Origin of the sequence: Streptomyces sp. H51, assembly GCF_035656535.1 — a bacterium.
In the GTDB taxonomy this organism is placed as follows: Bacteria; Actinomycetota; Actinomycetes; order Streptomycetales; family Streptomycetaceae; genus Streptomyces.
In genome coordinates this window covers 221,842-335,221 of record NZ_JAYMHD010000075.1, presented here as the reverse complement: position 1 = coordinate 335,221, position 113,380 = coordinate 221,842, and the positions used below count along the sequence as shown (strand labels likewise).

The following is a 113,380-nucleotide window of genomic DNA, read 5'->3' as shown; positions in this document are numbered from 1 at the left end:
GTACGCCGACCTCGTGCTGCGGATGGTGGGGGCCGGCAAGCGGTGGCGCTCCGGCGGGGCCGGTGCCTAGAGGTAGTACCGCGAGACGGACTCCGCGACGCACACCGGCTTGTCGCCGCCCTCGCGTTCCACCGTGAAGGCCACGGCCACCTGCACACCGCCCGGCACGTCCTCGACGCCGGTGATCCGCGCGGTGGCGCGCAGCCGCGAGCCGACCGGGACCGGGGCGGGGAAGCGGACCTTGTTGGTGCCGTAGTTGACGCCCATCTTCACGTTCTCGACCGTGATCAGCTGCGGCCCGAACAGCGGCAGCAGCGACAGGGTCAGGTAGCCGTGCGCGATGGTGGTCCCGAACGGGCCCGCGGCGGCCTTCTCCGGGTCCACGTGGATCCACTGATGGTCGCCGGTGGCCTCCGCGAACAGGTCGATCCGCTTCTGGTCGACCTCCAGCCAGTCGGTGTACCCCAGCTGCTCGCCCACCGCCGCCTTCAGCTCGTCGGCGGACGTGAAGATCCTCGGCTCTGCCATGTCCCGGCCTCCCATGTGCCTACATCTCTAAGCGACTGCTTAGCATGGTCGGGTCCGGGAGCAAAGTCAACGCACGGCGGCTCATCGCGGGTGGGTAGTCTTCGAGGGGTGCCCCAGATTCCCGAGAAGATCCACGAACTCACGGTCGGCCAGCTCGCCGCCCGCAGCGGTGCCACCGTCTCCGCCCTGCACTTCTACGAGTCCAAGGGCCTGATCCGCAGCCGCCGCACCGGGGGCAACCAGCGCCGCTACGGCCGCGACACCCTGCGCCGCGTCGCCTTCGTCCGCGCCGCCCAGCGCGTCGGCATACCGCTCGCCACGATCCGCGAGGCACTCGCCGAACTGCCCGAGGAGCGCACCCCCACCCGGGAGGACTGGGCCCGCCTCTCCGAGGCCTGGCGCTCCGAGCTCGACGAGCGCATCAGCCAGCTCAACCGCCTGCGCGACCACCTCACCGACTGCATCGGCTGCGGCTGCCTGTCCCTGGACTCGTGCGTCCTGTCCAACCCGGACGACGTCTTCGGCGAACGGCAGACCGGCTCCCGGCTCCTGGTGGAGCGCCGCGGCGGCCGGGCGGGGCGCGGGAGCGGCGCGCCGGACCGGTAGCGGCCGAGCCGCCGCTGGGCGGCGCTGTCGAAGCCCGGCGGCGCAGGCCTGCGGGCGCGTCCGGTGGTGCTGGCGCGTCGGGTGGTTTCGGCGCGTCGGGTGGTGCCTGCGCGTCGGGTGGTGTCGGCGCGGCAAACAGGGGGTGCGGCATCCCCGGCGCACCCCCGCCGTGCTCAGGCCGACACGAGCAGCCTTCCGCGCCGTGCGTCCGCCAGGGCCTCGGGGGTGAGCACGGGCCGTGGCACGAGAATCCCGCAGTGTGCGCACACCGGACCCGACGAGGGTTCGTGGTCCAGGTCGTACCGCCAGACCAGACGCTCCCCGCGGCACACCGGGCACTCCGCTCCCGGCTCGCGCTCCAGGGCCGCGATCAGCCGGCGCAGTACCTCCGCCAGCGGTTCACGGGGGTGGACCCGCGGGTCGTCGCACCAGGCCACGCCGAAACCGCCCCAGGTCAGCCGGTGCCAGTCGTCCACGCTGCCCGGCCTGCGCAGCCCGTCGTGCTTCTCCTTCCTGCGCCGTTCGGCGAACTCCGTCTCGTACGCCAGCCAGACCGACCGCGCCTCCTCCAGCTCCTCCAGCGCGGCCACGAGCCGCGCCGGATCGGGGGACCGGTCCTCCGGACCGAACCCCGCCCGGGAGCACAAATGGTCCCAGGTCGCCCTGTGCCCGTAAGGAGCGAACCGCTCCAGGCACTTGCGCAGTGAGTAGCGCCGCAGTGCCAGATCGCACCGCGGGTCGCGGACCTGTCTCGCCAGACTCCGGAAACCGGCCATCGCCCTGCACCTCCGTCACACCTGCACCTGTACTTCGGTCACCTCGGTGTCGTCGTTCGGACGTCGCCGAATAGACGCATCGACAAGCGATTCGGCTCCATCCGTTTTCCGATGACCTCCCTCGGCCGTCGCGCCGACTTCAAAAAGTGACGCATGTTCATCTTCACTCCCGGGGATACCGGCGGTAACGTCCCGGCTCACCCCTCGTCGGTAGGAGCTGCCATGCCACGGCGTACCCCACGCAACGTTCTCGACAGACTGAGAACTCCCCGCAGGTTCCCCGGGTTCCTGAAGAGCGCTGCCGTATGCGCCCTGATTGCCGGACTTTTGACACCGCTTTCCCAAGCGGCGGTGGCCGCGACGGACGCGACGGCGTCCAACGACTACTGCGGCGGCCAGTGTTCCGACATCCTGCCGCCCGGCGAGAACGGCAACGCGACGCTCGCCCAGATCCTGCTCAACCAGGCCTTCGGCACCCAGCCCTCGCACGCCGAGGACCAGCTCGGCCCGTACGCCAACCTGGCCACGGGCTACTCGGCGCTCACCACCGACAAGATCAACACGTTCTTCAACGACGCGTCGTTCGGGGTCGCCTCCGACCAGGTCGCCTCCACCGAGAAGCCCGCCGGCCGCAGCGACGTGACGATCGTCCGCGACAAGAAGACCGGTGTACCGCACATCACCGGCACCACCCGGTACGGCACCGAGTTCGGCGTCGGTTACGCCGCCGCCGAGGACCGGCTGTGGCTGATGGACGTCTTCCGGCACGTCGGACGCGGCCAGCTGACCTCGTTCGCCGGCGGCGCGGCCTCCAACCAGGGCCTGGAACAGGAGTTCTGGCGCAACGCCCCCTACACCGAGGCCGATCTGCAGGCCCAGATCGACAACGCCATCGCCAACAACGGCGCCCGCGGCCAGCAGGCCCTCGCCGACGCCAACGCCTACCTCGCGGGCATCAACGCCTACATCGACGCCTCCGACAGCGGCCGTTACTTCCCCGGCGAGTACGTCCTGACCGGGCACAAGGACGCGATCACCAACGCCGGCACCATCGAGCACTTCAAGATCACCGACCTGGTGGCGCTCGGCTCGGTGATCGGCTCGCTGTTCGGCTCCGGCGGCGGCGGCGAGGTGAACAACGCGATGTCCCTGCTCGCCGCCCAGACCAAGTACGGCGTGGCGGAGGGCACCAAGGTCTGGGAGTCCTTCCGCGAGCGCAACGACCCCGAGGCCGTCCTCACCGTCCACGACGGCCAGAGCTTCCCCTACGCGAACAAGCCCGACGACCCGCAGGGCGAGGCCCTGCCCGACGCGGGCTCGGTGACCGAGGAGCCGCTGGTCTACGACCGCACCGGCAGCGCGGCGACCGCCGGAGCCACCACCGCCTCCGCCACCGCGACGAAGACGACGCTCAGCTCCGCCAAGCGCGGCATGTCCAACGCCCTGGTGGTCAGCGGCAAGCACACCGCCAGCGGCCACCCCGTCGCCGTGTTCGGCCCGCAGACCGGCTACTTCGCCCCGCAGCTGCTGATGCTGCAGGAGATCCAGGGCCCGGGCATCAGCGCCCGCGGCGCCTCCTTCGCGGGCCTGAGCATGTACGTGGAACTGGGCCGCGGCCAGGACTACTCGTGGAGCGCCACGACCTCCGGCCAGGACATCATCGACACCTACGCCGTCGAGCTGTGCCAGGACGACTACCACTACCTGTACCACGGCACCTGCACGGCCATGGACAAGGTCGAGCAGAAGAACGCCTGGACGCCGACCACCGCGGACGGCACCGCGGCGGGCTCGTACACGATGCGGGTCTGGCGCACCAAGTACGGGCCGGTGCAGTACCGGGCGACCGTCGGCGGCAAGAAGGTCGCCTACACCACCCTGCGCTCCTCCTTCCTGCACGAGGCCGACTCGATCATCGGCTTCCAGATGCTGAACGACCCGGACTACGTCAACAGCCCGCAGACCTTCCAGAGCGCGGTGCAGCACATCAACTTCACCTTCAACTGGTTCTACGCCGACTCCCAGCACACCGCGTACTACAACAGCGGCGACAACCCGCAGCGCGTGAGCGGCGTCGACGCCGAGTTCCCGGTGTGGGGCCGGGCGGCGTACGAGTGGAAGGACTGGGACCCGGCGACCAACACCGCCGCCTACACCCCGGCCTCCGCCCACCCCAACTCCATCGACCAGGACTACTACATCTCCTGGAACAACAAGCAGGCGAAGGACTACACGACCGCGCCCTGGGGCGACGGCTCCGTGCACCGCGGCAACCTGCTGGAGGACCGGGTCAAGAAGCTGGTCGCCGCGGGCGGGGTGACGCGGGTGGCGCTGGTGAAGGCGATGGCGGACGCGGGCCTCGCCGACCTCAGGGCCGAGGACGTGCTGCCCGACCTGCTCAAAGTGGTCAACAGCTCGACCGTCACCGACTCCACGGCCGCCGCGGCCGTCACCAAGCTGCAGGCGTGGCTGACCGCGGGCGCCAAGCGGACGGAGACCTCGGCCGGTTCCAAGACGTACGCGAACGCGGACGCCGTCCGGATCCTCGACGCCTGGTGGCCGCTGCTGGTGAAGGCCGAGTTCGAGCCCGGACTCGGCAGCGACCTGTACGCCGCCTTCGGCGACAACCTGCCCATCGACGAGTCCCCGTCGGCCGCGCACGGCCCGACCGGCTCGCACGCCGGCAGCGCCTTCCAGTACGGCTGGTGGAGCTACGTCGACAAGGACATCCGGGCGGTCCTCGGCGAGTCCGTGCAGGGCCCGCTGGCGCGGGAGTACTGCGGCGGCGGCAGTCTGAGCTCCTGCCGGGACATCCTGATCAGCACGCTGAAGACGGCGGCCGGCATGACGGCGTCCCAGGTCTACCCCGGTGACGACCAGTGCTCGGCGGGCGACCAGTGGTGCGCCGACTCGATCGTCCACCGCACCCTCGGCGGCATCAAGCACGGCAAGATCAGCTGGCAGAACCGGCCGACGTTCCAGCAGGTGGTGGAGTACACGTCACACCGGTGAACCGGCCGGGGCGGCGGGCCCGCGACAGCGGCCCGCCGCCCCCGGCGGCAGCCCCCGGCACGCCGGGGGCTCACTCGTACAGCAGGTAGTGCCGGCGCGTCCGGCGGAACGCGGCCAGCTCCGGCTGCCAGTCGGCCACCACCTCGTCGGTGTCCGCGCCCGCGTCGATCAGCGTCCGCACCCGCGCCGAGCCGGTGAGCTTGTCGATCCAGTTGTCGGAGCGCCAGGCGAAGCCGTCGAAGACCCGCTTGGCGGTCACCAGCAGGGCGATCCCGGTGCGCACCGGGTCGAAGACCGCGCGGTCGTGCACATGGACCTGCACACCCCCGATGGTCTTCCCCTGGTACTTGGAGAAGGCCGGCGCGAAGTACGCCTCCCTGAAGCGCACACCGGGCAGGCCCAGTTCGTTCACGGCGGCGGCCCACCTGCCGTCCACGCCGTCGGCGCCCAGCAGTTCGAACGGCCGGGTCGTCCCGCGCCCCTCCGACAGGTTCGTCCCCTCCAGCAGGCACGTCCCCGAGTAGACCAGGGCGGTGTCGGGGGTCGGCATGTTGGGGCTCGGCGGCACCCACGGCAGCCCGCAGGCGTCGTAGAACCACGACCGCCGCCACCCGGTCATGGTGACGGTCTCCAGCTCCACCGGAGCCGTCAGGAACTCCCCCTCGAACAGCCGCGCCAGTTCGGCGACGGTCATCCCGTGCGCCTGCGCGATCGGCTGCCGGCCGACGAACGTCGCGAACTCCTTGTGCAGCACCGGGCCGAGGGCCGCCCGTCCGGTCACCGGGTTCGGCCGGTCCAGCACCACGAACCGTTTGCCGGCCAGCGCCGCCGCCTCCATGCAGTCGTACAACGTCCAGATGTACGTGTAGAAGCGCGCGCCGACGTCCTGGATGTCGAAGACGACGGTGTCCACGCCGGAGGCCGTGAAGACGTCGGCGAGCGGCTGACCGCTCTTCAGGTACGTGTCGTAGACGGGCAGTCCGGTCGCCGGGTCGTCGTAGCGGCCCTCGGAGCCGCCCGCCTGGGCGGTGCCGCGGAAGCCGTGCTCGGGGCCGAAGACGGCGACCAGGTTCACCCGCTCGTCGGCGTGCATGACGTCGACGACGTGCCGGACGTCGCTGGTGACGCCGGTGGGGTTGGTGACGATGCCGACCGGTCGGCCGTCGAGGAGCGCGTAGCCGTCCGCGGCCAGCCGTTCGAATCCGGTGCGCAGGGACGCGCGGTGCGGGGACGCGGCGGCGGGGGACGCCGCCGGGAGGGAGGTTGCTGCCGTTGCCGTTGCCGCTGCGAGAAGAGCTCGTCTGGAAAGGCGCATGAGAGGCACGGTAGGGGCCGGCGCCGGCCGCGGGAACCCCTTCCCTGCCACATACCGACCGGTTAGTCTGGCCGGGCCGCAGAGCCGCAGTCGAAGGAGATCGATGGTGGAAGCCGTTCAGGGTGCCGGTGTGGTCGTCACGGGGGCCGGGGGAGGCATCGGCGCGGCGCTCGCCCGCCGGTTCGCCGCCGAAGGGGCCCGGGTCGTCGTCAACGACCTGGACGCCGGCCGGGCCGAGGCGGTCGCCGGGGAGATCGGCGGCATCGCGGTGCCGGGCGACGCCTCCGCGATCGTGGCCGACGCCCGCGAGGCGCTCGGCGGCACGGTGGACGTCTACTGCGCCAACGCCGGCGTCGCCCTGGAGGACGGGGACCTCGAACAGCCCGTCGACGAGAAGTCCTGGGGACTGGCCTGGGACGTGAACGTCATGGCGCACGTGCGGGCGGCGCACGCGCTGCTGCCGGCCTGGCTGGAGCGCGGCAGCGGACGCTTCGTGTCCACCGTCTCCGCGGCCGGCCTGCTGACGATGATCGGCGCCCCCTCCTACAGCGTCACCAAGCACGGCGCCTACGCCTTCGCCGAGTGGCTGTCGCTGACGTACCGCCACCGCGGCCTGAAGGTGCACGCCATCTGTCCCCAGGGGGTCCGCACCGACATGCTGTCCGCCACCGGCAGCGCGGGCGACCTGGTGCTCAGGCCCACCGCGATCGACCCGGCGGACGTCGCGGACGCCCTGTTCGAGGGGATCGAGGAGGACCGCTTCCTGATCCTGCCGCACCCCGAGGTCGCCGCGTTCTACCGGGCCAGGGCCGCCGAGCCGGACCACTGGCTGACCAACATGAACCGCATCCAGCAGAAATGGGAGGAGCTGCGGTGACCGGCTCCCGCTACGCGGCCAAGCCCTGGCTCGCCCTGCTGAACGACGCCCAGCGCGCCCCGGTCGACCCGGCCGACTCCCTCGTGCACGCCCTCGCCCGGTGCGTCGCCGAGGCCCCCGACCGCACCTTCCTGACCTACTTCGACGGGCGGCTCGGCTACCGCGAGACCGACGAGCTGAGCGACTCCGTCGCCGGCCACCTCGCCGCCCGCGGGCTGCGGCCCGGCGACCGGGTGGCGGTCCTGCTGCAGAACTCCCCGCACTTCGTGATCGCGCTGCTCGGCGCGTGGAAGGCGGGCGCGATCGTCGTGCCGGTCAACCCCATGTACAAGTCGGGGGAGGTCGCGCACGTCCTGCGGGACGGCGAGGTGGCCGCGCTGGTCTGCTCCGACCGGGCGTGGGAGTCCTACCTGCGCGAGACGGCGGCCGACTCGCCGGTGCGGATCGTGCTCACCGCCTGCGAGCTGGACTTCCAGACCCGCGGCGACGAACGGGTGCTGGGCTTCGAACGGCTGCCGCAGGCCCCGGACGCCGAAGACCTGACCGCCGTCGCCCGGGCCGGTCACCCGGCCCCCGAGGTCCGTGCCGCCGCCCCGTCCGACATCGCGCTGATCAGCTACACCTCGGGCACCAGCGGCACGCCCAAGGGCGCCACCAACACGCACGGCAACATCATGTACAACGCCGAGCGGCAGCGGACCGGCCTCGCCCTGCCCGAGGCGCCCGTCCACTACGCCCTGGCACCCCTGTTCCACATCACCGGCATGGTCTGCCAGCTCGGCGCCTGCCTGGTCAGCGCGGGCACGCTCGTGCTGACGTACCGCTTCGAGGCGGGCGTCGTCCTGGACGCGTTCGCCGAGCACCGGCCGCACTTCACGGTCGGCCCGTCGACCGCCTTCATGGCGCTGGCCGCCCACCCGGCCGCCACCCCGGACCACTTCTCCTCCTTCGCCGTCATCTCCTCCGGCGGCGCCCCTGTGCCGCCCGCGCTGGTGGAGAGGTTCCGGGCGGACTTCGGGCCGTACCTCCGCAACGGCTACGGGCTCACCGAGTGCACCGCGCCCTGCGCCTCCGTGCCGCCGCACCTCGAGGCACCGGTGGACCCGGCGTCCGGCACGCTGGCGGTGGGCCTGCCCGGCCCCCGGACGGTGGTCCGGATCGTCGACGACGAGGGGCGGGAGGTGCCCTTCGGCGAGCAGGGCGAGATCGTGGTGAGCGGGCCGCAGGTCGTGCCCGGCTACTGGCGGCGCCCGGAGGCCACCGCCGAGACCTTCCCCGCGGGCGAACTGCGCACCGGCGACATCGGCTTCATGGACCCGCGGGGCTGGCTGTACGTCGTCGACAGGAAGAAGGACATGATCAACGCGTCCGGCTTCAAGGTGTGGCCGCGCGAGGTCGAGGACGTCCTGCACACGCACCCGGCGGTGCGCGAGGCGGCCGTCGTCGGGGTGCCCGACGGCTACCGCGGCGAGACCGTCAAGGCGTACGTCAGCCTGCGTCCGGGCGCCGGGACGGACCCGGATGAACTCGCGGTGTACTGCAAGGAGAGACTGGCCGCCTACAAATACCCGCGGCAGGTGGAGATCCTGCCCGACCTGCCGAAGACGGCGAGTGGGAAGATCCTCCGGCGGGAACTGCGTTCTCGCAGGCAGAGCAGCCGGTAGACCCACGGAAAGGCAGGTGGCGGCAGTGCCCAGGACGACGGACGGTGACGGAGCACCCGTTCCGCAGCGGCTTCTGGCCGCCGCCACCCGGCTATTCGCCGACCGTGGATACGACCGCACCTCCGTGCAGGAGATCGTCGAGGCGGCCGGTGTCACCAAGGGTGCGCTGTACCACTATTTCGGTTCCAAGGACGACCTCCTGCACGAGGTGTACGCGCGCGTGCTGCGCCTCCAGCAGGAGCGCCTCGACGCCTTCGCGGACTCCGACGAACCGGTCGAGAAGCGGCTGCGGGCCGCGGCGGCGGACGTCGTCGTCACGACGATCGAGAACCTCGACGACGCGTCGATCTTCTTCCGCTCCATGCACCACCTGAGCCCTGAGAAGAACAAGCAGGTGCGTGCCGAGCGCCGGCGCTACCACGAACGCTTCCGCGCGCTCGTCGAGGAGGGCCAGGAGGCGGGCGTCTTCTCCCGGGCGACCCCGGCCGATCTCGTGGTGGACTACCACTTCGGCTCCGTCCACCACCTGTCGACCTGGTACCGCCCCGACGGTCCGCTCACCCCGCAGGAGGTCGCCGACCACCTGGCCGACCTGCTGCTGCGGGCCCTGCGCCCCTGAAGCGCCGGGCGCCGAGGCCCCGTTCACGCAGCCGCCGGAGCCGGTGCGCCCCTGCCGCGCCCGCGCCCACGCGCGAGCCGGGGCCGGTCAGGCGGCGGTCCACTGGTCGAGGAGACGCCGGGTGGAGACGGTGTTCGGGTGCGAGGCGCCGAGCGCCCGTTCCATGTCGCGCACGACCGCGGCCAGCTCCTCCAGCGCGGCGCTCCGGCCGACGCCCGGCGTGTCGTGCCGCATGACGGCCAGCGAACCGCGAGCGATCAGGGTCATCTGGTGGTCCGCCCCCAGCTCCTGGGTGCCGACGCTGACGGCCTGCCGGTACACCTCCTGGGCGGCGTCGGTGTCGCCGTCCTCCTTCAGCCACTCGGCAAGGACGATGCGGGCCGCCAGGGCCTCCGGGTCGCCGGGACCGAGGGCCGCGTTCATCTCCTCGCTCAGGCCCTCCATGGCCGCGACGCGGTCGGGCACGTGGCCGTGCTCGCTCCGCAGCTGCAGCGCGATGAAGCGTGCCTGCAGCGTCAGCGTGTGGTCGTCCCCCAGGGCCGCGGCGAGGTCCGGCACCAGGGCCTCCAGCCGTTCCACCGCGAGACCGGTGCTGCCCTGCTGGGCGCATTGCACGGCCGACGCCAGACGGGCCCGGAGGAGCGACTCGTCGTCCGGCCCCAGCCGCCACTGCGCCAGCGCCAGCCCGAACGGCACCTCTCGGTGCGCGATCCCGACCAGCAAGGTGAGCATCATGGCGCACCCCAGCACGTACCACAGGACGTTGTTCATCGGCAGCACCATCGAGCCGACAACGGCCACGAGCAGGCCGGCCACCGGCCAGCGCCAGGCCTTCGGTAAGCGTCTCATGGCCGAAGTATCGCGTTCATGCCAGGGGTGAGGAAGATTGCGGTTGCCTTCGGTTGCCTTCGGCGGTCTTCGGCGGTCTTCGGCGGGGAAGGCGTAAGGGGCGGCCGCCCAGCGGCGGCCGCCCCCGAATCACTGACGCTCAGAGGTACTTCCGCAATTCAGAGGTACTTCCTCAGCTCCCGCCGGGCCAGCGAACGCTGGTGCACCTCGTCCGGGCCGTCGGCGATCATCAGGGTCCGCGCGGCGGCGTACAGCTCCGCCACCGGGAAGTCCTGGCTGACGCCGCCCGCGCCGTGGAGCTGGATCGCCCGGTCGAGGATGTCCACGACCGCGCGCGGGGTGGCGATCTTGATCGCCTGGATCTCGGTGTGCGCGCCCCGGTTGCCGACGGTGTCCATCAGCCAGGCCGTCTTCAGCACCAGCAGCCGCAGCTGCTCGACGGTGACCCGGGCGTCCGCGATCCAGTTGTGCACCACGCCCTGCTGGGCCAGCGCCTTGCCGAAGGCCTGACGCGCCACCGCGCGGCGGCACATCAGCTCGATCGCCCGCTCGGCCATGCCGATCAGCCGCATGCAGTGGTGGATGCGGCCGGGGCCGAGCCGGGCCTGCGCGATGGCGAAACCGCCGCCCTCCTCGCCGATCAGGTTGGACACCGGCACGCGCGCGTGGTCGAAGACCACCTCGGCGTGACCGCCGTGGTAGTGGTCCTCGTAGCCGAAGACCTTCATCGCGCGCGTGACGGTGACGCCCGGGGTGTCCCGCGGTACCAGCACCATCGACTGCTGGCGGCGGATGTCGGGGCCGTCCGGGTCCGTCTTGCCCATCACGATGAAGATCTTGCAGTGCGGGTCCATCGCGCCGGAGATGTACCACTTGCGCCCGGTGATGACGTAATCTTCGCCGTCCCGCTCGATCCGTGTGGTGATGTTCGTCGCGTCCGACGAGGCCACCTCCGGCTCGGTCATCGCGAACGCCGAGCGGATCTCGCCCGCCAGCAGCGGCTCCAGCCACTGCTTCTTCTGCCGTTCGTCACCGAACTGCGCGAGCACCTCCATGTTTCCGGTGTCCGGCGCCGCGCAGTTCGTCACGGTCGGCGCGAGCTGCGGCGAGCGGCCGGTGATCTCGGCGAGCGGGGCGTACTGCAGGTTGGTCAGGCCGGCGCCGTACTCGGCGTCGGGCAGGAAGAGGTTCCACAGCCCCTGCCGGCGTGCCTCGGCCTTCAACTCCTCGACCACGGCCGGGGTGTCCCACGGGGAGGCCAGCGCGGCGCGCTGCTCCTGCGCCACCGCCTCGGCCGGATGGACGTACTCGTCCATGAAGGCGAGCAGTTTGGCGCGCAGCTCCTCGGTGCGTGCGTCGAACGCGAAGTCCATGGCCAGTCAGCCTTCCTGGAGTCCTGCTTGGAGAGTCGTCAGACCGTGCTCGATGAAGACCGGGACCAGATCGCCGATGCGGTCGAAGCCGCGGCCGACCGTCTGGCCCAGGGTGTAGCGGTAGTGGATGCCCTCGAGGATCACGGCGAGCTTGAACCAGGCGAACGCCGTGTACCAGGAGACCGCCGAGACGTCCCGCCCCGAGCGGGCGGCGTAGCGCTCGATCAGCTCGGCAGGGGACGGGTGGCCGGGGGCCTGGGCCGTGGTGGAGACGGGGGAGTCGGGCATGCCCAGGGGCGTGCTGTACATCACCAGCAGGCCCAGGTCGGTGAGCGGGTCGCCGAGCGTCGACATCTCCCAGTCGAGGATCGCCTTGATGACGTCGTCGTCGCCGATCAGGACGTTGTCCAGCCGGTAGTCGCCGTGCACGACGGTCGGCGCGGGGGACACGGGCAGCTGCCGGCCGAGTGCCGCGTGCAGCTCGTCGATGCCGGGCAGCGCGCGGTTGCGGGAGGCGTCCAGCTGCTTCCCCCACCGCCGCAACTGCCGGTCCAGGAAGCCCTCCGGGCGCCCGAAGTCCGCCAGGCCGACCTCGGCCGGGTCCACGCCGTGCAACTCGACCAGTGTGTCCACCAGCGACAGCACCGCCTGCCGCGTGCGCTCCTCGCCCAGCGGGGCGAGCTGGTCGGCGGTGCGGTACGGGGTGCCCTCGACGAACTCCATGACGTAGAACGGCGCCCCGAGCACCTCCTCGTCCTCGCACAGCAGTACCGGGGTCGGCACCGGTACGGCCGTCGGGTGCAGTGCGCTGATCACCCGGTGCTCGCGCTTCATGTCGTGGGCGGTGGCGAGGACGTGCCCGAGCGGCGGCCGGCGGACGACCCACTTCGATACGCCGTCCTCGACCGCGTACGTCAGGTTCGACCGCCCGCCTTCGATCAGCCGGCCGGTCAGGGGGGCCTGCACCAGGCCGGGCCGCTCACGGTCGAGCAGGCCGCGCAGCCGGTCGAGATCGAGACCTGGCGGATGGTCGGGGCTCATCGGTGCTCCTTGGGCGCGCGTGAACATGACTGACGCGACCATCATGCCGACTGGTCGGTATGCCGTCCAGTGCGGGCGCCCAACGTGATCGGAACCACGGCGGGCCGGTCCCGGAGAGCCCTACAGGACGAGCGCCGCGCCGCACAGCGCCAGGGCCACGGTGCACAGGACCGCGGTGGCGGCGTGGCGCGGGCCGAGCGTGGACGGCCCGGGCGTCGCGGCGAGGGCGCGGATGCGCAGGTGGGCCAGCAGCAGGAACACCGCCCACAGCAGGCAGCACAGCGCGCCCACGGCGATGCCGGATGCGGAGGGGCCTTCGTGCAGGGCCGTCTTCACGGCGAGGACGGCGACGGCGGCGCTGGACAGGGTCGTACGACGCCAGGCCAGCCGGGTGCGCTCGGGCTGTAGCCCGGGATCCCGCTCCCGGCCCGCGGGCGCGCTCACCCCTCCCACCCGACGAGCACGACGACGACCATCGCGACGGCGACGACGGCGACCACCACGCCCAGCACCGCCGGGAACCGCGACACCGGCAGGTCCTCGCCCCGCCGCATGGCCCGCTCGCAGCGCACCCAGTGGTTGACCGCGCGCAGGGCGCACAGCACGCCCGCCCCCAGCAGTGCGAGCGCCAGCCCGACGCGCCAGCCCCGGCCCAGATCGGGCAGGAACTGGTCCACCGCGAAGCCTCCGCCGATCAGCGCGAGCCCGGTGCGCAGCCAGGCCAGGAAGGTGCGTTCGTTCGCCAGCGAGAACCGGTAGTCGGGGGTCGTGCCCTCGTCCCGGATCCGCTCCGGGGCGAACCACAGGCTGACGTTCCGTACCCATGCGTCGATCACGCCGCGACCCTATCGGGCTCCCCGCGGGCAAGCGGGCCGCCCGGAGGCGCGGGTGTCGCGGAAGCGCCGGGTGCCGGGGAGGCGGCGGATGGTGGGAGGCGGCGGGTGCCGGGGAGGCGGCGGATGGTGGGAGGCGGCGGGTGCCGGGGAGGCGGCTAATGGTGGGAGGCGGCGGGTCAGCCCATCGACCGGAAGGCCTTCAACCGCTCGTAGGCCGCCAGGCCGTCCGGCGTCCACTCCCACTCCGTCAGCCGCCGCTCCACCTCGTCCTCCGTCAGGAACGCGTGCCAGGCCACCTCCTCGGCCTGCGGGCTGACCGGCATCTCGCAGCGCACCTCGTACACCGCCGACCACCAGCTGCGGCCCGCGCCGTCGTCGTAGAGGAACTTGAACAGGAACCGCGGGCTCGGCAGGCCGCTCACGCCCAGTTCCTCCTCCGCCTCGCGCAGCGCCGCCTCGTCGTAGGACTCGCCGGCCGCGACCACGCCGCCGACGAACATGTCGTGGAGGGAGGGGTGGACCAGCTTGGTCGGGGTGCGGCGGTGGACGAAGACACGGCCCTTGGCGTCGCGGGCCAGGATGAAGGCGCAGCGGTGGCGCAGGCTCCTGGCGTACGCCTCGCCGCGCGGGGACCGGGCGACGACGCGGTCGTTCTCGTCGACGATGTCGATGATCTCGTCAGCAGCGCTCATGGGAGCATCCAAGCAGCACGCCGCTCGCGGGGGCACCCGGGCAGCACACCGCTACCGGGGGCACCGGAGCGGCACGCCGGGGCCGGTCGGTCACTGCGGTTGCAGGTCGCGGACCCGTTCCGGCTTCGCCGTGCCGGCGGGCATCGCCGGGTGCAGCCCGAGCAGCACGATGCCCGTGACGATCGCCGCGAGCCCGGCCGCCTCCCAGGCCAGCGCCCCGGTGTCGGTGCGCAGCCGGTCGCCGAGGAAGCCCACCCCGCACAGGATGCCGGCCAGCGGCTGGGCCGCGGTCAGGGCCGGCAGGGACATCCGCAGCGGCGCGGTCTCGAAGGCGCTCTGCACCAGCACCAGGCCGGTGACGCCGAGCGCCAGCACGCCGTACGGCTGCCAGCCGGTCACCAGGTCGGTGAGGCCGCCGGCCGAGAAGCGCTGGCCGCTGATCCGGGTGAGGGCGTCCTGGACGCCGTAGAGCAGGCCCGCCGCCAGGGACAGCAGGACCGGCGCCGAGCTCAGGCGCGAGCGCTTGGCACAGGCGGTCAGCAGCAGCGCGAGCCCGACCACGGCACCGATGATCAGCCAGTGGCGCAGCGGGTCGGCGACCGCGGTACCGCCGCGCGGTTCGCCCGCCACGATGAACGCGGTGACCCCGCCCGCCAGCAGGGTGAGGCCGGCCCAGCCCTGGCGGCCCAGTGGCTGCCCGGTCTGCCTGCGGGAGAGTGCGAGAGCGAACAGGAGGTTCGTGGCGAGGAGGGGCTCCACGAAGGAGACCTCGCCCTGGCCGAGCGCGACGGCGCCCAGGGCCATGCCCGCCACCATGAGCGCCGTACCGCCCAGCCAGCGCGGAACCCTCATCAGGTCCAGGAGCAGCCGAGGCGAGAGGAAGTCGCTCAGCGGCGCCCGCTGGGCCGCGTTCTGCTGGAGCACGAATCCGAGGCCCAGGCAGCAGGCAGCGCTCACGGCGAGAAGGAGAACCAGAACCGACACGCTGCGTACCTCGATCAGTTCGGCCGGGCTACGGGGCGGTTGGCGGCCGACTGTGGCGTCCCGGGCACGGGAGTGCCCCGGGAGCCGGCGAAGACATCGACCCGGCCACGGCGCGCCGCCCGGTCGGGGCGCGGGGCGTGACCGTGCCGCCATGGTCCGACGCCCCGACCGGCCGCGCCATGGCGTACGCCACACGGCGGGGCGGGGCGTACGCCACACGGCGGGGCGTACGCCACACGGCGGGGCGGGGCGCACCGGCGCACGGCCTCGGCCGCCCGGCAAGTGCTCCCACCGGCACGGACGTTGACGCGAGTAACGGAAGTCCGGGCCTTGACGTGAGTCTTTGCCGAGGGTTTGCTGTGCGTGATCAGTCGACGGCAAACCGGAACCCCGACGCGAGCCGCGTCGCGTGAGGAAGTCCCGCGGTGTCCCCACCCCCGCCATCTCTCGGCAGGGGCCGCAAAGGCGCGGCCCAGGCCCTTGACGCCGCCCTCGACGACGACGAACTCGTCGCCGCGAAAGCCTCGTTGGCGCAGGGGCGCTGGCAGGCCGCCCGCACCCTGCTGGCGCACACGGGCGACGACTGGGACCGCCGGGGACACCGGGTGACCGTCCTCGCCCTGGAGCCCTACAGCTCCGCCTGGGCCCGGGACTGGATGGTCACCGAACCCGGCTGCGCCGACGCCGCCGTCCTGCTCGCGCTGTCCCTGGTGCAGCGGGCGCTGCGGGGCAAGGAGAGACCGGACCGGGCCCGCGAGGCCTGCCGGGCCGCCGCCGCGCGCCTGCCCGCCGACCCCACCCCGTGGCTGGGGATGCTGATGCTGGAACGCGCCTCGGGCGCCGACGACGAGGTCGGACGCCTGTTCGGCGAGATCCGCGGCCGGTACGCCGACCACCACCACGCCCACCACCTCATGATCGCCCGCCTCGCCGAGCGCCACGCCGACGCCGGTCCCGACCCGCTGCACGAGGTGTACGACTTCGCCGACTGGGCCGCCGCGCAGGCCCCGGCCGACTCGCCGCTCGCCGTCCTGCCGGTCGTCGCGCACGCCGAGCGCTACCGCGCGCTGGCCCTCGCCGGGCACGAACCCGCCGACCCGGCCGCCTCGGACCACTGGAGCGGGCACCGGGCCGGGCAGGTGCTGAAGGCCGCCTTCGACTGGTGGCTGGAGTGGGAGCACGAGGGGCACCCGCGCCGTCTGATCGACCTGAACTACCTCGCCCACGCCAAGGTCTGCGAGGGCAGCGGCGCGGAGGCCGCCGCCCTGTTCCACCGCATCGGCGAACACGCCACCCCGGCGCCCTGGTCCTACCCCGGCCGCGACCCCTACCCCGCCTTCCGTGCCGCCCGCGCCGCCGTGCTCGGCGGGGGATGACCCCCGGGCCCCGGCCGGCGCCGACGGCCGGCGAAGAGATGACGGAACTCTGACGGGCACCCGCGTTCCCTGGCCCGGCCGGGGCCGCGGGTGCTCGAATGGAGGGGTGAACCCCGAACCGCCCGAGGAACGCGGCGCACCGGTCGGCCGCCGCGTCTTCCTCGGCACCCTCGGCCTGGGCGCCCTCGGCGTCCTCGCCGCGCCCACCCTGCAACGCGGCCTGGAGGCGTTCCTCGGCGGCGCCGCCGACAAGGACCCCACCGGCCTGACCGGGCTGCTGCCCAACGGCGGCGGCTTCCGCTACTACTCGGTCGCCTCCTCCGTACCGCGCAAGAGCGCCTCCGGCTACCGCCTCACCGTCGGCGGCCTCGTCGAACGCCCCGCCTCCTACACGCTCGCCGAACTGCGCGCCCTGCCGCAGACCCGGCTGGTCAGGGACGTCCAGTGCGTCACCGGCTGGCGGGTGCCCGACACGCCCTTCGAGGGGGTGCGGCTGTCCCGGCTGCTCGACGCCGCCGGAGTGCGGGCGGGGGCCGGGGCGGTGCGCTTCACCTGCTTCGACGGCACCTACACCGAGAGTCTCACCCTCGACCAGGCCCGCCGCGCGGACGTCCTGGTCGCCCTGCGCATGCGGGACGAGGACATCGGCCACGCCCACGGCGGCCCGGTCCGCCTCTACGTGGCGCCCATGTACTTCTACAAGTCCGCCAAGTGGCTGTCCGGCATCACCGTCACCGAGGACGTGCGGCCCGGCTACTGGGAGGAACGCGGCTACGACGTCGACGCCTGGGTCGGCCGGTCGAACGGGCGGGACGATGACCCCACGAGCTGAGGCGAGGACGCCGCCGGTCGCCGGGGTCCGCCGGTTCGGCCCGGTCCAGCGGTGGGTGCACCGCACCACGGCCGCCCTGATGGGCGTGTGCGTGGTCACCGCCGCCTTCCTGTACGTCCCGGAACTCGCCGAGCTGGCCGGCCGCCGCGAGCTGGTCGTCCGCGTCCACGAGTGGGCCGGCCTCGCCCTGCCCCTGCCCGTCCTGGCGGGCCTGTTCTCCCGCGGCTTCCGGGCCGACCTGGGCCGGCTCAACCGCTTCGGCCCCCACGACCGGCTCTGGCTGCGCGCGGTCCTGCGCCGCGACAAGCGCCGCTCCGCCCGCCCGGCGGCCAAGTTCAACGCCGGGCAGAAGGTCTACGCCGCCTGGATCGCCGGGGCGACGCTGGTGATGCTGGGCACCGGCCTGATGATGTGGTTCACGCATCTCACGCCGATCAGGTGGCGCACCGGCGCGACCTTCGTCCACGACTGGCTGGCCCTCACCGTCGGCGTCGTCCTCGCCGGCCACATCGGCATGGCGCTCGGCGACCCGGAGGCCCGGCGCGGGCTGCGGACCGGGACGGTCAGCCGCGAGTGGGCCGACCGGGAGCACCCCCTGTGGCGGTACTGACGAAGGGCGAGGGCGAGGGCGAGAGGACGGGCCGGGGCCGTGCCGGGACGTCACCGCCCAGGCAGGTCCCCGGCCCGTCTCAGATGACCAGCGACAGCAGCATGACCAGCCCGCCGGCGACCACCGAGATGATCGTCTCCATGACGGACCAGCTCTTGACGGTCTGCCCGATGCTCAGCCCGAAGTACTCCTTCACCAGCCAGAACCCGGCGTCGTTGACGTGGCTGAAGAAGAGGGAGCCGGCGCCGACGGCGAGGACCAGCAGGGCGGCGTGCGCGGTCGACATGTCGGCCGCGAGCGGGGCCACCAGGCCGGCCGCCGAGATCGTCGCCACGGTCGCCGACCCGGTCGCGAGCCGGATCCCGACCGCGATCAGCCAGCCCAGCAGCAGGGCCGGTATGGACCAGTCCTCGGAGATGTCCAGGATCATCCGGCCCACCCCGCAGTCGATCAGCGTCTGCTTGAAACCGCCGCCCGCGCCGACGATCAGCAGGATGCCGGCGATGGGCGCCAGGCTGCTCTCCACCGTCCGCTGTATCCGCTCCCTGCCGAAGCCGGCGGCCCGGCCCAGCGTGAACATGCCGACGATGACGGCGGCGAGCAGTGCGATCAGCGGAGAGCCCACGACGTCGAAGACGCGCTGGGTGGTGTTCGCGGGGTCGTCGATCACCAGGTCGACCAGTGCCTTGGACAGCATCAGCACGACCGGCAGCAGCACGGTGGCCAGCGTCGGCCCGAAGCCCGGCCGCCGCTCCAGTTCCGCCGAGGCACGCGGCGGCAGCATCCGCTCCGGGACCGGCGCGTCCACCCAGCGGGCGGCGACCTTCGAGAACAGCGGACCGGCGACGATCACCGTGGGGACGGCGACCAGCACGCCGAGCGCGAGGGTGACGCCGAGGTCGGCATGGAGGGCGTCGATCGCGACCAGCGGTCCGGGGTGCGGCGGCACCAGCCCGTGCATCACGGACAGGCCCGCGAGCGCAGGGATGCCGATACGCATCAGCGAGTAGTTGCCGCGCCGGGCGACCATCAGCACGACCGGGATCAGCAGCACGATGCCGACCTCGAAGAACAGCGGCAGACCGATCACCGAGGCGATCAGCACCATGGCCCACGGCATCGCGCGCCCGCCCGCCCTGGCGAGGATCGTGTCGACGATCTCGTCGGCGCCCCCGGAGTCGGCGAGCAGCTTGCCGAGGATCGCGCCGAGGGCGATCAGCACGCCCACGCCGGCGACCGTGGAGCCGAGCCCGGTGGTGAAGCTGGTGATCGCCTTGTCGAGCGGCGCCCCGGCGATCGCGCCGAGCGCCAGCGATCCGATGGTCAGCGCCAGGAAGGCGTGCAGTTTGAACCGCGTGATGAGCAGGACGATGACGGCGATGCCCGCCAGAACGGCGATGCCCAGCTGAGCGTGACCGGCCGAGGTGATCGGCTCGGGCACGTCCGCTGCCAGCATCTCGACGCTGAGTCTGGTCACGGTTTCCCTTGCAGGTACGGGGGACGGGGGACGGGGGAGTGGTGTCGGGCGAGACCCGGCCCGGTACCACCGGGCCGGGCCGGGCACTGCCGGATCGGGCCGGGCGAGGCGCTGCTAACGGGCCGGGCGGGACAGCGCGGCCAGCGCGCCGACGGCCCGTTCGGTGATCTCCGCGGGACTGCCCACGACGTCCACCTCGACGCCCGCCTCGTCCGGCCCGAGCGGCTGGAGCGTGGCGAACTGGGAGTCGAGCAGCGCCGTGGGCATGAAGTGCCCCTGCCGGTGCGACATCCGGTCCTCGACGAGCGCCCGGTCGCCGGTGAGGTGGACGAAGACGACGCCGGGAGCGGCGGCCCTGAGCCGGTCGCGGTACGACCGCTTCAGCGCCGAGCAGCTGACCACCCCGCCCAGCCCCTCCCGGTCGTGCGCCCAGGCGCCGATGGCGTCCAGCCACGGCCACCGGTCCGCGTCACCGAGCGGGATCGCGGCCGACATCTTGGCGATGTTGGCCGACGGGTGGAAGTCGTCGCCCTCGGCGTACGGCACGCCGAGCCGGGCCGCGAGCAGGGGACCGATGGTGGTCTTCCCGGTGCCCGCTACGCCCATCACGACGACGACCTGGGGGGTGCTCATGGCTGCCTCACTGTCTGCTGTCCTCGTCGACACCTGATTGCCGACGCCACTGAAGCCGATTAGGTACGACGAATTCAAGGGGCTGTGACAAATAAGTCTGACTTTTTCTGGCCGTGACGCGCCCCGTACGCTGAGTGCATGAGCACAACGGGCCGGGGGCTGCACGGCCGCGTACTGGACACCCTCGGCCCCGCGATCACCGCGGGCGAGTACCCGCCGGGCAGCGTCCTGCGCACGGACGAGCTGGCGCAGCGTTTCGAGGTGTCACGCTCGGTGATGCGCGAGGCCGTGCGCGTCCTCGAGTCGATGCACCTGGTGCGGTCGCGTCGCCGGGTGGGCGTCACGGTGCGGCCGACCGCCGAGTGGAACGTCTACGACCCGCAGGTCATCCGCTGGCGGCTGGCCGGCGCCGACCGCCCGCGGCAGCTGCGCTCGCTCACGGTGCTGCGCTCGGCGGTCGAACCGGTCGCCGCGGGACTGGCCGCCCGGCACGCCTCCCCCGAGCAGTGCGCCGAACTCACCGAGTGCGCGCTCGGCATGGTGGCCAACTCACGCGGCCACCGGCTCCAGGGCTACCTCGTCCACGACATCGCCTTCCACCGGGTGATCCTCACCGCGTCCGGCAACGAGATGTTCGCCCGTCTCGGTGACGTCGTCGCCGAGGTGCTGGCCGGCCGCACTGAGCACGAGGTCATGTTCGAGGACCCCGACCCGGCCGCCGTCACCCTCCACGTCCAGGTCGCCGAAGCGGTGCGCGAGGGCGACGCGGAGCGCGCGGAGCGACTCACCCGGGAGATCACCGTGGGCGCCCTGCGGGAACTGGACGTCCTGGCGCCGTAACGCCCTCCGGCCGCCTCAGCCGAGGAAGTCCCCGTCGACGTAGACCCACGCCCCGTCGACCCGTTCGAACCGGCTGCGCTCGTGCAGCGAACCGCCCCGGTAGGACGCGCGGAAGGTCACCGTCCCGGTGGCGTGGAACGCCGAGCCGTCGGCGGTGCCGAGGATCTCCAGCCCCGTCCAGCGCATGCCGGGGTCGAAGTCGACCCGCGCGGGGCGCATGCGCGGGTGCCAGGTGCGCAGCAGGTAGGCCTCGTCGCGGCGCACGAAGGCGGCGTAGCGCGAGCGCATCAGCGCCTCGGCCGTCGGCGCCGCGGCCTCGCCCCGGTGGAAGCGGTCGCAGCACTCCTGGTACGTCTCCGCGCGACCGCACGGACAGCCGGGCCTGGGGGCCGGCGCGGAGCCCTGCTGCGGGCGGGGCCGGGAGGTACGTCGGGACATGCGCCCCATTGTGCTGCACCCGGCGAGCCGGGGGCCGCGCCGGACCGCCTTCCGCACCGGACCGGCGCCACCGGGGCCGTGGTCACGGCCGTTCTTCCACCGCGTCTGCCGTCCCCGCCGTCCCCGTGCCCGGCTCGGCGCCCCCCATGTCGAGGCGGAACGGCGGATAGCTGTCCGTCATCAGGCAGACGTACGCGGCGACCCGCAGCGCCCACCGGTCCAGGCCCATGACCAGGTCGAACAGGGACCTGGGGTACTCCTCGGTGAACGCCAGCGTCACGGCGGCGATCAGCACCAGCACGGCGACCAGCCCGCCGCCCCACCAGGCGAGATTGACGCCGCTGAGGAAGAAGCAGAGGACGAGGTAGTGCGGTATCGCCAGCAGCCACCACTTGACCAGCACCAGGCCGCGGGAAAGGCGCTCGGGGTAGGCGACGTCCAGCCGCGCCGGATAGTCCGGCTCCTCACCCAGGCTGAAGGGCGGGTACCGGTCGGTGCCCAGGGCCCCGTACCCGTAGTAGGCCACCCGCCAGCTCCAGCGCAGCACCCCCAGGCTGAAGTCGAACAGGGCCCGCGGATAGCGCTCGGTGAACAGGACGGCGAAGAACGCGACCACGCTCACCACGAGGAACGCGATCCACAGGAAGGACAGCACCACGTAGTGCGGGATCAGCAGGATCCACTTCACCAGCCACAGCCACCGGGACAGCGGCTCGTCCGGCTCCGCATCCACGCGGACCGGGGTGCCCGGGGACGCCGCGAGGGTCGTCATGACGATCAGCTCCTTCCGGCGGTGCTCGCCCCGGAGGACGGGTGCCGCTCGGGCGGACGCGTGTCGTCGTCGCGGTACGTCAGACCGTTCACGACGCCGACCACCCCGTCCACCCGCCACGTCAGCCGGATCACGAGCGGGACGTCGGTGCGGTTCTCCACCTGCCCGTCGAGCGTGACCATGCCGTCCCGGACCGAGACGTTCACCGCGTACGCCGGCAGGCACATCGTGCCGGTCAGCACCTCGTCGATCACGTCCTGGCGGATCTCCTCGTCCGAGCGCAGGAAGACCCGCAGCAGATCCCGCCGGGTGGCGATGCCGATCAGCCGGTCCTCCTCGTCCACCACCGGGAGCCGGTCGACGCCGTGGCGTTCCATGATGCGCGCGGCGACCTCGACGGCCTGCTCCGGGTGCACGGTGACCGCGGGGCTCGACATCATCTCCCCGGCCGTGGTGGCCCGGGCGACGGCGGCCGCGCGCCGGGCACGGCGCGGCGCGGGCAGTATCCGCAGCCGCCGCGCCTTGCCGTCGGCGGGCCCGGCCGCCTGGCGGCGGATCAGGTCGGTCTCGGAGACCACCCCGAGGACCTTGTCGTCGTGGTCCACCACGGGCAGCCCGCTGATCCGGTGCTCGGCCAGCAGCCGGGCGATGTCCTTGAACGACGTCTCCCGGTGAGCCTCGACCACCTCGCGGGTCATCACCTCGCCGACGATGCGGGCCATCACGACCACTCCCTTCTCGCCCACCGTCCACGAACAGGCGTGACGGAGTTCTGCTGTGCCGACCGGGCGGCGCGTGACCGTCCCGTCCTCGCGGACCGTTCCGGACGGCCGGTGGCCCCGATGCTCTTTCAGGCTCCCGCGCGGCGCTCCGCCGGTGCAGGGGCCGAGCGTCCTGCCCGCAGGACCGAACCGCCCCACCGAGTCCGGCCGTCCCGCCACCTCCCGGCCTCGGGCCGGCCGCCCGGTCACGGCCGTCCGGCCACGCACGGGAGCCGGAGGACCCGGCTCCCGCTCCCGCCCCGCGGACGCGCGAAGGCCGCCCCGCCGAAGCGGGGCGGCCATGGCCGGACGTCCTCACGGACTCGCGCCGGACGTCCTCACGGACTCGCTCCGGACGTCCTCACGGACTCGCTCCGGACGTCCTCACGGACCCGCGCCGAGCGGCCTTGTACGGGCTGCGCAGAGCGCCTTCACGGAACCCGCGCCGAGCGGCCTCGTACGGGCCGCGCAGAGCGCCTTCACGGACCCGCGCCGAGCGGCCTCGTACGGGCCGCGCAGAGCGCCTTCACGGACCCGCGCCGAGCGGCCTCGTACGGGCCGCGCCGAGCACCTTCACGAAACCCGCGCCGAGCGGCCTCGTACGGGCCGAGCCGAGCACCTTCACGAAACCCGCGCCGAGCGGCCTCGTACGGGCCGAGCCGAGCACCTTCACGAAACCCGCGCCGAGCGGACTCGTACCGGGCCGCCGGGTCACTCGTGCGGAACCACCGCGACGGGCGCCTTGGCGTGGTGCAGCACGGCGTGCGCGACCGGCCCGATCCGCGCGCCGAGCGGGGTACGCCGGATGCGCCGGCCCACCACGACCAGCGACGCGTCGGCCGCGGCGTCCACCAGATGACCGCCGGCGTTGCCTATCACGGCGTCCTCGACGACCTCCACACCGGGGAACTTCTCCCGCCACGGCGCCAGGGCGGCCTTGACGGCGCCCGCCTCCTGACGGGCCAGCTCCTCGTTCAGCGCCTGGTCGGTGGCGGCCCCGTAGGCGAAGTAGGGCGGCAGGCTCCAGCCGTGCACCACGCGCAGCCGCGCCGCGCGGCGGGACGCCGACTCGAACGCGAACGCGATGACCGTCGCGTCGGGGTGCTCGTGGTCCAGCCCGAGCACGACGTCCCGGTAGGGCGTCTCGGCCGACGGGCGGCCCTCCGCGTCCGGCCGGCGCTCGTCCTCCGGGCGCGTGCCCGAACGCACCAGGACGATCGGCCGGTCGGTCTGGGCGACGACGCCGAGAGCGACGGAGCCGACCAGGAAGCCGGTGACGCCGCCCAGCCCACGGGAGCCGATGACCAGCGGGTCGGCCTCCTCCGAGGCCCCCAGCAGCGCCGTCCCGGGCGCCTGCGACACCTGCTCGTAGGTGATCGTCAGGCCGGGGTGACCACGGTGCAGCTGCTCCGTCGCCTCGCGCAGGATCCGCAGCGCCCAGTGCTGGTGCGTCGAGTCCTCCGATGCCGGCTCGGCGTACCGCTGCCAGTCCCAGGCGTGCACCAGGTGCAGCGGGAGACCCCGCATCTCGGCCTCACGAGCGGCCCATTCGGCGGCCGCGAGGCTCGCGGGCGATCCGTCGAGTCCGACGGTCACGGTACGGGTCATGGCAGGACCTCCTGGTCGTACAACAAGTGTGCGGTGCTTCGATCACAGGATGGCAGGCGTGATCAACACGGCGGCAGGGCCGAGCGGCCCGTGATCCCGGTGGCTTTCGGCCCCCTCACCCGGAGCCGCGGACGCCCTTCAGCTCACGCCCGGTGACGATCTCCGCCTCGATCCGCACGAAGACGCCCTCCGGCAACGGCATCCAGGAGCGCGGGCCGGTCCTGGTCAGGCGCTCGTGCTCGGCGGGGTCGGTCACCACGCAGGCGCGGCCGGTGACGACCACGCTCCAGCCGGACCGGGCCTCGGCGTCGAAGTCGTCCGCCTCGAAAGCGACCACGACCCCGTCCACCGCGCGCACCAGATCCGACGCCGCCGACGTGCGCAGCAGCACGGAGAAGTCGTCGTCCAGGGAGAAGTTGACGGGCAGAACGGCGGGCAGCGCCTGACGCGTGTACACGACACGGCCGACCGGCACCTTGGTCAGCAGGCGCAGACACTCGTGCCGGTCGAGCACACGGAAGCCGTCCCCATCCACCATCCGGCCATGGTCTCGCCCGGACAGCACCGGGGTTTAGGGCCGGTCGGCCCTGTTTGCCGGGCCGAGCCGCACCGCCGGGGTGCCCTATCCGATCCGGGCGGCGGGCCGGGACGGCGGCGGCGATCCGGCCGCGCTGAGCGGAATGCGCCAGCACAGCCGGGTGCCGCCCTCCGGCCGGTCGGCCACCTCGAAGGCGCCGCCCAGCTTCTCCGCCCGGCGCCGCATGTTGGTCAGACCGCTGCTGCGGGTGGGCCGGCCGATGCCGCGGCCGTTGTCGACCACCTCCAGCAGCAGCTCGTCCGCCGCGTGCACGGTGACCTGGACGGCGGTGGCCCGGGCGTGCCGCGCGATGTTGGACAGCGCCTCGCGCACCACGGCGAGCAGGTGCGCGGCCGTCTCGTCCGGCAGCGCGGCGTCGACCGGGCCCTCGAACGCGACCGCGGGCGCGAACCCGAGCCGGTGCTGCGCCGAGGACGTCTCGTCGATGACCTGGGCGCGCAGGCTGGCCGCCTTCTGCGTCGGCTGGTTGAGGTCGAAGATGGTGTTGCGCAGCTCCCGGATGGTGGAGTCGAGCTCGTCGATGACCCGGTTGACCCGGCCGGCGGTGTCGGCGTCGGCGCCACGGGCGGCGATGCTCTGCAGCGCCAGACCGGCCCCGAACACTCGCTGGATGACCATGTCGTGCAGGTCGCGGGCGATGCGCTCGCGCTCGGCCATCACCTCGCGGTCCGCCCGCGCCGCGGCCAGCTCGGCCTGGGCGGCGAGCTGCTGGGTGATGTCGCGCACCACGGTGCAGAAACCGACCAGGTCGCCCTCGGGGTCGCGCATCGCGGACACCGTGACGGCCACGTCGACCTCGGTGCCGTCGGCACGGCGCCAGCTGCTCTGGTGCGGCTCGGCGTGCTGCCGCGAACGGATCTGCTCCACCGCGGAACGGTAGGCGGCGAGTGCCGCGTCCGGCATCAGGTCGTCGACCGACCGGCCCACGACGTCCCGCTCGCTGCGGCCGAACAGCCGCTCGGCGCCCGGGTTCCAGGTCTCGACGCGGTCGGCACGGTCCACCGAGAGCATGGCGTCGTCGGAGGAGGCCACGATGGCCGCGAGCCGGGCCTCGGCCGCCCGGGCGGCCTCCAGCTCGGTGTGCAGGGCGATCAGACCCCGGTTGGTGTCCTCAAGCTCCTGACGCAGCTCGTCGAGCAGCCGGTCACGCGTGTCCGGCTGCGGTCGCCCGCCGGCCGCCTCGTCGGCGACCGCGGAGTGTGCGCCTCCTTCGGCCCGGAGGTCGCGCGGATTCTCCATGTCAGGACCGCCCTTCGCCTCCGTCACCCGCGACCCGATCATCATGCCACGCGGTCGGTGCCGCGGACCACGAGCACCGTGGCGTCGTCCGTGGGCCGGCCGAAGTCCCGCTGCACGACCGCCGCGACGATCGCCGGATGCCGCCGCGTCAGCAGCGGGTGCTCCTCCAGGTTCCAGCCGGACCGGATCCCGTCCGAGACCAGGACGAGGGCCGATCCCGGCTCCCAGGGACAGCGCTGGATCCGGGTGCCGGGCACGGGCAGGTGGGTGCCCAGGGTGCCGGGCCGGTCCAGCAGATGCACGGACCGGGCACCGGTGTACACCCGCCCGGTGATGTTCCCGACGGCCGCGTACGACAGCTCGCCCCGGCCGGCGTCGATCAGGCAGGTGCCCAGCACACCGCCCCGGGTGCCGCGCATCGCCTCGTGCGCCTGCCGGACGAACCGTTCCAGATCGGTGACCGGGTGCCGTTCGAACGCGGTGACCGCGGCGCGCGACGCGGCGGCCGCGCCGGAACCGTGCCCCAGACCGTCGACCACCAGCGCGGCCAGCGCCGGGCCGGGCGCGACCGTCCAGGCGTCCCCCGACTCCCCGTCCCCGCCGTAGGGCACGTTGACGCCGCCGAAACGCCACCGGGCGTCCGGATCGGGCGCCGCGGAGCCCAGCCGCGCGTACACGACCGTGCCGCGCCGCGTGGAGTACCAGTCGAACTCGACCGCGTTCCGGCGTACGACCCGCAGCCCGGCGTTCAGCCCGCCGCCCCGGAACGGACCCGTCCGGGCGGGGACGGCGTCGTCCGCGGCCGGCGCGAGGACGCTGCCGGTCATCCCCGGTCCGCTGTCGACGGACAGCAGCTCGATCCCGTCCCCGGCCCTGCGCACCAGCACGTAACCGCCGGGATGGGCGTGCCGGACCAGGTTCGTGCCCAGCTCGGTCGCGACCAGCTCGGCCGTGCCCGGACGCAGCCCGGTCTGCGCGGCCGACAGCCGGGCGACCGACCGGCGCAGCGCACCGACGTCCTCCTCGGCGGCGATCATGTACCGCTGGTGTTCGCTCTCGCTCAGCGCCGTCGCACCCCAGTCGCCCCTACCGCTGCCATTTCACGATCACCACCGTGGTGCCCGTCCCCGGGACGGAGGTGAGGGTCATGTCGTCCACCAGCCGCCGGGCTCCCGGCAGCCCCAGCCCGAGGCTGCCCTTGGTGCTGAAACCGTCGGTCAGCGCCGCGTCGATGTCCGCGATGCCCGGACCCTCGTCGCTGAACGTGGCCCGCACCCCGCGGCGGCCCTGGCGGAACACCTGCTCCACGCTGATGCGGCCGCGGCCGCCGGTGGCGTAGTTGAGGATGTTGCGGGCCAGCTCACTGCCCGCCGTGATCAGCTTCGTGGCGTCCACCAGGTTCAGACCCGCCGCGTCGGCCTCGGCGCGCAGCACCTTGCGGACACGGATCAGGTCGGCCTCGTGGGCGATGGCGAAGGCGTCGGCCTCGCGGCCGGTCGTGGCATCCGTCGTCACGGGCGGTCCGCACCCGAGTCGCCACGGCGCAGCCGTCGCAGCAGCGCCAGCCCCTGCTCGGCGTTGAGCGCGGTGTCCAGGTGCCCCATGGGGACGCCCAGCTCCACCAGCGTGATGGCCACCGCGGGCTGGATCCCCACCACGGCCGCCTGCGCGCCCAGCAGCCGCACCATCGCCACGATCCGGGCGAGCACCCGGGCGATGAAGGAGTCCACCACGCTCAGCCGGCTGACGTCGATCAGCATGCCGCTCGCCGAGGTCCGCGCGACCTCCCGGGTGAGCTGCTCCTCGATCTGGATCACCGTGGTGTCGTCGAGGTCGCCCTGCAACGCCACCAGCAGCGTGTCGCCGATCTGCATGACCGGCACCACGTCCTCGGTCATCACACCTCACCCCCGGTCAGCGCACGCGCGGCCAGCTCCGCCGAGCCGGCCCGCTCGGCCAGCACCGCCAGCGCCAGCTGCAGGGCGTCCTGAAGGGTGTTGCGGGAGCGCAGGCGCCCCATGTCGATGCCCAGGTGCACCATGGACTGGGCGGTCTCGGGGCGCACCCCGCTCATGATGCTCACCGTGCCCATCAGCGCGGCCGCCTGCACCGTCTTCAGCAGGTGCTGGGCGACCTGCGTGTCGATGGTGGGCACCCCGCTGATGTCCAGGATGGCCACCTCGGCCTGGGTCTGGGCGATCTTCTCCAGCAGGCCCTCGGTCAGCCGCGTCGCCCGCAGCGTGTCCAGGGTGCCGATGATCGGCAGCGCCAGGACCTTGTCCCAGACCTGGATGACCGGCGTCGACAGCTCCAGGATCTCGTCCCGCTGCCGCTGCAGCCGCTGCTCGGTCTCCCGGCGCTCGGTGACGTCCCGGATCGCGGCGGCCACCAGCTGGCCCTCGGCGGTCTCCAGCGGGCTCAGACTGATCTCCACGGGGAACTCGGAGCCGTCCCGGCGCATTCCGTACAGCTCCAGGCCCGCGCCCATCGGCCGCAGCCGCGGGTCGTGCAGGAAGCCCGTGCGGTGGCCGACGTGCCGGTCGCGGAACCGCGACGGCACCAGGACCTCGATCTCCCGGCCGACCAGTTCGTCGCGCTGGAAACCGAACAGCGCCTCGGTCTGCCGGTTGACCAGCACGATCCGGGCGTCGGGGCCGACGATCACCATGGCGTCGGGCGCCGACTCCAGCAGGCCGTGGAACAGCGACTCGGCCCGCGCGCTCTCGGTGACGTCCTGGAGCGTCTTGACGAAGCCGGTCACCCTGCCGTCCGCCTCCCGCACCGGCGTCAGCGTGACCCGGGCGAGGAACCGCTCGCCGCCCTTGCGCACCCGCCAGCCCTGGAACGCCCGGCGGCCGTCCTGCCGGGCCGCGTCCAGCTCCTGCTCGACCAGTCCCGCGTCGCGGTCCTCCGCGGTGTGCAGCGCCGCCACCGACCGGCCCACGATCTCGTCGGAGCCGTAACCGGTCATGGCCTGCGCGGTCCGGCTCCAGCGGACGACTTCGCCCTCGGGACCCAGCTTGATGACGGCCTGGTCGGTGACCGCGTCCAGCATCGCCTCGAGATCGCGCAGGCCGCCCTGCGGATCCCGGCCGCCTTCCGATGACCTCGTCATTCCGACCTGCCTCCCGCGTCCTCGGTCCCCACCGGGCACCCGCCGCGGGCGCCCCGTTCCCGGCGCGGCCGATGCTACTTGCTCCCTCACCGAAGATCAGCACCACGGACCGTGGGAGTGATCACGTCGACTCCCGGAAAACGCACTGTGCGGGCCGAGAGTCCTCTCGGCCCGCACAGTGGATCCAGTGTCCGAGGGGGGACTTGAACCCCCACGCCCGATAAAGGGCACTAGCACCTCAAGCTAGCGCGTCTGCCATTCCGCCACCCGGACAAGGTGTGCGTCGCGCGGGTTTCCCCCGCGGCGACGAAGGAAACATTACCAGGCTTTCGAGGGCCCCTGATCACCCCCGTCCCCGCGTGAACGGCGTGTGACGGGCCGGGCCCGGTCTTGGGGCCGGGAGGCCGGCGGGGGGAGGATGAGAGGACCACCAGCAGTGACAGCGGGAGGAAGCAGCGTGAGCGAGACGGACACGACCGGCGGCGTCACCGGTCAGGACGAGGTCGTGGACCTCTGCCGCGAGCTGATCCAGATCGACACCAGCAACTACGGCGACCACTCGGGGCCGGGCGAGCGCGCGGCGGCGGAGTACGTCGCGGAGAAGCTCGCCGAGGTCGGTCTCGAACCGCGGATCTTCGAGTCGCATCCGGGACGCGCCTCCACGGTCGCCCGGATCGAGGGGGAGGACCCCTCCCGGCCCGCGCTGCTCATCCACGGCCACCTCGACGTCGTACCGGCCAACGCGGCCGACTGGAGGTACGACCCCTTCTCCGGCGAGGTCGAGGACGGGTGCGTGTGGGGACGCGGCGCCGTCGACATGAAGGACATGGACGCGATGACCCTGGCGGTCGTCCGCGACCGGCTGCGCAGCGGGCGCAGGCCCCCGCGGGACATCGTGCTCGCCTTCCTGGCGGACGAGGAGGCGGGCGGCACGTACGGCGCCCGGTACCTCGTCGACCACCACCCGGACCTGTTCGAGGGCGTGACCGAGGCGATCAGCGAGGTGGGCGGCTTCTCCTTCACCGTCAGCGAGCAGCGGCGGCTGTACCTGATCCAGACGGCCGAGAAGGGCATGCACTGGATGAAGCTGACCGTGGCGGGCACCGCCGGGCACGGGTCGATGATCCACCGGGACAACGCCATCACCGAGCTGTCGGAGGCGGTCGCCCGGCTGGGACGGCACCGGTTCCCGGTGCGCGTGACCAAGACGACCCGGGCCTTCCTCGACGAACTCGGCGACGCCCTCGGCACCGAACTCGACCCGGAGGACATGGAGTCGACCCTCGCCCGGCTCGGCGGCATCGCCAAGCTCATCGGCGCGAGCCTCAGCAACACCGCCAACCCCACGCAGCTGGGCGCCGGTTACAAGGTCAACGTCATCCCGGGCGAGGCCACCGCGCACGTCGACGGGCGGTTCCTGCCGGGGTACGAGGAGGAGTTCCTCGCCGACCTCGACCGGATCCTCGGGCCGAAGGTGCGACGCGAGGACGTGCACGCCGACAAGGCCGTGGAGACCTCCTTCGACGGGGCGCTCGTGGAGGCCATGCAGTCCTCGCTGCTGGCCGAGGACCCGGCCGCGAAGGCCATCCCCTTCATGCTCTCCGCCGGCACCGACGCCAAGTCCTTCGACGACCTGGGCATCCGCGGCTTCGGCTTCGTGCCGCTGAAGCTGCCGCCGGAGCTGGACTTCGCGGGCATGTTCCACGGGGTCGACGAGCGGGTGCCGGTGGAGGGACTGAAGTTCGGTGTGCGTGTCCTGGACCGGTTCATCGACGCGTCGTGATCTCCTTTAATCGGCCGCGCGTGCGGGCGTGACTGAGAAGAGTGAATGCGACCATAAGCTGGTAGCTCCATTCACGCCTCCTCGTTACAGGTGATGCGATCCGCTGCTTGGGATCGCATTGCCAACCAGGAGGAATAATGATCAAGAAGGTCGTCGCTGCTGCGGCTGCCACCGGTGGTCTGGTTCTCGCGGGTGCGGGCCTGGCTGTCGCCGACTCGGGCGCTCAGGGTGCCGCCGTGCACTCCCCGGGTGTCGCTTCCGGCAACGTCATCCAGGCGCCCGTCCACACCCAGGTGAACCTCTGCGGCAACACGGTCTCCGTGATCGGGCTGCTGAACCCCGCCTTCGGCAACGTCTGCGTCAACAAGTGATCTCGGCCCGCTGAGGGCCGTCTTTCACGCCCGTCGGCTCCGGAGCGTGTGCCATGCGCTCCGGAGCCGACCGGCAGTTGGTGCTGGTTCCAGGTCAGATTTCGAAGGCAGGGGAGGATTCAGGGATGCGACAGGCCACCCGTAAGGGCTTGATGACCGTGGCGGCCGCGACCGGCGTGATCGCCGCCGCGAGCGGATACGCGCACGCCGACGCGGGCGCGAGCGGCGCCACGTCCGACTCGCCCGGCGTGCTGTCGGGCAACACGGTGCAGGCGCCGGTGCACGTGCCGATCAACGCGTGCGGCAACACCATCAACGTCGTCGGGCTGCTCAACCCGGCGATCGGCAACACATGCGTCAACCAGGGCGGCGGCAGCGGCTCGTCGGGCGGGTACGGCGACTCCGGAGAGCACGGCGGCTCCGGGGGCGCACAGGCCGGCGGGCGCACCGGCGGCTCGCCCGGCGTCGGCTCCGGCAACCACGTCCAGGTCCCGGTCGACGTGCCGGTGAACGCCTGCGGCAACACCGTCGACATCGTCGGCCTCGGCAACGCCGCCGCCGGCAACCACTGCGGCAACGGCGGCGGCCACCACCACGGCACGCCTCCGGGCGGCGGCCACCAGACGCCCCCGCCCGGGCAGCCGGAGCACCCCGGCGGTCCCGAGCACCCGGGCCACCCCGGCGGTCCCGAGCAGCCGGGCCACCCCGGCGGCCACACGCCGCCCACCAGGGGTGGCCAGACGCCCGGCGGCTCCTCGCACGTCAACCACCCGGGCACCCGGTCGCTCACCCCGCCCGGAGGCGGCGCACAGCTCGCCCACACGGGTAGCGGCCTCCCGCTCGGTGTCACCCTCCCGGTCGGCGCGGGCGCGCTGCTGGCCGGCACCGTGCTCTACCGCAAGGCCCGCGCCTGGGCGTAAACCCTTCGCACGCACGAAACGGAGCGGGCCCCGCCTCGGCGGGGCCCGCTCCGTTTCGTCGTCGCCCGAACTCACCACGTGGCGCGCACCTGGCGGATGATCCGCCGACGCAACCGCACCCTGCGGCTGCCGTCGCGCATCAGGCTCAGACGGTCCAACTCCCAGTGACCGTACTCGGCATGGTCCGTCAGCAGACGTGTGGCGTCCTTGCGGGACACCCCGCGCGGCACGTACACGTCGACAAATTCGTATTCCGGCATCGCATCTATTGTGCGGGCTGGGGGCTCGTACGGATAGCGTCTGCACTATGTCTGATGCTGCGCAGCCCACCGCTGCAGAGGTACGCGCCGCGGCCGAGGCGGTCAAGACCGCGCTCGACCGCCACCTGGCCGCGGTCGAACGCCGGTCGGGGGAGGACGACCCGGCCGTCTACGAGGCGTTCAACCAGCTGGCGGCGGCCGCCGAGGCGTACGACGAGCTGCTCTACGACCGGTACGACGAGGTCACGCCCTTCGAGATCCCCGGCGCGGAGGACACGCTGCCGCCGTACACGGGTCCCGAGGAACCGAGCGCGCTGAGTGTGCTGATCCGCCGCGACTACGCCGTGGCGGAGCCGCAGCGGCTGCTGGCCCAGGCGCAGCGGATCGAGGCCGCCGACGACGAGGCGGACGGGGCGGAGGTCTCCGCGACGGTGCACGGTGCGCTGGGCATCCTGTTCGGCGAGTTCGAACCGGACGAGATCGCCTCACGGCACAAGGAGTTCGGCCTCGAGGAGGGCGACTCCACGCTGTGGGTGACGGCCGCGGACGATCACGCCGAGCCCGGCGAATGGCTGGAGGCCCCCTTCGACCAGGTCGACCCGCAGCGAGTGGTCTGCCGCTTCGACGTCAGCGCCGTGTTCGACGACGACGTCGAAGGCCTCGAAGACCTTGAGGACATCGACGACATCGAGGACGTCGAGGACGTCGAAGGCGTCGAGGACGTCGACGAGGAGGCGGACCTAGAGGCGGACGAGGATCTCGACGACGAACTCGACCCGGACCTGGACGAGGCGGACGAGGCGGACGACGAGGACGCGGACGACGACCTGGAGCGGCTGGACGCGGACCGCTGACGGTCCGGCCGGGCCGTCAGCGGGGCCCCGGGGCATCGCACCCGGGGCCCCGTCGTCACGCGGTCGCCCGTCAGCCGGTCGTCGGCAGCTGCGCCCGCAGCAGCACCGGCAGCCGGGTCGTGCGCGGCTTCGCCGGGACCTCGGCCACCGCACGGGGCAGTGCCTGCTCCACTCCGTGCACCACGGACAGGTGCCGTTCCGCCCGGCCGAACGCCGTGTAGACCCACGGGCGGCTGAGCGAGTGCGCCGCGTCCCCCGGCAGTACCACGACCACGGCCGGCCAGCGGCTGCCCACGGCCTGGTGCGCCGTCAGCGCCCACCCGTGCCGTACGGACTGCTCCACCCGCTCCTTCGGCACGACCACGGAAGCGCCCCCGCACGACAGGTGCAGCCCGTCGGCGTCGGCCTTCACGACCTGGCCCGGCAGCGTCCGCCCCGGGGCGGGGGAGTAGGCGACCCGGTCGCCGGGGTCGAACCCGCCGAAGCGGCCGGGGCCGGGGTTGAGCCGCTCCTTCAGAGCCGCGTTCAGCGCGCGCGTGCCGGCCGCGCCGCCGTGGCCCGGGGTGATCACCTGGGTCCGCTCGGCCGGGACGCCGATCGCGCGGGGCACCGAGTCGGCGACGAGCTGCACGGTCCGGTGCACGGCCTCGCCCGCGTCCCGCACCGGGACGATCACCACCTCCTTGCCGGGGGCGTCGACCTGGTTCAGCTCGCCGACGCCGATGCCGGAGACCAGCTCGCCCAGCGGGCCGGAGTCCGGTACCCGGGAGGCCACCTGCGGGCAGGCCCGCGCCGCCAGCAGGTCCGCGAAGACCCGCCCGGGCCCGGCCGACCACAGCACCGCGGGGTCCCCGGCCAGCACCAGCCGTGCCCCGTCGGGCAGGGACTCCACGAGCAGGGCGGCCGTCTCGACGTCCAGCTGGGGCGCGTCGAGCACGACGAGCAGGTCCAGGTCCAGCGCCCCCTCCGCGTCCCGGCCGGGTCCCTCGGCCCCGGACAGCAGCCCGGCGACGGTGGCGACGCGGGGCGCGGCGTCCGGGGCGGTGTCCGCGGGGGAGCCGTCGGGCCGGGACGCGCCGGTCGACGACGCGCCCGTCGATGACGCGCCGGTCCACGACGTGGCGAAACGGTCGCGGCCGAGCGGGGTGTGCGTGGCGGCCCAGGCCCGCAGTCCGAGCCCGTCCGCCGCGCGCAGCAGGGTCGCGAGGTCCGTCAGGGACGCCTCCCCGCCGGTGTGCAGCACCAGACCGTGGGCGCCGGCCGCCCGCACCAGCTCGGCGGCGGAGCCGCGGACCGCCGCCGCGGCCTCCTCCCAGCGCTCGCCCGGACCGCCCTCCTTCGGCACCGAGTCGATCAGCCGGGCCAGGCCGTCGGCGAGGCTCTCCTCCGCGAGCGCGTACCGTTCCAGGCCGACCAGGACGCGCACCGGGCGCTCCTCGTCCTCCTCCGGTTCGGGCGCGGCCGGGTCGAGGGCGTCCTGGAAGACCAGTGCCTCGCCCTCGGCGACGGCGTCGTGCACGGCCGCCTCGGCGTCGGGTACGCCCCGCTGGGCGAGGGCCGCGACGAGCGCCGGCATCTCCAGGGCCGTGTGCCCGGCCAGGGCCGCCTGTTCCAGCAGCCAGCCGGTGACCGCGCGGCCCCGCCGCTCGTCGTCCGGGCCGCAATCCGCGCCCAGCAGCGCCCGGGCGAAGCCGTCGGCCTGTTCGGGCCGGACCCCGGCGACCCGCAGCAGCTGCCAGGGGTCGGCCCGCAGACGCTGGTCCGCGCCCTCGCCGAGGGCCGCGGCGACCTGTGGAGCCAGCGTGTCCGGCGCGCCGCCGTCGGTCAGCACCCGCCGCACCGCGGCGACCGTCTCCGGTGCGGGGGCCGAGGGCGCCGGGGCCGCCTCCGTCGGCTGCGGCCGGCGTGCCGGCTCGGGGGCGGGGCGGCGTCTGGCGGGCGCCGGCTCGGCGAAGACGGGGGCCACGGGCTGCCGGCCGCTCTCCACGGCCCGGACGGCCGCGAGCAGGTCGGCGGCCTTCCCGCTGAGTTTGGCGCCGGCCGTGATCGGCTCGCTCCTGGCCGCCTTGCGCCGTTCGATCCGCTCCCGCTCGATCCGCTGTGCCGCCAACTCGGCCTCGGCCTCGGACAGCCGGCCGGCGGTCTCTCCCTCGCCCCCGGCCTCGGCGGCGTCCCCGCCCACGGTGTCGCCGGTCTCCGCGGCGCCTTCGGTCTCTTCGGCGTCCCCGGCTTTCGAGGTTTCCCGGCCCTCCGCCGCGTCCGGGTCCTTTGCCGCGGTGCGGCTCTCAGCGCCTTCAGTCTCCGCCGCGTCCCGGCCCTCGGCCTCTCGGGCTTCCGCGGTGCCCCCGGCTTCCGCGGCACCCCCCGCCTCCGCCGCGTCCCGGCCCGCAGCCTCCCCGGTCCCCCCGGCACCGGCCTCCCCGGTGTCCACGGACTCCCGGGCGTCGTCCTCGGCCGCGGCGTCCGGGGTCCCCGGCTCGGTGTCGTCCGTGGTCTCGGGGTCCGTGCTCACAGCGTGCTCCAGTCGTGATCGGGATAGCGGTGCACGGGCGCCGACACGTCGTCGAGCGCCCGGCAGATCTCGTCAGGAAGGTTAAGGGCCTCCACTGACAACGCCGCCGTGAGCTGCCGCGCGTTGCGCGCGCCGATGACGGGCGCGGTCACCCCCGGCCGGTCGCGGATCCACGCGAGGGCGACCTGCAGGGGCGTCACCGCGAGCCCGTCGGCCGCGGTCTGCACGGCGTCGACGATCCGGCTCGCCGTGTCGTCCAGGTACGGCTCGACGAACGGCGCCAGATGCTCCGAGGCGCCCCGCGAGTCCGGGGGCGTGCTGGTGCGGTACTTGCCGGTGAGCACCCCGCGGCCCAGCGGCGAGGACGGCAGCAGGCCGATGCCCAGGTCCAGCGCGGCCGGCAGCACCTCCCGCTCGACGCCGCGCTGCAGCAGCGAGTACTCCAGCTGGGTGCTCGCCAGCCGCGTCCGCGTGCCCGGTGCCGCGAGCTGCCAGGTCGCGGCCTTGGCCAGCTGCCAGCCGCAGAAGTTGGAGACACCGACGTAGCGGGCGCGGCCGCTGCTGACCGCCAGGTCGAGCGCCTGCAGCGTCTCCTCCAGCGGGGTGCTGGGATCGAAGGCGTGGACGTGCCACACGTCGACGTACTCCGTCCCCAGCCGCGCGAGCGAGGCGTCCAGCGCGGCGAGCAGGTGCCCGCGCGAGCCGTCGAAGCGGCGGTCGGGGTCCGGGACGCTGCCCGCCTTGGTCGAGATGACCAGGTCCCGCCGCGGCACGAGGCCTTCCATGAGGCGTCCGAGGAGGTACTCGGCCTCTCCGTCGCCGTACACGTCCGCGGTGTCGACGAGGTTCCCGCCCGCTTCCCAGAACGTTTTCAAGAGGTCCGCGGCGTCGTGCTCGTCGGTGTCCCTGCCCCAGGTGAGGGTGCCGAGTCCGATGCGGGACACGCGAAGGCCGGTGCGGCCGAGATGCCTCTGCTCCATGAACGCCGAGATTACTGGCCGGAACCTGTCGTGTGGGGGCCTGTGGACAACCAGTTTTCCCAGCCGTCACCCGCGCCGCCGCCGGGTCCGTAACGGCTGGTCGCGCGGCGTGTGCGCGACATGACTGCCCACCGCGGCGCCGCCCGCGCTAGGGTCTGCCGCACAGGGACGTTACTGATCGGTAAGGGGATCGGCCATGAAGCTCGGGATCAACCTTGGCTACTGGGGCGCCGGAATGGACGCGGACAACCTGGCGGTCGCCCAGGAGGCCGACCGGCTCGGTTACGCGGTGTGCTGGGCCGCCGAGGCCTACGGGTCGGACGCCGCCACCGTGCTCACCTGGGTCGCCGCCCAGACCGAGCGGATCGACGTCGGCTCGGCCATCTTCCAGATCCCGGCCCGCCAGCCGGCCATGACCGCGATGACCGCGGCCACCCTCGACTCGCTCTCCGGGGGCCGCTTCCGCCTCGGTCTCGGCGTGTCCGGGCCGCAGGTCTCCGAGGGCTGGTACGGCGTGAAGTTCGACAAGCCGCTGGCCCGCACGCGTGAGTACGTGGAGATCGTGCGCAGGGCGATGTCGCGCGAGCGGCTGACGTACGACGGCGAGCACTGGACGCTGCCGCTGCCGGGCGGCCCGGGCAAGCCGATCAAGCTGACCGTGCACCCGCAGCGCGAGCACATCCCGCTGTACATCGCCGCGATCGGCCCGAAGAACCTCGAGCAGACCGGCGAGATCGCGGACGGCGTGCTGCTGATCTTCCCCGCCGCGGAGCACCTGGAGGAGACCGCGATCCGGCACCTGCGGGCCGGCCGGGAGAAGGCGGGCAAGACGCTGGAGGGCTTCGACGTCTGCCCCACCCTCCCGCTCGCCGTCGGCGACGACAAGGACGTCACCGCGCTCGCCGACACGTTCCGCCCGTACACGGCGCTGTACGTCGGCGGCATGGGCAGCCGCAAGCAGAACTTCTACAACCAGCTCGCCTGCCGCATGGGGTACGAGAAGGAGGCCGCCGAGATCCAGGACAAGTACCTCTCCGGCGACAAGCAGGGCGCCGCGGCCGCGATCCCGCACGACCTGATCGACAAGACGACGCTGCTCGGGTCCGTGGACCGCATCGCGGACCGGATGCGGCAGTACGCGGAGGCGGGGGTCACCACGCTGACGCTCGCCCCGGCCGGCTTCACCCTCGACGAGCGGCTCGCCTCGCTCCGCGCCGGCACCGAGGCCCTGGAGCGCGCCGGACTGGCGTGACCCGGACCGAGTGAGCCGCGCGCCGGCCGGACCGCGTGAGCCGCGCGTGACCCGGACCGCCTGGGGGCGGGTGACCGCAGGCAGCCGAGGGGCGCGTGGCACAGGGCGCGCGCCCCTCGGGCCGGTCTTCCGCGGCCGTGGTGGGGGCTCGGGGGTCTTCCCCGCCACGGCCGTCACGGGGAACAACGCGCCACGGTCCGCGCGGTTACGGCGCCGGGACACGCCGAACGTCAGTCTTTCGGAGCAGTCGTCCACCACAGCTGTTGCGGCCCGCCACCCGCCGCATTTGACTCGGTCTTCGCGGGGGTCCTGCAGAGAGGTGGTCAGATGCTTTCCGCCAAGAGCCTGTTCCAGGAGATCCTCGACAGCGACGAGTCCTTCGCCCTGTTCTGCTCCATCGCCGCCAGCGGCGAGTCCCAGGGCGGCTGGGAGAACGCGCGCATCGCCACGCTCGTCCCGCGGAGCGAACGCGCCCTCGCCCCCAAGATCACCCGGCACGGCGCCGACGAGGACAAGCACGGCCGCATCTTCACCGCGCTGATGACGAAGCGCGGTCTGACCCCCGTCCCCGTGCCGCCCGAGACCGACTACACGATGCTCCTGGAGAAGCACGGCATCGGCCTCGCCCACGCCAAGCTCACCCGGGACGAGCCGCTCACCGTGCGGGACATCGTCATCTACCTCGCCCACAGCCGGGTCACCGAGCAGCGCGCCTCGGAGCAGATGGACCTGCTGCGCAAGCACTTCGCCGACCACCCCGACATCGGCCGCGCGGTGCGGATGATCTCGGACGACGAGGACAACCACCTCGCCTACTGCCACGAGGAACTGCTCCGTCTCGCCTACGCCGGCCACGGCCGCGACATCCAGCGGACGCTGCGCGCGTACGCGCTCGCCGAGATCCGTGTCCACCGGGACGTCAGCCTCGCGGTGATGGACCACATGGGACGCATCCTCGGCTGGCCGAAGGCGAAGTCCGCGGTGCTGGCGGCCGGCATCCACGCCGTGTACGCGTACGAACGGCTGGTGGGCTGGCGCCGGATGGTGACCCTGAGGGCGCCCGAGCGGCGCGACGCGCTCGGCGGCCCCGCGACGACCGCCCCCGAGTTCGCCTGACCGACCGCCCGGTGCCGGCGCGGCCCGACGGCCGGGTCGGCCCCCTACAGCCACCCCCGGTGCTTGAAGAGGCGGTAGAGCGCCACCTCCAGGGCCGCCATCACCAGGATCACGGCCGGATACGACCACACCCAGCGCAGCTCCGGCATGTGGTCGAAGTTCATGCCGTAGATCCCCGCGATCATCGTCGGGACCGCCGCCATGGCCGCCCACGCGGAGATCTTGCGCATGTCGTCGTTCTGCCGCACGCTCATCTGCGCCAGGTGCGCCGAAAGGATGTCCGACACCAGCCGGTCCAGGCCCTCCACCGACTCGTTCACGCGCGTGAGGTGGTCGCTCACGTCCCGGAAGAACGGGCGCGCCCGCTCGTCGACGTAGGGCACCGCCGCGCCGAACGGGCCGGAGCCCGCCAGCCTGTTCAGCGGCAGCGCCAGCGGGCCGGTCGCCCGCCGGAACTCCAGGATCTGCCGCTTGAAGTCGTAGATGCGCGAAGCGGTGCGGCGCGATCCGCCGCCGTCCGGGGAGAAGACCTCCGCCTCCAGCTCCTCCAGATCGGTCTGCAGCTCCGTCGCCACGTCCAGGTAGTGGTCGACGACGGCGTCCGCGATCGCGTACAGCACCGCCGTGGGGCCCCTGCCCAGCATCTCCGGCTCGTGCTCCAGCCGGCGCCGTACCGCCCCCAGCGGGGAACCCTCGCCGTGACGGACGGTCACCACGAAGTGGTCACCGAGGAAGACCATGACCTCCCCGGTGGAGACCCGGTCGCTCTCCGCCTCGTACACGACCGGCTTGAGCACCGCGAACAGGGAGTCGTCGTACATCTCCAGCTTGGGCCGCTGATGGGCCTTCAGGGCGTCCTCGACCGCCAGCGGGTGCAGCGCGAACTCCTCGGTGACCAGGGAGAACTCCTTCTCCGACGGCTCGTGCAGCCCGATCCAGACGAACCCGCCCGCGGCACGCGCCTCCTCCAGGGCGTCGGAGAAGTCCTCGGGGCCGTCCTTCCGGTGCCCGTCGCGGTAGATGGCGCAGTCGACGATCACAGAGTGTCTTCTCCCGTCTCCCCGGGCCCGCCCGGGGCGGGCCTGCGCCTACCCTGGGCCGCATGCCCACGCTGATCCTGGTCCGGCACGGACGTTCCACCGCCAACACCGAGGGACTGCTCGCCGGGTGGACGCCCGGTGTCGCCCTCGACGAACGCGGCGCCGCGCAGGCCGCCGCGCTGCCCGGACGGCTCGCCGAGCTGCCCCTGTCCGAAGTGGTGAGCAGCCCGCTGCAACGCTGCCGGGAAACCCTCCGGCCGCTGCTTCAGGCCCGTCCCGGGCTCACCGTCCACACCGACGAGCGGATCGGCGAGTGCCACTACGGCGACTGGTCCGGCCGCAAACTCGCCGAGCTCAAGGACGAGCCGCTGATGGAGGTCGTGCAGGCGCACCCGAGCGCCGCCGCGTTCCCCGGCGGCGAGTCCATGCGCGCGATGCAGACGCGCGCCGCCGAAGCGGTGCGCGAATGGAACGCGCGCGTGGAACGCGACCACGGACCCGACGCCGTCTACCTCATGTGCTCGCACGGCGACATCATCAAGTCGCTCGTCGCGGACGCACTCGGACTTCATCTCGACCTCTTCCAGAGGATTTCGGTCGAACCGTGTTCCATCACCGCGATCCGTTACACCCGTCTGAGGCCTTTCCTCGTCCGCCTCGGCGACACCGGCGACTTCACGTCCCTGGCGCCGCGCGAGGAGCCGCCGGCCGATGACGCCCCGGTCGGGGGCGGTGCTGGCGCACCGTGATCGTCGGGCGCAGTAGGGTGAAGCGGTCGTGACAGCGCCGCACCCGCCCGCACCCGTGCGGCTGGTGCGGCGACCGGTCCCCAAGCCGATCCAGATCCAGGAGACAGGACGTGTCCCGTCAGGTGTTCCTCTACGACCCGCCGGACCGTTTCGTGGCCGGTACGGTCGGACTGCCCGGGCGCCGTACGTTCTTCCTCCAGGCCACCGCCGGCCCCCGGACGACCAGCGTGGCCCTGGAGAAGACCCAGGTGGCCGCCCTCGCGGAGCGGATGGACGAACTGCTCGACGAGGTCGTGCGCCGCAGCGGAGGCAGCGCCGCGGTCCCGGCCGTCGCGCCCGCCGAGGTGGCCGACACCGCCCCCCTCGAAACGCCGGTCGAGGAGGAGTTCCGGGTCGGCACCATGGCCCTCGCCTGGGACGGCGAGGAACAGCGCATGATCGTCGAGGCGCAGGCCCTCGTGGAACTCGACGCGGAGTCCGAGGAGGACCTCGCCGAGGCCGAGGAGCGGCTGCTGCAGGACGAGGAGAACGGGCCCCCGATGCTGCGGGTCCGGCTGACCGGCGCGCAGGCCAGAGCCTTCGCCAAGCGCGCCCTCGACGTCGTCAACGCCGGGCGGCCGCCGTGCCCGCTGTGCAGCCTCCCGCTCGACCCGGAAGGACACGTATGTCCGCGCCAGAACGGATACCGCCGCGGAGCGTGACCGCGGCCGAGCTGCTCAGCCGCGGTGAGCTGACGGTGCGCGGGCAGATCCGGGACGCCTCCAACGCCGTGCTGTACTGCTCCGTCACCCACGAGGGCCAGGAGGCCTTCTGCGTGTACAAGCCGGTCCGCGGGGAGCGCCCGCTGTGGGACTTCCCCGACGGCACCCTGGCCCAGCGCGAGGTGGCCGCCTACGAGGTGTCCGAGGCCACCGGATGGGGCCTGGTGCCGACCACCGTGCTGCGCGACGGCCCCTTCGGCGAGGGCATGTGCCAGCTGTGGGTCGAGGGCGAGCCCGGAGACGGGCTGCTGGCCCTGGTGGACGGCGAGGAGCCGGAGGACGGCTGGAAGGCCATCGGCTTCGCGGAGGCCGAGGACGGCGGGACCGCCCTGCTCGTGCACGCCGACGACGAGCGCCTGCGCCGGCTGGCCGTCCTCGACGCGGTCATCAACAACGCCGACCGCAAGGGCGGCCACCTGCTGCCCGCCGCCGGGGGCCGCCTCTACGGCATCGACCACGGGGTGACCTTCAACACCGAGAACAAGCTGCGCACGCTGCTGTGGGGCTGGGCGGGCGAGCCGCTGACCCCGGAGGCGCTCGACGTCCTGACGAACCTGCGCAAGGCCCTGGACGGCGCCGGGACGCTGACGCGGAAGCTGGCCGGGCTGATCACCCCCGCCGAGCTGGACGCCACCCGCGCGCGGGTGGCCGCCCTCCTGGAGTCCGGCCGGCACCCGGAGCCGAGCGGGGAGTGGCCGGCCATTCCGTGGCCGCCCGTCTGACAGCACACCGGCCGACAACGCGCAAGAGCGCCTTGTCGGCCATCCGGTCCGGTCCGGTTCGTATGCGGAACATCCGTCCGGTTAGGCTCATGTCATGCATGCCTGGCCCGCTTCCGAGGTCCCCGCCCTGCCTGGTCAGGGCCGCGACCTGAGGATCCACGACACCGCGACCGGCGGCCTCGTCACCCTCGACCCCGGTCCCGTCGCCCGTATCTACGTCTGCGGCATCACTCCGTACGACGCGACCCACATGGGTCACGCGGCGACCTACAACGCGTTCGACCTCGTCCAGCGCGTGTGGCTCGACACCAAGCGGCAGGTGCACTACGTCCAGAACGTCACCGACGTCGACGACCCGCTGCTGGAGCGGGCGCAGCGCGACGGACTCGACTGGGTCGCCCTCGCCGAACGGGAGACGGCCCTCTTCCGCGAGGACATGGCCGCCCTGCGGATGCTCCCGCCGCGGCACTACATAGGCGCCGTCGAGGCCATACCGGGCATCGTGCCCCTCGTGGAGCGGCTGCGCGAGCTCGGCGCGGCCTACGACCTCGAGGGCGACATCTACTTCTCCGTCGAGTCCGATCCCCACTTCGGCGAGGTCTCCCGGCTCGACGCGGCCGCGATGCGGCTGCTGTCCGCCGAGCGCGGCGGCGACCCCGACCGGCCGGGCAAGAAGAACCCGCTCGACCCGATCCTGTGGATGGCCGCCCGCGACGGCGAGCCGAGCTGGGACGGCGACTCCCTCGGCCCCGGCCGGCCCGGCTGGCACATCGAGTGCGTCGCCATCGCCCTCGACCATCTGGGCATGGGCTTCGACGTCCAGGGCGGCGGCTCCGACCTCGCCTTCCCGCACCACGAGATGGGCGCCTCCCACGCCCAGGTGCTGACCGGCGAGTTCCCGATGGCCAAGGCGTACGTCCACGCGGGCATGGTCGCCCTCGACGGCGAGAAGATGTCCAAGTCCAAGGGCAACCTGGTCTTCGTCTCGCGGCTGCGCCGGGACGGGGTCGACCCCGCCGCCGTCCGGCTCGCGCTGCTCGCCCACCACTACCGGTCCGACTGGGAGTGGACCGACCGGGTGCTCCAGGACGCCGTGGCCCGGCTCGGGCGCTGGCGGGCCGCCGTGTCCCGGCCCGACGGCCCGCCCGCCGACGCCCTCGTCGAGGAGGTCCGCGAGGCCCTCGCCGACGACCTCGACGCCCCCTCCGCGCTCGCCGCGGTGGACCGCTGGGTGGCCCGGCAGGAGCAGGAGGGCGGTACGGACACCGGCGCTCCCGGCATCGTGTCGCGCGCCGTGGACGCCCTGATGGGCGTGGCTCTGTAACGACTCCGGGCATGCGCCGACGAGCCCGGCGGCCGGTTCCTCAAGGGGCCGTGCCGCCGGGCCCGCCGGGCGTCCGCCGACGGTCCCCGTCGGCCGCGATTCCGGCAAATCGCTGCGCGGCCGGGGGCCATGTGATGGGGTGAGGGCGTCTGTTGACCGTTCGGCCGGCCTCGTCGGCCCCTGGCAGAAGGACGCACCGTGGCACCCACCGAACGTTCCTTCGCACGTCGAAGACTCCTCACCGGCGCGGCCGCCCTCACCGGAGCGGCACTCCTCGGCCCCACCGCGCACGCGGCGGAGAAGGGCCGGAGCGCCTGGCCGGACCGCTTCTCCCTCCCGCGGGGCTTCCAGCCCGAGGGCATCACCATCGGCTCCCGCCCGTACGCCTGGTTCGGCTCGCTCGCGAACGGCGACGTCTACCGCGCGAGCCTCGCCACCGGCCGCGGCGCGGTGATCGCCAAGGGCCTCGGCGCGGACCACCCCACCGTCGGCCTCAAGATCGGCCCGCACGGCAGGCTCTTCCTCAGCGGCGGCGTCAGCGGCGAACTGCGTACCGTCGACGCCCGCTCGGGCGAGATCGAGAAGGTGTACGACGTCGGCGGCCTGTTCGTGAACGACGTGATCCTCACGCCGGACGCCGCCTGGTTCACCGACTCCTACCGGGCCGTGCTGTACAAGCTGCTCCTCGACCGGCACGGCGCGCCGGGAGCCGTCGAGACCGTGCCGCTCACCGGCGACTGGGTCCAGGGCGCCGACTTCACCGCCAACGGCATCGAACGCACCCCGGACGGCAGCGCGCTGCTCGTGGTCAACACCGTCGCGGACGGCGGCGGCCTGATGCGCGTCGACCCCCGCACCGGCGCGGCCCGCGCCGTCGACCTCGGCGCGGCGAGACTCCCGAACGGCGACGGCCTGCTGCTCCTGGGCAGGACCCTCTACGCCGTCCAGCAGCAGCAGAACGCGATCGACATCTTCCGGCTGGACGCGGCCGGCACCCGGGGCACGGCCGTCACCCGCATCACCGACCCGCGCTTCCGTATCCCCACCACGGTCGCGGCGTGGGGCGACCGCCTGTACCTGCCCAACGCGCGTTTCGACGTGGAGCCGACACCGGACACCGAGTACGACGCGGTGGCGGTGCGGCCGGTGTAGGACACCCGGCCGGGCACCACGAGGGCGGTGCGCGCCGCGCGCACCGCCCTCGTCGTCCGGTCCCTGTGGGACCTGTCGGTCCTTGCCGGTCCTGTCGTCCGGTTCTCCCGGTCAGTCCTCCGAGGAGTCCCCGTCGTCCCGGTCCGTGTCCGCGTCCGCGTTCGTCCCCGCGTCGCTGTCGGCGTCCGGCCCGGCCTCCGGCTTCGGCGGCTTCGGCGACTTCGTGCGGCCGCCGGGCCGCTCGCGCCGGTAGGAGGTGCCGTCGCCGCCGTCCGCTCCGGCTCCGTCCCTGCGCCGCAGGTAGCGCTCGAACTCGCGGGCGATCGCCTCGCCCGACGCCTCCGGCAGCTCGGCGGTGTCCCGGGCCTCCTCCAGCGTCTGGACGTACTCGGCGACCTCACTGTCCTCGGCGGCCAGCTGGTCCACGCCGACCTGCCAGGCGCGCGAGTCCTCGGGCAGCTCGCCCAGCGGGATGCGCACGTCGATCAGGTCCTCGAGACGGTTGAGCAGGGCCAGCGTCGCCTTCGGGTTCGGCGGCTGCGAGACGTAGTGCGGCACCGCGGCCCACAGGCTCACCGCCGGCACACCGGCGTGCGTGCACGCCTCCTGCAGGACACCGACGATGCCGGTCGGGCCCTCGTACTTGGTCTCCTCCAGGTCCATGCGGCGGGCGAGATCCGGATCGGACGTGGTCCCGCTGATCGGGACCGGACGCGTGTGCGGGGTGTCGCCGAGCAGGGCGCCGAGGATGACCACGAGCTCCACGCCCAGCTCGTGCGCGAAGCCCAGCAGTTCGTTGCAGAACGAGCGCCAGCGCATCGACGGCTCGATGCCCCGGACGAGCACGAGATCGCGCGGCTTCTCACCGCCGACGCGGACGACCGACAGTCTCGTCGTCGGCCACGTGATCTTGCGCACTCCGGCGTCCATCCACACCGTGGGGCGGTTCACCTGGAAGTCGTAGTAGTCCTCGGCGTCCAGCGCCGCGAACACCTCGCCCTTCCACTCCCTGTCCAGGTGCGCGACCGCGGTGGAAGCGGCGTCGCCGGCATCGTTCCAGCCCTCGAACGCGGCCACCATGACCGGGTCGATCAGCTCGGGAACCCCCTCGAGCTCGATCACCCAGTGCCTCCTTCCGACGTGCCCTCGCCTGACCACACAACCTTACGGCGTCCGGCGGGAGCGTCCGCAGCCCCCTTGCACGGGGGAGTGAACGGATCACTGCCCCGATCACCACCCCGGAACACCCGCCGCCACCAGCCCCTCACAGGGTCGACCGCAGCCACTGCTCCACGCTCGCGATGTGCACGGTCGCCCAGGAGCGGGCCGTCTCCGCGTCGCGGTCGCGCAGGGCCGCCAGGATCGCCCGGTGCTCGTGCAGGGTGCGGCTGACCGCGTCCCCCTGGGTCAGCCCGCGCCAGATCCGGGCCCGGGTGGTCGGCCCGGACAGGCCGTCGAGCAGGGAGCAGAGCACCGAGTTGCCGGAGCTGTGCACGATGCTCCGGTGGAACTCGAGGTCGCTCGCGACCAGGTCCTCCACCGACGGGTTGTCACCGAGCTCGTCCAACTGGGAGGCGAGCGCGTCCAGTTGCTGATCGCTGATGCGGGAGGCGGCCATCGCCGTGGCGGCGGGTTCCAGGATGCGGCGCACGGCCAGGAACTCCAGGACCGTGTCGTCCCGGTGGAAGTCGACGACGAAGCTCAGCGCCTCCAGCAGCAGTTGCGGGTCGAGGCTGGTGACGTACGTGCCGTCGCCCTGCCGCACGTCCAGGATCCGGATGAGCGACAGCGCCCGCACGGCCTCCCGGAGCGAGTTGCGGGACAGCCCGAGTTCGGCGGCGAGTTCGCTCTCCTTGGGCAGCCGGTCCCCGGGGCGCAGCGCGCCGGAGACGATCATGTCCTTGATCTTCTCGATCGCCTCGTCGGTGACTGCCATGCCCGGCCTCCCTGTGGTTCCGCTCGTCCGCGAGACATCGGATGTCTCGGGGTCAAGTATGCGGTCCCGCAGATCCGGCCGGACGCCGGACGATCAAGCCGGCGAAGGGGGGCGTCGAGGTGGCGCTGATGGTTGGCGCTGACGGGGGGCGCCGACGGTGGTCGGCCATGGGGTGGCCCCGCCCGCGGGGCCAGCCCATGGCCGACCACCGTCGGCCCGCCGCCTACTTCTCGCCGAGCAGCGCCCGCACCTTCGCGCGCACGTCGTCCGTGGCCAGGCCGCGGATGGTCAGCGTGGTGCGGCGCCGCAGCACGTCGTCCGCCGTCTCGGCCCACTCGTGGTCCCGGGCGTAGACGACCTGTGCCCAGATCTCCGGGGCGTCCGGGTGGACGCGCTCGCCCAGCTCCGGCCGCTCGTTGGCGAGGCGGGCGATGTCGAAGGCCAGCGAGCCGTAGTGGGTGGCCAGGTGCCGGGCGGTGTCGGCGGCCATGCGCGGACCCGGCGCCGGACGGTCAACCAGCAGCCGGTGCGCGACCGCGCGCGGGTTCGCCACCCCCGGCAGCGGCAGCCTCCTCGGCAGGGACGCGACCGGCTCGAAGCCGTCGCCCAGCGGGTGACCGGGCAGTTCCTGGAGCTTCTTCATCACCGTGCGGCCGATGTGGCGGAAGGTCGTCCACTTGCCGCCCGCGACGGACAGCATGCCGCCCCGGCCCTCGGTGACGACCGTCTCCCGCTTGGCCTTCGCCGTGTCGCCGGGCCCGCCCGGCAGCACGCGCAGACCCGCGAAGGCGTACGTGATCAGGTCACGGTCGAGCTGCTGGTCCCGGACGGAGAACGCGGCCTCGTCCAGGATCTGGGCTATGTCCTGGTCGGTCACCGCGACGTCCGCCGGATCGCCCTGGAACTCCTCGTCGGTGGTGCCGAGCAGCAGCATGTCCTCCCACGGGAGGGCGAAGGTGATGCGGTACTTGTCGATCGGGGTGGCCAGCGCGGCCTTCCACGGGGAGGTGCGCTTGAGGACCAGGTGCGCGCCCTTCGACAGCCGGATCGACGGGGCGGCCTTCGGGTCCTCCATGCGGCGCAGGTGGTCCACCCACGGGCCGGTGGCGTTGAGCACGAGGCGGGCGTCCACCCCGAACTCGTCCCCGGACAGGCGGTCGCGCAGTTCCGCGCCGGTCACCCGGCCCCTGGTGAAGCGCAGGCCGGTCACCTCGGCGTGGTTGAGCACCACCGCGCCCGACTCGACGGCCGCGCGGACCGTCATCAGCGCCATGCGCGCGTCGTTCATCTGGTCGTCGCCGTACACGGCCACGGCCTTGAGGTTCTCGGTGCGCAGCTCGGGCACGTCCTGCGCGGCCCGCGCGGGGCTGAGCAGGTGGCCGACGCCGTCCCCGAACGCCGACAGCATCGAGTACGCGAACACGCCGGCCCCGAGCTTCGCGGCGCCGTGCGGCCCGCCCCTGTACACGGGGAGGTAGAAGGTGAGCGGGTTCGCCAGGTGGGGGGCTACCTGGCGGGAGACCGCACGGCGCTCGAAGTGGTTCTCCGCCACCAGCTTCACCGCGCCGGTCTGCAGGTAGCGCAGACCGCCGTGGAGCAGCTTGGAGGAGGCGGACGACGTGGCACCGGCGAAGTCGCCGGCGTCGACCAGGGCCACCCTGAGGCCGGACTGCGCGGCGTGCCAGGCGGTGGAGATGCCCAGGATGCCGCCGCCGATCACGAGAAGGTCGTACGACGCCCTGGCGAGCTGCTCCCGGGTCTCGGCTCGGCTCGGGTTTGCGCCGGACGCCGGACGCGTCCCCAGGGCAGGCACGGACTGCAGGGTGGACTGAGTGGTCATGTCGGGTTCTTACTCCTCGTCCTCGAGCCAGCCCATGGTCCGTTCGACGGCCTTGAGCCAGCTCTTGTACTCACGGTCGCGGGTCTCCGCGTCCATGCGGGGGGTCCACTCGGCGGCCCGGCGCCAGTTGGCGCGCAGGTCGTCGGTGCTGGTCCAGAAGCCGACGGCGAGGCCGGCGGCGTAGGCGGCGCCGAGGCAGGTGGTCTCGGCGACCATCGGACGCACCACGGGCGCGTCCAGGACGTCCGCGAGCGTCTGCATCAGCAGGTTGTTGGAGGTCATGCCGCCGTCGACCTTGAGGGCGGTCAGTTCGACGCCGGAGTCCTTGGTCATCGCGTCGCTGATCTCGCGGGTCTGCCAGGCGGTGGCCTCCAGCACGGCGCGCGCCAGGTGCGCCTTGGTGACGTACCGGGTCAGTCCGGCGATCACACCGCGGGCGTCGGGGCGCCAGTACGGGGCGAACAGGCCGGAGAAGGCCGGCACGAAGTAGGCGCCGCCGTTGTCCTCGACCGACAGCGCGAGCGTCTCGATCTCGGCCGCGGTGGAGATCAGGCCCATCTGGTCGCGCATCCACTGCACCAGCGAACCGGTGACGGCGATGGAGCCCTCCAGGGCGTAGACCGGGGTCTGGTCGCCGATCCGGTAGCCGACCGTGGTCAGCAGGCCGGAGTAGGAGTTGATGATCTTCTCACCGGTGTTCATCAGCATGAAGGTGCCGGTGCCGTACGTGGACTTCGCCTCGCCCTCGGAGAAGCAGGTCTGGCCGAACAGGGCCGCCTGCTGGTCGCCGAGCGCGGAGGCGACCGGGATGCCGCCGAGCAACTCGCCCAGCTTGCCGCCGGTGATCTCGCCGTACACCTCGGCCGAGGAGCGGATCTCCGGGAGCATCGCCATCGGGACGCCGATGGACTCGCAGATCTTCGGGTCCCACTCCAGGGTGTGGAGGTTCATCAGCATGGTGCGGGAGGCGTTGGTGACGTCGGTGACGTGCCGGCCGCCGTCGACGCCGCCGGTCAGGTTCCAGATGACCCAGCTGTCCATGGTGCCGAAGAGGATGTCGCCCGCCTCCGCGCGCTCGCGCAGGCCGTCGACGTGGTCGAGCAGCCAGCGGGCCTTCGGGCCGGCGAAGTAGGAGGCCAGCGGCAGGCCGGTCTCGCGGCGGAAGCGGTCCTGGCCGACGTTGCGGCCGAGCTCCTTGCACAGGGCGTCGGTGCGGGTGTCCTGCCAGACGAGGGCGTTGTGGACGGGCTCACCGGTGTTCTTGTCCCACAGCAGCGTGGTCTCGCGCTGGTTGGTGATGCCGATGGCCTTGATGTCGTCGCGGGTGATGCCGGCCTTCTCGATGGCTCCGGCGACGACCTCCTGGACGTTGGTCCAGATCTCGGTGGCGTCGTGCTCCACCCAGCCCGGCTTCGGGAAGATCTGCTCGTGCTCCTTCTGGTCGACGGAGACGATGCGGCCGTCGCGGTCGAAGACGATGCAGCGGGAGGAGGTCGTGCCCTGGTCGATGGCGGCGATGAAGGGGCCTTGGCCGTGGGACGAGATGCCGGCGGTGTGGGCGTCGGTCACTGTGTGCTCCTGGAGGGTCCGTGGTCGAAGGGCCGCGCGTACGGCACGCGCTGGAGGTCCGGTGTGTCTAGGCGAACGCGGCGTTGTAGATGCCCGCGGCTGTCGCGCCGCCGATCAGCGGGCCGACCACCGGGACCCAGGCGTAGCTCCAGTCGGAACCGCCCTTGCCGGGCAGGGGCAGCAGGGCGTGCATGATGCGCGGGCCGAGGTCGCGGGCGGGGTTGATGGCGTATCCGGTCGGGCCGCCGAGGGACAGGCCGATCGACACCACGACGAGCGAGGTGATCAGCGCGCCCAGGGTGCCGAGGCCCTTTCCGCTGTCGTTGAGTCCCTGCGTCAGGACGGCGAGGACCAGCACGATCGTGCCGATGATCTCCGTCGCGAGGTTCTGCACCGCGTTGCGGATCTCCGGACCGGTGGAGAAGATGCCGAGCACCGGGCCGGCGCCCTTCTCCTGCGCCTCCACGGCCTTGGCCGCGGTGGCCTGCGCCCCCGGACCGCCGACGATCTCCCGGTCGGTGAGGTGGGCGTGGAACTGCCCGTAGTAGGCGACCCACACCAGCGTCGCGCCGATCATGGCGCCCAGGAGCTGCCCGGCCCAGTAGACCGGCACGTCGCTCCAGTCGCCGTCCTTGACGGCGAGGGCGAGCGTGACGGCCGGGTTCAGGTGGGCGCCGGACAGCGGCGCCGAGGTGTAGACCGCGGTGAGTACGGCGAAGCCCCAGCCTAAGGCGATGGCGAGCCAGCCGGCGTTGCGGGCTTTGGAGGCCTTCAGCGTGACGGCGGCGCAGACGCCGCCGCCGAGCAGGATGAGTACGGCGGTACCGATGGTCTCGCCGATGAAGATGTCGGAGCTGGACACCCGCGACTCCTTTGTCCTTCGTCCAGGGGAGCCGGAACCCCGGGGTCCCTCCGGGGGTTCGGCGCCCTCGGGGGTGAGAGCGATGCCGGCCCTTGGCGTTGCCACACTCTAGCGTGAATTGCCGGTAGGTGTTCGACAATGCCGACCGCTGGACGGGAGTCTCGCTGGGGGGTCACGTGTGCGTCAATAGTTCGTTTACCGAAAATGTGATCGTTACTCATCGCCATGAGCTGTCGATCTTCCTGGTCAGTGCCCTCGGCGGGGTGTGCGGGTACGTGGGTCGGAGGGGAAGTTTGCCGCTTTTGTCGGCACATGGCGATGGCCGGAACGCCACCCGGCATTCCGGCCGCCGTTCGCGTCCCGCGCCGGTCAGAACCGCCCGGCGCCCAGATCCCGCGACACCGCACGCGCGCAGTCCCGCACCGCCGCGATCAGCTCCGGCCGCAGCTCGCCGTCCCGGCACAGCCGCTCCACCGCGCCGGTGATGCCGACCGCGCCCACCGGCATCCGCCGCCGGTCGTGGATGGGCGCGGCGATGGCCGCCACGCCCTCCCAGGTCTCCTCGACGTCCGCCGCCCAGCCACGCGCGCGGGTGATGTCGAGGATGTGCTCGAAGCCCTCCAGGTCGCACACGGTGCGCTCGGTGAAGGCCTTGCGGTCGGCCTCCAGCGCCTCGCTGTGCGCGACCGGGTCGTACGCCGACAGCACTTTGCCCAGGGCCGTGGAGTGCAGCGGCTGCATCGCCCCGATCTCCAGCACCTGCCGGCTGTCGTCGGGCCGGAAGACGTGGTGCACGACCAGCACGCCGTGCTGGTGCAGCACGCCCAGGTAGACGCTCTCGCCGCTGGAACGGGCCAGGTCGTCCGCCCACACCAGGGCCCGCGCCCGCAGCTCGTGCACGTCGAGATAGGTGGTGCCCAGGCGCAGCAGCTCCGCCCCCAGCTGGTAGCGCCCCGACGCCTCGTCCTGCTCGACGAAGCCCTCCTGCTGCAGGGTGCGCAGAATGCCGTGGGCGGTGCCCTTGGCGAGGCCCAGCGAGGAGGCGATGTCCGACAGGCCGAGGCGCCGCTCACCGCCCGCGAGGAGCCGCAGCATCGCGGCCGCCCGTTCGAGCGACTGGATGTTCCGTGCCATCGCCGTGCTGCCTCCGTCCCCTTCGACCGTCGCCGTGCGAGGTCGCCGCCACTGTTCGGCAATGTCGAACACTACCGGTCGATGCCGACCTCCCGCTAATGGTCGGTCAACACCTGTTGCGTCACCCGTATCCCGCCGGTGCCCCGCCCGTCATCCTCGCCCGCCTCGCGGACGCCCCGACCACCGGGGCGGCCGTCCGGCCCATGGACGCCCCGGTCACCCGGGCGGTCCTCCTCGCGGACGCCCCGACCGCCCCGGCGGTCCTCATAGTGTCGCCCCGACCGCCCCGGCGGTCCTCATCGTGTCGCCTCGGTCACCCGGGCGGTCGTCCGGCCCGTGGACGCCCCGACCGTCGGTCGGCCGACCCGGTTACTCTGACGTGGTGCGCCCGCCGCGGAGAGTTCCGCGGGCGGACGCAAAGCCGACAGCCGTCGCACCTCAAGGGAGCCCCTTCATGGCCTCGTCGCCGACCCCTTCCGCCGACAGCCGGACCCGTGTGTCCGAACTCCGTGAGGCCCTGGCCACCCGTGTGGTGGTCGCCGACGGAGCGATGGGCACCATGCTCCAGGCCCAGGAGCCGACCCTGGAGGACTTCGAGAACCTCGAGGGATGCAACGAGGTCCTCAACGTCACCCGGCCCGACATCGTCCGGTCGGTCCATGAGGCGTACTTCGCCGTGGGCGTCGACTGCGTCGAGACCAACACCTTCGGCGCCAACCACGCCGCCATGGCCGAGTACGAGATCGAAGGCCGCGTCTTCGAGCTGTCCGAGGCCGGCGCCCGCATCGCCCGCGAGGTGGCCGACGAGTTCACCGCCGGTGACGGCCGCCGCCGCTGGGTCCTGGGCTCGATCGGCCCCGGCACCAAGCTGCCGACCCTGGGCCACGTCCCCTACACCACCCTCCGCGACGGCTTCCAGGCCAACGCCGAGGGCCTGCTCGCCGGCGGCGCCGACGCCCTGATCGTCGAGACCACCCAGGACCTGCTGCAGACCAAGGCCTCCGTCCTGGGCGCCCGCCGCGCCATGCGGGCCGCCGGCGTCGAGGTGCCCCTGCTGTGCTCGATGGCCTTCGAGACGACCGGCACCATGCTCCTGGGCTCCGAGATCGGCGCCGCGCTCACCGCGCTGGAGCCGCTCGGCATCGACATGATCGGCCTGAACTGCTCCACCGGCCCCGCCGAGATGAGCGAGCACCTGCGCTACCTCGCCCGGCACTCCCGCATCCCGCTGCTGTGCATGCCGAACGCCGGCCTGCCCGTCCTCACCAAGGACGGCGCCCACTTCCCGCTGGACGCGGAGGGCCTCGCCGACGCGCAGCAGACCTTCGTCCGGGACTACGGCCTCTCCCTCGTCGGCGGCTGCTGCGGCACCACCCCCGAACACCTGCGCCAGGTCGTCGAGCGGGTCCGCGACCTCACCCCGGCCGAGCGCGCCCCGCAGCCCGAGCCGGGCGCCGCCTCCCTCTACCAGACGGTCCCCTTCCGCCAGGACACCTCCTACCTGGCGATCGGCGAGCGCACCAACGCCAACGGCTCCAAGAAGTTCCGCGAGGCCATGCTGGAGGGCCGCTGGGACGACTGCGTGGAGATGGCACGCGAGCAGATCCGCGAGGGCGCGCACATGCTCGACCTGTGCGTGGACTACGTCGGCCGCGACGGCGTCGCCGACATGGAGGAACTCGCCGGCCGCCTGGCCACCGCCTCCACCCTGCCGATCGTCCTGGACTCCACCGAGGTCGACGTCGTCCGGGCCGGCCTGGAGAAGCTCGGCGGCCGCGCGGTCATCAACTCCGTCAACTACGAGGACGGCGACGGCCCCGAGTCCCGCTTCGCCCAGGTCACCCGGCTCGCCAGGGAGCACGGCGCCGCGCTGATCGCGCTGACCATCGACGAGGAGGGCCAGGCCCGCACCGCGGAGAAGAAGGTCGAGATCGCCGAACGGCTCATCGCCGACCTGACCGGCACCTGGGGCATCCACGAGTCGGACATCCTCATCGACTGTCTGACCTTCACCATCTGTACCGGCCAGGAGGAGTCCCGGGGGGACGGCATCGCCACCATCGAGGCGATCCGCGAGCTCAAGCGCCGCCACCCGGACGTGCAGACCACCCTCGGCCTGTCGAACATCTCCTTCGGCCTCAACCCGGCCGCCCGCATCCTGCTCAACTCCGTCTTCCTGGACGAGTGCGTCAAGGCGGGCCTGGACTCGGCGATCGTGCACGCCTCCAAGATCCTGCCGATCGCCCGCTTCAGCGAGGAGGAGGTCACCACCGCCCTCGACCTCATCCACGACCGCCGCGGCGAGGGCTACGACCCGCTGCAGAAGCTGATGGCCCTGTTCGAGGGCGCCACCGCCAAGTCCCTGAAGGCCGGCAAGGCCGAGGAACTCGCCGCGCTGCCGCTGGAGGAGCGCCTCAAGCGCCGCATCATCGACGGCGAGCGCAACGGCCTGGAGGCCGACCTCGACGCCGCGCTCCAGGAGCGGCCCGCCCTCGACATCGTCAACGAGACGCTGCTGGACGGCATGAAGACCGTCGGCGAACTGTTCGGCTCCGGCCAGATGCAACTGCCGTTCGTCCTGCAGTCCGCCGAGGTCATGAAGGCGGCCGTCGCCCACCTCGAACCGCACATGGAGAAGACCGACGAGGCCGGCAAGGGCACCATCGTGCTGGCCACCGTGCGCGGCGACGTGCACGACATCGGCAAGAACCTGGTGGACATCATCCTGTCCAACAACGGCTACAACGTCGTCAACCTGGGCATCAAGCAGCCGGTCTCCGCGATCCTGGAGGCGGCCGAGGAGCACAGGGCCGACGTCATCGGCATGTCCGGACTCCTCGTCAAATCCACCGTGATCATGAAGGAGAACCTGGAGGAGCTCAACCAGCGCGGCCTGGCAGCCACTTACCCGGTCATCCTCGGCGGCGCCGCCCTCACCCGGGCGTACGTCGAGCAGGACCTGCACGAGCTGTACGAGGGCGAAGTCCGCTACGCCCGCGACGCGTTCGAGGGACTGCGCCTGATGGACGCCCTCATCGGCGTCAAGCGGGGCGTACCCGGCGCGAAACTGCCCGAGCTGAAGCAGCGCCGGGTACGCGCCGCCGCCGTCGAGGTGGCGGAACGGCCGGAGGAGGGCCACGTCCGCTCGGACGTCGCCACCGACAACCCCGTCCCCACCCCGCCGTTTTGGGGCACCCGCGTCATCAAGGGCATCCAGCTCAAGGAATACGCGAGCTGGCTGGACGAGGGCGCGCTGTTCAAGGGGCAGTGGGGTCTGAAGCAGGCCCGCTCCGGCGAGGGACCGACGTACGGGGAACTCGTCGAGAGCGAGGGCCGGCCGCGGCTGCGCGGCCTGCTGGACCGGCTCCAGACGGAGAACCTGCTGGAAGCCGCCGTCGTCTACGGCTACTTCCCCTGCGTCTCCAAGGACGACGACCTGATCGTCCTGGACGAACGGGGCAACGAACGAACCCGCTTCACCTTCCCCCGCCAGCGCCGCGGCCGCCGGCTCTGCCTGGCCGACTTCTTCCGCCCGGAGGAATCGGGCGAGACCGACGTCGTCGGCTTCCAGGTCGTCACCGTCGGCTCCCGCATCGGCGCGGAGACGGCCCGCATGTTCGAGGCGAACGCGTACCGCGACTACCTCGAACTGCACGGCCTGTCCGTGCAGTTGGCCGAAGCGCTCGCCGAGTACTGGCACGCGCGCGTGCGCGGCGAACTCGGCTTCGCGGGCGAGGACCCGAGCGACATCGAGGACATGTTCGCCCTCAAGTACCGGGGCGCCCGCTTCTCCCTCGGCTACGGCGCCTGCCCGAACCTGGAGGACCGCGCCAAGATCGCCGACCTGCTCCAGCCGGAGCGCATCGGCGTCCACCTGTCCGAGGAGTTCCAGCTGCACCCCGAACAGTCCACGGACGCGATCGTGATCCACCACCCGGAGGCGAAGTACTTCAACGCCCGCTGACCGGCCCCTCCGGGGCCGCACCGGCACACGCCGGGACCACCCCCGGCCGTATCGCCGGTGTGCCCCGGCACACCCGTTTCAAACGAGGCGCTTCGCCCGCGACAGTCGTACACTGGTCGGTCCACCGCAGGCCGGTTGCTCACCTTTGCGAAAAAGGAGCAGCCGGCCTGATCGTCCCTCAAGGAGGTGCGCCCGGATGACCAGTACGGTCCCCGCGCCCGGATCCCTTCCCCAAGCTCTCGGCTCCGCACGAGCAACGGAGATCCCGACGGCCCAGAACTCGGGCTCAGCCCTGCAGGCCGTGCTCCTGGACATGGACGGAACCCTGGTGGACACCGAGGGGTTCTGGTGGGACGTCGAGGTGGAGGTCTTCGCCCGCCTCGGTCATGCCCTGGACGACTCCTGGCGCCACGTCGTCGTCGGCGGCCCCATGACACGCAGCGCGGGCTTCCTGATCGAAGCCACCGGCGCCGACATCGACCTCGCCGAACTCACGGTCCTGCTCAACCAGGGGTTCGAGGAGCGCATCGCCGACGCCCTGCCGCTGATGCCGGGCGCCGCCAGGCTGCTCGCCGAACTCTCCGAGTACGCGGTCCCGACCGCCCTGGTCTCCGCGTCCCACCGGCGCATCATCGACCGCGTCCTCGGCTCGCTCGGGTCCCACCACTTCGGGCTGTCCGTCGCCGGCGACGAGGTGCGGCGCACCAAGCCCCACCCCGATCCGTACCTGGTCGCGGCAGCCGGACTGGGCGTGGACCCGACCAGATGCGCGGTCGTGGAGGACACCGCGACCGGCGTCGCCGCCGCCGAGGCCGCGGGCTGCCACGTGGTGGCCGTGCCGTCGGTCGCCCCCATCGCGCCCGCCGAGCGGCGCACGGTCGTCTCCTCCCTGGAAGCGGTCGACCTGGCCTTCCTGCGCGGCCTGATGCCCACGAGCTGACCGGGACACCCAAGAGCGTTCCCCCCGAGGCCTCCCGAGTCCCCCCGGGTCCTGGGGCATTGGCGGACGGCTGAATTCCGCTCCCTCGTACAATGTTTGACCATGTGACGTTCCCCACTCACCAGGCGGTCGACAGGACGGCCGAGGTGTGCTGTTCACCCCCATTCGGGGGTGTCCGGCGTGCCCTTGTGTCCTGATTGGTGGAACGCTGCACGAATCCTTCCGCTGTCGGGTTTTCGGTGTGTCCACACCCGGTTTCGCTGCGTGATGGCAGATCGCCCCCGGTGACCGCGAGCCCCCGTGCGGGCGCGCATTAACCTCGTCGCGAGAACATCAACCCCTACCCCTGTGCATCCGCATCGACACCCCCGCATGCCGGATACACGGACCTCACAGCTCTGGAGAAACTCGAGCATGAACCGCAAGACTTTGGTGCTGCCGGCCGTGGTCGGCCTGCTCGCGCCGGTTCTCGCCGCCTGTGGCGGGTCCGACGGCGGCAGCGACGGCGGGGATGCGATCGTCGTCGGCACCACGGACCGGTTCACCGCCACGAAGGACGCCCCGGCGCCGCTCGACCCCGCGTACGCCTACGACGTCGGCAGCTGGAACATCCTGCGCCAGACCGTGCAGACCCTGATGATCCAGCCGAAGGGCGAGGGCGACCCGGTGCCCGAGGCAGCACAGAGCTGCGCGTTCACCGACTCGGGCAACGAGCGCTACGCCTGCAAGCTGCGCGACGGCCTGAAGTTCTCCAACGGCGACAAGATCACCGCGGCCGACGTGAAGTACTCCATCGACCGCGCCCGCGCCATCAAGGCCGACTCCGGCGTCTTCGCCCTGCTGTCCACCATCGACACCGTCGAGACACAGGGTGACAACGAGGTCATCTTCCACCTCAAGACCGCCGACGCCACCTTCCCCTTCAAGCTGTCGACCCCGGTCGCGGGCATCATCAACCCCGACGACTACCAGAAGGACAAGCTGCGCGACGGCTTCGCCGTGGACGGCTCCGGCCCGTACACCCTGCACACCGAGGTCAAGAACGACGAGGTCGTCAAGGCCACCTTCACCAAGAACCCCGACTACAAGGGCGTCCTGAAGGTCAACAACTCCAAGGTCGACATGGTCTCCTTCGCGGACGCCACGGAGATGGGCAACGCCCTGGACAAGGGTGACATCGACGTCATGACCCGCACCATGTCGCCGCAGCAGATCCAGGCGCTGTCCACCAAGTCGGGCGGCAGCGTGGACCTGGTGGAGATGGCCGGCCTGGAGATCCGCTACCTCGCCTTCAACACCAGCGCCCCGACGGTGAAGTCCAAGGCCGTCCGCCAGGCGATCGCCCAGCTCATCAACCGCGGCGAGCTCGTCTCCAAGGTCTACGGCACCCAGGCCGAGCCGCTCTACTCGATGGTCCCGGCGAGCATCACCGGCCACTCCAACTCGTTCTTCAACAAGTACGGGGACCCGAGCGTCGCCAAGGCCAAGGCCCTGCTGACCGCCGCCGGCATCACCTCCCCGGTCAAGCTGACCCTGCACTACACGACCGACCACTACGGCCCCGCCACGAAGAAGGAGTTCGAGGTCCTGCGGCAGCAGCTCAACGACAGCGGGCTGTTCGACGTCGCCGTCAAGGGCGCGCCCTGGGACACCTTCGTCCCGGCCGAGCGCAAGGGCGAGTACGACGCCTTCGGCATGGGCTGGTTCCCGGACTTCCCGGACGCCGACAACTACCTCGCGCCCTTCCTCGACAAGGACAACTTCCTCAAGTTGCCGTACCGCAACAGCACCATCATCAACAGCCTGATCCCGGAGTCCCGCCGCGAGGCGGACCGGGTCGGGGCGGCCAAGAGCCTCACCGAGATCCAGGACGCCATCGCCGAGGACGTCCCGCTGCTGCCGCTGTGGCAGGGCAAGCAGTACGTCGCATCCGGCGACAAGGTCACCGGCACCGCGTACGCGCTCAACTCCGCCTCCAGCCTCCAGCTGTGGGAACTCGGCCGCGGCGTGGGCGGCTGAGACCCACCCGGTTCTCCGGCAGCCCCGCAAGGTCCCGACCCGGCAAGGGCCTGAGCGACGGCCGGCGAAAACACCGAGGGCGCCCCTTCCGCACGGAAGGCGCGCCCTCTTTCGTCGTCCGGCCCTACTGCGCGCCGGGGCGCACCAGCCCGCTCTCGTACGCGTACACCGCCGCCTGCACCCGGTCGCGCAGGCCCAGCTTGGTCAGTACATGGCCCACGTGCGTCTTGACCGTCGTCTCGCTGACGAACAGGTCGGCGGCGATCTCCGCGTTGGACAGACCGCGGGCCACCAGCTTCAGCACCTCCACCTCGCGGTCGGTGAGCGTGTGCAGCGTGTCCGGCACCGGCTCGTCGCCGGACGGCAGATGCGTGGCGTACTTGTCGAGCAGCCGCCGCGTGATGCTCGGCGCGAGCATCGCCTCGCCCGCGGCCACCACCCGGATCGCCTGCACCAGCTCATTGGCGGGCGCGTCCTTCAGCAGGAACCCGCTGGCGCCCGCCCGCAGCGCCTCCACCACGTACTCGTCGAGGTCGAAGGTGGTCAGCACCAGCACCTTCGCCGGGCCGTCCCGCCCGGGCCCGGTGATCTGCCGGGTCGCCTCCACGCCGTCCATACGCGGCATGCGGATGTCCATCAGGACCACGTCGGGCTGCAGGGCCCGTACCTGGTCGAGAGCCTGGAGGCCGTCTCCGGCCTCGCCGACGACCGCGATGTCCTGCTCGGCCTCCAGGATCATCCGGAACCCGGTACGCAGCAGCGGCTGGTCGTCGACCAATAGGACGCGGATGGCCACGTAAGTCTCCTTCGCTAGTCCGGCCCCATTCTGCCCTGCGCCCGCTCAGCGACCGGACCCGGACGCCCGGACCGGCAGCGGATACGGCGGGGGAGTGCCGCCGAACTCCGGGCAGTGCGCCCGGTGGTCGCACCAGCCGCAGAGCTTCGTCGGCCGCGGCCGCCAGTCGCCCGTCTCCGTCGCCAGCCGGATCGCCTCCCACAGCGCCAGCAGCTTCCGCTCCACACGCTCCAGGTCGGCGAGGACCGGGTCGTACGTCAGCACGTCCCCACTGCCCAGGTACACGAGCTGGAGCCGGCGCGGGATCACCTTCTTCAGCCGCCACACCACCAGGGCGTAGAACTTCATCTGGAACAGGGCGCTCTCCGCGTACTCGGGCCGGGGCGCCTTGCCCGTCTTGTAGTCGACGATCCGCACCTCGCCCGTCGCCGCCACGTCCACCCGGTCGATGATCCCGCGCAGCCTCAGCCCGGAGGCCAGCTCCGCCTCGACGAACAGCTCCCGCTCGGCGGGCTCCAGCCGGGTCGGGTCCTCCAGCGTGAACCAGCGCTCGACGAGCCGCTCCGCCTCCGTCAGCCACCGGGCGAGCCGCTCGCCGTCGGCGTCGTCCCGGAACAGCTCCGCGACCTCCGGCCGGGTCTCCCGCAGCCGGTCCCACTGCCCGGGGACGAGGGACCTGGCGCGGGGCGCGGTCCGCTCGGCGGCCGGTGCGTCGAAGAGGCGCTCCAGCACCGCGTGCACCAGGGTCCCCCTGGTGGCCGCCTCGCTGGGCTTCTCCGGCAGCCGGTCGATGACCCGGAACCGGTACAGCAGAGGGCACTGCATGAAGTCGCCGGCCCGGGACGGGGACAGTGCGGTGGGCACGCCGGCCGCCGGCCGGGCACCCGCCGTGCCCACCGCACTCACCGCTTCGGCCGTCACCACCGCCACCGGCTCCGCCGGAACCGGCGCCCCGGCCTGTGCGGCGCCGCCGTCGGGGGCCTGCGCCGCGTCCTCCGTGCTCGTCTCCATGCCCCAGACCTTACGGCCCGCCACTGACAGTGATCCGGTCGAGGCCGTGACAGGTGCGACGGAGGGGGAAACACAGGGGGTGCCGGGGCGGAACGCGCCCCGACGGACGCATACCATCGACCAGAGACCCTTCCGCCCGGCAGGCGCGGGAGACGCTGCGAACGAGGGGACACCGTGGACGAGAGCGGCGGGAGCGGGCAGCCGCGCACCGGCACCGACGAGTCGGCCGACCACCTCGCGGGAACCGCGACCCCGGCCGACACCGACGGCGGCACCACGGCGGCCGACGACACGCAGACGCCGACGACGCGCCCCGCCCCCACCCCGACACCGGCCGGCGAACCCGCGGAAGCGGCACCGCCGTCCGGCGGCAACGGTGTCACCGCGCGGACCGAGGACGGGTCGCCCGCATCCGCGCCCCGGTCTACGGACACCCCGCAGCCGGACCCCGGCACCGGCGGACCCGCCCCCTCGGCCGGCCCGCCCGCCCACCCGGCAACCCTGGCCGAGCACCGCCCGGCCCCCGCCGAGGACGCCGCCGAGCAGGACCGCCCCTCCGGACACCGGCCGGACACCCCGCCCACCACCGGCGACCCGGCCCGAGGTGACCACCCGGCCCCCGCCGATCGCCCGGCCGCCGACCGCCCGGCCCCCGCCGATCGCCCTGCCCGCCCCGACCACCCGGCCGCCCCCCGCCCCACCAGGGCCGGGAGCCGCACGCCCGCGCACTCCGCGGGGGGAGGCGCCAAGAACCCGCCGCCGCAGCGGCCCGAGCCGCGGGGCGGACTGCTGATGGGACGCCCCTTCGGCGTGCCGGTCTACGTCGCGCCCAGCTGGTTCCTCGTCGCCGCCCTGATCACCTGGGTGTTCGGCGGGCAGCTCGAGCGCGTGCTGCCCGAGCTCGGCGCCGCCCGCTACCTGGTCTCCCTCTTCTTCGCGGTCGCCTTCTACGCCTCCGTCCTCGTCCACGAACTGGCCCACACGGTCGCCGCGCTGCGCTACAAACTCCCGGTCCGCCGCATCCAGCTGCAGTTCTTCGGCGGCGTCTCCGAGATCGAGAAGGAGGCCGAGACCCCCGGACGGGAGTTCGTGCTCGCCTTCGTCGGCCCGCTGCTCTCCCTCGTCCTGGCCGGCGTCTTCTACCTGGCCATGCAGCCCGTCGAGCCCGGCACCGTCCCCGGCGTCCTGCTCGCCGGCCTGATGGTCTCCAACCTGATCGTGGCCGTCTTCAACCTCCTGCCCGGCCTCCCCCTCGACGGCGGCCGCATGCTCCGCGCCGTCGTCTGGAAGATCACCGGAAAGCCCATGAGCGGCACCGTCGCCGCCGCCTGGGTCGGCCGCGCGCTCGCCGTCTCCGTCCTGATCGGCCTCCCGCTGCTCACCCAGTCCGGAGCGCTCGGCAGCAACGCCGAGGACAACGTCGGCATGGACACCGTCACCGACGCCCTGCTCGCCGCCATCCTCGCCGCGATCATCTGGACCGGAGCCGGCAACAGCCTGCGGATGGCCCGGCTGCGCGAGCACCTGCCGGAACTGCGCGCGCGCAACCTCACCCGGCGCGCGGTCCCCGTCGAGACCGACACCCCCCTCTCCGAGGCACTGCGCCGCGCCAACGCCGCCGGCGCCCGCGCCCTGGTCGTCGTCGACCCCGACGGCACCCCCCTCTCCCTGGTCCGCGAGGCCGCCATCGTCGGCGTGCCGGAACACCGCCGCCCCTGGGTCGCCGTCAGCGGCCTCGCCCAGGAACTGACCGACGGCATGCGCGTCTCGGCCGAACTCGCCGGAGAAGACCTCCTGGACGCCCTGCGCGCCACCCCGGCCACCGAGTACCTGGTGGTGGAGGAGACCGGCGAGATCTACGGCGTCCTGTCCGCCGCCGACGTGGAGCGCGCCTTCGTCAAGGCCATGGCCAGGCCCTCGTAGCGGCCCCCCGGCCCCCCGGCCCCCCGGCCCCCCAGCTTTCCGGCCCGCCGACCCGCCCGCCCGGCGGCCCCCGGCCGCCCCTCCCGGCGGCCCACCGGTCCACCCCCGCCGTGGTCGGCGGGGCCCGCAAAGGCCGGTAGGCTGTTCACATGTCCGAACCGACCGGTGCCGCCCGCAGGCGCGGGCCCTTCAAGGTCGGGGACCAGGTACAGCTGACCGACCCCAAGGGCCGCCACTACACGTTCACGCTCGAGGCCGGGAAGAACTTCCACACCCACAAGGGTTCCTTCCCGCACGACGAACTGATCGGCGCTCCCGAGGGCAGCGTTGTCCGCACCACCGGGAACGTCGCCTACCTCGCGCTGCGCCCCCTGCTCCCCGACTACGTCCTGTCCATGCCCCGCGGGGCAGCCGTCGTCTACCCGAAGGACGCGGGGCAGATCCTCGCCTTCGCCGACATCTTCCCCGGCGCGCGCGTGGTCGAGGCCGGCGTCGGCTCCGGCTCGCTCAGCAGCTTCCTGCTGCGCGCCATCGGCGACCAGGGCATGCTGCACAGCTACGAGCGCCGCGAGGACTTCGCGGACATCGCCCGGCAGAACGTGGAACGCTACTTCGGCGGACCGCACCCCGCCTGGCAGCTCACGGTCGGTGACCTCCAGGACAACCTGAGCGACACCGACGTCGACCGCGTCATCCTCGACATGCTCGCCCCCTGGGAATGCCTGGAGGCCGTCTCCAAGGCGCTCGTGCCCGGCGGCATCCTGTGCTGTTACGTCGCGACCACCACCCAGCTCGCCCGGACCGTCGAGTCCATCCGCGAGATCGGCTGCTTCAACGAGCCGACCGCCTGGGAGACGATGATCCGCAACTGGCACATCGAGGGCCTGGCCGTCCGCCCCGACCACCGGATGATCGGCCACACCGGCTTCCTCCTCACCGCCCGCCGCCTCGCCGACGGCGTCGAGCCGCCCATGCGCCGCCGCCGCCCCGCCAAGGGCGCCTACGGCGAGGACTACGCCGGCCCCAACGCCGACGGAGGCGCCGGCCGCTGAGGCCACCCGGCCGCGGTCAACATACGAGCGCCGCCGCGGAGTTCCCCGGCACACTCCGGAACTCCGCGACGGCGCTCGCGGGTTGACAGAACAGTACAAAGCGAGCGAACCCGCGCGGGGACCGCCCCGGCCGTGCCCCCCCGCCGTTCCTTCACACTGTGACGTGTGGCACGATGCAGGCCACCCCCACCGGCACAGCCCTCACAGGAGACACTCCTAGTGCAGCACTCCGCCGTCCCGGAACTGGCCCACACCCAAACCCGCCCGATCCACTGGCTCGCCACCGCCACGGCCGTGGCCGGCGTGATGGCCGTGTCCTCACTCCTGCAGCCCGGTTCGGCGACGGCGGCACAGCCGGCCGGTCACGACACCGAGGCCGTCCACGCGGCCACCCCGCCCGGCACCGCGGGCGTCGACTTCCCGATCACCTGCGGCCCGGTGAAGGCCGTGGTGCAGAAGAAGGCCACCGGGGACCTCGACGGCGACGGCAGGCCGGAGACCGTGGCCGTGGTGCACTGCGACGCCCCCATGGGCACCCCGCCCGACGGCGTGTACGTCCTCACCCGCGCCGCCCACGGCGACAAGGCGCGCGTGGTGGCCACCCTCGTCGACCCCCAGGACGGCGACACCGTCGGCGACCTCGCGGTGCGCGACGGAGCCGTCCTCGCCACCCTCCGCGGCTACTCGTCCGACGACGTGCCCCGCTGCTGCCCCGACCGGACCGACAAGGCGAAGTGGGCCTGGAAGGACGGCGCCTTCGTCCGCTCGACACCCGCCGGCACCCGGAGCGTGTGACCCGCGCCACCGGCGGCTGTGAGAAATCAGACAACCGTCACGCGAGGTGACACCCCTCTCACTCGGCGTCCGGGCCGTACACCTCCACCTTGTCCGAAACGCGCCGTACATGGATGCACTCGCCCGGACACTCCTTCGCGGAGTCCACCACGTCCGTCAGCAGCGGCAGCGGCACGGGCGCCGTGGCCCCGCTGTCCTGAAGCAGCTCGCCGTCGCCGCCCTTGACGTAGGCCAGACCGTCGATGTCCAGCTCGAACACCTCCGGCGCGTACTGGGCGCAGATGCCGTCACCGGTACACAGGTCCTGGTCGACCCAGACCTCCAGCGCCGCGCCGTCGGCACCGGCCACCTGCTGCACGGCCTCCTGCTGCACGCTCATGTCTCCTGCCGTTCAGCTGACGAGCCGACGGGAATCAGGCCAGCTCTGAAGGGTGTTGAACACTTCGACCCTACCTTCGCCCGCTTTCCAATCATGTTCGGTGGGTATTCCCCTGGCGTGAGGGAGAGCGCAAGGGTGAAGATCGGACACACCCCGACCGTCTTTGTGATCTAGGGGTTTCAATCGACACCCACCCAGGTAGGGTCTGGAAGCGTCCAGCTCCCCTTGGAGGAGGTGAGGACCGTGGCAGCCCACGACGACGACATGAACCGCGGCATCCGCCCGGGACGAGGGTCCGAGGACCCCGACGGGCAGATTGCCTACCTTGAGCAGGAGATCGCCGTCCTGCGACGCAAGCTCGCCGACTCTCCGCGACACACGAGGATTCTCGAAGAGCGGATCGTCGAGCTGCAGACCAACCTGGCCGGCGTGTCCGCGCAGAACGAGCGGCTCGCCAACACGCTCCGTGAGGCCCGCGACCAGATCGTGGCCCTCAAGGAGGAAGTCGACCGGCTCGCGCAGCCACCGGCCGGCTTCGGTGTCTTCCTGCAGGCCAACGAGGACGGCACCGCCGACATCTTCACCGGCGGCCGCAAGCTCCGGGTGAACGTCAGCCCCGGCGTCGAGCTCGACGAGCTCCGGCGCGGCCAGGAAGTGATGCTCAACGAAGCGCTCAACGTGGTCGACGCCATGGAGTTCGAGCGTGTCGGGGACATCGTCACCCTCAAGGAGATCCTCGAGGACGGCGAGCGCGCCCTGGTGCTCGGGCACACCGACGAGGAACGGGTGGTACGGCTCGCCGAGCCGCTGCTGGACGTCACCATCCGCGCCGGCGACGCCCTGCTGCTCGAACCCCGTTCCGGATACGTCTACGAGGTCGTCCCCAAGAGCGAGGTCGAGGAACTCGTCCTCGAGGAAGTCCCGGACATCGGCTACGAGCAGATCGGCGGCCTGGGCAACCAGATCGAGGCCATCCGCGACGCGGTCGAGCTCCCGTACCTCTACCCCGACCTGTTCAAGGAGCACGAACTGCGGCCGCCCAAGGGCGTCCTGCTGTACGGGCCCCCCGGATGCGGCAAGACGCTCATCGCCAAGGCCGTCGCCAACTCGCTGGCCAAGAAGGTCGCCGAGGTCACCGGCCAGGCCGCCGGCAAGAGCTTCTTCCTCAACATCAAGGGCCCCGAGCTGCTGAACAAGTACGTCGGCGAGACCGAGCGGCAGATCCGCCTCGTCTTCCAGCGTGCCCGGGAGAAGGCCAGCGAGGGCACACCCGTCATCGTCTTCTTCGACGAGATGGAATCCCTCTTCCGCACCCGCGGCTCCGGCGTCAGCTCGGACGTGGAGAACACCATCGTCCCGCAGCTGCTCGCCGAGATCGACGGCGTCGAGGGCCTGCAGAACGTGGTCGTCATCGGCGCCTCCAACCGCGAGGACATGATCGACCCGGCCATCCTGCGCCCCGGCCGGCTCGACGTGAAGATCAAGATCGAGCGTCCGGACGCCGAGGCGGCGAGGGACATCTTCGGGAAGTACCTCACCGAGCGCCTTCCGCTCCACGCGGACGACCTCGGCGAACACGGCAGCGACAAGGCGGCCACGGTCGAGAGCATGATCCAGACCGCCGTCGAACACATGTACGCCGAGTCCGAGGAGAACCGCTTCCTGGAGGTCACCTACGCCAACGGCGACAAGGAAGTCCTCTACTTCAAGGACTTCAACTCCGGCGCCATGATCGAGAACATCGTCGGCCGCGCCAAGAAGATGGCGATCAAGGACTTCCTCGACCACAACCAGAAGGGCCTGCGCGTCTCCCACCTCCTCCAGGCATGCGTGGACGAGTTCAAGGAGAACGAGGACCTGCCCAACACCACCAACCCGGACGACTGGGCCCGGATCTCCGGCAAGAAGGGCGAGCGGATCGTCTACATCCGCACCCTCATCACCGGAAAGCAGGGCGCGGACACCGGACGCTCCATCGACACGGTGGCGAATACCGGTCAGTACCTCTAAAAGTCAGGGCGGCTGCGGGTGCCCTCAGCGGGTACCCGCAGCCGAGTGCTTTCCGGGCCACTGCCGGAGCAAGACCAATGACGCAAATGATCTCCCCACCAGCGCAGAGCCGTTCTAGGCTCTTCGGTACCGGTACCGCCGAGTCGCGCAGTGCGGGGACGGGCACCGCACACGCACCGGAGCGCCAGCGGTATCTGAGCGCCGCCCCCGACCGAGGGCGCCGCCGGGCAAGGAGGGCCGCATGACCGTACGGCGAGTAATGGGCATCGAGACCGAGTACGGAATCTCCGTCCCCGGCCACCCCAACGCCAATGCCATGCTCACCTCGTCCCAGATCGTCAACGCCTACGCGGCGGCGATGCACCGGGCCCGGCGGGCCCGATGGGACTTCGAGGAGGAGAATCCGCTGCGGGACGCGCGAGGCTTCGACCTCGCCCGCGAGGCCGCCGACGCCAGTCAGCTCACCGACGAGGACATCGGCCTCGCCAACGTGATCCTCACCAACGGCGCGCGACTGTACGTCGACCACGCACACCCCGAGTACAGCGCACCCGAGGTCACCAACCCGCGCGACGCGGTCCTCTGGGACAAGGCCGGCGAACGGATCATGGCGGAGGCCGCCGAACGCGCGGCCCAGCTCCCCGGCGCCCAGCCCATCCACCTCTACAAGAACAACACCGACAACAAGGGCGCCTCCTACGGCACGCACGAGAACTACCTGATGAAGCGGGAGACCGCCTTCTCGGACATCGTGCGCCACCTCACGCCGTTCTTCGTCTCCCGCCAGGTGGTGACCGGCGCCGGCCGCGTCGGCATCGGCCAGGACGGACACGAGCACGGCTTCCAGCTCAGCCAGCGCGCCGACTACTTCGAGGTCGAGGTCGGCCTCGAGACGACGCTCAAGCGGCCGATCATCAACACCCGCGACGAACCGCACGCGGACGCCGAGAAGTACCGCCGCCTGCACGTCATCATCGGCGACGCGAACCTCTCGGAGATCTCGACCTACCTGAAGGTGGGCACGACCGCCCTGGTCCTGTCCATGATCGAGGACGGCTTCATCGCCGTCGACCTGGCCGTCGACCAGCCCGTCCGCACCCTCCACCAGGTCTCCCACGACCCCTCGCTCAAGCGACTCGTCACGCTGCGCAGCGGCCGGACGCTCACCGCGGTCCAGCTGCAGATGGAGTACTACGAACTGGCCCGCAAGTACGTCGAGGAACGCTACGGCGCCGACGCGGACGAGCAGACCAAGGACGTCCTGGCCCGCTGGGAGGACACCCTCAACCGCCTGGAACACGACCCGATGAGCCTGGCCGGCGAACTGGACTGGGTCGCCAAGCGGGAGCTCATGGAGGGCTACCGGCGCCGCGACAGCCTCGACTGGGACGCCGCCCGGCTCCACCTGGTCGACCTCCAGTACGCCGACGTACGGGCCGAGAAGGGCCTCTACAACCGGCTGGCCGCCCGCGGCCGCATGAAGCGCATCCTGACCGAGGACGAGGTCGACAGGGCCCGCACCAAGCCGCCGGAGGACACCCGCGCCTACTTCCGCGGACGCTGCCTGGAGCAGTACGCGGAAGACGTCGCGGCGGCCTCCTGGGACTCGGTGATCTTCGATCTCCCGGGCCGGGACTCGCTCCAGCGCGTCCCAACCCTCGAACCGCTTCGCGGAACGCGAAATCACGTCAAGGCGCTCCTGGACCGTTGCCGCACGGCGGAAGACCTGGTCAGGGTGCTGTCCGGCGGCTGAGCGGGTACCCGGGGCCGACCCTGTCCGGCAGGCGAGGCAGGGTGGAAAACCCGGCGCAAGGGAATCATGAAGGTGGTCCCCGGACGTTGAGGGAACAGCGGGGCCGATGTCGGACCCTGCTTGTAGGGTCTGATCAAGAACGTCGAACCGAGCGGGGTGAGGGTTATGGCGACCAAGGACACCGGCGGCGGACAGCAGAAGGCGACGCGTTCCACCGAGGAGGTCGAGGAGCAGGCGCAGGACGCGCAGGCGACCGACGACCTCAAGGAGCGCCACGAGAAGCTGAGCGACGACGTGGACTCCGTCCTGGACGAAATCGATGATGTACTCGAAGAGAACGCCGAGGATTTCGTGAGGTCCTTCGTGCAAAAGGGCGGAGAGTGAAGGTGAATCGGCCGTCCTTCCTTTGAAATGAAAGCGGCGAGGGAGAGGGTGACCGAGGAGCCGAACGCGAAGCGATGCAGGAAATGTGAGCGGGAGCTGCCTCCTGCGGCGTTTGCGCGAGACCGGAATCGGCGGGATGGACTCCAAGTGCACTGCCGGGAGTGCGTGGCGGAATACAGTGCCGCGTACTACCGGCGCCGCCGGGAGGCCATGGGCAGGGCCGTGCGGGAGAAGGTGGACGTCCCGGCCGGGCACATGCTCTGCCGGACGTGTGGTGAGGTCAAGCCCCACAGCGATTGGCATCGCAACGCGACCGCTTCCGACGGGCTGGCCACTCGCTGCAAGGCATGCCGGTCCCGGCGCGGGCGGCAGGACCATCTCAAGCGTCAGTACGGCATCACCGAAGCCGAGCGCGACGAGTTGATCGCCTCGCAAGGAGGCGTCTGCTGTATATGTCTGGCGGCTGTGCCCGAGCATGTGGATCACTGCCACAAGACGGGTAGGGTCCGTGGCGTACTGTGCTTCAGCTGCAATGCCGCACTGGGGCAGTTCAAGGATCGGCCCGATGCCATAAGGCGGGCTGCTGCTTACGTGGAAGGAATCGCGTGGAAGCCAACACTCGTAGCACCGGGCGTCTACCAGCTGCCTTCCTGACGCCGGGATCCTCGTCGTTCATGGACTTCCTCTCCGAGCACCAGCCGGATCTGCTGCCCGGCAGGCGGCAGCTGCCGCCCGTCCAGGGGGTGATCGAGGCGCCGCACGGCACGACCATCGTCGCCGTGACCTTCCCGGGGGGTGTGGTGCTCGCCGGTGACCGCCGGGCCACCATGGGCAACGTGATCGCCCAGCGCGACATCGAGAAGGTCTTCCCGGCCGACGAGTACTCGGCGGTCGGCATCGCCGGCACCGCCGGTCTGGCCGTGGAGATGGTGAAGCTGTTCCAGCTGGAGCTGGAGCACTTCGAGAAGGTCGAGGGGGCCCAGCTCTCCCTGGAGGGCAAGGCCAACCGCCTGTCGACCATGATCCGTTCCAACCTCGGCATGGCCATGCAGGGTCTGGCCGTGGTGCCCCTCTTCGCCGGTTACGACGTGGACCGGGAGAAGGGCCGCATCTTCTCCTACGACGTCACGGGCGGCCGCTCCGAGGAGCACGGCTACGCGGCCACGGGTTCCGGCTCGATCTTCGCGCGCGGAGCGATGAAGAAGCTCTTCCGCGAGGACCTGACCGAGGAGCAGGCCACCACGCTGGTGGTGCAGGCTCTCTACGACGCGGCTGACGACGACTCGGCGACCGGTGGTCCCGATGTCGCCCGCCGGATCTACCCGATCGTCACCGTGATCACCGAGGACGGTTTCCGCCGTCTCACCGAGGACGAGTCCTCCGTCATCGCCCGCTCGATCCTGGAGCGGCGGCTGGAGCAGCCCGACGGCCCGCGGGCCGCGCTGCTGTAGCCGGCGGCCGGGCTCCTTATCAAGGTGATCCTGTGACTTCGACAGAAAGGGACGGATAACCGGTGTCGACGCCGTTCTATGTCTCACCCCAGCAGGCGATGGCCGACCGGGCGGAGTACGCCCGCAAGGGCATCGCCCGTGGCCGCAGCCTGGTCGTGCTGCAGTACGCCGACGGCATCGTCTTCGTCGGCGAGAACCCGTCCCGCGCGCTGCACAAGTTCAGCGAGATCTACGACCGGATCGGCTTCGCGGCCGCCGGCAAGTACAACGAGTACGAGAACCTGCGCATCGGTGGTGTGCGCTACGCCGACCTGCGCGGTTACACCTACGACCGTGACGACGTGACCGCGCGCGGTCTCGCCAACGTCTATGCCCAGACGCTGGGCACGATCTTCTCCTCGGCGGGCGAGAAGCCGTACGAGGTGGAGTTGGTGGTGGCCGAGGTCGGCGAGACGCCGGACGGCGACCAGATCTACCGGCTGCCGCACGACGGTTCGATCGTGGACGAGCACGGCTCGGTCGCGGTCGGCGGCAATGCCGAGCAGATCAGCAGTTACCTCGACCAGCGGCACCAGGACGGCATGAGCCTCGCCGAGGCTCTGAAGCTCGCCGTGCAGGCGCTGTCGCGTGACACGAACGGCACGCAGCGGGAGATTCCCGCCGAGCGGCTGGAGGTCGCGGTGCTGGACCGGACGCGTCCGCAGGCGCGCAAGTTCAAGCGCATCGTGGGCCGTCAGCTCTCCCGGCTGCTGGAGAGCGGTGGCGCGTCCGCCGAGGCGGGGAGCTCGGAGGGCTCGGAGGGCTCCGAGGCCGCGGGTTCCGAGGAGGAGTAGGCCCGCCCCGTCCCGTTCCTCGTGTGCCCCGGCCGGTTCTGCGGCCGGGGCACAGGGCGTTCAGGAGGTGCTCGGCGGCGCCGTGGAGCCCCGGACGACGAGTTCGACGGGGATGTCTCCCGGTTCCGGTGTGCGGCCCTCCAGTACCGCCAGCAGCGCCCGCATGCCGTGTTCGCCGAAGAGTTCGGCGTCCAGGCGGACGGTGGTCAGTTCGGGGTCGAGGGCGGTGGCCAGGGCGAGGTCGTCCAGGCCGGTGACGGAGACGTCGTCGGGGACGCGCAGGCCGAGCCGTCGCAGGGCCTTGTAGGCGCCGGCCGCCATTTTGTCGTCGTCGCAGACGAGCGCCGTGGGCCGGGGGCCGGGCCGGGACAGGGCGGTCTCGGCGGCGGTCAGGGCGGCGTCGATGGAGATGGGCGCGCGGGCGGTGTGCAGGGTGGTGCCGGGGGCGGCGCGGACGCGGGCGGCGAGTTCGCGCGCGCGGACCTCGAAGGTCCAGGAGGGTACGTCGGCGGCCAGGTGCAGGAAGCGGCGGTGGCCGAGGCCGAGGAGGTGTTCGGCGATCTGCCGGACGCCGTCGGCGATGTCCAGGTTGACGGTGGCCGCGCCGAGGCTGCCGGCGGGGTCGCTGTCGAGCATCACGAGGGGCAGTTGGTCGCCGCGGATGGCGGTGAGGGCGTCGGCGGTCATGGAGGAGGCGATGACGCCGTCCACGGCGGCCTGGGCGGAGGCGAAGGGGTCGGGGATGGGGGCGGCCCGCAGGGGCCTTCCTTCGGGGGACGGGTAGAGGACGACGCCGAAGCCGTGGCCGGCGGCGACGCGGGCGGCGCCGGTGTAGACGCCGGCGAAGAACTCGGTGGTCAGGACGGGCACGACGAGGAGGACCGTGCGGGTGCGGCCGAGGCGCAGGTTGCGGGCGGCGAGGTTGGGGCGGTAGCCGAGGTCGCGTGCGGCCTGTCGTACCCGCTCGGCGGTGGGTGCGGAGACGCGGCCGCGCCATTTGTCGCCGAGGACGAGGGAGACGGCCGCCTGCGAGACCCCGGCTCGTTGTGCGACGTCACGGCTGGTCGGGCGGGTGCTGCTGGGTGCCACCGTGGGTCCGCTCCTCTTCGATCCGGTCTGTCCGGTTGTCCGGCTCGTCCGCGGCGGGCCGGCCGGCTCGCTCCGGCCGGCTGCCGTCTGGACGGGTGAACAGCGGACATGGTACGTATGGGCACTCGACGTTATACGTAACACTTGGAGGCTGGGCATGGCCGCGGGATACCTGGAGATCCTCAGGGCGAAGCATGCGGCCCGCCTGCTGACGGGCACGCTGGTGGGCCGTCTGCCCAACGCGACCGCCGCGATCGCCCTGGTGCTGTTCGTGCGCGCCGAGGGCGGTACGTACAGCCTCGCGGGCGTCCTGGCGGCGGTGTACGGCGTCGCCAACGCCGTCGGACAGCCGGTGCTGGGCCGGCTGGTGGACCTGTACGGGCAGCCGCGGGTGCAGTTGCCCGCGGCCGTCGTGTCGGCCCTGGCGATGGGCGCGTTCGCCTTCTCGGGCACCGATCCGCTGCCGTTCGCCTGCGCGGCCGTCGCGGCGGCGGGCCTGTTCACTCCGCCGCTGGAGGGCGGTCTGCGGGCCCTGTGGCCGTCGGTGCTGCGGCGTGAGGAGCAGGTGCACACGGCGTACGCGATGGACGCCGTCGCCCAGGAGGTCATGTTCACCGTCGGCCCGCTGCTGGTGACCCTGTGCGTGTCGCTCTGGTCGGAGCGGGCCGCCCTGCTGGTGCTGAACGCGGTGGGTGTCCTCGGTGCCCTGTCCGTGGTCTGCTCGCCGCCCTCGCGTGCGTGGCGCTCGGCGCCGCGGGAGGCCCACTGGCTGGGTGCCCTGCGTTCACCCGGTCTGCTGGCGCTGCTGGGCGCGTTCCTGTTCGTCGGTGTCGCGCTGGGTTCCATCACGGTGGCCTGTGTGCCGTACGCGGACGGTCACGGCGGTGACGCCGTGTACGGCTGGCTGATGGCGGCCCTGGGGCTCGGCGCGCTGCTGGGCGGCACGGCGTACGGCGCGTGGCGGTGGACGGGGGAGCCGGCGCGCCGGCTGCAGGGGATCGTGGCCCTGCTGGCGGTGTGCTATCTGCCGTTGACGCTGATGCCGGGCGCGGTCGCCATGGTGCTGCTCACCGTCCTGGCGGGGGTGTTCCTGGCGCCCGCGATCGCCTGCGCGTTCGTCCTGGTCGACCGGCACGCGCCGGGCGGGACGCTCACCGAGGCGTTCTCCTGGCTGGTGACGACGATCACCGTGGGGGCGTCGGTCGGTACGGGGGTCGCGGGGCCGGTCGTGGAGGCGGGCGGGGCCCTGTGGGGTTTCGCCGTTCCGGGTGCCGCCGGGGGAGTGTCGCTGTTCGTTCTGCTGGTCACGAGGCGGCTGCTGACGGGGCCGGTGGGGCGGGCTGTTGTTGCGGCTTCAGCTGAAAATGATCCAAACCGTGCTGTCGAACCCCGTTTCAGCTCAGGGGATCGGGCGTAATGTTCAGTCATGGACCGCCGCATTTTCGGGCTGGAGAACGAGTACGGCGTCACGTGCACGTTCAGGGGACAGCGCCGCCTGTCGCCTGACGAGGTGGCGCGGTACCTCTTCCGCCGTGTCGTGTCATGGGGCCGCAGCAGCAATGTCTTTCTGCGAAACGGCGCCCGGCTTTATCTCGACGTGGGCTCACATCCGGAATACGCGACACCCGAATGTGACAATGTGATCGAACTGGTCACCCACGACAAGGCCGGCGAACGCATTCTCGAGGGACTCCTGGTGGACGCCGAACGACGCCTGCACGAGGAGGGAATCGCGGGCGACGTCTACCTCTTCAAGAACAACACCGACTCGGCGGGCAACTCCTACGGCTGCCACGAGAACTATCTCGTCGCCCGGCACGGGGAGTTCTCCCGGCTCGCGGACATCCTCATCCCGTTCCTGGTCACCCGCCAGCTCCTGTGCGGTGCCGGCAAGGTGCTGCAGACGCCGCGCGGTGCGGTGTACTGCGTCAGCCAGCGGGCCGAGCACATCTGGGAGGGCGTCTCCTCGGCCACGACGCGTTCGAGGCCGATCATCAACACGCGGGACGAGCCGCACGCGGACGCCGAGCGCTACCGCCGCCTGCACGTCATCGTGGGCGACTCGAACATGTCCGAGACGACCATGCTGCTGAAGGTCGGGGCCACCGACCTGGTGCTGCGCATGATCGAGGCGGGCACGGTGATGCGTGACCTGACCCTGGAGAACCCCATCCGGGCGATCCGCGAGGTCAGCCACGACATCACGGGCCGGCGCAAGGTGCGCCTGGCCAGCGGCCGTGAGGCCTCCGCGCTGGAGGTGCAGCGCGAGTACTACGAGAAGGCCGTGGACTTCTGCGAGCGGCGCGGCATCCGTACCGGCACCGTGGAGCGGGTGCTGGAGCTGTGGGGCCGCACGCTGGACGCCATCGAGTCCGAGGACCTGGACCGCATCGGCACCGAGATCGACTGGGTGATCAAGTACAAGCTCATCGAGCGGTACCGGGCCAAGCACAACATGACCATGTCGCATCCGCGGGTCGCGCAGATAGACCTCGCCTACCACGACATCCACCGCCGTCGTGGCCTGTACTACCTGCTCGAGAAGAAGGGTCAGGCAGCCCGTGTCTGCAATGACCTGAAGATCTTCGAGGGCAAGTCCGTTCCGCCGCAGACCACTCGGGCCCGGCTGCGCGGCGACTTCATCCGCAGGGCCCAGGAACAGCGCCGGGACTTCACCGTCGACTGGGTTCACCTCAAGCTCAACGACCAGGCGCAGCGCACGGTGCTGTGCAAGGATCCGTTCCGTTCCGTGGACGACCGGGTGGAGAAACTGATCGCCGGAATGTGAGCAATGCGTCGCGGACGCGGGCCGCGACGCCACACGGGCGCCGTACGTTTTCCGTGCGGCGCCCTTGTCACGCCGTAGAGTTGCGCGCACGCCATCAACAAGATCGACCGATACGAGGCCTTCATCGTGCGCCGACGCTCCCTACTGATCGCCGTACCCGCAGGACTGGTCACGCTCGCCGGGTGCGGCGACGACTCGTCAGACTCGAGCAAGGCCGACGCGTCGCCCTCCGCCTCGGCCGCTTCCGCCGCGCCGCCGCCGAAGATCGTCGAAGGCCCGCTGCCGGCGATCACGGCGGGCACGAAGTTCGGCACCAAGCCGACCGTCGCCAAGGGCAGCGGCGACCCGTCGAAGAACCTCGCGGTCCGCACGGTCATCGCCGGCGGCGGACAGACGGTGGCGGAGAACGACTTCATCCAGGCGGACTACCTCGGTCAGATCTGGAGCACGGCGAAGGTCTTCGACAACTCCTACGACCGGGGCACCCCGTTGCTGTTGCAGCTGGCCCAGGGCAGCATCATCGACGGCTGGCGCTACGGCCTGGCCGGCAAGAAGGTCGGCAGCCGGGTCCTCATGGCCGTGCCCCCGACCTGGGGCTACGGCACGCAGGGCAACGCGCAGGCGGGCATCAAGGGCACCGACACCCTGGTCTTCGTCGTCGACCTGCTGGCCGCCTTCAACGCCAAGAGCTCCGCCAAGGGCAAGCCGGTCGCGCAGAACGACGCGGCCCTGCCCAAGGTCGGCACCAACACCGACGGCAAGGCCCCCGCCATCGACATCCCCAAGACCGCCGCGCCGGGGAAGCTGGTGTCCGCCTACGTCCTGGAGGGCGACGGCGAGGCGGTGAAGGAGAGCGAGGCCATCCTGTGCCAGTTCCGGGGGATGGTCTGGGAGACCGGCAAGGAGTTCGAGTCGACGTACGCGCAGGGGCGGCTCAGCCAGTTCTCCATCCAGCAGATGCAGCAGGTCGTCAAGGGCCTCGCGCAGGGTGTGACGGGCAAGAAGGTGGGCAGTCGGGTCCTCGTCGTGGTGCCTCCTTCCCTGGGGTACGGGGACAAGCCGCCGAGCGGCGGAGCCATCAAGAAGGGCTCCACGCTGGTCTTCTCCGTCGACATCCTGGCGAAGATGTGACCCTCCGGGGATGTAAGACTGTGCGTGTTGCCTTTCCGCAGACCATGCAGGAGCTAAGACGTGAGCATCGAGAAGCCCGAGATCGACTTCCCGGGCGGCGAGCCCCCGGCGGACCTCGAGATCAAGGACATCTGGGAGGGCGACGGCGCGGTCGCGCAGGCGGGCCAGACCGTCACCGTCCACTACGTGGGCGTGGCGTTCAGCACCGGTGAGGAGTTCGACGCCAGCTGGAACCGCGGTACCCCGTTCCGCTTCCCGCTGGGCGGCGGCCGCGTCATCAAGGGCTGGGACCTGGGCGTGCAGGGCATGAAGGTCGGCGGCCGACGCCAGCTGACCATCCCGGCCCACCTCGCCTACGGCAACCAGAGCCCGACCCCGGCGATCAAGCCCGGTGAGACGCTGATCTTCGTGGTGGACCTGATCGCCGTCTGACCGGCGCCGGACCGGACACGACAGGCCGAGGGTCCCTGCCCGCGCGGGCAGGGACCCTCGGCTTTTGCCACGCCACTTCGGGGCGGTACGGTCGTCGTCAAGCACCATAGGGAGGCGAAGGGCGTCGATGGCCATTGCCAAGGCCGAGCGGCTGATGAACCTGGCGTTGTGTCTGCTCGGGACGCGGCGGCCGCTCAGCAAGCGCGAGCTGCGTGAGTCCATCGAGGCCTATCTGGAAGCCGGTTCGGAGGACGCCTTCAGCCGGATGTTCGAGCGGGACAAGGACGACCTGCGCGAACTCGGACTGGTCATCGAGACGGTGGAGAACCTCGACGGCGAGACCGGTTACGTCGCGCGCCGTGACAGCAACCGCCTGCCCCCCATCACCCTCGACGCCGAGGAGGCCGCGGCCCTGGGGCTCGCCGCGAAGGTGTGGCAGCAGGCCCGGCTCGCCGGCGCGGCCAGCGGCGCGCTGCAGAAGCTGCGCGCGGCGGGACTGCCCGAGGAGGTGGACCCGTACGAGGCGCACGGGGCCCTGGAGCCGCGCATCCCGGTGCACGAGGCCGCGTTCGAGCCGCTGATGCTGGCCTGCCGTGACCGTCGCCCGGTCGTCTTCGACTACCGCAAGGCCACCGCCGCCCGCCCCGAGCCGCGGCAGGTGGAGCCGTGGGCGCTGGAGTGCTGGCGCGGTCACTGGTACCTGGCGGGCTGGGACCGCGACCGGGGCGCCGAGCGGGTCTTCCGGCTGTCCCGGATCACCGGGAAGGTGCGCAGCCGCGGCGGCCGGTTCACCGCGCCGGTGCCCGATGTCGTCACGGTCCGGGAGACCGTCGCGAGCTGGGCGGGGGAGACCGCGGACCGCAGCGCGCGGATCCGGCTGCGCTCGGGCGCGGGGTACCCCCTTCGGGCGAAAGCCACGTCTGTCCGGGAACTCGGTGACGGGTGGGACGAGTTGGAGATTCCGTACGGGCACGGGCTGGATGCCTGGCTGGTGGAGTTCGGTCCGGACGTGGTGGTGGTGGAGCCCGCCGAGCTGCGGGCGGACGTGGTGGACCGGCTGCGTGCCGTGGCCAAGGGCTGAGGGGGAGCGGACGAGGACAGTGGCAGGCAAACCGGTCAGGCCCGTCAACGCCATCGACCAGACCAGGCGGATGCTGTCCCTGGTGACGTATCTCAAGGAGCGTCCCGGGGCCCGGATCGAGGACGTCGCGCGCGCCTTCGGCATCACCGAGGACGAGCTGGTCTCGGACCTGGACGTGCTGCCCATGTGCGGCACCAGCTTCCGCGGCGGCGATCTGCTCGACATCGACACCGACGGCGAGCGCATCTGGTGGCACAACCCGGCCGCCCTGGCGGCGGAGGCTGCCGAGCCGCTGCGGCTGGCCGCCGACGAGGCGACCGCGCTGCTGGTCGCCGCGCGGGCCGTGGCGACGCTGCCCGGCCTGCGGGAGAGCGACCGGCAGGCGCTGCTGCGGGCGACGGCGAAGGTGGAGGCCGCGGCCGGTGAGGCGGCGGGCGCCAGCTCCCGGCTGTCGGTGACGTTCGAGTCGGAGGGCGGCGTCTTCGCGGACGTCGACCGGGCGATCTCCGAGCGCCGGCGGCTGTGGATCCGCTACTACTCGCCGGCCCGTGACGAGGTCACCGAGCGCGAGATCGACCCGATCCGCCTGGTCAGCGTGGGGCACACGTACGTGGAGGCCTGGTGCCGGCGCTCCGAGGCGCGCCGCACCTTCCGGCTGGACCGGGTCGCCGAGATCACGATCCTGGACGAGCCGTCCGCGCCGCCGGAGGTGGAGCTGCGGGACCTGTCGGAGGGGCTGATGCAGCCGGCCGCCGAGGATCCGGAGGTCGTCGTCGAGGTGGGCCCGGGCGGCCGGTGGGTCGCCGAGTACTACCCCCACGACAGTGCGGATGAGCTTCCGGACGGCGGGCTGCGTATCACCCTGCGGACCCCTGATCCCGCGTCGCTGCGGCGTCTGGCGCTGCGGCTCGGACGGGACGGCCGGATCGTGTCGCCGGGTGACCTCGCCGACAGCGCCCGGCAGGCGGCGCGCGAGGCGCTGGCGGCGTACGACGGGGTGGAGGACCGGGTTCCGGCCGGCCGGGCGGTTCCCTGGCCGGGCGGCGCCGGGGACATGGCGGGCCGCGCGGTTCACGACGGTCAGTACGACAGGCAGGAGCAGGGGCTGTGAGCGAGTCGTCGACGTCCGAGGTGCGCAGCGTGTCGGTGGCGTCCGCCTTCGCCGGGATGCGCAGCGTGTCCCCGGTGGTGTTCAGGGCCTGCTGCCCCGACTGCCGGGGCAGCTTCGAACTGACCGCGGGAGCCCTCCGCCTGGCCATCGGCGCCACCAGCCGCACCACCTTCTACTCCTTCACCTGCCCGGACTGCGGTGCCGCGGTCCGCAAGCCGGCCGGGGAGCGGATCGTCGAGCTGCTGACCGGCGGCGGGGTGAAGACCCTGCGCCTCCACTCCGCCCTGTAGACCCTGTAGACGCTGGGGATCGACGTCATGTTCTGGCCGATGTTCGCGGTAGCCGTGGGTTTCGCGGGGCTCGCCGTTCTGGGTGTGCTCGCCGTGCGGGTGTTCGTGGAGGCACAGCGGCTGGGGCGGCAGGTGGCGGACTCCGCGCACCGCATCAACCGGGCCGCGGAGGATCTGGAGCGGGCGTCGCTGAGTGCGGCGCGGGCCGTGGACTCGCTGTGAGTCCTGAAGTGAGAAGTCCGTAAGTCCGGAGCGGTGAGGCGTTTTGGGTGGTTTCTGCCTGTCGCCGCGGCCGGGGCGGCGGGTACGCTGCTGATCGCGGCCCGGAGAACGAGGCCCGGACCGCGGACGGGAGTACGCACGGGGATTGCCTCACGTTCACCCCCGAGCGTTACGATCGCTGACAGCACGGCTGGTCGGACACGTGTCCGATCGGTCGGACAGCACCCCACCCCAGCCGCCTCGGTGAGAAGGTAAAGACTTATGTTCGGAAGGCTCGGCGCCCCCGAGATCATTCTCATCCTCGTCGTCATCATCCTGCTGTTCGGCGCGAAGAAGCTTCCCGACATGGCGCGCTCGCTCGGCAAGTCCGCCCGCATCCTCAAGAGCGAGGCGAAGGCGATGAAGGAAGAGGGCAGCAGCACGGCCACCCCGGCCGGTCCGCCGAACACCGGCGAGCAGTCCCCCGCGCAGCGCACCATCCAGGCCGCCCCCGGCGATGTGACCAGCGCCCGGCCGGTCACCGAGCCGACGGACTCCACCAAGGCCTGATGATGCAGGGCCGGAGACCCCCGGCCCGCCGCACGAGATGAGGACGTGGGTTGCTCAAGTCTGCCCGCAAGAAGGAGAAGGACCCCGAGGGACGGATGCCCCTCGCGGATCACCTGCGTGAGCTCCGCAACCGGCTCGCGAAGGCCATGCTGGCCATCGTCGTCGTCACCGCCGTGGCCGCCTTCTTCTACAACGACATAGTCAACGTCATCACCAAGCCGGTGCTGGACTCGGTCGGCTGCGGCAAGACCTTCGAGCAGCTGGCCAGCTCCTCGGAGAAGTCCCAGCAGTGCGCGCAGATCACCATCAACGGTCTGCTCACGCCGTTCACGCTGGCGCTGAAAGTGTCCCTGATGGCCGGCGTGGTGCTGGCCTCCCCGGTGTGGCTGTACCAGTTGTGGGCCTTCGTCGCCCCCGGCCTGCACCGGCACGAGCGCAAGTACGCCTACGCGTTCGTCGGCACGGGCGTGCCGCTCTTCCTCGGCGGCGCCTACTTCGCCTACAAGGTGCTGCCGACCACGGCGAAGGTCCTGATCGGCTTCACGCCCAACGGCGTCAACAACCTGCTGCCGCTCGACGACCTGCTCGACCTCGTCACGCGCATGGTGCTCGTGTTCGGCCTCTCCTTCGAGCTGCCACTGCTGCTGATCATGCTCAATCTCACCGGGGCGCTGACGGGCAAGCGCATGCTCGGCTGGTGGCGCGGCATGATCATGGGCATCACCGTGTTCGCCGCGATCGCGACCCCGAGCACGGACCCGCTGACCATGCTGGCCCTGGCCGGGCCGATCTGGGTGCTGTACTTCGGCGCGGTCGTCTTCTCGCTGCTGAACGACGGACGCAGGCGCCGGCGCGAGGCCGAGGGCCCCGCCGACGACGAGGCGTCGGAGCTGGACCTCACCCCCGAGGACATCGGCGAGATCGAGTCCGTCTCGGCCGGCCGCACCCTGCCCGAGCAGGCGAGCACCGAGCGCGTGAACGGTTATGACGACGTGACCTGACGAAAACCCCGGGCACCTCGTAGGGTCAGTCCGTGACCAGCGAGATCACCCTCTTCGTCAACCCCACCGCGGGCCGCGGCCGGGGCGCCCGCGCGGCGCAGCCGGCCGCTTCCGCGTTGCGGGCGGCCGGCTTCTCGGTGCGTACCGTCGTCGGTGAGAGCGCCGCGGACGCCCTCACGCGCGCGCGTGCCGCCGTCGCGGACGGCACCGGCGCGCTCGTCGCCGTCGGCGGCGACGGCATGGCGAACCTGGCCCTCCAGGCCGTCGCCGGCACCCGCACCCCGCTCGGCCTCGTCGCCGTCGGAACCGGTAACGACCTGGCCCGCGCCCTCGGCCTGCCGGTCCGGGACCCGGCCGCCGCGGGCCGTCTGATCGCCGGCGCCCTCAAGGGGGCCGAACTGCGCGACATCGACCTCGGGCAGGTGGGCGGCCACTGGTTCGGCACCGTCCTCGCCTCCGGCTTCGACTCCCGCGTCAACGACCGCGGGAACCGCATGAACTGGCCGGCCGGACGCCTCAAGTACGACCTCGCCATGCTCGCCGAGCTGGCCGCCTTCCGCCCCTTCCCGTACCGGATCACCCTGGACGACGGCGCCGTCCGGGAGGTCGAGGCGACGCTGGTGGCGGTCGGCAACGGATCGTCGTACGGCGGCGGCATGAGGATCTGCCCCGGAGCCGACCTCACCGACGGGCTGTTCGACGTCACGGTGGTCGGGGACTGCGGCCGGGCGACCCTGCTGAAGGTGTTCCCGACGGTGTACCGGGGCACCCACGTCGACCACCCCAAGGTCACCGTGCACCGCGCGGCGAAGATCGAGCTGGCCGCGGAGGGGATCACCGGGTACGCGGACGGGGAACCGCTCGGGCCGCTGCCGCTGACCGCCCGCTGCGTGCCCGGCGCCGTGCGGGTCGCGACGCCGTGAGCTGCGCGGATCACAGGTTTACCGGCGTGCGATCCGGATATTGATCGTCCTGTTGTCAGTGTGGCCCGGTACGCTCGAAAGCACGATGACAGAGGACCTCTCCCCGGCCGAGCGGTACGCGGCTGCCCGCAGGCGCGCTGCCGAACAGGCCACCGCGCTCGCCTCCTTCCGCGAGATGTACGACTTCGGCCTCGACCCCTTCCAGATCGAGGCCTGCCAGGCACTCGAGGCGGGCAAGGGCGTGCTGGTGGCCGCGCCCACCGGCTCCGGCAAGACCATCGTGGGCGAGTTCGCCGTCCACCTCGCCCTGGGGCAGGGCAAGAAGTGCTTCTACACGACACCCATCAAGGCACTGTCGAACCAGAAGTACGCCGACCTGTGCCGCCGCTACGGCGCGGACAAGGTCGGCCTGCTCACCGGCGACAACAGCGTCAACTCCGACGCCCCGGTGGTCGTGATGACCACCGAGGTGCTCAGGAACATGCTGTACGCGGGCTCCCAGACCCTCCTCGGCCTGGGCTACGTGGTCATGGACGAGGTGCACTACCTCTCCGACCGCTTCCGCGGCGCGGTGTGGGAAGAGGTGATCATCCATCTCCCCGAGTCGGTGACCCTGGTGTCGCTGTCGGCGACCGTGTCGAACGCCGAGGAGTTCGGCGACTGGCTCGACACCGTCCGCGGCGACACCGAGGTGATCGTCTCCGAGCACCGGCCCGTGCCGCTGTTCCAGCACGTGCTCGCCGGACGCCGGATGTACGACCTGTTCGAGGAGGGCGAGGGCCACAAGAAGGCCGTCAACCCCGACCTGACGCGGCTGGCGCGCATGGAGGCGACCCGGCCGTCGTACCAGGACCGCCGGCGCGGCCGGGCGATGCGGGAGGCCGACCGGGAGCGGGAGCGCCGGCAGCGCTCGCGGGTGTGGACGCCGGGCCGGCCGGAGGTCATCGAGCGGCTCGACGCCGAGGGCCTGCTGCCCGCGATCACCTTCATCTTCAGCCGCGCCGCCTGCGAGGCCGCCGTGCAGCAGTGCCTGTACGCGGGCCTCAGGCTGAACGACGAGGAGGCGCGTGAGCAGGTGCGCGCCCTGGTCGAGGAGCGCACCGCGTCGATCCCGCCGGAGGACCTGCACGTCCTCGGCTACTACGAGTGGCTGGAGGGCCTGGAGCGCGGTATCGCGGCCCACCACGCGGGCATGCTGCCGACGTTCAAGGAGGTCGTCGAGGAGCTGTTCGTCCGCGGTCTGGTGAAGGCCGTGTTCGCGACGGAGACCCTCGCGCTCGGCATCAACATGCCCGCCCGCTCGGTGGTGCTGGAGAAGCTCGTCAAGTGGAACGGCGAGCAGCACGCCGACATCACCCCGGGCGAGTACACCCAGCTGACCGGCCGCGCGGGCCGCCGCGGCATCGATGTCGAGGGCCATGCCGTGGTGCTGTGGCAGCGCGGGATGAGCCCGGAGCACCTGGCCGGCCTCGCCGGCACGCGCACCTACCCGCTGCGCTCCAGCTTCAAGCCGTCGTACAACATGGCGGTCAACCTGGTCGAGCAGTTCGGCCGGCACCGCTCGCGCGAACTGCTGGAGACGTCGTTCGCGCAGTTCCAGGCCGACAAGTCGGTCGTCGGGATCTCCCGGCAGGTGCAGCGCAACGAGGAGGGCCTGGAGGGCTACAAGGCCTCCATGACCTGCCACCTCGGCGACTTCGAGGAGTACGCGCGGCTGCGGCGCGAGCTGAGGGACCGCGAGACCGAACTCGTCCGGCAGGGCGCGGCGCAGCGACGCGCGGAGGCCGCCGTCGCGCTGGAGAAGCTCAAGCCGGGCGACGTCATCCACGTGCCGACGGGCAAGTACGCGGGGCTCGCGCTGGTGCTGGACCCGGGGCTGCCCGCCGGCCGGTCCAACGGCCACCGCGGCTTCGACCACCACGACGGCCCGCGCCCGCTGGTGCTGACCGCCGAACGGCAGGTCAAGCGGCTGGCGTCGATCGACTTCCCGGTGCCGGTCGAGGCGCTGGAGCGGATGCGCATCCCCAAGTCCTTCAACCCGCGCTCACCGCAGTCCCGCCGCGACCTCGCCTCCGCGCTGCGCACCAAGGCCGGGCACATCCCGCCGGAGCGGGCGCGCAAGAAGCGGTCCCAGGCCGCCGACGACCGCGAGATCGCCCGGCTGCGCACGGCGATCCGGGCGCATCCGTGCCACGGCTGCAACGACCGTGAGGACCATGCGCGCTGGGCCGAGCGGTACCACCGGCTGCTGCGGGACACCTCGCAGCTGGAGCGCCGCATACAGGGGCGCACGAACACGATCGCGCGGACCTTCGACCGGATCGTGGCGCTGCTGACCGAGCTGGACTACCTGCGCGCCGACGAGGTCACCGAGCACGGCAAGCGGCTCGCCCGCCTCTACGGCGAGCTGGACCTGCTGGCGAGCGAGTGCCTGCGGGAGGGCGTCTGGGAGGGGCTCGCGCCCGCCGAACTGGCCGCGTGCGTCTCGGCGCTGGTGTACGAGTCCCGGGTGGGCGACGACGCCATGGCGCCCAAGATGCCCTCGGGCAAGGCGAAGGCCGCGCTCGGCGAGATGGTCCGGATCTGGGGCCGGCTCGACGCCCTGGAGGAGGAGTTCCGGATCACGCAGACCGAGGGCGTGGGGCAGCGTGAGCCGGATCTCGGGTTCGCCTGGGCCGCCTACATGTGGGCCTCGGACAAGGGTCTGGACGAGGTGCTGCGCGAGGCGGAGATGCCTGCGGGCGACTTCGTGCGGTGGTGCAAGCAGGTGATCGACGTGCTGGGGCAGATCTCCGCGGCGGCGCCCGCGAGGGAGGGCTCGACCGTGGCCAAGGCCGCGCGCAAGGCTGTGGACCAGCTGCTGCGGGGTGTGGTGGCGTATTCGTCGGTGGGGTAGCGGTCGCCGGGCGGATGCGGGTCGTCCCCGCCGAGTACGCCGGACCCGACGTCCGCCGCTCGCAGTCGACGGCGCGGTCACCGGCCGGCCCACTCGCCCGGGCAGGACCAGGCGGTGAGCGTCCGCGTGCTGCGGAACCGGTGTTCCGCCCCCGTGACCGGATCGGTGAACTCCAGCGTCCGCGCCAGCAGTTGCAGTGGCCGCCGGAAGTCACCGGCCTCCACCGGGCCGGTCACCTCGGGATACAGCGGGTCGCCGAGGATGGGCACGCCGAGCGCGTTCATGTGGACGCGCAGCTGGTGGGTCTGCCCGGTGGCCGGCACCAGGCGGTAGCGGGCGAGCCCGTCGGCCGGGCGGTGCTCGGCCAGCTCGACGCGGCTGACGGCGTTCGGTTCGCCCGGCACCTCGCGGGCGGCGAGCACCCCCCGCTCCTTCACGATCCGGCTGCGCACGGTCCGGGGCAGGGCCAGGCCGGGATCGTACGGGGCGACCGCCTCGTACTCCTTGCCCACCCGGCGGTCGCGGAACAGCGACTGGTACGCGCCGCGTTCGGCGGGCCGCACCGTGAACAGCACCAGCCCGGCGGTGAGCCGGTCCAGACGGTGCGCGGCGCCCAGCGTGGGCAGCCCCAGCTCCCGGCGCAGCCGCGCGAGCGCCGTCTCGGTGACGTGACTGCCGCGCGGGGTGGTGGCGAGGAAGTGCGGCTTGTCGACCACGACGATGTGCTCGTCGCGGTGCACGACCTCCAGCGGGAACGGCACCGGCACCTCGGCGGGCAGCTCCCGGTGGAACCACACGAACATCCCCGGCACGTACGCCGCGTCCGGTGCCACCGCCCGCCCGTCCGCCCCGACGACCAGCCCCGCGTCGAACATCCCGTCCACGACCCCGGCGTCCGCCGCGAGCCGTTCCGTCAGGTGCTCGCGCACCGTGGCCCACGGGCCTCCGGCGGGCAGCCGCACCCGCACGGCGTCGACGCCCTCGCGCTGGGGGAGGGGGGAGGGCGGGGGCGGTGTACGACGTCTCATCGCGGCCAAGCGTACGGCGGGAAAAACCGGTTGGAGCCGCCCGGCCCGGTTGGCACGATGCCGGTCATGCCCTTCCTGACCCGTCCCGTCCTCCCGGCCGGAACCCTCTCCGGAGCCCCGCAACCCGTCCTCGCCACCGGTGACGGTCTGCTGCTGCGCCCCTGGCGGGCCGCCGACGCGCCCGCCGTCCACGCGGTCTTCCAGGATCCCGCGATGCACCGGTGGCATGTCCGGGCCGCCGATTCCGAGGCGGAGACGCGCGGTTGGATCGAGGAATGGCTGACGGGCTGGCGCGAGGAACGGGACGCCCAGTGGGCCGTCGCCGACGCGGACACCGACCGGCTGCTCGGGCGGGTGGCGCTGCGCGAGTTGCGGCCGGCGGACGGAACCGCCGAGGTGGCGTACTGGACGGCCGCCCCGGCCCGGGGACGGGGCGTCGCCGCGCGGGCCACCACCGCGCTCGCCCGCTGGGCGCTCGACGAGGTCGGCTTCCACCGCCTGGAACTGTTGCACGCGGTCCGCAACGAGGCGTCCTGCCGGGTGGCCGCGAAGGCCGGCTTCGCCGCGGAGGGCACCAAGCGCAGTGCCGCCCTGCACGCGGACGGCTGGCACGACATGCACCTGCACGCCCGCGTGCGGGGCGACTGAGCCGGGACTGCTCCTCGGGCGCCCCGAAAACGGGGCCTGGCACCGGCAGCGCGCGGGCCGCGTGCGGCAGCACGGGCCGGCGCGCGGCCGGGAGGGCCCGCATCGGCGGCGCGGGCCGCGCGGCCCGGAGCGGCCCGCGCCGAGGGCACGGGCCGCTCCGGTGCGGATCACGCGGCGGGCGCGCCCTCCTGCTCCGCCTCGACCCGCGCGTTCCAGTCCCGCTTGGAGGCCTGCCAGCCGTCCTCATTGTGGCCGAGGCGCCAGTAGCCGGAGATCGACAGGTCCTCCCGCGGGATCTCCCGCTCGATCCGCAGCAGACGCCGCAGCTCCTTCACGAAGTGCGCCTCGCCGTGCACGAAGGCGTGCACCCGGCCCTCGGGGAACCGGAGCGCCCGCACGGCCTCCACCAGCGCCTCGCCGACCGGCCGGTGCCCGCGGTGCAGCCAGACGACCTCCACCCCGGAGTCGATCTTCTGCTCCTCCTCGGGGCCGGAGACCTCGATGAAGGCGTGCGCCGTCGCGCCGGCGGGCAGCGCCTCCAGGGAGCGGGCGATGGCGGGCAGCGCGCTCTCGTCCCCGGCGAACAGATGCCAGTCCGCGTCCGGGTCGGGGGCGTAGGCGCCGCCGGGGCCGAGGAAGCGCACCGACTCGCCCGGGCGCACGTGCGCCGCCCACGGGCCGGCCAGGCCCTCGTCGCCGTGGATCACGAAGTCCAGCGTCAGCTCGTGGTGGACCGGGTCCCAGGCCCGCACGGTGTAGGTGCGGGTGACCGGCCACTGCTCCCGCGGCAGCTCCGCCCGGATCCGCTCCACGTCGAAGGGCTCCGGATAACTCACGCCCTGTGGCGCGAACAGCAGCTTCACGTAGTGGTCGGTGCAGGTGTCGGCCGAGAAACCGTCCAGACCCTCGCCGCCGAGCACCACCCGCTGCATGTGCGGAGTCAGCCGCTGGGTGCGGACGACCTGAGCGGTGCGGGGCTTCCGCGGCCCGCGGTCCGGTCGATCTGCCATGGAGCCTCCCTGTTCCGAGCTTAGGTTTGCCTAAGTTAGCACCTTCCTCCAGTGAACACCCTTTCCGTGAGAACCCGGTGAACGGCCGCCGCCGCCCACGTCACGCCCCGAGCGTCGTCAGCAGCCGCCGCAGCGATCCGCCCAGTCCCCAGCGCGCGTCCAGCGCCTCCAGCACGGCCGGGTCCCGCGGTGCGCGCGGCAGCGTCGTGTCGACGTCGGGCAGCGGTACGTCGGCGGCGACCCGGACGACCTTCGGCGCCACCGCGAGGTACGGCCGGGCCTCGTCGAGCCGCCCGCGCTGCGACGGCGTGAGCTTCGCCTTCGGATCGTCCACCGCGGCCATGATCCCGGCCAGGTCGCCGAACTGGGCGAGCAGCTTCGCGGCCGTCTTCTCGCCGATGCCGGGCACGCCCGGCAGGCCGTCGCTCGGGTCGCCGCGCAGCAGCGCCAGGTCCGCGTACCCGCTGCCGCTCACCCCGTACTTCTCGCGCAGCAGCGCCTCGTCGGTCAGCTGCAGCGAGCCGACGCCCTTGAGCGGATACAGCACCCGCACCCCGCGCGCGTCGTCGACCAGCTGGTAGAGGTCGCGGTCGCCGGTGACGATGTCGACCGGGCCCGCGGCCCGGGCGGTGAACGTGCCGATCACGTCGTCCGCCTCGTACCCGGCGACCCCCACGCGTGCGACGCCCAGCGCGTCCAGGACCGCCTCGATGACCGGCACCTGCGGCGAGAGCGTGTCCGGCACCTCCTCCTCGTCGGGTCCCGCCTCGTGTTCCTCGGCGACGCGGTGTGCCTTGTAGGAGGGGATGAGGTCGACCCGCCACCGCGGGCGCCAGTCGGCGTCCATGCAGGCCACCAGGTGCTCGGGGTGGTGGTCCTGCACCAGGCGGTCGATGAATTCGAGCAGACCGCGCACGGCGTTCACCGGCGTGCCGTCCGGGGCCTTCACCGACTCCGGGACGCCGAAGAAGGCACGGAAGTAGAGGGAGGCGGTGTCGAGGAGCATCAGTCGTCCGGTCACGCCTCGCATCATGCCGTACGGCACCGACAGTCACCCGACCGTCACCAGGCGCCCATCGTCTGCGGGCGCCGTCGCAAGAGAGGACCCTGTAAGGAGGAGCCGTGATGAGAGGAGTCGTATCCAGGCGCCCCGGCCGCCGTCCGCGAGTACGGACGAGATCCGGCCAACCACGGAGCGCCGCGCGGTCGCCACGGTCCGGAGATCCGCGGGGAGCGCGGACGGCCGCACGTGCCGCGGCCCGCGGGCCGTCCGGCCCCGCTGGTCAGCCTCTTCGGCCCCGGGCAGTCCCGCGGCGGGGCGGTCCGCCGGCCGCGCGCGCGGAACTCATCCGCCGGGGAGCGGTGGCGCGTTGCACGCACGCCGTCCTCACCGGTGTGTGACGAGCAGGTGAAACAGTTTGCCGAACATGCGTAAGGTGCAGAGAACTCATCAGGACCATGGCCGTCACGGACCGACCAGGCGAAGGAGGGAGCTGAGATGGGCGACCACAAGGACGACCACAAGGACCAGCCCCTGCGAGTGGGCGCGGCCGTGCGGCGCCGGCGCCGGGCGCTCGAGCTCACCCTCGCCGTCGTGGCCCAGCGCAGCGGTCTGTCCGTGCCGTTCCTGAGCCAGATCGAGAACGACCGGGCGCGGCCGAGTCCGACCTCCCTGGAGAAGGTCGCCGACGCCCTGCGCACCACCGCCGTCGAGCTCCTCGCCGCCGCGGACCCCGCCTGCAGCGTCGACGTCGTGCGCGCCGAGGGCGTCGAGACCGGGCCCGAACCGCGCATGCGCTCCCTGGTGCGCGGTCACCACCAGATGCACGCGCAGGAGTTCACCGGGGACCATGACGCGGGCCGCGAGTTCCAGTACCGCAACGACCAGTTGATGTACGTCGCCGACGGCGCCGTGGAGATCGAGGCGGAGGGCCGCGCCTACCGGCTCGGCCGGGGCGACACGCTCTACCTGACCGGTGGGGTGCGCCACCGGTGGCGGGCCACGGTTGCGGACACCCGCCTGATCGTCGTCGCGGTGGCCGAGCACATCGAGGCGGTCCGGGGCCGGTCGCGTCGGTGATCCCGTCGGTGCCCCGGGTCGTCTCCCTCGTCCCGTCGCTCACGGAGGCCGTGGCGGCCTCGGCGCCGGGGGCGCTGGCCGGCGCCACGGACTGGTGCACGCACCCGCCGGACCTGGCCGTCGCCCGCGTCGGCGGCACCAAGAATCCCGACGTCGAGCGGATCGTCGCCCTCGCCCCCGACCTGGTGATCGCCAACGAGGAGGAGAACCGCGCACCCGACCTGGCCGAGCTGCGCACGGCGGGCGTCGAGGTCCTGGTCACCGAGGTGCGCGACGTCCCGCAGGCCTTCGGAGAGCTGGCCCGGGTGCTGGCGGCGTGCGGTGTCCGGGCCCGGCCGCGCTGGCTGGACGAGGCCGAGCGGACGTGGGCGGCGCTGCCGCCGCCGGAGCGCCGCACGACCGCGGTCGTCCCCGTCTGGCGACGGCCCTGGATGGTGCTGGGCCGCGACACCTTCGCCGGCGACGTCCTCTCCCGCCTCGGCGTGGACCACCTGTACGCGACCCACCCCGACCGCTACCCCCGCGTTCCCGTCGGGGAACTGCGGGCGGCCGCCCCGGACGTCGTCGTCCTGCCGGACGAGCCGTACCGCTTCACCGCCGACGACGGACCCGAGTCCTTCCCCGGGCTGCCCTGCGCCCTGGTCAGCGGACGGCACCTGACGTGGTACGGGCCGTCGCTGGCCGAGGCGCCGGCGGTGCTGGGCGGGGCCCTGCGAGCAGCTCACCGCTGACCACGCCGCGCGCCGTGCACACGGCGGCGGTGGCCCAGGCGGCGAGGAGGACGCCGTACAGGGCCACCGCGAGCCCCTGGTACACGGCCAGCCCGGTGTGCCGGCCCAGCGCCTCGGCCCCGGTGACGCAGGTGCCGACGGGGAAGGTGAACGACCACCACGTCATGGTGAACCCCATCCCGTGCCGCCGCGCCCGCACCACGTGGGCGGCGGCGAACGCGCACCACAGCAGGGCGAAGCCCATGACGGGCACCCCGTACAGGACGGCGAGGACGGTGAATCCCGCGCGGTACGGGTCCGCCACGACGCCGGGCGCCACGTCCGCGAACGCGCCGACCGCGGTGGTCGACTGGCCGAGCGGTCCGAGCACCAGGAACAGCGTGGGCGTGAGGGCGAGGGGCAGCGGCCCGCCGGTGATCAGCCGGGCGAAGAGTGCGGGCAGCACGGCCAGGGTGGCCAGCAGGCTCAGCCCGAACATCGCGAAGCAGGCCAGGAGCAGGGTCTCGCGGGGCTGGCCGGCGGGCAGGTACGGCACGAGGCGCGGCCCGAGCGCGGCGGACACCATGGGCGCGACGAGGGGCAGCAGCCACACGGGCGAGGCCTGTCCCGACCCGGTCTCGTGGCGTACGGCCATCAGACAGGGGACGGCGACGGCGGCCGTGAGCCCCACGGCCGTCCCGGCGGTGAACAGCGCCGCGTCCAGGGCGACCGCGCACCGCTCGCCGATCCAGTCCCGGCCGACGGCGACCGTGCCGCCGCCGACCGCCAGCAGGGCCATGGCCAGGCATCCGTAGAAGGGCACCGTCGCCGGGTCGAGGAGGTGGGCGCGGGCCTGGTCGCGGTGGTGGGCCCAGTGCAGGGCGCGGGCGGCGAGCAGCGCCACCAGGAGCACCAGGGACAGCGCCCAGACGGCCGTGCAGGCGGTGCGCAGGCCGGGGACGCGGCCGGGCAGCCCGGCTCCCGCCGTGGCGACCACGGCGGTGCCCATGACGGCGGCGTACCAGTTGGGGCCGAGGTGGCGGACGGCACGGACGCGCGGGGGGAGCGGGACTGCGGTGACCATGCCCTCATCGTTCCGTGGCCGGACGCCCGCCACCAGGGACCACCTCTCTATCAGGGCATAAGCTGGGGTTATGAGCGATATGGCGGAGCCGTCCGGGACCCGTTCCGTGCCGGGCGGGTCACTCGCGCACCGGGTGCCGGACCTGGGGGCGCTGCAACTGCTGCTGGCGGTGGCCCGGCTCGGCAGTCTCGGCGGGGCGGCCCGCGAGGTGGGCATCACCCAGCCGGCGGCCAGCAGCCGGATCCGGTCGATGGAGCGCCAGCTGGGCGTGGCCCTCGTCGACCGCTCGCCGCGCGGCTCCCGGCTCACGGACGCCGGGGCGCTGGTGACGGACTGGGCACGGCGGATCGTCGAGGCGGCCGAGGCCTTCGACGCGGGGGCGCAGGCACTGCGCGACCGGCGCGACTCGCGCCTGACGGTGGCGGCCAGCATGACGATCGCCGAGTACCTGCTGCCGGGCTGGCTGCTCGCGCTGCGGGCCCAGTGGCCGGACACGGCGGTGTCCCTGCTCGCGGGCAACTCGGCGACGGTCGCCGAGCGGCTGCTGTCCGGCGAGGCGGACCTGGGGTTCGTGGAGGGGGTGAGCGTGCCGCCCGGCCTGGACTCCGTGGTCATCGCCCGCGACCGGCTCATCGTGGTGACGGCGCCCGGCCACCCGTGGGCCCGACGCCGACGGCCGCTGGAGGCCCCGGAGCTCGCGGCCACCGCCCTGATCCTGCGGGAGAAGGGCTCGGGGACGCGCCAGGTGCTGGACGCCGCGCTGGGCGGACCGGCCCGGCCGCTGATCGAGCTGTCGTCCACGACGGCGGTGAAGGCGGCCGTGGTGAGCGGCGCCGGACCGGCGGTCCTCAGCGAACTCGCCGTGGGCGAGGAACTGGCGATGCGGCGACTGGTGCGCGTCCCGGTCCAGAGCGTCGCCCTGGCCCGAGACCTGCGCGCGGTATGGCCGACGGGCCACCGCCCGACGGGCCCGGCGAGAGAACTGCTGTCCCTGACCCGGGGCTGAACGGCGGCTCCGGGGGCGACGGTGGGTTCGCGGGGGCGACGGTGGGGGCGGGGCCGGCGGCCATGGGTGCGGACCGCCCTGGGGGCGCGGCCCTCTTCGTCGACAGCTCGCTGCGCCCCGCCCGGCCCGCCCGCCCTGCGCTCCTCCCGGCGGCCCAGGGCGGGGCGGTTCCCGGCCGGCTCAGGAAGCGGCTTCGACCAAGGCCCGCATGACGCGCGGGTCCTCGCCCATCTCGGGGTGCCACTGCAGGCCCAGCACCCAGCCGTCCGCGGTCGGCAGTTCCAGCGCCTCCACCGTGCCGTCCGCCGCGTACGCCGACGGGACCAGGCCCGCGCCGAGACGGTCCACGCACTGGTGGTGGTACGACGGCACGGACGTCTCCTCCGGCACGGCGGCGGCGTACAGCGTGCCGGGCACCGGCTTGACCGGGTGGGTGCCGAAGACGCCGACGACCTCCGCGTGGCCGTCGAGATGCTGGACGAGGGTGCCGCCCAGGGCGACGTTCAGCAGCTGCATGCCGCGGCAGATGCCGAGCAGCGGCAGACGCGCGGCCAACGCGGCCTCGATCAGGGCGAGTTCCCAGGCGTCCCGGGCCCGGGACGGCGGCCCCGTCCGGGGGTCGGGCTCGGCGCCGTAGCGGACCGGTTCGACGTCCGGGCCGCCCGCGATCACCAGGCCGTCGAGACGGGCGACGGCCGCCGCCGCGTGCTCCGGCGTGTCGGGCGGCAGCATCGCGGCCAGCCCGCCCGCCCGCTGCACCAGCCGCGGGTAGCCGGCCGGCAGCAGCGCGGCCTCCAGCTCCCACACGCCCCACCGCGCCCCGGTCTCCAGATACGTGCTGACGCCGATCAACGGTCTGCCCGCCATCCACCCGCCCCTTCCGGCAAAGGATCCAGTTCATACCTTTGCCGAGGGAGGGCGCTCCGGGCAAGAGTCGGCAGGCGTCCCGCCCCGCCCGCGCCCGCGCGGTGTCGCGCGGGCGCGTGGGCCCGTGCGGCGCCTCACGCGAGGAAGCCCCGCAGCAGCGCGGCCGTCCCCGCGCAGTGCTCCCGCATGATCTCCCGGGCCCCGTCGGCGTCCCCGTCGAGCACCGCCTCGACCAGTGCGACGTGCTGCCGCTGGGAATGCTCCAGGTTGCGCACCAGCAGCGGGATGCAGTCGAGCAGGTCGTTCACCGTCGCCCGTACGGCCGCGTACTGCGCGGTCAGCGTCGGCGAGCCGCACAGTTCGGCCAGCGTGAGGTGCAGCAGCGTGTCCAGGCGGCGGTAGTCGCCGAGCGGCGCGTCGTGCGTGCGGGCCAGCGCCTCGCGCAGCCGCGCCGCCCGCTCGCCGGTCAGGCCGTACGTCGCGCACAGGCCGGCCGCGCCCACCTCCAGCACCTCCCGGAAGCGCAGCACGTCCTCGATGTCGACCTCGGCGATCCGCCGCCGCAGCTCGTCCTCGCCGCCCGCGTCCGTGCGGGGCAGCACGAACGTGCCGCCGTAGCGGCCGCGCCGCGACTCCACCAGCCCCTGGTCGTGGAGCACCTTGAGGACCTCGCGCAGCGTCACCCTGCTGATCCCGAGCCGCTCCGCCAGCTCCCGCTCGGCGGGCAGCCGCTCGCCGCCCGGCACCAGGCCCAGCCGGACGACCTGCAGGATCTGCTCCAGCGCCTCCTCGAAGCCGTTCCCGGCCCGCACCGGCCGCAGCACCGGCGTCAGCCGGTCCGTGAGGTCCGCCTCCGGATCCGGTGACATGCCGCCGCACCCCCTTCCCAAGCAATGGTTCTCGGCAATACCTTATGGCTCCCGGCCCGACCGCAGAACGCGAAGAAGCAGAACGCGAAGAAGCCGAAGGAGCTCTCCCGTGCCAGACCGCACGCCCCCGCTCGGTGTCGAGGAGCTGCACGCCCTCGTCGCGGGCGGAGAGATCGACACTGTCGTCCTGGCCTTCCCCGACATGCAAGGGCGCCTCCAGGGCAAGCGGTTCGCCGCCCGGTTCTTCCTCGACGAGGTCCTCCACCACGGCACCGAGGGCTGCAACTACCTCCTCGCCGTCGACACCGAGATGAACACCGTCGACGGCTACGCCATGTCCTCCTGGGACCGCGGCTACGGCGACTTCGCCATGCACCCCGACCTGTCCACCCTGCGCCGCGTGCCGTGGAACGCCGGCACCGCCATGGTCGTCGCCGACCTCGCCTGGCACGACGGCTCCCCGGTCGTCGCCGCCCCCCGCCAGATCCTGCGCCGCCAGCTCGACCGCCTCGCCGAGCACGGCCTGACCGCGATGGTCGGCACGGAGCTGGAGTTCATCGTCTTCAAGGACACCTACGAACAGGCGTGGGACGCGGGTTACCGGGGACTGACCCCGGCCAACCAGTACAACATCGACTACTCGATCCTCGGCACCGGCCGCGTCGAGCCGCTGCTGCGCCGCATCCGCAACGAGATGGCCGGCGCCGGGCTCACCGTCGAGTCCGCCAAGGGCGAGTGCAACCCCGGCCAGCACGAGATCGCCTTCCGCTACGACGATGCCCTGGTCACCTGCGACCAGCACGCCGTCTACAAGACCGGAGCCAAGGAGATCGCCGCCCAGGAGGGCATGTCCCTCACCTTCATGGCCAAGTACAACGAGCGCGAGGGCAACTCCTGTCACATCCACCTCTCGCTCGCCGACGCGGACGGCCGCAACGTCATGCCGGGCGACGGCCCGGACGGCATGTCCGAGGTCATGCGCCACTTCCTCGCCGGGCAGCTCGCCGCGCTGCGCGACTTCTCGCTGCTCTACGCCCCGCACATCAACTCCTACAAGCGGTTCCAGCCGGGCTCCTTCGCCCCGACCGCCGTCGCCTGGGGCCACGACAACCGCACCTGCGCCCTGCGCGTCGTCGGCCACGGCCGCTCCCTGCGCTTCGAGAACCGGCTGCCCGGCGGCGACGTCAACCCGTACCTGGCGGTCGCCGGACTGGTCGCGGCCGGCCTGCACGGCGTCGAACAGCGGCTGGAGCTGCCCGAGCCCTGCCCCGGCAACGCCTACACCGGCGAGTTCGCCCACGTCCCGACCACCCTGCGCGAGGCCGCCGAGCTGTGGTCCCACAGCCCCGTCGCCGAGGCCGCCTTCGGCCCCGAGGTCGTCGCGCACTACCACAACATGGCCCGCGTCGAACTGGACGCCTTCGACGCCGCGGTCACCGACTGGGAGCTGCGCCGCTCCTTCGAACGCCTGTGAGGCCCCCCGTGTCCCACCCGTACGAACTGGACGTGCTCAACCCGGCCACGGAGGAGGTGATCGCCACCGTCCCGGGCGCCGTGGAACAGGACGTCGACGCCGCCGTGCGGCGCGCGGAACGGGCCCAGCGTGCCTGGGCGGCCGTCGCGCCCGCCGACCGGGCACGGCTGCTGCGCCGCTTCGCCGCCGTCGTCGACGAACACCGCGAGGAACTGGCCCGGCTGGAGGTGCGCGAGGCCGGCCACACCATCGGCAACGCCCGCTGGGAGGCGGGCAACGTCCGCGACCTCCTCGACTACGCGGCCGGCGGCGTGGAGCGCCTCACCGGACGGCAGATCCCGGTGCCCGGCGGCCTGGACGTGACGATCCTCGAACCGCTCGGCGTCGTCGGCGTGATCGCCCCCTGGAACTTCCCCATGCCGATCGCCGCCTGGGGGACGGCCCCCGCCCTCGCGGCCGGGAACGCCGTCGTCCTCAAACCCGCCGAGACCACCCCGCTCACCGCCCTCCGGCTCGCCGAACTCGCCCTGGAGGCAGGGCTGCCGGAACACCTCTTCCAGGTCCTGCCCGGGCGCGGCGACATCGCGGGCGAGGCCCTCGTACGCCACCCCCGCGTCGCCAAGATCGTCTTCACCGGCTCCACCCGGGTCGGCAAGCACGTCATGGCGCTCTGCGCCGACCAGGTCAAGCAGGTCACCCTCGAACTCGGCGGCAAGAGCCCCAACATCGTCTTCGCCGACGCCGACCTGCGCGCCGCCGTCGACCCCTTCTCCTTCCTCGACAACTCCGGCCAGGACTGCTGCGCACGCACCCGCATCCTGGTGCAGGAGTCCGTGTACGACGAGGTGTCGGCACTGCTCGCCGAGGCGCTGGCCGCCGTCGTGGTGGGCGACCCGGCCGACGAGAAGACCCAGATGGGTCCGCTGATCTCCGGTCGGCAGCTGGAGCGGGTGAGGCGGTTCGTGCCCGAGGACGCCCCCGCGCTGCGCGGCGGCGCGCCGGACGGGCCCGGCTTCTGGTTCCCGCCGACCGTCCTCACCCGTCCGGCGCCGGACTCCGCCGCGGCCCGCGAGGAGATCTTCGGACCGGTCGCCGTCCTGCTGCCCTTCACCGACGAGGAGGACGCGGTCCGCCTCGCCAACGACACCCCCTACGGCCTCTCCGGCTCGATCTGGACCCGGGACGTCGGCCGCGCGCTGCGCGTCTCCGGCGCGGTCCGGGCCGGCAACCTCTCCGTCAACTCCCACTCCAGCGTCCGCTACTGGACCCCCTTCGGGGGCTACAAGCAGTCCGGCGTCGGCCGCGAGCTGGGCCCGGACGCGCTGACCGCCTTCACCGAAACCAAGAACGTCTTCATCAGCACGGAGGCCTGAGCCGCTCATGACCGACAACACCGAGGGAACCATCTGCCGTCGCCTGGCCGGCCGCACCGCCGTCGTCACCGGCGCCGGCAGCGGCATCGGCCTCGCCACCGCGCGCCGGCTCGCCTCCGAGGGCGCCCACGTCGTCTGCGGCGACGTCGACGAGGTCCGCGGCAAGGCGGCCGCCGACGAGGTCGGCGGCCTGTTCGTGAAGGTCGACGTCACCGACCCGGAGCAGGTCGAGGCGCTGTTCAAGGCGGCCTACGACACCTACGGCAGCGTCGACATCGCCTTCAACAACGCCGGCATCTCCCCGCCCGACGACGACTCCATCCTGGAGACCGGCCTGGAGGCCTGGAAGCGCGTCCAGGAGGTCAACCTCACCTCCGTGTACCTGTGCTGCAAGGCCGCCATCCCGTACATGCGCCGCCAGGGCAGGGGTTCCATCATCAACACCGCGTCCTTCGTGGCGCGGATGGGCGCGGCCACCAGCCAGATCTCCTACACCGCGTCCAAGGGCGGCGTGCTCGCCATGTCCCGTGAACTGGGCGTGCAGTTCGCCCGCGAGGGCATCCGCGTCAACGCCCTGTGCCCGGGACCGGTCAACACCCCGCTGCTTCAGGAACTGTTCGCCAAGGACCCCGAGCGGGCCGCGCGCCGCCTCGTCCACATCCCGGTCGGCCGCTTCGCCGAGGCCGAGGAGATCGCCGCCGCCGTCGCCTTCCTCGCCAGCGACGACTCCTCCTTCGTCAACGCCACCGACTTCCTGGTGGACGGCGGCATCTCGGGCGCGTACGTCACGCCCCTGTAGGCACGGACCGGTCGTCCGGCCGCCCGCCGAGCGAGCGGGCCGGCCGGACGCCGGGTACAGCGGCGTGGTGAAGGGCGGCGCCGGCCCGGCGGGGCGGGCGGCGGGACGGGCGGCGGGACGACCGGCAGGACGGGCGGCGGGCCGACCGGCGAGGCGACCGGCGGGGCGGGCGGTCACGGGGGCCTACAGGAACGTGTGGCCTTCCCCGCGGTACGTCGGCACGGTCGCCGTCACCGTGTCGCCCTCGACGAGGTGCAGCGCGTCGAACCGCTCGCACAGCTCACCGGCCTTGGCGTGCCGGAACCACACCTTGTCACCGATCAGCAGGTCGTCGGCCGGGGACCCCAGCAGCGGCGTCTGCACCTCGCCGGGCCCCTCCTGGGGGTCGTAGCGCAGCCCCTCGGGCAGGTACGGCACCGGGAGCCGGTCGCGCCCCGGCGCGCCGGAGGCCGGGTATCCGCCACCGAGCACCGTCACCACACCCACGCCCGGGCGCCGCACCACCGGCTGGGCGAACAGCGCGGCCGGACGCCCGCTGAACGACGTGTAGTTGTCGAACAGGCGCGGTACGTACAGCCCCGACCCGGCCGCGATCTCGGTGACCGCGTCCTCGGCCGCCGTGTGCTGCACACTGCCCGTGCCGCCGCCGTTGACGAATTCCAGGTCCGGCACCACGGCCCGCACCGCGCGCACCACCTCCGCACGCCGTTCGGTGAGCTCCCTGCGCGCGGCCGCCTGCATCAGCCGGACGGCCCCGGAGCGCAGCGGCCGCCCGGCCACCGCGTCGCCGACACCGGCGATGTGCCCCTCGTACGCCATGATCCCCACCACCCGGAACCCGGGCCGCCGGGCCACCGCGCGGGCCAGGTCGGCCACCTGGGCGGGGGAGTGCAGCGGCGAGCGGAGCGCCCCGATGCGCACCCGGCCGCCGAGCAGCTTGAAGGCGGTGTCCAGCTCCAGGCACACACGCACCACCTCACGACCGCCGTCGCGCGCCTCGTCGATCAGCCTGAGCTGCGCCGGGTCGTCGATCATCACGGTCACGGCGGCGGCGAGCTTCGGGTCGGAGGCCAGCTCGGCGAAGCCGGCGCGGTCGGCGGACGGGTAGGCGAGCAGGACGTCGTCGAAGCCGGAGCGCGCCAGCCACAGGGACTCGGCGAGGGTGAAGGACATGATGCCCGCGAAGCCGTCCTTGGCGAGTACCCGCTCCAGCAGGGCCCGGCAGCGTACGGACTTGCTGGCGACACGGACCGGTTTGCCGCCTGCCCGGCGCAGCAGGTCGTCGGCGTTGGCGTCGAAGGCGTCCAGGTCCACGATCGCGAGAGGGGCCTCGAGGTGGGCGGTGGCCCGGTCGTAACGGGCCCGGTCGGCGGCACGCGCAGTCATGCACGAAGCCTGCCAGACAGGATTACCGCAGGGTAGGGGGACGTTTGGGGCAGATACCCCGGGGGTCGCGAAGTGGTTCCCGTTCCGACAGGGGCACGCCGTAGAGTGACGCGCACGCACGGCGGAACGCGCCGGCCGCGGGCCGTGCCGGGGTGCCGGTCCGTGCGTGCGGGTATGCGTGTTCGGGACGGACCGGCCCGCGCGTTGAGCGCAAGCACGACGGCGCGCGTACGAGAAGACGGCCAGGGTTCGCGGAAACGGGGGGTGCATGAGTACGGAAGCGCGGCACACTCCGGTCCCCCCGCGGCCGACTGCCGTCCCTCCGCGGCCCGCCTCTCCGCCCCGTCCGGCCCAGCCGCCCGCGACGGGCCGGCCCGGGCCCGAGGAGCCGGACGATCCCGTCGCGGACAGGGCGCGGACGCGGCCGGACACGACGGGGGAGGCCACGGGAGCGGCCCGCGGTGTCTGGTCGCCGTGGCGCGGCACCCAGGAGTTCGAGGCGCGCGACGGCTTCGACGGTTACGACGACTTCGACGCCTTCGGCCGGCGCTCGCTGAGTGGCGGCCCCCGTGCCGCCACCGGGACCCCGACCGGGAGGGACGACGCCGACGCGGAGGCGGACGCGGGCGCCGACGCGGGTGCCGAGGTTCCCCCGGCCCGACCCGGCGGGACCGGCGCGGAGGCGACTGCCCCCGCTTCCGCCTCCGTGAGCACCCCGCCCTCAGCTTCGGTGAGCACCCCGCCCTCCGCCTCCGTGGGCACCCCGCCCCGCGTCCCCGGCCTGCGTGCCCGGCCCGCCGGGGAGAACGCCCCGAAGAGCCCGCCCCCGCCGTCGGCCTCCGCCCGCTTCCCGGACACCGCCCCCTCGGCCGGCCGCGAGGCCCCGTCCCAGGCCGAGGACAGCGTCGTACCGCCGCGCCCGGCCCACAGCCCCGCTCCGTCGCCCCGTGCCGAAGGCACCGCTGTACCGCCGCCTCCGAGTCGCGGTCCCGCTGCGTCGCCCCACGTCGGGGACGCCGTCGTGCCGCCGCCGTCCCGCCGGCCGGTTCCGTCGCCCCGGGTCCCGGACGGTCGGGCCGGGGTGGCACGGGAGGCTTCCGCGGCGGACATGCCGGTGCAGGGGGACGACGTCCGGCCGGCTCCCGATCCGTCCCTGTCCTGGAGCGCACCCGTGCCCGGCGTCGGGGGCACCGTCGTGTCCTTCGCGGTGCCCGAGGGGTACGACGCGCAGGGGCGGCCCCGCCCCCTGGCCGGCCACCTCCGCACGCGGGCCGTCGCCGTCGCCGCCTGCGTCGTACTCGGACTCGGGCTCATCGGCGGTGCGCTGACCGGTAGTTGGCTGATCGGCGACCCGGGGGACAGCGGCGCGCGGGACACCTTCGCCGCGGCCGGCGGCCTGTGGCACGGCATCTCCGTCGACCGGCTCTTCCCGCCTGTGGTGGCGGGCCGCGGTGCCGGTCCCGGCGGCGCCGACCGCAGCTGGACGCGGATCGCCGTCGCCCCGGACAGCGGGTGCGCGCGGGCCTTCGACCCGCTGCTGAAGAAGGCGCTCGCGCCCGTGGGCTGCCGGCGTCTGCTGCGGGCCACCTACACCGACGCCACGCAGAGCCACGTCACCACCGTCGGCCTGCTGTTCACCAGGGCCGACGCCGCCGGCATGGCCTCCCTCGCCGCCCGCTTCCGGAACGAGGGCCTGGACCGCCGCACCGACCTGATGCCCCGCCCGTACGCCGCGCCGGACACCGCCGCCGCCCGCTTCGGCGTCCGGCAGCGCGCCTCGTGGACCGTGTCCGTCCTCACCGACGCGCCCGTCGTCGTCTACGCCGTCTCCGGCTGGGCGGACGGCCGCACCGTCGACAACCCGCTGCCCGCCGGGGAGGCCATGCAGTCCGGCAACGCCGCGGCCGTCGCCCAGTCGGGCCTCGGCCACGAGGCGCGGGGGATCGCCGACCGGATCGAGCGGGCCCTGCGCAAGGACGTCAGGGGCTCGGCCACGGAGGCGCCGTCATGAGGCGCCGCGGCCGTGTCGGCGCCCTGAGCGTCCTGCTCGCCGCATCCGTCGCGCTCGTACCGCCCACCGCGGCGCACGCCGACGGCATACGCGCCCAGCAGTGGGCCCTGGACGCCATGCACACCCAGGAGGCATGGCGCACCACCAAGGGCAAGGGCGTCACCGTCGCCGTCCTCGACACCGGTGTCGAGGCCGACCACCCCGACCTCGCCGGCAACGTCCTGCCCGCCAAGGACATGATCGGCTTCGGCGCCCGGAAGGGCGACCGGGCGTGGGCCCGGCACGGCACCGCGATGGCCGGGATCATCGCCGGGCACGGCCACGGTCCCGGCGACGCCGAGGGCGTGATGGGCATCGCGCCCGAGGCCAGGATCCTGCCGGTCCGTGTGATCCTCGAGGACGGCGACTCGGCCCGCGGCAAGGCTCGCAGCACCCGCGGCAACGCCCTCGCCGAAGGCATCCGCTGGGCCGCCGACCACGGCGCCGACGTCATCAACCTCTCCCTCGGCGACGACTCCGCCTCCGCCCATCCCGAACCCGCCGAGGACGAGGCCGTCCAGTACGCCCTGAAGAAGGGCGTCGCCGTCGTCGCCTCGGCCGGCAACGGCGGCGAGAAGGGCGACCACGTCTCCTACCCGGCCGCCTACCCGGGCGTCATCGCCGCGACCGCCGTCGACCGCTACGGCACCCGTGCCTCCTTCTCCACCCGCCGCTGGTACGCCACCGTCAGCGCGCCCGGCGTCGACATCGTCATCGCCGACCCCGACCACCGGTACTACGAGGGCTGGGGGACGAGCGCGGCGTCGGCGTTCGTCTCGGGCGCGGTGGCCCTCGTCAAGGCCGCGCACCCGGGACTGGCCCCCGCGCAGATCAAGCAGCTCCTGGAGGACACCGCCCGGGACGCCCCGGCCGGCCGCCACGACGACTCCCGCGGCTTCGGCTTCGTCGACCCGGCCGCGGCCATCGAGGCGGCCGGACGCCTGAAGCCGGAGGGCCTGCGGGCGGTGTCGTACGGCGAGAAGTACTTCGGCCCCGGGCCCGACGCCGCCGAGTCCGACGGCGGCACCAGCGACTGGGCGGCCCCGCTCGCGGGCGGTCTCGGCGGCGTACTGCTGGTCGTGGCGGTCGTGCTGTGGCGCGGTCGGCGCGAGGACCACGCCGACCGCTGACCCGCGCCGGCCCCTGACCCGCGCCGGCCCCTGACCCGTGCCGACCGCTGACCCGCGCCGGACGCACCCGGCCCGGTCGCGCTAACCCGAGGCGGACACGGTCGGGACGTCGTCGTCGGTGAACACCGACACCCCGGCCCGTGCCGCCGCCTCGACCAGCGAAACACCCTTCGCCTTCGTCGAGTTGCCGTCCGACAGCGCGGCCACCAGGTAGCCGCGGCCGTCCACCGCCACCCTGCCGATGCTGTTGACGACCCACAGGCCGGTGGTGCTGCGGGGCAGCCAGCCGTTCTTCAGCGCCCACCGCCCGTCGTCGGCCGCCGCCGACACGCCCCAGCGCTGGTCGGCGGCGATCTGTCCCATCAGCCCACGCAGGTACGCCCGTGAGGCGTCGCCCAGCTCCGAGCCGTTCCCGAAGACCTGCTCCAGCAGCGTCAGCTGGTCGGCTGCCGTGGTCCGGGTCAGCCCCCACAGCGCGCCGTCGCCGCCTCCGGTGTCGGTCAGTCCGAACCGCTCGTTCGCGGCATCGAGCCCGCCGGCCCCGCCGATGGCCTCCCACAGGGCGGACGCCGAGGCGTTGTCGCTGTTCTCGATCATGGCGGTGGCGTACGACCTCTCCGCCGCCGTCAGCTGCCGCCCCGCGTCCTGTGCCTGGAGCAGCAGCGTGGCGAGGATGTCGACCTTCACGATGCTGGCGGTGTCGAAGGCGCCGTCGCCGCAGCGGGCGCTCTCACCGGACTCCAGGTCCAGCACCGCAACCGACACCCGGGCCCCGTCCTCGGCGTCGACCGACTTCATCGCGGCCGAGAGCAGGGCGTCGTGATCCACCGCGGGCTGCGCCACCGTCGCCACCGACTCCTTCCCGCCGGCCGTGGCCGATCCGGAGGCCGACGGCGACGCCGACGACGATACGACGCCGGAGCCGGAGTGCGCCTGGGCGCCGACGTACACGGTCCCGGCCGCCGTACCGCCCACGGCGGTGACCGCGGCGAGCGCGGTGTACAGCAGGGGGCGCGCCCGGGACGGACGAGCACGGCGGCGACGGCGGGCTCCGGAGGACTCCATGCCCGCGATGCTGGGCGCGGTGGCTGTGCGGGCCGTCAGCCGGACGTGAGACGTGTGTCAGGAAAACCTGAGAAGCCCGTGAACCCGCGAAACCGTGAAACCGTGATAACGGTGAACGGCCGGTTCCTTGCGGGGGTCCGCGGCGAGCTGCTTACACCCTGGATTAGGGTCGGTGACCGTGGCGAACAAGAACATTCCCGACTCCCCCTTCTCCGACGACGACGGCTCCGCCGACCCCCGGCTGAGCGCGGCGCTCGCCGCGTGGGCCGGGGACCGCGCCGCCGTGGGCCCCGTCCTGGAGGCGCTCAAGGGCGCCCGGCTGCTCGTCCCCGTGGTCGCCGTGCTCGGCGAGGTGGAGGAGGACGAGAAGGGCCTGCGCCGCGAGAAGACGAGCGAGATGGCCGTGCCGACGCTGAAGGCGGGCTCCCGCACCGCCCTGCCCGCGTTCACCTCCACCGACGCGCTGACCCGCTGGGACCCGGCGGCGCGCCCCGTCGCCGTGCCGCTGCACCAGGCACTGCAGGCCGCCGCGCACGAGAAGGCGGACACCATCGTGCTGGACATGTCCGGGCCCGTGCCGTTCGAGCTGACCGGGCAGGCGCTGCTCGCGCTCGCCGAGGGGCGTACGACCGACGATCCGCTCGCCGACCACGCCGTGCGCGAGGCGGTGCGCGCCGCGGTCGCCGCCGAACCCGGCGTCGTCCGCGCCCATCTCGGCCCCGGGCAGGCCGACGGCACCCTCGCCCTGGTGCTGGACCCGGCCGCCGCGCCCGCCGGGACCGCCCGCGCCGTCGCCGAGCGCCTGGCCGCGGACGAGACGCTGCGGGCCCGCCTGGTGCGCGGCCTCGACCTGGCACTGCTGCCGGCCGGGACCACCCCGCCGGGCGAGCCCCTGTACGTACGCTGACCCGCGCGGTCGGCCCGCGGCCCGGCGGTGGATCCGGGCGCGGCCCCGTCCGGCCGTAGAGCTAGCCGTAGACCGGGCCGGTGTACTTCTCGCCCGGCCCCTGGCCCGGCTCGTCCTTGACCACGGACGCCTCGCGGAAGGCCAGCTGCAGCGACTTCAGGCCGTCGCGCAGGGGCGCCGCGTGGAAGGAGCTGATCTCGGTGGCGCCGGCGTCCAGCAGGCCGGCCAGCGCGGTCACCAGCTTGCGGGCCTCGTCCAGGTCCTTGTACTTGTCCCCCTCTTCGGTCAGGCCGAGCTTCACCGCGGCGGCGCTCATCAGGTTCACGGCGACGGTCACGATCACCTCGACGGCGGGGACCTCGGCGATGTCGCGCGTCATGGCGTCGAAGTCGGGATTCTCGGGATGCTCAGGAGGGGTCTCACTCATGGGCCACACCCTAGGCGGTCCCGCGGGCCGTCCTTGAATTAGCCCTTGTCAAGTGATCCTGCTAGTCTGGAGTGCGACCGGCCGGACACCTGTGTGCGGCCCACAAGTGGAGGCTCCGATCTCCCACCTGACCGTCCTCCGGGGCGGCGGGTCAACCCCGGTCAGGCGGTCACCATCGTTCCGTACGGACGATGGAGTCGCCCGAAAGTGCGCCCCGCGATCACCGCGGCGGTGTTCCGGTAGTGCTCGGAGCCCCGTCTGTGATCGTCCGGGGCATTTTTTCTGCTTCGGTGCGGTTAGGTCTAACGAACAAAGACGTATGCGCGGCTGTCCGCCAGACCGCCGCGTGTGGTGCTACCGAGGAGGATCCATCAGCGCCGAGCCCCGCATCAACGACCGGATTCGCGTTCCCGAGGTGCGACTTGTCGGTCCCAGTGGCGAGCAGGTCGGCATCGTGCCGCTCGCGAAGGCACTGGAGCTTGCTCAGGAGTACGACCTCGACCTGGTCGAGGTCGCGGCGAACGCCCGTCCGCCCGTGTGCAAGCTCATGGACTACGGGAAGTTCAAGTACGAGTCGGCCATGAAGGCCCGTGAGGCGCGCAAGAACCAGGCGCACACGGTCATCAAGGAGATGAAGCTCCGGCCGAAGATCGACCCGCACGACTATGACACCAAGAAGGGTCACGTCGTCCGGTTCCTCAAGCAGGGCGACAAGGTCAAGATCACGATCATGTTCCGTGGTCGCGAGCAGTCCCGGCCCGAACTGGGCTACCGGCTGCTGCAGCGTCTCGCGGAGGACGTCCAGGACCTCGGTTTCGTGGAGTCGAACCCGAAGCAGGACGGCCGGAACATGATCATGGTTCTCGGTCCGCACAAGAAGAAGACCGAGGCGATGGCCGAGGCCCGCCAGGCGCAGGAAGCCCGCAAGGCAGAAGCGAAGGCGAACCCCGGCAAGTCGCAGAACGCCGCGGACGCCGCCAACGCCGCGGACGCCGCCGACACCGTGGGCGCCGAGGCACCTGCCGAGGCTTCCGCCGAGGCGTGATCCCGGGGGACGACAGTCCCCGAGGATGTAACCGATACAAGAGCGACGCTCCACCGTGCCCGGTTTTCGCGACCGGGCACCGGAGCGCCACCGACGAGGAGAGAACGGCGCTATGCCGAAGAACAAGTCGCACAGCGGTGCCAGCAAGCGCTTCAAGGTCACCGGCTCCGGCAAGGTGCTCCGTGAGCGCGCCGGCAAGCGCCACCTGCTCGAGCACAAGTCGTCCCGCGTGACGCGTCGCCTCACCGGCAACGCCGAGATGGCCCCGGGCGACGCCGCGAAGATCAAGAAGCTTCTCGGCAAGTGACGTCGGGCGCGCATCCGCGCCCGACCTCTGACCGGGACCCCATCGATTCCGGGCCGTGTGACGACAACCACGGCCCCGCTACAAGGAGTTAACAAGTGGCACGCGTCAAGCGGGCAGTCAACGCCCACAAGAAGCGCCGGGCGATCCTCGAGCAGGCCTCCGGCTACCGCGGTCAGCGCTCGCGCCTGTACCGCAAGGCCAAGGAGCAGGTCACCCACTCGCTGGTCTACAACTACAACGACCGCAAGAAGCGCAAGGGCGACTTCCGTCAGCTGTGGATCCAGCGCATCAACGCCGCTGCCCGCGCCAACGGCATCACCTACAACCGCTTCATCCAGGGTCTGAAGGCCGCCAACGTCGAGGTCGACCGCAAGATCCTCGCCGAGCTGGCCGTCAACGACGCCGGCGCGTTCGCCGCGCTCGTCGAGGTCGCGCAGAAGGCCCTGCCCGCGGACGTGAACGCGCCCAAGGCGGCCTGACGCCGGACCGGCGCCGTTGTACCGGACGGACCCGCAGGCCCTCGGGGCCTGCGGGTCCGCTGGTCTTCCCGACTGCAGAGGTGAACCGCATGCCCCCCGTCACGCCCGAGCTGATCTCCCCGCGCTCCGCCCGCGTCCTGGCCGCCCGGCGGCTGGCCAAGCGGAACTTCCGGGGCAAGGAGCGGCTGTTCCTCGCGGAGGGGCCCCAGGCCGTACGGGAGGCCGCCGCGCACGGCGACAGCCTCGCCGAGCTGTTCGCCACCGTCGAGGCCGCGGAGCGGTACGCCGACATCGTGGGGGAGGCGCGGGACGCGGGAGCCCGGATCCACCTCGCCGACGAGCAGGTGATCGCCGACATCTCCACCACCGTCACCCCGCAGGGCCTGGTCGGCGTCTGCCGGTTCGTCGACACCCCCTTCGAGGCCGTCCTCGCCGCCCGCCCCCGGCTCGTCGCCGTGCTCGCGCACGTACGCGACCCCGGCAACGCGGGCACCGTCCTGCGCTGCGCCGACGCTGCCGGCGCCGACGCCGTCGTGCTGACCGACGCCTCCGTCGACCTCTACAACCCCAAGGCCGTACGCGCCTCCGTCGGCTCCCTCTTCCACCTCCCGGTCGCCATCGGCGTACCCGTCGAGCGCGCGGTCGACGGGCTCCGGAGCGCCGGCGTGCGCGTCCTCGCCGCCGACGGCGCCGGAGTCCACGACCTGGACGAGGAACTCGACAAGGGCGCCATGGGCGTACCCACCGCCTGGGTGTTCGGCAACGAGGCGTGGGGGCTGCCGGAGGAGACCCGCGCCCTTACGGACGCCGTGGTCCGCGTGCCGATCCACGGGAAGGCCGAGAGCCTGAACCTGGCCACCGCGGCTGCCGTATGTCTCTACGCGTCGGCCCGTGCACAGCGCGCCTCCGGAGGCTGCCGCTCCGTCACCGAGAGCTAGTAGGGTGACCAACTCGGGTGCCTGAGAGGTGGGGTACGGGGATATGAGCGTCGGCACGAGCAGGACGCGGAATGCACACGACGTGCGCCGCCCGCCCGCGCCCCGGCACGGCGACCTCGCCGAGCTCGGCGTCGACCCCGACGACCTGCCCGACGGCCTGGTCGTCGCCGACGAGCAGGGCCGCGTGGTCTGCTTCAACGCCGCCGCCGAACGCATCACCGCGTGCTCCGCCCGCGACGCCCTCGGACAGCGGCTGGAGAAGGCCCTTCCATTAGAGGACCTCGAAGGCCGCCGCTGGTGGCAGCTGACCGACCCCTACGGCGGCCTCGCCATCCGGGTACGGCAGCCCGAGCGCAACCTGCTGCTCCCCGGCGGCCGCGAGGTCCTCGTCTCCGCGCGCTACGTCCGCGCCGAACCCACCGGCCCCGTCCGCCGCGTCGTCGTCTCCCTGCGCGACACCGAGGCCCGCCGCCGGACCGAGCGCAGCCACGCCGAACTGATAGCGACCGTCGCCCACGAGCTGCGTTCGCCCCTCACCTCCGTCAAGGGCTTCACCGCCACCCTGCTCGCCAAGTGGGCCCGCTTCACCGACGACCAGAAACGGCTGATGCTGGAGACCGTCGACGCCGACGCCGACCGGGTCACCCGGCTCATAGCCGAGCTGCTGGACATCTCCCGGATCGACTCCGGACGGCTGGAGGTGCGCCGCCAGCCCGTCGACATCGGAGCCGCCGTCGGCCGCCACATCCAGGCGTACGTCGCCGCCGGACAGCCCGCCGACCGGTTCCTGCTGCGCATCGAGCAGCCGCTGCCCGCGCTGTGGGCCGACCCGGACAAGATCGACCAGGTGCTGTCCAACCTGCTGGAAAATGCCGTGCGTCACGGCGAGGGAACCGTCAGCATCGACATCACGCCCACGGCGTCCCCGCGTGAAGGGGAGGACGCCGGCACGTCGGTCACGGTGAGCGACGAGGGCGCCGGCATCCCGGAGGAGTCCATGGACCGCGTCTTCACCCGCTTCTGGCGGGGCAGCAAGCGCGGTGGCACCGGCCTCGGGCTCTACATCGTCAAGGGCATCGTCGAGGCCCACGGCGGCACCATCACGGTCGGCCGCGCCCACGGCGGGGGCGCCGAGTTCCGATTTACGTTGCCCGTGGCGGCGCCGGCGTATCTCGCCTAGCGGCCCACGGGCGCCTTCGCACACGTTCACCCCGTTAGACTCGGCCTTTGGCACCTTGGTGTCCCATGGACGGCCCTCAAGAGTCGATTGACGGGGACCTTCAGCATGGGGGCACCCCCAGCGGTAGCTGGGGGACAATCGGAAGCACGGGAAGAGATGTCGGCACCCAATAAGTCGTACGACCCTGTCGAGGTCGAGGCGTTGAAACCGGAACAGATCGAGCGCATGCGGGACGAGGCGCTCGCCGCCTTCGCCGCCGCGGACTCCCTCGACGCCCTCCAGGAGGCCAAGGTCGCGCACACCGGCGGCACCTCCCCGCTGGCCCTCGCCAACCGCGAGATCGGCGCCCTGCCCCCGCAGGCCAAGGCCGACGCCGGCAAGCGCGTGGGCCAGGCCCGCGGCGCCGTGAACAAGGCCCTCGCCGCCCGCCAGGCGGAGCTGGAGGCCGAGCGCGACGCGCGCGTGCTGGTCGAGGAGTCGGTGGACGTCACGCTGCCGTTCGACCGCGTGCCGGCCGGCGCCCGCCACCCGCTCACCACGCTCTCGGAGCGCATCGAGGACATCTTCGTGGCCATGGGCTACGCCGTCGCCGAGGGCCCGCAGGTCGAGGCCGAGTGGTTCAACTTCGACGCCCTCAACATCGGCCCCGACCACCCGGCCCGCGGCGAGGCCGACACCTTCTTCGTGGAGGGCCCGCAGGGCGGCACCGAGTCCGGCGTCGTACTGCGCACCCACACCTCGCCGGTGCAGATCCGCTCGCTGCTCGACCGCGAGCTGCCGGTCTACGTGATCTGCCCGGGCCGCGTGTACCGCACCGACGAGCTGGACGCCACCCACACCCCGGTCTTCCACCAGGTCGAGCTGCTCGCCGTCGACGAGGGCCTGACCATGGCCGACCTCAAGGGCACCCTGGACCACATGGTCCAGTCGCTGTTCGGGGAGGGCGTGAAGACGCGGCTGCGGCCGAACTTCTTCCCGTTCACCGAGCCGTCCGCCGAGATGGACATGGAGTGCTACGTCTGCCGCGGCGAGTCCGTCGGCAACCCCGACCGGCCCTGCCGCACCTGTTCCTCCGAGGGCTGGATCGAGCTCGGCGGCTGCGGCATGGTCAACCCGCGGGTGCTCGTCGCCTGCGGCGTCGACCCGGAGAAGTACAGCGGCTTCGCCTTCGGGTTCGGCATCGAGCGGATGCTGATGTTCCGCCACAACGTCGATGACATGCGAGACATGGTCGAGGGTGACGTCCGGTTCACCCGGCCGTTCGGGATGGAGATCTGATGCGGGTCCCGCTTTCTTGGCTGCGGGAGTACGTCGACCTGCCGGCGACCGAAACCGGCCGCGACGTCCAGGCCAAGCTCATTTCGGCCGGTCTGGAGGTCGAGACCGTCGAACACCTCGGCGCCGACCTCAAGGGCCCCCTCGTCGTCGGCCAGGTGCTGACCATCGAGGAGCTGGAGGGTTTCAAGAAGCCGATCCGCTTCTGCACCGTCGACGTCGGCACCGCCAACGGCACCGGCGAGCCGCAGGAGATCGTCTGCGGCGCCCGCAACTTCGCCGCCGGTGACAAGGTCGTCGTGGTCCTCCCGGGCGCGGTCCTCCCCGGCGGTTTCGCCATCGCCGCGCGCAAGACGTACGGCAAGACGTCCCACGGCATGATCTGCTCCAGCGACGAGCTGGGCATGGGCGACGACGGCAGCAAGGGCATCATCGTGCTGCCGCCGGAGACCGAGGTCGGCAAGGACGCCATCGAGCTGCTCGAACTCGTCGACGAGGTCCTGGACATCGCAGTCACCGCCAACCGCGGCGACTGCCTGTCCATCCGCGGCGTCGCCCGCGAGACCGCCATCGCCTACCGCCTGCCGCTGCGCGACCCGGCGCTGCTCGACGTGCCCGCCCCGAACGCGTTCGGCTACCCGGTGACGGTCTCCGACCCGGCCGGCTGCGACCGCTTCACCGCGCGCACCGTCACCGGCCTGAGCCCGGAGGCCCGCTCCCCGATCTGGCTGCAGCGCCGCCTGCAGAAGGTCGGCATGCGGCCGATCTCGCTCGCCGTCGACGTCACCAACTACGTGATGATGGAGCTGGGCCAGCCGCTGCACGCCTACGACCGCGGGCTGGTCCAGGGCACCATCGGCGTGCGCCGGGCCGAGGAGGGCGAGAAGCTCGTCACCCTCGACGGCGTCGAGCGCTCCCTGCACGCCGAGGACCTGGTCATCACCGACGAGCGCGGCCCGATCGGGCTGGCCGGCGTCATGGGCGGCGCCAACACCGAGATCGCCGACCACGACGACGTGGAGAACGCGACCAGCGACATCGTGATCGAGGCCGCCCACTTCGACGCCGTCTCCGTCGCGCGCACCGCCCGCCGGCACAAGCTGTCCTCCGAGGCGTCCCGCCGCTTCGAGCGCGGCGTCGACCCGCAGGCCGCGGCCGCCGCCGCGCAGCGCACCGTCGACCTGCTGGTCCTCCTCGCGGGCGGCACCGCCGAGGCCGGCGTCACCGAGGTCGTCGCGCCGTCCGGGCCGCACACCATCACCGTCCCCGCCGACCACCCGGACAAGGTCGCGGGCGTCGCCTACGGCCGCGAGACCGTCGTACGGCGGTTGCAGGAGGTCGGCTGCGACGTCTACGGGCAGGACGAGCTGACCGTCACCGTGCCGTCCTGGCGGCCCGACCTGCTCGAGGCGAACGACCTGGCCGAAGAGGTCATCCGGCTGGAGGGCTACGAGAACCTGCCCTCCACCCTGCCCAAGCCGCCGTCGGGCCGGGGCCTGACCCGCCGGCAGCGGCTGCACCGCCGCGTCGGCCGCGCGCTGGCCGCGGCGGGCTACGTCGAGGCGCCCACCTACCCCTTCATCGGCGAGCAGGTCTTCGACCAGCTGCTGCTGGAGGCGGACGACCCCAAGCGCCGCGTCGTGAAGCTGACCAACCCGCTCAACGACGAGGAGCCCGCGCTGCGCACGTCGCTGCTGCCGGGCCTGCTCGGCGCGCTGCGGCGCAACGACGGCCGGGGCTCGCACGATCTGGCGCTGTTCGAGACGGGCCTGGTCTTCCACCCGCGCGAGGAGCAGCGCGCCGCCCTGGCCCTGCCCGTCGACCGGCGTCCCACCGGCGAGGAGATCGCGGAGCTGAACGCCGCGCTGCCCGAGCAGCCGCGCCACGTCGCCGTCGTCCTCGCCGGCGCCCGCGAGCAGGTCGGCTGGTGGGGCGCGGGCCGTCCCGCCGGATGGGCCGACGCCGTCGAGGCGGCGCGCGCCGTGGCCCGCGAGACCGGCGCCGACCTGATCGTCCGCAAGGGCCAGTACGGGCCGTGGCACCCGGGCCGCTGCGCCGAGCTGGTGGCCGTCGTCGACGGCGCCGAGCGGGTCGTGGGCCACGCGGGCGAGCTGCACCCCCGCGTGCTGAAGTCCCTGGGCCTGCCCGCGCGGGTCTCGGCGATGGAGCTGAACCTGGACGTGCTGGAGCAGGTCGGCGACGACACGCCCCAGGCGCCGGGCATCTCCACCTTCCCGGTCGCCACACAGGACGTCGCCCTGGTGGTCGACGCGTTCGTCCCCGCGGCGGACGTCGAGGGCGCGCTGCGCGAGGGCGCGGGCGAACTGCTGGAGCACATCCGGCTGTTCGACGTCTACCGGAACGACGACCAGCTCGGCGAGGGCAAGAAGTCCCTCGCCTACGCGCTGCGGTTCCGTGCCGCGGACCGGACGCTGACGGTCGACGAGGCGTCGGCCGCCCGGGACGCGGCCGTCGCCCTGGCGGGCGAGCGCACGGGAGCGGTACTGCGCGGCTGACCGCCGCCGGCACGGGAGCGGACCGGCCCTTCGGGGCCGGTCCGTCTGCGTTTCACGGGCCCGTACGGGGCCGCCCTGGAGATCCGCGGCGACGGCGAGGCGCGTGCCCTCGACCCTTCGGGGCGCGGGGGACCGCGCGAACCGGCCGCGACGAGCCCGCGGCCGGCATTGCGTCTTTGAGATCACACGGTTGAAGAGCGGGCGTCGTTCGCGTCGCTCAGCCGCCGACGGAAGCGGCCGGCCTTTCGCGGCCGGTCCGTCCGCGTTCGGCGGGGCCGCCCGGGAGTGGCCCTTCA

Annotated in this window: 107 protein-coding genes, 1 tRNA gene and 1 pseudogene (1 of these 109 cut by a window edge); 62 read left to right on the top strand and 47 right to left on the bottom strand. The window is 72.5% G+C overall.

Annotation, left to right across the window (positions count from 1 at the left end):
* Positions 1-70, top strand: partial view of a TetR/AcrR family transcriptional regulator gene (locus tag VKA29_RS28200; protein ID WP_324788805.1) — the 3' portion only. The gene continues 584 nt to the left of window position 1, outside the view; only the last 70 of its 654 coding nucleotides appear in the window; its start codon lies off the left edge, out of view; it ends in the stop codon at positions 68-70.
* Here VKA29_RS28200 and VKA29_RS28195 read toward each other — a convergent pair.
* On the bottom strand, positions 67-528 hold the full coding sequence (locus VKA29_RS28195; RefSeq protein WP_324788804.1) for a MaoC family dehydratase: 462 nt from the start codon (positions 526-528) through the stop codon (positions 67-69). The two genes, VKA29_RS28200 and VKA29_RS28195, sit on opposite strands and share 4 nt — an antisense overlap.
* A 108-nt stretch (positions 529-636) precedes the next feature.
* On the opposite strand from VKA29_RS28195, the gene soxR reads away from it, so the two are divergent.
* Complete coding sequence (soxR, locus tag VKA29_RS28190) at positions 637-1,134, top strand: redox-sensitive transcriptional activator SoxR (RefSeq protein WP_324788803.1); 498 nt, start codon at positions 637-639, stop codon at positions 1,132-1,134.
* A 173-nt stretch (positions 1,135-1,307) separates the two neighbouring features.
* Here soxR and VKA29_RS28185 read toward each other — a convergent pair whose 3' ends face one another.
* Positions 1,308-1,910, bottom strand: a complete 603-nt coding sequence (locus VKA29_RS28185; protein ID WP_324788802.1) for a hypothetical protein — start codon at positions 1,908-1,910, stop codon at positions 1,308-1,310.
* Between the two features lie 222 nt (positions 1,911-2,132).
* Here VKA29_RS28185 and VKA29_RS28180 point away from each other — a divergent pair, with 222 nt between their 5' ends.
* Entirely contained in the window at positions 2,133-4,922 is a 2,790-nt protein-coding gene (locus tag VKA29_RS28180) for a penicillin acylase family protein (RefSeq protein WP_324788801.1), read from the top strand.
* A gap of 70 nt (positions 4,923-4,992) precedes the next feature.
* Here VKA29_RS28180 and VKA29_RS28175 read toward each other — a convergent pair whose 3' ends face one another.
* Complete coding sequence (locus VKA29_RS28175) at positions 4,993-6,237, bottom strand: DUF1343 domain-containing protein (RefSeq protein WP_324788800.1); 1,245 nt, start codon at positions 6,235-6,237, stop codon at positions 4,993-4,995.
* Between the two features lie 103 nt (positions 6,238-6,340).
* On the opposite strand from VKA29_RS28175, the gene VKA29_RS28170 reads away from it, so the two are divergent.
* Genes VKA29_RS28170 through VKA29_RS28160 form a run of 3 tightly spaced genes read left to right on the top strand, consistent with a single transcriptional unit; the run spans position 6,341 to position 9,397 of the window.
* The gene (locus tag VKA29_RS28170) at positions 6,341-7,114 is read left to right on the top strand and encodes an SDR family oxidoreductase (protein ID WP_324788799.1); all 774 of its coding nucleotides are present in this window, start codon (positions 6,341-6,343) and stop codon (positions 7,112-7,114) included.
* Positions 7,111-8,778, top strand: a complete 1,668-nt coding sequence (locus VKA29_RS28165; protein WP_324788798.1) for a class I adenylate-forming enzyme family protein — start codon at positions 7,111-7,113, stop codon at positions 8,776-8,778. Before VKA29_RS28170 ends, VKA29_RS28165 begins: the two co-directional genes overlap by 4 nt.
* A gap of 25 nt (positions 8,779-8,803) precedes the next feature.
* Complete coding sequence (locus VKA29_RS28160; protein WP_324788797.1) at positions 8,804-9,397, top strand: TetR/AcrR family transcriptional regulator; 594 nt, start codon at positions 8,804-8,806, stop codon at positions 9,395-9,397.
* Positions 9,398-9,484: 87 nt separating this feature from the next.
* Here VKA29_RS28160 and VKA29_RS28155 read toward each other — a convergent pair whose 3' ends face one another.
* The 7 genes from VKA29_RS28155 to VKA29_RS28125 all read right to left on the bottom strand — a co-directional run bounded on the left by VKA29_RS28155 (position 9,485) and on the right by VKA29_RS28125 (position 15,172).
* Positions 9,485-10,246, bottom strand: coding sequence for a tetratricopeptide repeat protein (locus tag VKA29_RS28155; protein ID WP_324788796.1), 762 nt, complete (start codon positions 10,244-10,246; stop codon positions 9,485-9,487).
* A 158-nt stretch (positions 10,247-10,404) separates the two neighbouring features.
* On the bottom strand, positions 10,405-11,619 hold the full coding sequence (locus VKA29_RS28150; protein WP_324788795.1) for an acyl-CoA dehydrogenase family protein: 1,215 nt from the start codon (positions 11,617-11,619) through the stop codon (positions 10,405-10,407).
* A gap of 6 nt (positions 11,620-11,625) precedes the next feature.
* A complete protein-coding gene (locus VKA29_RS28145) occupies positions 11,626-12,660 on the bottom strand; it encodes a phosphotransferase family protein (RefSeq protein WP_324788794.1) in 1,035 nt (344 codons plus the stop codon).
* A gap of 120 nt (positions 12,661-12,780) precedes the next feature.
* Positions 12,781-13,104, bottom strand: a complete 324-nt coding sequence (locus VKA29_RS28140; protein ID WP_324788793.1) for a DUF202 domain-containing protein — start codon at positions 13,102-13,104, stop codon at positions 12,781-12,783.
* Complete coding sequence (locus tag VKA29_RS28135; protein WP_324788830.1) at positions 13,101-13,493, bottom strand: YidH family protein; 393 nt, start codon at positions 13,491-13,493, stop codon at positions 13,101-13,103. The genes VKA29_RS28140 and VKA29_RS28135 overlap by 4 nt, the downstream gene beginning before the upstream one ends.
* A 179-nt stretch (positions 13,494-13,672) precedes the next feature.
* Positions 13,673-14,188: an NUDIX hydrolase gene (locus tag VKA29_RS28130; RefSeq protein ID WP_324788792.1), complete on the bottom strand. Its 516-nt coding sequence runs from the start codon at positions 14,186-14,188 to the stop codon at positions 13,673-13,675.
* A 90-nt stretch (positions 14,189-14,278) separates the two neighbouring features.
* Entirely contained in the window at positions 14,279-15,172 is an 894-nt protein-coding gene (locus tag VKA29_RS28125) for a DMT family transporter (RefSeq protein ID WP_324788791.1), read from the bottom strand.
* A 425-nt stretch (positions 15,173-15,597) separates the two neighbouring features.
* Between VKA29_RS28125 and VKA29_RS28120 the strand changes: the two genes are divergently transcribed.
* The 3 genes from VKA29_RS28120 (at position 15,598) to VKA29_RS28110 (ending at position 17,990) form a co-directional block, all read left to right on the top strand.
* Positions 15,598-16,548, top strand: coding sequence for a hypothetical protein (locus VKA29_RS28120; protein ID WP_324788790.1), 951 nt, complete (start codon positions 15,598-15,600; stop codon positions 16,546-16,548).
* Positions 16,549-16,654: 106 nt separating this feature from the next.
* Complete coding sequence (locus VKA29_RS28115; RefSeq protein WP_324788789.1) at positions 16,655-17,380, top strand: molybdopterin-dependent oxidoreductase; 726 nt, start codon at positions 16,655-16,657, stop codon at positions 17,378-17,380.
* The gene (locus VKA29_RS28110) at positions 17,364-17,990 is read left to right on the top strand and encodes a cytochrome b/b6 domain-containing protein (protein ID WP_324788788.1); all 627 of its coding nucleotides are present in this window, start codon (positions 17,364-17,366) and stop codon (positions 17,988-17,990) included. Before VKA29_RS28115 ends, VKA29_RS28110 begins: the two co-directional genes overlap by 17 nt.
* A 79-nt stretch (positions 17,991-18,069) precedes the next feature.
* Here the strand turns inward: VKA29_RS28110 and VKA29_RS28105 are convergent, their stop codons facing one another.
* Together VKA29_RS28105 and VKA29_RS28100 are read right to left on the bottom strand one after the other, a co-directional pair.
* A complete protein-coding gene (locus VKA29_RS28105; protein WP_324788787.1) occupies positions 18,070-19,467 on the bottom strand; it encodes a gluconate:H+ symporter in 1,398 nt (465 codons plus the stop codon).
* Between the two features lie 114 nt (positions 19,468-19,581).
* Positions 19,582-20,100 (bottom strand): gluconokinase, encoded by a 519-nt coding sequence (locus tag VKA29_RS28100; RefSeq protein ID WP_324788786.1) that lies wholly within the window; start codon positions 20,098-20,100, stop codon positions 19,582-19,584.
* 138 nt (positions 20,101-20,238) lie between these two features.
* Between VKA29_RS28100 and VKA29_RS28095 the strand changes: the two genes are divergently transcribed.
* Positions 20,239-20,940, top strand: coding sequence for a FadR/GntR family transcriptional regulator (locus tag VKA29_RS28095; RefSeq protein WP_324788785.1), 702 nt, complete (start codon positions 20,239-20,241; stop codon positions 20,938-20,940).
* A gap of 15 nt (positions 20,941-20,955) precedes the next feature.
* Here the strand turns inward: VKA29_RS28095 and VKA29_RS28090 are convergent, their stop codons facing one another.
* The 12 genes from VKA29_RS28090 to VKA29_RS28035 all read right to left on the bottom strand — a co-directional run bounded on the left by VKA29_RS28090 (position 20,956) and on the right by VKA29_RS28035 (position 29,744).
* Complete coding sequence (locus VKA29_RS28090; protein ID WP_324788784.1) at positions 20,956-21,387, bottom strand: YchJ family protein; 432 nt, start codon at positions 21,385-21,387, stop codon at positions 20,956-20,958.
* 73 nt (positions 21,388-21,460) lie between these two features.
* The gene (locus VKA29_RS28085; protein WP_324788783.1) at positions 21,461-22,150 is read right to left on the bottom strand and encodes a DUF4389 domain-containing protein; all 690 of its coding nucleotides are present in this window, start codon (positions 22,148-22,150) and stop codon (positions 21,461-21,463) included.
* 5 nt (positions 22,151-22,155) lie between these two features.
* Entirely contained in the window at positions 22,156-22,872 is a 717-nt protein-coding gene (locus VKA29_RS28080) for a CBS domain-containing protein (protein ID WP_324788782.1), read from the bottom strand.
* A 565-nt stretch (positions 22,873-23,437) separates the two neighbouring features.
* Complete coding sequence (locus VKA29_RS28075) at positions 23,438-23,626, bottom strand: hypothetical protein (protein WP_324788781.1); 189 nt, start codon at positions 23,624-23,626, stop codon at positions 23,438-23,440.
* The gene (locus VKA29_RS28070) at positions 23,623-24,519 is read right to left on the bottom strand and encodes a universal stress protein (protein ID WP_324788780.1); all 897 of its coding nucleotides are present in this window, start codon (positions 24,517-24,519) and stop codon (positions 23,623-23,625) included. Before VKA29_RS28070 ends, VKA29_RS28075 begins: the two co-directional genes overlap by 4 nt.
* A 115-nt stretch (positions 24,520-24,634) precedes the next feature.
* On the bottom strand, positions 24,635-25,057 hold the full coding sequence (locus VKA29_RS28065; RefSeq protein WP_324788779.1) for a pyridoxamine 5'-phosphate oxidase family protein: 423 nt from the start codon (positions 25,055-25,057) through the stop codon (positions 24,635-24,637).
* Positions 25,058-25,141: 84 nt separating this feature from the next.
* On the bottom strand, positions 25,142-26,356 hold the full coding sequence (locus VKA29_RS28060) for a PAS domain S-box protein (RefSeq protein ID WP_324788778.1): 1,215 nt from the start codon (positions 26,354-26,356) through the stop codon (positions 25,142-25,144).
* A gap of 41 nt (positions 26,357-26,397) precedes the next feature.
* Positions 26,398-27,393, bottom strand: a complete 996-nt coding sequence (locus VKA29_RS28055; RefSeq protein WP_324788777.1) for a SpoIIE family protein phosphatase — start codon at positions 27,391-27,393, stop codon at positions 26,398-26,400.
* A gap of 49 nt (positions 27,394-27,442) precedes the next feature.
* Positions 27,443-27,871 (bottom strand): anti-sigma regulatory factor, encoded by a 429-nt coding sequence (locus tag VKA29_RS28050; RefSeq protein ID WP_324788776.1) that lies wholly within the window; start codon positions 27,869-27,871, stop codon positions 27,443-27,445.
* Positions 27,868-28,254, bottom strand: a complete 387-nt coding sequence (locus tag VKA29_RS28045; RefSeq protein ID WP_324788775.1) for an STAS domain-containing protein — start codon at positions 28,252-28,254, stop codon at positions 27,868-27,870. The genes VKA29_RS28050 and VKA29_RS28045 overlap by 4 nt, the downstream gene beginning before the upstream one ends.
* Positions 28,254-29,471, bottom strand: a complete 1,218-nt coding sequence (locus VKA29_RS28040; RefSeq protein ID WP_324788774.1) for a PAS domain S-box protein — start codon at positions 29,469-29,471, stop codon at positions 28,254-28,256. The genes VKA29_RS28045 and VKA29_RS28040 overlap by 1 nt, the downstream gene beginning before the upstream one ends.
* Positions 29,472-29,659: 188 nt before the next feature.
* Positions 29,660-29,744 (bottom strand) — tRNA-Leu (locus tag VKA29_RS28035).
* A 184-nt stretch (positions 29,745-29,928) separates the two neighbouring features.
* Between VKA29_RS28035 and VKA29_RS28030 the strand changes: the two genes are divergently transcribed.
* The 3 genes from VKA29_RS28030 (at position 29,929) to VKA29_RS28020 (ending at position 32,545) form a co-directional block, all read left to right on the top strand.
* Positions 29,929-31,254 (top strand): M20/M25/M40 family metallo-hydrolase, encoded by a 1,326-nt coding sequence (locus tag VKA29_RS28030; protein WP_324788773.1) that lies wholly within the window; start codon positions 29,929-29,931, stop codon positions 31,252-31,254.
* 137 nt (positions 31,255-31,391) lie between these two features.
* A complete protein-coding gene (gene chpH, locus VKA29_RS28025; RefSeq protein ID WP_324788772.1) occupies positions 31,392-31,625 on the top strand; it encodes a chaplin ChpH in 234 nt (77 codons plus the stop codon).
* Positions 31,626-31,750: 125 nt separating this feature from the next.
* Complete coding sequence (locus tag VKA29_RS28020; protein WP_324788771.1) at positions 31,751-32,545, top strand: chaplin; 795 nt, start codon at positions 31,751-31,753, stop codon at positions 32,543-32,545.
* A 71-nt stretch (positions 32,546-32,616) separates the two neighbouring features.
* Here VKA29_RS28020 and VKA29_RS28015 read toward each other — a convergent pair whose 3' ends face one another.
* Positions 32,617-32,805, bottom strand: coding sequence for a DUF5703 family protein (locus tag VKA29_RS28015; RefSeq protein ID WP_007380901.1), 189 nt, complete (start codon positions 32,803-32,805; stop codon positions 32,617-32,619).
* 47 nt (positions 32,806-32,852) lie between these two features.
* Between VKA29_RS28015 and VKA29_RS28010 the strand changes: the two genes are divergently transcribed.
* Positions 32,853-33,659, top strand: a complete 807-nt coding sequence (locus VKA29_RS28010) for a hypothetical protein (protein ID WP_324788770.1) — start codon at positions 32,853-32,855, stop codon at positions 33,657-33,659.
* A 70-nt stretch (positions 33,660-33,729) separates the two neighbouring features.
* Here the strand turns inward: VKA29_RS28010 and VKA29_RS28005 are convergent, their stop codons facing one another.
* Positions 33,730-36,171, bottom strand: a complete 2,442-nt coding sequence (locus tag VKA29_RS28005) for a helix-hairpin-helix domain-containing protein (RefSeq protein ID WP_324788769.1) — start codon at positions 36,169-36,171, stop codon at positions 33,730-33,732.
* Positions 36,168-37,151 (bottom strand): aldo/keto reductase, encoded by a 984-nt coding sequence (locus tag VKA29_RS28000; RefSeq protein ID WP_324788768.1) that lies wholly within the window; start codon positions 37,149-37,151, stop codon positions 36,168-36,170. Before VKA29_RS28000 ends, VKA29_RS28005 begins: the two co-directional genes overlap by 4 nt.
* Before the next feature lie 196 nt (positions 37,152-37,347).
* Here VKA29_RS28000 and VKA29_RS27995 point away from each other — a divergent pair, with 196 nt between their 5' ends.
* Positions 37,348-38,403, top strand: coding sequence for an LLM class F420-dependent oxidoreductase (locus VKA29_RS27995; protein WP_324788767.1), 1,056 nt, complete (start codon positions 37,348-37,350; stop codon positions 38,401-38,403).
* 327 nt (positions 38,404-38,730) lie between these two features.
* Positions 38,731-39,519 (top strand): ferritin-like domain-containing protein, encoded by a 789-nt coding sequence (locus VKA29_RS27990; RefSeq protein WP_324788766.1) that lies wholly within the window; start codon positions 38,731-38,733, stop codon positions 39,517-39,519.
* Positions 39,520-39,563: 44 nt separating this feature from the next.
* Here the strand turns inward: VKA29_RS27990 and corA are convergent, their stop codons facing one another.
* On the bottom strand, positions 39,564-40,559 hold the full coding sequence (gene corA, locus VKA29_RS27985) for a magnesium/cobalt transporter CorA (protein WP_324788765.1): 996 nt from the start codon (positions 40,557-40,559) through the stop codon (positions 39,564-39,566).
* Between the two features lie 62 nt (positions 40,560-40,621).
* Here corA and VKA29_RS27980 point away from each other — a divergent pair, with 62 nt between their 5' ends.
* From VKA29_RS27980 to VKA29_RS27960, 5 genes are all read left to right on the top strand, one after another.
* Positions 40,622-41,308 (top strand): histidine phosphatase family protein, encoded by a 687-nt coding sequence (locus VKA29_RS27980; RefSeq protein WP_324788764.1) that lies wholly within the window; start codon positions 40,622-40,624, stop codon positions 41,306-41,308.
* A gap of 110 nt (positions 41,309-41,418) precedes the next feature.
* Complete coding sequence (locus tag VKA29_RS27975) at positions 41,419-42,009, top strand: DUF3090 domain-containing protein (protein WP_324788763.1); 591 nt, start codon at positions 41,419-41,421, stop codon at positions 42,007-42,009.
* A complete protein-coding gene (locus VKA29_RS27970) occupies positions 41,973-42,791 on the top strand; it encodes an SCO1664 family protein (protein WP_324788762.1) in 819 nt (272 codons plus the stop codon). Before VKA29_RS27975 ends, VKA29_RS27970 begins: the two co-directional genes overlap by 37 nt.
* A gap of 94 nt (positions 42,792-42,885) precedes the next feature.
* A complete protein-coding gene (gene mshC, locus VKA29_RS27965; RefSeq protein WP_324788761.1) occupies positions 42,886-44,115 on the top strand; it encodes a cysteine--1-D-myo-inosityl 2-amino-2-deoxy-alpha-D-glucopyranoside ligase in 1,230 nt (409 codons plus the stop codon).
* Positions 44,116-44,313: 198 nt separating this feature from the next.
* A complete protein-coding gene (locus tag VKA29_RS27960; RefSeq protein ID WP_324788760.1) occupies positions 44,314-45,267 on the top strand; it encodes a superoxide dismutase in 954 nt (317 codons plus the stop codon).
* 111 nt (positions 45,268-45,378) lie between these two features.
* On the opposite strand, the gene VKA29_RS27955 is transcribed toward VKA29_RS27960, so the two are convergent.
* From VKA29_RS27955 to VKA29_RS27930, 6 genes are all read right to left on the bottom strand, one after another.
* Positions 45,379-46,389, bottom strand: a complete 1,011-nt coding sequence (locus tag VKA29_RS27955) for a PAC2 family protein (protein ID WP_324788759.1) — start codon at positions 46,387-46,389, stop codon at positions 45,379-45,381.
* 142 nt (positions 46,390-46,531) lie between these two features.
* Positions 46,532-47,203 (bottom strand): FadR/GntR family transcriptional regulator, encoded by a 672-nt coding sequence (locus VKA29_RS27950; protein WP_324788758.1) that lies wholly within the window; start codon positions 47,201-47,203, stop codon positions 46,532-46,534.
* A gap of 223 nt (positions 47,204-47,426) precedes the next feature.
* On the bottom strand, positions 47,427-49,043 hold the full coding sequence (locus tag VKA29_RS27945; RefSeq protein ID WP_324788757.1) for a glycerol-3-phosphate dehydrogenase/oxidase: 1,617 nt from the start codon (positions 49,041-49,043) through the stop codon (positions 47,427-47,429).
* Positions 49,044-49,052: 9 nt separating this feature from the next.
* Positions 49,053-50,612: a glycerol kinase GlpK gene (gene glpK / locus VKA29_RS27940; RefSeq protein ID WP_324788756.1), complete on the bottom strand. Its 1,560-nt coding sequence runs from the start codon at positions 50,610-50,612 to the stop codon at positions 49,053-49,055.
* A 67-nt stretch (positions 50,613-50,679) separates the two neighbouring features.
* On the bottom strand, positions 50,680-51,474 hold the full coding sequence (locus VKA29_RS27935) for an MIP/aquaporin family protein (RefSeq protein ID WP_324788755.1): 795 nt from the start codon (positions 51,472-51,474) through the stop codon (positions 50,680-50,682).
* 369 nt (positions 51,475-51,843) lie between these two features.
* Positions 51,844-52,608, bottom strand: a complete 765-nt coding sequence (locus tag VKA29_RS27930; protein ID WP_324788754.1) for an IclR family transcriptional regulator — start codon at positions 52,606-52,608, stop codon at positions 51,844-51,846.
* A gap of 454 nt (positions 52,609-53,062) precedes the next feature.
* On the opposite strand from VKA29_RS27930, the gene metH reads away from it, so the two are divergent.
* The 3 genes from metH (at position 53,063) to VKA29_RS27915 (ending at position 59,531) form a co-directional block, all read left to right on the top strand.
* Complete coding sequence (metH, locus tag VKA29_RS27925) at positions 53,063-56,572, top strand: methionine synthase (protein WP_324788753.1); 3,510 nt, start codon at positions 53,063-53,065, stop codon at positions 56,570-56,572.
* A gap of 196 nt (positions 56,573-56,768) precedes the next feature.
* Positions 56,769-57,512, top strand: coding sequence for an HAD family phosphatase (locus VKA29_RS27920; protein ID WP_324788752.1), 744 nt, complete (start codon positions 56,769-56,771; stop codon positions 57,510-57,512).
* A gap of 414 nt (positions 57,513-57,926) precedes the next feature.
* Positions 57,927-59,531: an ABC transporter substrate-binding protein gene (locus tag VKA29_RS27915; protein WP_324788751.1), complete on the top strand. Its 1,605-nt coding sequence runs from the start codon at positions 57,927-57,929 to the stop codon at positions 59,529-59,531.
* 124 nt (positions 59,532-59,655) lie between these two features.
* Here the strand turns inward: VKA29_RS27915 and VKA29_RS27910 are convergent, their stop codons facing one another.
* Together VKA29_RS27910 and VKA29_RS27905 are read right to left on the bottom strand one after the other, a co-directional pair.
* Positions 59,656-60,327 carry a response regulator gene (locus VKA29_RS27910; RefSeq protein WP_020141342.1) on the bottom strand — a complete coding sequence of 224 codons (672 nt, stop codon included), beginning with the start codon at positions 60,325-60,327 and terminating at the stop codon, positions 59,656-59,658.
* A gap of 14 nt (positions 60,328-60,341) precedes the next feature.
* A pseudogene (locus VKA29_RS27905) lies at positions 60,342-61,338 on the bottom strand (RecB family exonuclease).
* A gap of 174 nt (positions 61,339-61,512) precedes the next feature.
* On the opposite strand from VKA29_RS27905, the gene VKA29_RS27900 reads away from it, so the two are divergent.
* From VKA29_RS27900 to VKA29_RS27890, 3 genes are all read left to right on the top strand, one after another.
* On the top strand, positions 61,513-63,261 hold the full coding sequence (locus VKA29_RS27900) for a site-2 protease family protein (RefSeq protein WP_324788750.1): 1,749 nt from the start codon (positions 61,513-61,515) through the stop codon (positions 63,259-63,261).
* Positions 63,262-63,410: 149 nt separating this feature from the next.
* Entirely contained in the window at positions 63,411-64,313 is a 903-nt protein-coding gene (locus VKA29_RS27895) for a tRNA (adenine-N1)-methyltransferase (RefSeq protein WP_014671696.1), read from the top strand.
* Between the two features lie 219 nt (positions 64,314-64,532).
* Positions 64,533-65,108 carry a hypothetical protein gene (locus tag VKA29_RS27890; protein ID WP_324788749.1) on the top strand — a complete coding sequence of 192 codons (576 nt, stop codon included), beginning with the start codon at positions 64,533-64,535 and terminating at the stop codon, positions 65,106-65,108.
* 58 nt (positions 65,109-65,166) lie between these two features.
* Here the strand turns inward: VKA29_RS27890 and VKA29_RS27885 are convergent, their stop codons facing one another.
* Positions 65,167-65,487 carry a ferredoxin gene (locus VKA29_RS27885; RefSeq protein WP_324788748.1) on the bottom strand — a complete coding sequence of 107 codons (321 nt, stop codon included), beginning with the start codon at positions 65,485-65,487 and terminating at the stop codon, positions 65,167-65,169.
* A 243-nt stretch (positions 65,488-65,730) separates the two neighbouring features.
* Here VKA29_RS27885 and arc point away from each other — a divergent pair, with 243 nt between their 5' ends.
* From arc to prcA, 6 genes are all read left to right on the top strand, one after another.
* A complete protein-coding gene (gene arc / locus VKA29_RS27880) occupies positions 65,731-67,497 on the top strand; it encodes a proteasome ATPase (protein WP_324788747.1) in 1,767 nt (588 codons plus the stop codon).
* A 241-nt stretch (positions 67,498-67,738) separates the two neighbouring features.
* Complete coding sequence (dop, locus tag VKA29_RS27875) at positions 67,739-69,250, top strand: depupylase/deamidase Dop (protein ID WP_351899199.1); 1,512 nt, start codon at positions 67,739-67,741, stop codon at positions 69,248-69,250.
* Positions 69,251-69,415: 165 nt separating this feature from the next.
* Positions 69,416-69,634, top strand: a complete 219-nt coding sequence (locus VKA29_RS27870; RefSeq protein WP_121888496.1) for a ubiquitin-like protein Pup — start codon at positions 69,416-69,418, stop codon at positions 69,632-69,634.
* A gap of 27 nt (positions 69,635-69,661) precedes the next feature.
* Positions 69,662-70,288, top strand: a complete 627-nt coding sequence (locus VKA29_RS27865; protein WP_324788746.1) for an endonuclease VII domain-containing protein — start codon at positions 69,662-69,664, stop codon at positions 70,286-70,288.
* A complete protein-coding gene (gene prcB, locus VKA29_RS27860; protein ID WP_324788745.1) occupies positions 70,240-71,085 on the top strand; it encodes a proteasome subunit beta in 846 nt (281 codons plus the stop codon). The genes VKA29_RS27865 and prcB overlap by 49 nt, the downstream gene beginning before the upstream one ends.
* A 62-nt stretch (positions 71,086-71,147) precedes the next feature.
* Positions 71,148-71,918, top strand: coding sequence for a proteasome subunit alpha (gene prcA / locus VKA29_RS27855; RefSeq protein WP_324788744.1), 771 nt, complete (start codon positions 71,148-71,150; stop codon positions 71,916-71,918).
* 60 nt (positions 71,919-71,978) lie between these two features.
* On the opposite strand, the gene VKA29_RS27850 is transcribed toward prcA, so the two are convergent.
* Positions 71,979-73,007 (bottom strand): LacI family DNA-binding transcriptional regulator, encoded by a 1,029-nt coding sequence (locus VKA29_RS27850; protein WP_324788743.1) that lies wholly within the window; start codon positions 73,005-73,007, stop codon positions 71,979-71,981.
* A 157-nt stretch (positions 73,008-73,164) separates the two neighbouring features.
* On the opposite strand from VKA29_RS27850, the gene VKA29_RS27845 reads away from it, so the two are divergent.
* From VKA29_RS27845 to VKA29_RS27790, 12 genes are all read left to right on the top strand, one after another.
* Positions 73,165-74,424 carry an MFS transporter gene (locus tag VKA29_RS27845; RefSeq protein ID WP_324788742.1) on the top strand — a complete coding sequence of 420 codons (1,260 nt, stop codon included), beginning with the start codon at positions 73,165-73,167 and terminating at the stop codon, positions 74,422-74,424.
* 9 nt (positions 74,425-74,433) lie between these two features.
* Complete coding sequence (pafA, locus tag VKA29_RS27840; RefSeq protein WP_324788741.1) at positions 74,434-75,795, top strand: Pup--protein ligase; 1,362 nt, start codon at positions 74,434-74,436, stop codon at positions 75,793-75,795.
* Positions 75,796-75,921: 126 nt separating this feature from the next.
* On the top strand, positions 75,922-76,926 hold the full coding sequence (locus VKA29_RS27835; protein WP_324788740.1) for an FKBP-type peptidyl-prolyl cis-trans isomerase: 1,005 nt from the start codon (positions 75,922-75,924) through the stop codon (positions 76,924-76,926).
* Positions 76,927-76,986: 60 nt separating this feature from the next.
* A complete protein-coding gene (locus VKA29_RS27830; protein WP_324788739.1) occupies positions 76,987-77,358 on the top strand; it encodes an FKBP-type peptidyl-prolyl cis-trans isomerase in 372 nt (123 codons plus the stop codon).
* A gap of 127 nt (positions 77,359-77,485) precedes the next feature.
* On the top strand, positions 77,486-78,439 hold the full coding sequence (locus VKA29_RS27825) for a helix-turn-helix transcriptional regulator (protein WP_324788738.1): 954 nt from the start codon (positions 77,486-77,488) through the stop codon (positions 78,437-78,439).
* A gap of 19 nt (positions 78,440-78,458) precedes the next feature.
* Positions 78,459-79,550 carry a WYL domain-containing protein gene (locus VKA29_RS27820; RefSeq protein WP_324788737.1) on the top strand — a complete coding sequence of 364 codons (1,092 nt, stop codon included), beginning with the start codon at positions 78,459-78,461 and terminating at the stop codon, positions 79,548-79,550.
* Positions 79,547-79,840 (top strand): hypothetical protein, encoded by a 294-nt coding sequence (locus VKA29_RS27815; protein WP_324788736.1) that lies wholly within the window; start codon positions 79,547-79,549, stop codon positions 79,838-79,840. The genes VKA29_RS27820 and VKA29_RS27815 overlap by 4 nt, the downstream gene beginning before the upstream one ends.
* A gap of 27 nt (positions 79,841-79,867) precedes the next feature.
* Positions 79,868-80,062: a hypothetical protein gene (locus VKA29_RS27810; protein ID WP_324788735.1), complete on the top strand. Its 195-nt coding sequence runs from the start codon at positions 79,868-79,870 to the stop codon at positions 80,060-80,062.
* 261 nt (positions 80,063-80,323) lie between these two features.
* Positions 80,324-80,611: a Sec-independent protein translocase subunit TatA gene (tatA, locus tag VKA29_RS27805; protein WP_324788734.1), complete on the top strand. Its 288-nt coding sequence runs from the start codon at positions 80,324-80,326 to the stop codon at positions 80,609-80,611.
* 50 nt (positions 80,612-80,661) lie between these two features.
* Complete coding sequence (tatC, locus tag VKA29_RS27800; RefSeq protein ID WP_324788733.1) at positions 80,662-81,612, top strand: twin-arginine translocase subunit TatC; 951 nt, start codon at positions 80,662-80,664, stop codon at positions 81,610-81,612.
* 32 nt (positions 81,613-81,644) lie between these two features.
* Positions 81,645-82,535: a diacylglycerol kinase gene (locus VKA29_RS27795; RefSeq protein WP_324788732.1), complete on the top strand. Its 891-nt coding sequence runs from the start codon at positions 81,645-81,647 to the stop codon at positions 82,533-82,535.
* Between the two features lie 85 nt (positions 82,536-82,620).
* Positions 82,621-85,431, top strand: coding sequence for a DEAD/DEAH box helicase (locus VKA29_RS27790; RefSeq protein ID WP_324788731.1), 2,811 nt, complete (start codon positions 82,621-82,623; stop codon positions 85,429-85,431).
* Positions 85,432-85,508: 77 nt separating this feature from the next.
* Here VKA29_RS27790 and VKA29_RS27785 read toward each other — a convergent pair whose 3' ends face one another.
* Positions 85,509-86,459 (bottom strand): RluA family pseudouridine synthase, encoded by a 951-nt coding sequence (locus VKA29_RS27785; protein WP_324788730.1) that lies wholly within the window; start codon positions 86,457-86,459, stop codon positions 85,509-85,511.
* A gap of 66 nt (positions 86,460-86,525) precedes the next feature.
* On the opposite strand from VKA29_RS27785, the gene VKA29_RS27780 reads away from it, so the two are divergent.
* Positions 86,526-87,107: a GNAT family N-acetyltransferase gene (locus VKA29_RS27780; RefSeq protein ID WP_324788729.1), complete on the top strand. Its 582-nt coding sequence runs from the start codon at positions 86,526-86,528 to the stop codon at positions 87,105-87,107.
* 167 nt (positions 87,108-87,274) lie between these two features.
* Here the strand turns inward: VKA29_RS27780 and VKA29_RS27775 are convergent, their stop codons facing one another.
* Together VKA29_RS27775 and VKA29_RS27770 are read right to left on the bottom strand one after the other, a co-directional pair.
* The gene (locus VKA29_RS27775; RefSeq protein ID WP_324788728.1) at positions 87,275-88,117 is read right to left on the bottom strand and encodes a siderophore-interacting protein; all 843 of its coding nucleotides are present in this window, start codon (positions 88,115-88,117) and stop codon (positions 87,275-87,277) included.
* Positions 88,118-88,217: 100 nt separating this feature from the next.
* Positions 88,218-89,162: a 5'-3' exonuclease gene (locus VKA29_RS27770; protein ID WP_324788727.1), complete on the bottom strand. Its 945-nt coding sequence runs from the start codon at positions 89,160-89,162 to the stop codon at positions 88,218-88,220.
* A gap of 453 nt (positions 89,163-89,615) precedes the next feature.
* Here VKA29_RS27770 and VKA29_RS27765 point away from each other — a divergent pair, with 453 nt between their 5' ends.
* Entirely contained in the window at positions 89,616-90,197 is a 582-nt protein-coding gene (locus VKA29_RS27765; RefSeq protein WP_324788726.1) for a helix-turn-helix domain-containing protein, read from the top strand.
* On the top strand, positions 90,197-90,928 hold the full coding sequence (locus VKA29_RS27760) for a helical backbone metal receptor (RefSeq protein WP_324788828.1): 732 nt from the start codon (positions 90,197-90,199) through the stop codon (positions 90,926-90,928). The genes VKA29_RS27765 and VKA29_RS27760 overlap by 1 nt, the downstream gene beginning before the upstream one ends.
* Here the strand turns inward: VKA29_RS27760 and VKA29_RS27755 are convergent.
* Positions 90,840-91,991: a TDT family transporter gene (locus tag VKA29_RS27755; RefSeq protein WP_324788725.1), complete on the bottom strand. Its 1,152-nt coding sequence runs from the start codon at positions 91,989-91,991 to the stop codon at positions 90,840-90,842. The genes VKA29_RS27760 and VKA29_RS27755 overlap by 89 nt on opposite strands.
* A 70-nt stretch (positions 91,992-92,061) precedes the next feature.
* Here VKA29_RS27755 and VKA29_RS27750 point away from each other — a divergent pair, with 70 nt between their 5' ends.
* A complete protein-coding gene (locus VKA29_RS27750) occupies positions 92,062-92,997 on the top strand; it encodes a LysR family transcriptional regulator (protein ID WP_324788724.1) in 936 nt (311 codons plus the stop codon).
* Positions 92,998-93,177: 180 nt separating this feature from the next.
* On the opposite strand, the gene VKA29_RS27745 is transcribed toward VKA29_RS27750, so the two are convergent.
* Together VKA29_RS27745 and VKA29_RS27740 are read right to left on the bottom strand one after the other, a co-directional pair.
* Entirely contained in the window at positions 93,178-93,864 is a 687-nt protein-coding gene (locus tag VKA29_RS27745) for a gamma-glutamyl-gamma-aminobutyrate hydrolase family protein (protein WP_324788723.1), read from the bottom strand.
* Positions 93,865-93,998: 134 nt separating this feature from the next.
* Positions 93,999-94,733 carry a FadR/GntR family transcriptional regulator gene (locus VKA29_RS27740; RefSeq protein ID WP_324788722.1) on the bottom strand — a complete coding sequence of 245 codons (735 nt, stop codon included), beginning with the start codon at positions 94,731-94,733 and terminating at the stop codon, positions 93,999-94,001.
* Between the two features lie 109 nt (positions 94,734-94,842).
* On the opposite strand from VKA29_RS27740, the gene VKA29_RS27735 reads away from it, so the two are divergent.
* Genes VKA29_RS27735 through VKA29_RS27725 form a run of 3 tightly spaced genes read left to right on the top strand, consistent with a single transcriptional unit; the run spans position 94,843 to position 98,379 of the window.
* On the top strand, positions 94,843-96,207 hold the full coding sequence (locus VKA29_RS27735; RefSeq protein ID WP_324788721.1) for a glutamine synthetase family protein: 1,365 nt from the start codon (positions 94,843-94,845) through the stop codon (positions 96,205-96,207).
* 8 nt (positions 96,208-96,215) lie between these two features.
* A complete protein-coding gene (locus tag VKA29_RS27730; RefSeq protein WP_324788720.1) occupies positions 96,216-97,580 on the top strand; it encodes an aldehyde dehydrogenase family protein in 1,365 nt (454 codons plus the stop codon).
* A 7-nt stretch (positions 97,581-97,587) separates the two neighbouring features.
* The gene (locus VKA29_RS27725) at positions 97,588-98,379 is read left to right on the top strand and encodes a 3-oxoacyl-ACP reductase (RefSeq protein ID WP_324788719.1); all 792 of its coding nucleotides are present in this window, start codon (positions 97,588-97,590) and stop codon (positions 98,377-98,379) included.
* A gap of 183 nt (positions 98,380-98,562) precedes the next feature.
* Here VKA29_RS27725 and VKA29_RS27720 read toward each other — a convergent pair whose 3' ends face one another.
* Positions 98,563-99,765 (bottom strand): amino acid deaminase/aldolase, encoded by a 1,203-nt coding sequence (locus tag VKA29_RS27720; RefSeq protein ID WP_324788718.1) that lies wholly within the window; start codon positions 99,763-99,765, stop codon positions 98,563-98,565.
* Positions 99,766-100,936: 1,171 nt separating this feature from the next.
* On the opposite strand from VKA29_RS27720, the gene VKA29_RS27715 reads away from it, so the two are divergent.
* Both VKA29_RS27715 and mycP read left to right on the top strand, forming a co-directional pair.
* Complete coding sequence (locus tag VKA29_RS27715) at positions 100,937-101,776, top strand: hypothetical protein (RefSeq protein ID WP_324788717.1); 840 nt, start codon at positions 100,937-100,939, stop codon at positions 101,774-101,776.
* On the top strand, positions 101,773-102,945 hold the full coding sequence (mycP, locus tag VKA29_RS27710) for a type VII secretion-associated serine protease mycosin (protein ID WP_324788716.1): 1,173 nt from the start codon (positions 101,773-101,775) through the stop codon (positions 102,943-102,945). The genes VKA29_RS27715 and mycP overlap by 4 nt, the downstream gene beginning before the upstream one ends.
* Positions 102,946-103,026: 81 nt before the next feature.
* Here the strand turns inward: mycP and VKA29_RS27705 are convergent, their stop codons facing one another.
* Positions 103,027-104,010: a serine hydrolase gene (locus VKA29_RS27705; RefSeq protein ID WP_324788714.1), complete on the bottom strand. Its 984-nt coding sequence runs from the start codon at positions 104,008-104,010 to the stop codon at positions 103,027-103,029.
* 178 nt (positions 104,011-104,188) lie between these two features.
* On the opposite strand from VKA29_RS27705, the gene VKA29_RS27700 reads away from it, so the two are divergent.
* On the top strand, positions 104,189-104,917 hold the full coding sequence (locus VKA29_RS27700) for an SseB family protein (protein ID WP_324788713.1): 729 nt from the start codon (positions 104,189-104,191) through the stop codon (positions 104,915-104,917).
* 61 nt (positions 104,918-104,978) lie between these two features.
* On the opposite strand, the gene VKA29_RS27695 is transcribed toward VKA29_RS27700, so the two are convergent.
* Positions 104,979-105,344 (bottom strand): DUF1844 domain-containing protein, encoded by a 366-nt coding sequence (locus VKA29_RS27695; RefSeq protein WP_324788712.1) that lies wholly within the window; start codon positions 105,342-105,344, stop codon positions 104,979-104,981.
* A gap of 346 nt (positions 105,345-105,690) precedes the next feature.
* Here VKA29_RS27695 and infC point away from each other — a divergent pair, with 346 nt between their 5' ends.
* From infC to pheT, 7 genes are all read left to right on the top strand, one after another.
* Entirely contained in the window at positions 105,691-106,389 is a 699-nt protein-coding gene (gene infC, locus VKA29_RS27690; protein WP_324788827.1) for a translation initiation factor IF-3, read from the top strand.
* A gap of 112 nt (positions 106,390-106,501) precedes the next feature.
* Entirely contained in the window at positions 106,502-106,696 is a 195-nt protein-coding gene (rpmI, locus tag VKA29_RS27685; protein WP_004933563.1) for a 50S ribosomal protein L35, read from the top strand.
* A gap of 95 nt (positions 106,697-106,791) precedes the next feature.
* A complete protein-coding gene (gene rplT, locus VKA29_RS27680) occupies positions 106,792-107,175 on the top strand; it encodes a 50S ribosomal protein L20 (protein ID WP_055492778.1) in 384 nt (127 codons plus the stop codon).
* Positions 107,176-107,264: 89 nt separating this feature from the next.
* Positions 107,265-108,113, top strand: a complete 849-nt coding sequence (locus VKA29_RS27675) for an RNA methyltransferase (protein WP_324788711.1) — start codon at positions 107,265-107,267, stop codon at positions 108,111-108,113.
* Between the two features lie 43 nt (positions 108,114-108,156).
* Positions 108,157-109,293, top strand: coding sequence for a sensor histidine kinase (locus tag VKA29_RS27670; protein ID WP_324788710.1), 1,137 nt, complete (start codon positions 108,157-108,159; stop codon positions 109,291-109,293).
* Positions 109,294-109,449: 156 nt separating this feature from the next.
* Positions 109,450-110,571 (top strand): phenylalanine--tRNA ligase subunit alpha, encoded by a 1,122-nt coding sequence (gene pheS, locus VKA29_RS27665; protein ID WP_324788709.1) that lies wholly within the window; start codon positions 109,450-109,452, stop codon positions 110,569-110,571.
* Positions 110,571-113,084, top strand: coding sequence for a phenylalanine--tRNA ligase subunit beta (gene pheT, locus VKA29_RS27660; protein WP_324788708.1), 2,514 nt, complete (start codon positions 110,571-110,573; stop codon positions 113,082-113,084). Before pheS ends, pheT begins: the two co-directional genes overlap by 1 nt.
* Positions 113,085-113,380 lie beyond the last annotated feature (296 nt).

Excerpts from the sequence above, each read along its gene's own strand:
- VKA29_RS28020 (WP_324788771.1), top strand. The coding sequence starts at position 31,751 with ATGCGACAGGCCACCCGTAAGGGCTTGATGACCGTGGCGGCCGCGACC.
- VKA29_RS27920 (WP_324788752.1), top strand. The coding sequence starts at position 56,769 with ATGACCAGTACGGTCCCCGCGCCCGGATCCCTTCCCCAAGCTCTCGGC.
- VKA29_RS28055 (WP_324788777.1), bottom strand. The coding sequence starts at position 27,393 with ATGATCGCCGCCGAGGAGGACGTCGGTGCGCTGCGCCGGTCGGTCGCC.
- dop (WP_351899199.1), top strand. The coding sequence starts at position 67,739 with ATGACCGTACGGCGAGTAATGGGCATCGAGACCGAGTACGGAATCTCC.
- VKA29_RS27825 (WP_324788738.1), top strand. The coding sequence starts at position 77,486 with ATGGCCATTGCCAAGGCCGAGCGGCTGATGAACCTGGCGTTGTGTCTG.
- VKA29_RS28080 (WP_324788782.1), bottom strand. The coding sequence starts at position 22,872 with ATGGCCCGCATCGTCGGCGAGGTGATGACCCGCGAGGTGGTCGAGGCT.
- VKA29_RS28185 (WP_324788802.1), bottom strand. The coding sequence starts at position 1,910 with ATGGCCGGTTTCCGGAGTCTGGCGAGACAGGTCCGCGACCCGCGGTGC.
- VKA29_RS27785 (WP_324788730.1), bottom strand. The coding sequence starts at position 86,459 with ATGAGACGTCGTACACCGCCCCCGCCCTCCCCCCTCCCCCAGCGCGAG.
- VKA29_RS28060 (WP_324788778.1), bottom strand. The coding sequence starts at position 26,356 with ATGGAGAATCCGCGCGACCTCCGGGCCGAAGGAGGCGCACACTCCGCG.
- VKA29_RS27675 (WP_324788711.1), top strand. The coding sequence starts at position 107,265 with ATGCCCCCCGTCACGCCCGAGCTGATCTCCCCGCGCTCCGCCCGCGTC.
- VKA29_RS27765 (WP_324788726.1), top strand. The coding sequence starts at position 89,616 with ATGGGCGACCACAAGGACGACCACAAGGACCAGCCCCTGCGAGTGGGC.
- VKA29_RS28100 (WP_324788786.1), bottom strand. The coding sequence starts at position 20,100 with ATGAGCACCCCCCAGGTCGTCGTCGTGATGGGCGTAGCGGGCACCGGG.
- VKA29_RS28070 (WP_324788780.1), bottom strand. The coding sequence starts at position 24,519 with ATGACCCGTACCGTGACCGTCGGACTCGACGGATCGCCCGCGAGCCTC.
- VKA29_RS27980 (WP_324788764.1), top strand. The coding sequence starts at position 40,622 with ATGCCCACGCTGATCCTGGTCCGGCACGGACGTTCCACCGCCAACACC.
- VKA29_RS27750 (WP_324788724.1), top strand. The coding sequence starts at position 92,062 with ATGAGCGATATGGCGGAGCCGTCCGGGACCCGTTCCGTGCCGGGCGGG.
- VKA29_RS28090 (WP_324788784.1), bottom strand. The coding sequence starts at position 21,387 with ATGGGGCGCATGTCCCGACGTACCTCCCGGCCCCGCCCGCAGCAGGGC.
- VKA29_RS28095 (WP_324788785.1), top strand. The coding sequence starts at position 20,239 with ATGAGCACAACGGGCCGGGGGCTGCACGGCCGCGTACTGGACACCCTC.
- VKA29_RS27930 (WP_324788754.1), bottom strand. The coding sequence starts at position 52,608 with ATGGCACGGAACATCCAGTCGCTCGAACGGGCGGCCGCGATGCTGCGG.
- VKA29_RS27915 (WP_324788751.1), top strand. The coding sequence starts at position 57,927 with ATGAACCGCAAGACTTTGGTGCTGCCGGCCGTGGTCGGCCTGCTCGCG.
- VKA29_RS28195 (WP_324788804.1), bottom strand. The coding sequence starts at position 528 with ATGGCAGAGCCGAGGATCTTCACGTCCGCCGACGAGCTGAAGGCGGCG.
- mycP (WP_324788716.1), top strand. The coding sequence starts at position 101,773 with ATGAGGCGCCGCGGCCGTGTCGGCGCCCTGAGCGTCCTGCTCGCCGCA.
- pheS (WP_324788709.1), top strand. The coding sequence starts at position 109,450 with ATGTCGGCACCCAATAAGTCGTACGACCCTGTCGAGGTCGAGGCGTTG.
- pafA (WP_324788741.1), top strand. The coding sequence starts at position 74,434 with ATGGACCGCCGCATTTTCGGGCTGGAGAACGAGTACGGCGTCACGTGC.
- VKA29_RS27695 (WP_324788712.1), bottom strand. The coding sequence starts at position 105,344 with ATGAGTGAGACCCCTCCTGAGCATCCCGAGAATCCCGACTTCGACGCC.
- VKA29_RS27865 (WP_324788746.1), top strand. The coding sequence starts at position 69,662 with ATGAAAGCGGCGAGGGAGAGGGTGACCGAGGAGCCGAACGCGAAGCGA.
- VKA29_RS27945 (WP_324788757.1), bottom strand. The coding sequence starts at position 49,043 with ATGACCACTCAGTCCACCCTGCAGTCCGTGCCTGCCCTGGGGACGCGT.
- VKA29_RS27870 (WP_121888496.1), top strand. The coding sequence starts at position 69,416 with ATGGCGACCAAGGACACCGGCGGCGGACAGCAGAAGGCGACGCGTTCC.
- VKA29_RS27845 (WP_324788742.1), top strand. The coding sequence starts at position 73,165 with ATGGCCGCGGGATACCTGGAGATCCTCAGGGCGAAGCATGCGGCCCGC.
- VKA29_RS27895 (WP_014671696.1), top strand. The coding sequence starts at position 63,411 with ATGTCCGAACCGACCGGTGCCGCCCGCAGGCGCGGGCCCTTCAAGGTC.
- VKA29_RS27725 (WP_324788719.1), top strand. The coding sequence starts at position 97,588 with ATGACCGACAACACCGAGGGAACCATCTGCCGTCGCCTGGCCGGCCGC.
- tatA (WP_324788734.1), top strand. The coding sequence starts at position 80,324 with ATGTTCGGAAGGCTCGGCGCCCCCGAGATCATTCTCATCCTCGTCGTC.
- metH (WP_324788753.1), top strand. The coding sequence starts at position 53,063 with ATGGCCTCGTCGCCGACCCCTTCCGCCGACAGCCGGACCCGTGTGTCC.
- VKA29_RS27990 (WP_324788766.1), top strand. The coding sequence starts at position 38,731 with ATGCTTTCCGCCAAGAGCCTGTTCCAGGAGATCCTCGACAGCGACGAG.
- VKA29_RS28085 (WP_324788783.1), bottom strand. The coding sequence starts at position 22,150 with ATGACGACCCTCGCGGCGTCCCCGGGCACCCCGGTCCGCGTGGATGCG.
- VKA29_RS27745 (WP_324788723.1), bottom strand. The coding sequence starts at position 93,864 with ATGGCGGGCAGACCGTTGATCGGCGTCAGCACGTATCTGGAGACCGGG.
- VKA29_RS27755 (WP_324788725.1), bottom strand. The coding sequence starts at position 91,991 with ATGGTCACCGCAGTCCCGCTCCCCCCGCGCGTCCGTGCCGTCCGCCAC.
- VKA29_RS27885 (WP_324788748.1), bottom strand. The coding sequence starts at position 65,487 with ATGAGCGTGCAGCAGGAGGCCGTGCAGCAGGTGGCCGGTGCCGACGGC.
- VKA29_RS28155 (WP_324788796.1), bottom strand. The coding sequence starts at position 10,246 with ATGAGACGCTTACCGAAGGCCTGGCGCTGGCCGGTGGCCGGCCTGCTC.
- rpmI (WP_004933563.1), top strand. The coding sequence starts at position 106,502 with ATGCCGAAGAACAAGTCGCACAGCGGTGCCAGCAAGCGCTTCAAGGTC.
- VKA29_RS28040 (WP_324788774.1), bottom strand. The coding sequence starts at position 29,471 with ATGACGAGGTCATCGGAAGGCGGCCGGGATCCGCAGGGCGGCCTGCGC.
- VKA29_RS27740 (WP_324788722.1), bottom strand. The coding sequence starts at position 94,733 with ATGTCACCGGATCCGGAGGCGGACCTCACGGACCGGCTGACGCCGGTG.
- VKA29_RS28045 (WP_324788775.1), bottom strand. The coding sequence starts at position 28,254 with ATGACCGAGGACGTGGTGCCGGTCATGCAGATCGGCGACACGCTGCTG.
- VKA29_RS28010 (WP_324788770.1), top strand. The coding sequence starts at position 32,853 with ATGTCTGATGCTGCGCAGCCCACCGCTGCAGAGGTACGCGCCGCGGCC.
- VKA29_RS27995 (WP_324788767.1), top strand. The coding sequence starts at position 37,348 with ATGAAGCTCGGGATCAACCTTGGCTACTGGGGCGCCGGAATGGACGCG.
- VKA29_RS27670 (WP_324788710.1), top strand. The coding sequence starts at position 108,157 with ATGAGCGTCGGCACGAGCAGGACGCGGAATGCACACGACGTGCGCCGC.
- VKA29_RS27720 (WP_324788718.1), bottom strand. The coding sequence starts at position 99,765 with ATGACTGCGCGTGCCGCCGACCGGGCCCGTTACGACCGGGCCACCGCC.
- VKA29_RS27970 (WP_324788762.1), top strand. The coding sequence starts at position 41,973 with ATGTCCGCGCCAGAACGGATACCGCCGCGGAGCGTGACCGCGGCCGAG.
- VKA29_RS28145 (WP_324788794.1), bottom strand. The coding sequence starts at position 12,660 with ATGAGCCCCGACCATCCGCCAGGTCTCGATCTCGACCGGCTGCGCGGC.
- VKA29_RS28175 (WP_324788800.1), bottom strand. The coding sequence starts at position 6,237 with ATGCGCCTTTCCAGACGAGCTCTTCTCGCAGCGGCAACGGCAACGGCA.
- pheT (WP_324788708.1), top strand. The coding sequence starts at position 110,571 with ATGCGGGTCCCGCTTTCTTGGCTGCGGGAGTACGTCGACCTGCCGGCG.
- VKA29_RS27790 (WP_324788731.1), top strand. The coding sequence starts at position 82,621 with ATGACAGAGGACCTCTCCCCGGCCGAGCGGTACGCGGCTGCCCGCAGG.
- chpH (WP_324788772.1), top strand. The coding sequence starts at position 31,392 with ATGATCAAGAAGGTCGTCGCTGCTGCGGCTGCCACCGGTGGTCTGGTT.
- mshC (WP_324788761.1), top strand. The coding sequence starts at position 42,886 with ATGCATGCCTGGCCCGCTTCCGAGGTCCCCGCCCTGCCTGGTCAGGGC.
- VKA29_RS28065 (WP_324788779.1), bottom strand. The coding sequence starts at position 25,057 with ATGGTGGATGGGGACGGCTTCCGTGTGCTCGACCGGCACGAGTGTCTG.
- VKA29_RS28110 (WP_324788788.1), top strand. The coding sequence starts at position 17,364 with ATGACCCCACGAGCTGAGGCGAGGACGCCGCCGGTCGCCGGGGTCCGC.
- VKA29_RS27810 (WP_324788735.1), top strand. The coding sequence starts at position 79,868 with ATGTTCTGGCCGATGTTCGCGGTAGCCGTGGGTTTCGCGGGGCTCGCC.
- VKA29_RS28150 (WP_324788795.1), bottom strand. The coding sequence starts at position 11,619 with ATGGACTTCGCGTTCGACGCACGCACCGAGGAGCTGCGCGCCAAACTG.
- VKA29_RS27780 (WP_324788729.1), top strand. The coding sequence starts at position 86,526 with ATGCCCTTCCTGACCCGTCCCGTCCTCCCGGCCGGAACCCTCTCCGGA.
- VKA29_RS28015 (WP_007380901.1), bottom strand. The coding sequence starts at position 32,805 with ATGCCGGAATACGAATTTGTCGACGTGTACGTGCCGCGCGGGGTGTCC.
- VKA29_RS27705 (WP_324788714.1), bottom strand. The coding sequence starts at position 104,010 with ATGGAGTCCTCCGGAGCCCGCCGTCGCCGCCGTGCTCGTCCGTCCCGG.
- VKA29_RS28170 (WP_324788799.1), top strand. The coding sequence starts at position 6,341 with ATGGTGGAAGCCGTTCAGGGTGCCGGTGTGGTCGTCACGGGGGCCGGG.
- VKA29_RS27775 (WP_324788728.1), bottom strand. The coding sequence starts at position 88,117 with ATGGCAGATCGACCGGACCGCGGGCCGCGGAAGCCCCGCACCGCTCAG.
- VKA29_RS28180 (WP_324788801.1), top strand. The coding sequence starts at position 2,133 with ATGCCACGGCGTACCCCACGCAACGTTCTCGACAGACTGAGAACTCCC.
- VKA29_RS28000 (WP_324788768.1), bottom strand. The coding sequence starts at position 37,151 with ATGGAGCAGAGGCATCTCGGCCGCACCGGCCTTCGCGTGTCCCGCATC.
- VKA29_RS27950 (WP_324788758.1), bottom strand. The coding sequence starts at position 47,203 with ATGGCAGTCACCGACGAGGCGATCGAGAAGATCAAGGACATGATCGTC.
- VKA29_RS28130 (WP_324788792.1), bottom strand. The coding sequence starts at position 14,188 with ATGAGCGCTGCTGACGAGATCATCGACATCGTCGACGAGAACGACCGC.